At 65.7% G+C, this 95,453-nt stretch carries 86 protein-coding genes and 2 tRNA genes (1 of these 88 cut by a window edge); 45 read left to right on the forward strand and 43 right to left on the reverse strand.

The window, feature by feature from the left end; genetic code table 11:
• On the forward strand, positions 1-571 hold the 3' portion of the coding sequence (locus OIU93_RS11195; RefSeq protein WP_264270161.1) for a SurA N-terminal domain-containing protein. The gene continues 194 nt to the left of window position 1, outside the view; 571 of the gene's 765 nt are visible here — the last part of the coding sequence; the start codon falls outside the window, past its left edge; it ends in the stop codon at positions 569-571.
• Positions 572-595: 24 nt separating this feature from the next.
• On the opposite strand, the gene OIU93_RS11200 is transcribed toward OIU93_RS11195, so the two are convergent.
• From OIU93_RS11200 to OIU93_RS11215, 4 genes are read right to left on the reverse strand one after another with little or no spacing between them, the layout of a single operon-like run.
• Positions 596-1,282, reverse strand: coding sequence for a GntR family transcriptional regulator (locus tag OIU93_RS11200; RefSeq protein WP_264270162.1), 687 nt, complete (start codon positions 1,280-1,282; stop codon positions 596-598).
• 41 nt (positions 1,283-1,323) lie between these two features.
• Positions 1,324-3,066 carry a biotin carboxylase N-terminal domain-containing protein gene (locus OIU93_RS11205; protein WP_264270163.1) on the reverse strand — a complete coding sequence of 581 codons (1,743 nt, stop codon included), beginning with the start codon at positions 3,064-3,066 and terminating at the stop codon, positions 1,324-1,326.
• Positions 3,063-4,718, reverse strand: coding sequence for a carboxyltransferase domain-containing protein (locus tag OIU93_RS11210; RefSeq protein WP_264270164.1), 1,656 nt, complete (start codon positions 4,716-4,718; stop codon positions 3,063-3,065). Before OIU93_RS11210 ends, OIU93_RS11205 begins: the two co-directional genes overlap by 4 nt.
• Positions 4,715-5,473, reverse strand: a complete 759-nt coding sequence (locus OIU93_RS11215) for a LamB/YcsF family protein (RefSeq protein ID WP_264270165.1) — start codon at positions 5,471-5,473, stop codon at positions 4,715-4,717. Before OIU93_RS11215 ends, OIU93_RS11210 begins: the two co-directional genes overlap by 4 nt.
• A gap of 206 nt (positions 5,474-5,679) precedes the next feature.
• Here OIU93_RS11215 and OIU93_RS11220 point away from each other — a divergent pair, with 206 nt between their 5' ends.
• The 3 genes from OIU93_RS11220 to OIU93_RS11230 all read left to right on the forward strand — a co-directional run bounded on the left by OIU93_RS11220 (position 5,680) and on the right by OIU93_RS11230 (position 7,001).
• Positions 5,680-5,868: a hypothetical protein gene (locus OIU93_RS11220; RefSeq protein ID WP_264270166.1), complete on the forward strand. Its 189-nt coding sequence runs from the start codon at positions 5,680-5,682 to the stop codon at positions 5,866-5,868.
• A 65-nt stretch (positions 5,869-5,933) separates the two neighbouring features.
• Positions 5,934-6,434: a DUF456 domain-containing protein gene (locus OIU93_RS11225; RefSeq protein ID WP_264270167.1), complete on the forward strand. Its 501-nt coding sequence runs from the start codon at positions 5,934-5,936 to the stop codon at positions 6,432-6,434.
• 204 nt (positions 6,435-6,638) lie between these two features.
• Entirely contained in the window at positions 6,639-7,001 is a 363-nt protein-coding gene (locus OIU93_RS11230; protein ID WP_264270168.1) for a hypothetical protein, read from the forward strand.
• 97 nt (positions 7,002-7,098) lie between these two features.
• Here the strand turns inward: OIU93_RS11230 and OIU93_RS11235 are convergent, their stop codons facing one another.
• Both OIU93_RS11235 and OIU93_RS11240 read right to left on the reverse strand, forming a co-directional pair.
• Positions 7,099-7,338 carry a hypothetical protein gene (locus OIU93_RS11235; RefSeq protein WP_264270169.1) on the reverse strand — a complete coding sequence of 80 codons (240 nt, stop codon included), beginning with the start codon at positions 7,336-7,338 and terminating at the stop codon, positions 7,099-7,101.
• 161 nt (positions 7,339-7,499) lie between these two features.
• Positions 7,500-8,210: an SDR family oxidoreductase gene (locus OIU93_RS11240; protein WP_264270170.1), complete on the reverse strand. Its 711-nt coding sequence runs from the start codon at positions 8,208-8,210 to the stop codon at positions 7,500-7,502.
• A gap of 305 nt (positions 8,211-8,515) precedes the next feature.
• On the opposite strand from OIU93_RS11240, the gene OIU93_RS11245 reads away from it, so the two are divergent.
• Positions 8,516-9,118, forward strand: coding sequence for a TetR/AcrR family transcriptional regulator (locus OIU93_RS11245; protein WP_264270171.1), 603 nt, complete (start codon positions 8,516-8,518; stop codon positions 9,116-9,118).
• Positions 9,119-9,259: 141 nt separating this feature from the next.
• Positions 9,260-9,733, forward strand: coding sequence for a PaaI family thioesterase (locus OIU93_RS11250; protein ID WP_264270172.1), 474 nt, complete (start codon positions 9,260-9,262; stop codon positions 9,731-9,733).
• Positions 9,734-9,812: 79 nt separating this feature from the next.
• Here the strand turns inward: OIU93_RS11250 and OIU93_RS11255 are convergent, their stop codons facing one another.
• The 3 genes from OIU93_RS11255 to OIU93_RS11265 all read right to left on the reverse strand — a co-directional run bounded on the left by OIU93_RS11255 (position 9,813) and on the right by OIU93_RS11265 (position 12,850).
• Positions 9,813-10,676, reverse strand: a complete 864-nt coding sequence (locus OIU93_RS11255) for an alpha/beta fold hydrolase (RefSeq protein WP_264270173.1) — start codon at positions 10,674-10,676, stop codon at positions 9,813-9,815.
• A gap of 72 nt (positions 10,677-10,748) precedes the next feature.
• Positions 10,749-11,744: an NADP-dependent oxidoreductase gene (locus tag OIU93_RS11260; protein WP_264270174.1), complete on the reverse strand. Its 996-nt coding sequence runs from the start codon at positions 11,742-11,744 to the stop codon at positions 10,749-10,751.
• 431 nt (positions 11,745-12,175) lie between these two features.
• A complete protein-coding gene (locus OIU93_RS11265; RefSeq protein ID WP_264270175.1) occupies positions 12,176-12,850 on the reverse strand; it encodes a TetR/AcrR family transcriptional regulator in 675 nt (224 codons plus the stop codon).
• A gap of 41 nt (positions 12,851-12,891) precedes the next feature.
• On the opposite strand from OIU93_RS11265, the gene OIU93_RS11270 reads away from it, so the two are divergent.
• The 8 genes from OIU93_RS11270 (at position 12,892) to OIU93_RS11305 (ending at position 21,742) form a co-directional block, all read left to right on the forward strand.
• Positions 12,892-14,385, forward strand: coding sequence for an NAD(P)/FAD-dependent oxidoreductase (locus tag OIU93_RS11270; RefSeq protein WP_264270176.1), 1,494 nt, complete (start codon positions 12,892-12,894; stop codon positions 14,383-14,385).
• Between the two features lie 4 nt (positions 14,386-14,389).
• Entirely contained in the window at positions 14,390-15,268 is an 879-nt protein-coding gene (locus OIU93_RS11275) for a universal stress protein (RefSeq protein ID WP_264270177.1), read from the forward strand.
• Between the two features lie 78 nt (positions 15,269-15,346).
• On the forward strand, positions 15,347-16,873 hold the full coding sequence (locus OIU93_RS11280; protein WP_264270178.1) for an APC family permease: 1,527 nt from the start codon (positions 15,347-15,349) through the stop codon (positions 16,871-16,873).
• A 183-nt stretch (positions 16,874-17,056) separates the two neighbouring features.
• The gene (gene idi / locus OIU93_RS11285; protein ID WP_264270179.1) at positions 17,057-17,587 is read left to right on the forward strand and encodes an isopentenyl-diphosphate Delta-isomerase; all 531 of its coding nucleotides are present in this window, start codon (positions 17,057-17,059) and stop codon (positions 17,585-17,587) included.
• 216 nt (positions 17,588-17,803) lie between these two features.
• Entirely contained in the window at positions 17,804-18,568 is a 765-nt protein-coding gene (locus OIU93_RS11290; protein WP_264270180.1) for an electron transfer flavoprotein subunit beta/FixA family protein, read from the forward strand.
• 15 nt (positions 18,569-18,583) lie between these two features.
• Positions 18,584-19,552 carry an electron transfer flavoprotein subunit alpha/FixB family protein gene (locus OIU93_RS11295; protein WP_264270181.1) on the forward strand — a complete coding sequence of 323 codons (969 nt, stop codon included), beginning with the start codon at positions 18,584-18,586 and terminating at the stop codon, positions 19,550-19,552.
• A gap of 45 nt (positions 19,553-19,597) precedes the next feature.
• Positions 19,598-20,530, forward strand: a complete 933-nt coding sequence (locus OIU93_RS11300) for a cytochrome b/b6 domain-containing protein (protein ID WP_264270182.1) — start codon at positions 19,598-19,600, stop codon at positions 20,528-20,530.
• Between the two features lie 75 nt (positions 20,531-20,605).
• Positions 20,606-21,742 (forward strand): acyl-CoA dehydrogenase family protein, encoded by a 1,137-nt coding sequence (locus OIU93_RS11305; RefSeq protein ID WP_264270183.1) that lies wholly within the window; start codon positions 20,606-20,608, stop codon positions 21,740-21,742.
• Positions 21,743-21,956: 214 nt separating this feature from the next.
• On the opposite strand, the gene OIU93_RS11310 is transcribed toward OIU93_RS11305, so the two are convergent.
• Together OIU93_RS11310 and OIU93_RS11315 are read right to left on the reverse strand one after the other, a co-directional pair.
• Positions 21,957-22,352, reverse strand: coding sequence for a RidA family protein (locus OIU93_RS11310; RefSeq protein ID WP_264270184.1), 396 nt, complete (start codon positions 22,350-22,352; stop codon positions 21,957-21,959).
• Between the two features lie 94 nt (positions 22,353-22,446).
• Positions 22,447-22,923 (reverse strand): Lrp/AsnC family transcriptional regulator, encoded by a 477-nt coding sequence (locus tag OIU93_RS11315; protein ID WP_264270185.1) that lies wholly within the window; start codon positions 22,921-22,923, stop codon positions 22,447-22,449.
• A 403-nt stretch (positions 22,924-23,326) separates the two neighbouring features.
• Between OIU93_RS11315 and OIU93_RS11320 the strand changes: the two genes are divergently transcribed.
• Together OIU93_RS11320 and OIU93_RS11325 are read left to right on the forward strand one after the other, a co-directional pair.
• Positions 23,327-23,539 (forward strand): helix-turn-helix domain-containing protein, encoded by a 213-nt coding sequence (locus OIU93_RS11320; protein WP_264270243.1) that lies wholly within the window; start codon positions 23,327-23,329, stop codon positions 23,537-23,539.
• Between the two features lie 76 nt (positions 23,540-23,615).
• Positions 23,616-23,688, forward strand: a tRNA-Ala gene (locus OIU93_RS11325).
• A 21-nt stretch (positions 23,689-23,709) separates the two neighbouring features.
• Here OIU93_RS11325 and OIU93_RS11330 read toward each other — a convergent pair.
• Positions 23,710-24,876, reverse strand: a complete 1,167-nt coding sequence (locus OIU93_RS11330) for a DUF4232 domain-containing protein (RefSeq protein ID WP_264270186.1) — start codon at positions 24,874-24,876, stop codon at positions 23,710-23,712.
• A 426-nt stretch (positions 24,877-25,302) separates the two neighbouring features.
• Between OIU93_RS11330 and OIU93_RS11335 the strand changes: the two genes are divergently transcribed.
• Both OIU93_RS11335 and OIU93_RS11340 read left to right on the forward strand, forming a co-directional pair.
• Positions 25,303-26,457: a N(5)-(carboxyethyl)ornithine synthase gene (locus tag OIU93_RS11335; RefSeq protein ID WP_264270187.1), complete on the forward strand. Its 1,155-nt coding sequence runs from the start codon at positions 25,303-25,305 to the stop codon at positions 26,455-26,457.
• 72 nt (positions 26,458-26,529) lie between these two features.
• A complete protein-coding gene (locus OIU93_RS11340) occupies positions 26,530-27,204 on the forward strand; it encodes an alpha-ketoglutarate-dependent dioxygenase AlkB (RefSeq protein WP_264270188.1) in 675 nt (224 codons plus the stop codon).
• Positions 27,205-27,225: 21 nt separating this feature from the next.
• Here the strand turns inward: OIU93_RS11340 and OIU93_RS11345 are convergent, their stop codons facing one another.
• Positions 27,226-28,128, reverse strand: coding sequence for an endonuclease/exonuclease/phosphatase family protein (locus OIU93_RS11345; RefSeq protein WP_264270189.1), 903 nt, complete (start codon positions 28,126-28,128; stop codon positions 27,226-27,228).
• 319 nt (positions 28,129-28,447) lie between these two features.
• Here OIU93_RS11345 and OIU93_RS11350 point away from each other — a divergent pair, with 319 nt between their 5' ends.
• Both OIU93_RS11350 and OIU93_RS11355 read left to right on the forward strand, forming a co-directional pair.
• Positions 28,448-29,701 (forward strand): NAD(P)/FAD-dependent oxidoreductase, encoded by a 1,254-nt coding sequence (locus tag OIU93_RS11350; protein ID WP_264270190.1) that lies wholly within the window; start codon positions 28,448-28,450, stop codon positions 29,699-29,701.
• A gap of 307 nt (positions 29,702-30,008) precedes the next feature.
• Positions 30,009-31,142, forward strand: coding sequence for an MFS transporter (locus tag OIU93_RS11355; RefSeq protein ID WP_264270244.1), 1,134 nt, complete (start codon positions 30,009-30,011; stop codon positions 31,140-31,142).
• A gap of 24 nt (positions 31,143-31,166) precedes the next feature.
• Here the strand turns inward: OIU93_RS11355 and OIU93_RS11360 are convergent, their stop codons facing one another.
• Complete coding sequence (locus OIU93_RS11360) at positions 31,167-31,781, reverse strand: TetR/AcrR family transcriptional regulator (protein WP_264270191.1); 615 nt, start codon at positions 31,779-31,781, stop codon at positions 31,167-31,169.
• A 388-nt stretch (positions 31,782-32,169) separates the two neighbouring features.
• On the opposite strand from OIU93_RS11360, the gene OIU93_RS11365 reads away from it, so the two are divergent.
• Positions 32,170-32,242 (forward strand) — tRNA-Ala (locus tag OIU93_RS11365).
• Between the two features lie 52 nt (positions 32,243-32,294).
• Here OIU93_RS11365 and OIU93_RS11370 read toward each other — a convergent pair.
• A complete protein-coding gene (locus OIU93_RS11370; RefSeq protein ID WP_264270192.1) occupies positions 32,295-32,723 on the reverse strand; it encodes a hypothetical protein in 429 nt (142 codons plus the stop codon).
• Positions 32,724-33,154: 431 nt separating this feature from the next.
• On the opposite strand from OIU93_RS11370, the gene OIU93_RS11375 reads away from it, so the two are divergent.
• The gene (locus OIU93_RS11375; protein ID WP_264270193.1) at positions 33,155-34,243 is read left to right on the forward strand and encodes an SH3 domain-containing protein; all 1,089 of its coding nucleotides are present in this window, start codon (positions 33,155-33,157) and stop codon (positions 34,241-34,243) included.
• Between the two features lie 115 nt (positions 34,244-34,358).
• Here OIU93_RS11375 and OIU93_RS11380 read toward each other — a convergent pair whose 3' ends face one another.
• The 3 genes from OIU93_RS11380 to OIU93_RS11390 form a co-directional block, all read right to left on the reverse strand.
• Positions 34,359-34,886: a methylated-DNA--[protein]-cysteine S-methyltransferase gene (locus OIU93_RS11380; RefSeq protein WP_264270194.1), complete on the reverse strand. Its 528-nt coding sequence runs from the start codon at positions 34,884-34,886 to the stop codon at positions 34,359-34,361.
• Complete coding sequence (locus OIU93_RS11385; RefSeq protein ID WP_264270195.1) at positions 34,879-36,279, reverse strand: DUF1731 domain-containing protein; 1,401 nt, start codon at positions 36,277-36,279, stop codon at positions 34,879-34,881. The genes OIU93_RS11380 and OIU93_RS11385 overlap by 8 nt, the downstream gene beginning before the upstream one ends.
• 86 nt (positions 36,280-36,365) lie before the next feature.
• Positions 36,366-37,211, reverse strand: coding sequence for a helix-turn-helix transcriptional regulator (locus OIU93_RS11390; RefSeq protein WP_264270196.1), 846 nt, complete (start codon positions 37,209-37,211; stop codon positions 36,366-36,368).
• A 78-nt stretch (positions 37,212-37,289) separates the two neighbouring features.
• Here OIU93_RS11390 and ilvD point away from each other — a divergent pair, with 78 nt between their 5' ends.
• Positions 37,290-39,158 carry a dihydroxy-acid dehydratase gene (gene ilvD, locus OIU93_RS11395; protein ID WP_264270197.1) on the forward strand — a complete coding sequence of 623 codons (1,869 nt, stop codon included), beginning with the start codon at positions 37,290-37,292 and terminating at the stop codon, positions 39,156-39,158.
• A 54-nt stretch (positions 39,159-39,212) separates the two neighbouring features.
• Here the strand turns inward: ilvD and OIU93_RS11400 are convergent, their stop codons facing one another.
• From OIU93_RS11400 to OIU93_RS11410, 3 genes are all read right to left on the reverse strand, one after another.
• The gene (locus OIU93_RS11400) at positions 39,213-40,733 is read right to left on the reverse strand and encodes a S10 family peptidase (protein WP_264270198.1); all 1,521 of its coding nucleotides are present in this window, start codon (positions 40,731-40,733) and stop codon (positions 39,213-39,215) included.
• Positions 40,734-40,925: 192 nt separating this feature from the next.
• On the reverse strand, positions 40,926-42,443 hold the full coding sequence (gene putP, locus OIU93_RS11405; protein WP_264270199.1) for a sodium/proline symporter PutP: 1,518 nt from the start codon (positions 42,441-42,443) through the stop codon (positions 40,926-40,928).
• A 180-nt stretch (positions 42,444-42,623) separates the two neighbouring features.
• On the reverse strand, positions 42,624-43,568 hold the full coding sequence (locus OIU93_RS11410; protein WP_264270200.1) for a LysR substrate-binding domain-containing protein: 945 nt from the start codon (positions 43,566-43,568) through the stop codon (positions 42,624-42,626).
• Between the two features lie 227 nt (positions 43,569-43,795).
• On the opposite strand from OIU93_RS11410, the gene OIU93_RS11415 reads away from it, so the two are divergent.
• The 3 genes from OIU93_RS11415 to OIU93_RS11425 all read left to right on the forward strand — a co-directional run bounded on the left by OIU93_RS11415 (position 43,796) and on the right by OIU93_RS11425 (position 48,432).
• Positions 43,796-47,332 (forward strand): proline dehydrogenase family protein, encoded by a 3,537-nt coding sequence (locus tag OIU93_RS11415; RefSeq protein WP_372342913.1) that lies wholly within the window; start codon positions 43,796-43,798, stop codon positions 47,330-47,332.
• A gap of 156 nt (positions 47,333-47,488) precedes the next feature.
• Entirely contained in the window at positions 47,489-48,169 is a 681-nt protein-coding gene (locus OIU93_RS11420) for a hypothetical protein (RefSeq protein ID WP_264270202.1), read from the forward strand.
• Positions 48,169-48,432 carry a helix-turn-helix transcriptional regulator gene (locus OIU93_RS11425; RefSeq protein WP_264270203.1) on the forward strand — a complete coding sequence of 88 codons (264 nt, stop codon included), beginning with the start codon at positions 48,169-48,171 and terminating at the stop codon, positions 48,430-48,432. The genes OIU93_RS11420 and OIU93_RS11425 overlap by 1 nt, the downstream gene beginning before the upstream one ends.
• Positions 48,433-48,490: 58 nt before the next feature.
• Here OIU93_RS11425 and OIU93_RS11430 read toward each other — a convergent pair whose 3' ends face one another.
• From OIU93_RS11430 to OIU93_RS11445, 4 genes are all read right to left on the reverse strand, one after another.
• Positions 48,491-49,729, reverse strand: coding sequence for an ABC transporter permease (locus tag OIU93_RS11430; RefSeq protein ID WP_264270204.1), 1,239 nt, complete (start codon positions 49,727-49,729; stop codon positions 48,491-48,493).
• Complete coding sequence (locus tag OIU93_RS11435; RefSeq protein WP_264270205.1) at positions 49,726-50,607, reverse strand: ABC transporter ATP-binding protein; 882 nt, start codon at positions 50,605-50,607, stop codon at positions 49,726-49,728. The genes OIU93_RS11430 and OIU93_RS11435 overlap by 4 nt, the downstream gene beginning before the upstream one ends.
• 137 nt (positions 50,608-50,744) lie before the next feature.
• The gene (locus OIU93_RS11440) at positions 50,745-51,443 is read right to left on the reverse strand and encodes a response regulator transcription factor (RefSeq protein WP_264270206.1); all 699 of its coding nucleotides are present in this window, start codon (positions 51,441-51,443) and stop codon (positions 50,745-50,747) included.
• On the reverse strand, positions 51,440-52,816 hold the full coding sequence (locus tag OIU93_RS11445) for a histidine kinase (RefSeq protein ID WP_264270207.1): 1,377 nt from the start codon (positions 52,814-52,816) through the stop codon (positions 51,440-51,442). The genes OIU93_RS11440 and OIU93_RS11445 overlap by 4 nt, the downstream gene beginning before the upstream one ends.
• 119 nt (positions 52,817-52,935) lie before the next feature.
• Between OIU93_RS11445 and OIU93_RS11450 the strand changes: the two genes are divergently transcribed.
• Entirely contained in the window at positions 52,936-54,771 is a 1,836-nt protein-coding gene (locus OIU93_RS11450) for a glycoside hydrolase family 15 protein (protein WP_264270208.1), read from the forward strand.
• A gap of 23 nt (positions 54,772-54,794) precedes the next feature.
• Here the strand turns inward: OIU93_RS11450 and OIU93_RS11455 are convergent, their stop codons facing one another.
• Complete coding sequence (locus OIU93_RS11455) at positions 54,795-55,973, reverse strand: metallophosphoesterase family protein (protein WP_264270209.1); 1,179 nt, start codon at positions 55,971-55,973, stop codon at positions 54,795-54,797.
• Positions 55,974-56,193: 220 nt separating this feature from the next.
• Positions 56,194-57,489, reverse strand: coding sequence for an MFS transporter (locus OIU93_RS11460; RefSeq protein WP_264270210.1), 1,296 nt, complete (start codon positions 57,487-57,489; stop codon positions 56,194-56,196).
• Between the two features lie 142 nt (positions 57,490-57,631).
• Between OIU93_RS11460 and OIU93_RS11465 the strand changes: the two genes are divergently transcribed.
• Positions 57,632-58,180 (forward strand): acyl-CoA thioesterase, encoded by a 549-nt coding sequence (locus tag OIU93_RS11465; RefSeq protein WP_264270211.1) that lies wholly within the window; start codon positions 57,632-57,634, stop codon positions 58,178-58,180.
• A gap of 31 nt (positions 58,181-58,211) precedes the next feature.
• On the opposite strand, the gene OIU93_RS11470 is transcribed toward OIU93_RS11465, so the two are convergent.
• Positions 58,212-58,592: an MbcA/ParS/Xre antitoxin family protein gene (locus OIU93_RS11470; RefSeq protein WP_264270212.1), complete on the reverse strand. Its 381-nt coding sequence runs from the start codon at positions 58,590-58,592 to the stop codon at positions 58,212-58,214.
• Positions 58,593-58,739: 147 nt separating this feature from the next.
• Here OIU93_RS11470 and OIU93_RS11475 point away from each other — a divergent pair, with 147 nt between their 5' ends.
• Together OIU93_RS11475 and OIU93_RS11480 are read left to right on the forward strand one after the other, a co-directional pair.
• Positions 58,740-59,585: an SDR family oxidoreductase gene (locus tag OIU93_RS11475; RefSeq protein ID WP_264270213.1), complete on the forward strand. Its 846-nt coding sequence runs from the start codon at positions 58,740-58,742 to the stop codon at positions 59,583-59,585.
• A 199-nt stretch (positions 59,586-59,784) separates the two neighbouring features.
• The gene (locus OIU93_RS11480) at positions 59,785-61,209 is read left to right on the forward strand and encodes a 13E12 repeat family protein (protein ID WP_264270214.1); all 1,425 of its coding nucleotides are present in this window, start codon (positions 59,785-59,787) and stop codon (positions 61,207-61,209) included.
• A 54-nt stretch (positions 61,210-61,263) separates the two neighbouring features.
• Here OIU93_RS11480 and OIU93_RS11485 read toward each other — a convergent pair whose 3' ends face one another.
• The 4 genes from OIU93_RS11485 to OIU93_RS11500 form a co-directional block, all read right to left on the reverse strand.
• Complete coding sequence (locus OIU93_RS11485) at positions 61,264-62,556, reverse strand: M20 family metallo-hydrolase (RefSeq protein ID WP_264270215.1); 1,293 nt, start codon at positions 62,554-62,556, stop codon at positions 61,264-61,266.
• A gap of 46 nt (positions 62,557-62,602) precedes the next feature.
• A complete protein-coding gene (locus tag OIU93_RS11490; protein ID WP_264270216.1) occupies positions 62,603-64,270 on the reverse strand; it encodes an amidohydrolase in 1,668 nt (555 codons plus the stop codon).
• Positions 64,267-65,907 (reverse strand): thiamine pyrophosphate-dependent enzyme, encoded by a 1,641-nt coding sequence (locus tag OIU93_RS11495; RefSeq protein WP_264270217.1) that lies wholly within the window; start codon positions 65,905-65,907, stop codon positions 64,267-64,269. Before OIU93_RS11495 ends, OIU93_RS11490 begins: the two co-directional genes overlap by 4 nt.
• Before the next feature lie 94 nt (positions 65,908-66,001).
• On the reverse strand, positions 66,002-67,324 hold the full coding sequence (locus OIU93_RS11500) for an MFS transporter (protein WP_264270218.1): 1,323 nt from the start codon (positions 67,322-67,324) through the stop codon (positions 66,002-66,004).
• Positions 67,325-67,485: 161 nt separating this feature from the next.
• Between OIU93_RS11500 and OIU93_RS11505 the strand changes: the two genes are divergently transcribed.
• On the forward strand, positions 67,486-68,670 hold the full coding sequence (locus tag OIU93_RS11505; RefSeq protein WP_264270219.1) for a helix-turn-helix domain-containing protein: 1,185 nt from the start codon (positions 67,486-67,488) through the stop codon (positions 68,668-68,670).
• Positions 68,671-68,697: 27 nt separating this feature from the next.
• Positions 68,698-69,276 carry an antibiotic biosynthesis monooxygenase gene (locus tag OIU93_RS11510; protein ID WP_264270220.1) on the forward strand — a complete coding sequence of 193 codons (579 nt, stop codon included), beginning with the start codon at positions 68,698-68,700 and terminating at the stop codon, positions 69,274-69,276.
• 81 nt (positions 69,277-69,357) lie between these two features.
• Here the strand turns inward: OIU93_RS11510 and OIU93_RS11515 are convergent, their stop codons facing one another.
• Both OIU93_RS11515 and OIU93_RS11520 read right to left on the reverse strand, forming a co-directional pair.
• Entirely contained in the window at positions 69,358-70,341 is a 984-nt protein-coding gene (locus OIU93_RS11515; RefSeq protein ID WP_264270221.1) for a diaminopimelate dehydrogenase, read from the reverse strand.
• Positions 70,342-70,565: 224 nt separating this feature from the next.
• Positions 70,566-72,974, reverse strand: coding sequence for a hypothetical protein (locus OIU93_RS11520; RefSeq protein ID WP_264270222.1), 2,409 nt, complete (start codon positions 72,972-72,974; stop codon positions 70,566-70,568).
• A gap of 351 nt (positions 72,975-73,325) precedes the next feature.
• Here OIU93_RS11520 and OIU93_RS11525 point away from each other — a divergent pair, with 351 nt between their 5' ends.
• Positions 73,326-75,083 carry an FMN-binding glutamate synthase family protein gene (locus tag OIU93_RS11525; protein ID WP_264270223.1) on the forward strand — a complete coding sequence of 586 codons (1,758 nt, stop codon included), beginning with the start codon at positions 73,326-73,328 and terminating at the stop codon, positions 75,081-75,083.
• 52 nt (positions 75,084-75,135) lie between these two features.
• Complete coding sequence (locus OIU93_RS11530; RefSeq protein WP_264270224.1) at positions 75,136-76,332, forward strand: MFS transporter; 1,197 nt, start codon at positions 75,136-75,138, stop codon at positions 76,330-76,332.
• 22 nt (positions 76,333-76,354) lie between these two features.
• Here OIU93_RS11530 and OIU93_RS11535 read toward each other — a convergent pair whose 3' ends face one another.
• Positions 76,355-77,431, reverse strand: a complete 1,077-nt coding sequence (locus tag OIU93_RS11535) for an enoyl-CoA hydratase/isomerase family protein (protein ID WP_372342914.1) — start codon at positions 77,429-77,431, stop codon at positions 76,355-76,357.
• 230 nt (positions 77,432-77,661) lie between these two features.
• Here OIU93_RS11535 and OIU93_RS11540 point away from each other — a divergent pair, with 230 nt between their 5' ends.
• The 4 genes from OIU93_RS11540 (at position 77,662) to OIU93_RS11555 (ending at position 80,773) form a co-directional block, all read left to right on the forward strand.
• On the forward strand, positions 77,662-79,527 hold the full coding sequence (locus OIU93_RS11540; protein WP_264270225.1) for a SpoIID/LytB domain-containing protein: 1,866 nt from the start codon (positions 77,662-77,664) through the stop codon (positions 79,525-79,527).
• A gap of 128 nt (positions 79,528-79,655) precedes the next feature.
• A complete protein-coding gene (locus OIU93_RS11545; protein ID WP_264270226.1) occupies positions 79,656-80,045 on the forward strand; it encodes a YidH family protein in 390 nt (129 codons plus the stop codon).
• Entirely contained in the window at positions 80,042-80,377 is a 336-nt protein-coding gene (locus tag OIU93_RS11550; protein ID WP_264270227.1) for a DUF202 domain-containing protein, read from the forward strand. Before OIU93_RS11545 ends, OIU93_RS11550 begins: the two co-directional genes overlap by 4 nt.
• Positions 80,378-80,773 carry a hypothetical protein gene (locus tag OIU93_RS11555; protein WP_264270228.1) on the forward strand — a complete coding sequence of 132 codons (396 nt, stop codon included), beginning with the start codon at positions 80,378-80,380 and terminating at the stop codon, positions 80,771-80,773.
• Positions 80,774-80,980: 207 nt separating this feature from the next.
• On the opposite strand, the gene OIU93_RS11560 is transcribed toward OIU93_RS11555, so the two are convergent.
• Both OIU93_RS11560 and OIU93_RS11565 read right to left on the reverse strand, forming a co-directional pair.
• On the reverse strand, positions 80,981-81,916 hold the full coding sequence (locus OIU93_RS11560) for a LysR family transcriptional regulator (RefSeq protein WP_264270229.1): 936 nt from the start codon (positions 81,914-81,916) through the stop codon (positions 80,981-80,983).
• A gap of 81 nt (positions 81,917-81,997) precedes the next feature.
• A complete protein-coding gene (locus OIU93_RS11565; protein WP_264270230.1) occupies positions 81,998-82,252 on the reverse strand; it encodes a hypothetical protein in 255 nt (84 codons plus the stop codon).
• A gap of 137 nt (positions 82,253-82,389) precedes the next feature.
• On the opposite strand from OIU93_RS11565, the gene OIU93_RS11570 reads away from it, so the two are divergent.
• A complete protein-coding gene (locus tag OIU93_RS11570; protein WP_264270231.1) occupies positions 82,390-82,884 on the forward strand; it encodes a hypothetical protein in 495 nt (164 codons plus the stop codon).
• A 76-nt stretch (positions 82,885-82,960) separates the two neighbouring features.
• Here the strand turns inward: OIU93_RS11570 and OIU93_RS11575 are convergent, their stop codons facing one another.
• Positions 82,961-83,959, reverse strand: coding sequence for an LLM class flavin-dependent oxidoreductase (locus tag OIU93_RS11575; RefSeq protein ID WP_264270232.1), 999 nt, complete (start codon positions 83,957-83,959; stop codon positions 82,961-82,963).
• A gap of 89 nt (positions 83,960-84,048) precedes the next feature.
• Here OIU93_RS11575 and OIU93_RS11580 point away from each other — a divergent pair, with 89 nt between their 5' ends.
• Positions 84,049-84,714 carry a hypothetical protein gene (locus OIU93_RS11580; RefSeq protein WP_264270233.1) on the forward strand — a complete coding sequence of 222 codons (666 nt, stop codon included), beginning with the start codon at positions 84,049-84,051 and terminating at the stop codon, positions 84,712-84,714.
• 118 nt (positions 84,715-84,832) lie between these two features.
• On the opposite strand, the gene OIU93_RS11585 is transcribed toward OIU93_RS11580, so the two are convergent.
• The 3 genes from OIU93_RS11585 to nirD all read right to left on the reverse strand — a co-directional run bounded on the left by OIU93_RS11585 (position 84,833) and on the right by nirD (position 86,448).
• Positions 84,833-85,036, reverse strand: a complete 204-nt coding sequence (locus OIU93_RS11585; protein WP_007271190.1) for a cold-shock protein — start codon at positions 85,034-85,036, stop codon at positions 84,833-84,835.
• A gap of 246 nt (positions 85,037-85,282) precedes the next feature.
• Entirely contained in the window at positions 85,283-86,074 is a 792-nt protein-coding gene (locus tag OIU93_RS11590) for a sirohydrochlorin chelatase (RefSeq protein WP_264270234.1), read from the reverse strand.
• Positions 86,071-86,448, reverse strand: coding sequence for a nitrite reductase small subunit NirD (nirD, locus tag OIU93_RS11595; protein WP_264270235.1), 378 nt, complete (start codon positions 86,446-86,448; stop codon positions 86,071-86,073). Before nirD ends, OIU93_RS11590 begins: the two co-directional genes overlap by 4 nt.
• A 365-nt stretch (positions 86,449-86,813) precedes the next feature.
• Between nirD and nirB the strand changes: the two genes are divergently transcribed.
• The 3 genes from nirB to OIU93_RS11610 are packed head-to-tail and all read left to right on the forward strand — an operon-like array spanning position 86,814 to position 91,593.
• Positions 86,814-89,447, forward strand: coding sequence for a nitrite reductase large subunit NirB (gene nirB / locus OIU93_RS11600; RefSeq protein WP_264270236.1), 2,634 nt, complete (start codon positions 86,814-86,816; stop codon positions 89,445-89,447).
• A complete protein-coding gene (cobA, locus tag OIU93_RS11605) occupies positions 89,444-90,466 on the forward strand; it encodes a uroporphyrinogen-III C-methyltransferase (protein ID WP_264270237.1) in 1,023 nt (340 codons plus the stop codon). The genes nirB and cobA overlap by 4 nt, the downstream gene beginning before the upstream one ends.
• A complete protein-coding gene (locus OIU93_RS11610; RefSeq protein WP_264270238.1) occupies positions 90,463-91,593 on the forward strand; it encodes a uroporphyrinogen-III synthase in 1,131 nt (376 codons plus the stop codon). The genes cobA and OIU93_RS11610 overlap by 4 nt, the downstream gene beginning before the upstream one ends.
• On the opposite strand, the gene OIU93_RS11615 is transcribed toward OIU93_RS11610, so the two are convergent.
• Positions 91,590-93,137, reverse strand: a complete 1,548-nt coding sequence (locus OIU93_RS11615) for an MFS transporter (RefSeq protein WP_264270239.1) — start codon at positions 93,135-93,137, stop codon at positions 91,590-91,592. The two genes, OIU93_RS11610 and OIU93_RS11615, sit on opposite strands and share 4 nt — an antisense overlap.
• A 111-nt stretch (positions 93,138-93,248) precedes the next feature.
• Here OIU93_RS11615 and OIU93_RS11620 point away from each other — a divergent pair, with 111 nt between their 5' ends.
• Together OIU93_RS11620 and OIU93_RS11625 are read left to right on the forward strand one after the other, a co-directional pair.
• A complete protein-coding gene (locus OIU93_RS11620; RefSeq protein WP_264270240.1) occupies positions 93,249-93,791 on the forward strand; it encodes a TetR/AcrR family transcriptional regulator in 543 nt (180 codons plus the stop codon).
• 10 nt (positions 93,792-93,801) lie between these two features.
• Positions 93,802-95,061, forward strand: a complete 1,260-nt coding sequence (locus tag OIU93_RS11625) for a CynX/NimT family MFS transporter (RefSeq protein WP_264270241.1) — start codon at positions 93,802-93,804, stop codon at positions 95,059-95,061.
• Between the two features lie 31 nt (positions 95,062-95,092).
• Here the strand turns inward: OIU93_RS11625 and OIU93_RS11630 are convergent.
• Positions 95,093-95,453 (reverse strand): transposase (locus OIU93_RS11630; RefSeq protein ID WP_264270242.1); only part of this gene is annotated, 361 nt, incomplete at its 5' end.

Genomic DNA, 95,453 nt, shown 5'->3' on the forward strand with positions numbered 1-95,453 from the left:
CGAGAAAATCACCAACGCCGACTTCGTCCGTATCTACGAGGGCCAGTTCCCCCAGATGGTACAGCAGGCGCAAGCCTCTGGTCAGGAGCTTGACCAGGGCCAGTTGCGCAAGCAAACCGCCGAGGGTCTGGTGAACACCGAGCTGCTGATCCAGCAGGCGAAAAAGAAGAAGATCTTCGCGACATCCAAGGACCTTGACCAGGCACTTGGCGATGTGGCGAAGACCAATGACATGAGCGCCAAGGATTTTTTGGCGACCATGGATAAGCAGGGGCTGAACGAGGACGTTGTTCGCACCCAATTGAAGACCCAGCTCGAGGTCGGGCGGCTGATCTCCAAGGAGGTCGGAGATTTCACGCCCACCGACAAGGAACTCAAGGATGCCTACCAGGTCGTGCTTGAGCAGTACAAGGGCCAGGCCTCCGCCGGCGCGGAGGCACCCGAGGCGCCTTCCTTCAAGAAGATGAAGCCCGAGCTCGAACAGCAGCTCAAGCTCCAAAAGGAAGGTGCCGCGGTCAAAGGCTACGTCGCGGAGCTGCGCAAGGACGCCAAGGTCACCATGAACATGTAGTTCGGGCCCGGCCGGTGGCGTGGGTCAGTTCCCTTCGGATTCGCCCAGGTGCGCCAGCAGTTCCGCTTCGGCGCGGTCAAGGTAGCCGCGCATTGCAGCGGCTGCCTCTTCGCGTTTGCCCTCGGCCAGGAGCCGAACCAAGCCGGCATTGCGTTCCACATAGTGCGAATGGAAATCCGGCGCATCGCCCATGGCGTGGAAGACCAGGCGCATCTGCGCCAGGACCTTGGTCATGAGTTCCTGCAGGTGCTGGCTGCCGGTGGCCCGGACCAGCTCCTCATGGAAGCACTGGTTGGCGTCCGCCATGCTGGCAATGTCCCCGGCCGCCAGGGCCTTGCGCGCATCCACGATGATCGCTGCCAGCGCCTCGACATTCAGGTTGGGCCCCCACAGGACGGCCGCGGGCTCGATCATGCGCCGCACCCCGTAAATCTCCCGCACCCCTTCGGGACCGGGGGAGGTAACGAAGACGCCGCGGTTGGGGATCCTGGTGATGACCAGCTCGTGGTCAAGGACCGCAAAGGCCTCGCGCAGGGTGTTGCGTGAAACCCCCAGCGCATCGGAGAGGGCCTGTTCGGAGAGCTTCGCTCCGGGGAGCAGCTGTCCCTCGGCAATGCGCGAGCGCAGCACGGCGGCAACCCACGCGCCGGTGTGTGCGTGGGTTGACCCCTCGGCCAGGGGCAGTGCGGAGATCATGGCGTTCACTGGCATCCTTTCAATCTAATCCAAGGCCGTCCCGAGAGCCCCAAGCATTAAGCGATGGCCCCGAGTGCTTCGCCGCGGCCAATGGCGGTTCCCGGCTCCTGGGAGCCACGGGTGAATGTCCCGGCACGGTGGGCGGTGATATTCGATTCCATCTTCATGGCCTCCAGCACCGCCACGGTGTCTCCCTCGGCCACGGCGGCACCGTCGTCGAGCACCCACTTGACCAGGTTTCCGTTCATCGGTGCCAACAGCGCGGCGGCATCCCAGGCAGCGGCCACGTTTTCGGCCGCAACATCCAGGGCCACGCCGTTTCCGCCGTGTCGGATGGCCTCGACCAGGGACGCCGGCAGGCCGATGTCCATGGCCTTGCCGTCGACCTCGATGGTCAGGGTCTCACGTTCTGCGTTTGGCTCGGCCGCGGCGATCTCCGGGCTCGAGGCCAGCTCCTCGGCGAATTCGGATTCGATCCAGGTGGTGTACACCCCGTAGCGCTCGTCGTTGGTGAAGTCGGCGTTGCGCACCACCGCGCGGTGGAACGGCAGCACGGACGGCACTCCGGCGATGACCATTTCATCCAGGGCCACCTTGGCACGGCGCAGCGCCTGGGCGCGGGTGGCGCCGGTGACGATCAGCTTGGCCATGAGCGAGTCGTAGTGCGAGGGGATCACGGAGTCGGTGCGCACCCCGGAGTCCACGCGCACGCCCGAGCCGGTCGGGGCCTCGAATGCGGTGATGCGGCCGGGGCCGGGCAGGAAGCCACGGGCGGGGTCCTCCGCGTTGAGACGGAACTCGAAGGAGTGGCCGGTCGGGGCCGGATCCTCGGTGAGGCTGATGGGCTCCCCGGCGGCGATCCGGAACTGTTCGGCGACCAGGTCCACGCCGGTGGTTTCCTCGGTGATGGGGTGCTCTACCTGCAGCCGGGTGTTAACCTCGAGGAAGGAAATCAGTCCGTCGGGGGCGACCAGGTACTCGACGGTTCCGGCGCCGTGGTAGCCGGCCTCGCGGCAGATGGCCTTGGCCGAGGCATGGATGGAGGCGCGCTGCTCGTCGGTCAGGAACGGGGCCGGGGCCTCCTCGACCAGCTTCTGGTGGCGGCGCTGCAGCGAGCAGTCGCGGGTGCCCACCACCACGACGTTCCCGTGGGTGTCGGCGAGGACCTGGGCCTCGACGTGGCGGGGCTTGTCCAGGAAGCGTTCGACAAAGCACTCGCCGCGGCCGAAGGCCACGGTGGCCTCGCGCACGGCCGATTCGAAGGCGTCGTCGATCTCCTCGAAGTTGCGCACGATCTTGATGCCGCGCCCGCCGCCGCCGAAGGCCGCCTTGATGGCCACCGGCAGGCCGAATTCCTGGGCAAAGGCGCGCACCTCGGCGCCCGAGGCCACCGGGCCCTCGGTGCCGGGCACCAGCGGGGCGTTGGCCCGCACCGCGATTTCGCGGGCGGTGACCTTGTTGCCCAGCGCGCGGATGGACTCGGGGGAGGGGCCGATCCAGGTGAGCCCGGCGTCCATGACGGCCTGGGCGAAGTTGGCGTTCTCGGAAAGGAAGCCGTAGCCGGGGTGTACCGCATCGGCGCCAGAGCGGGCGGCGATCTCAAGGATCTTGGCCATGTCCAGGTAGGTTTCGGCACCGCTGGACCCGTGCAGGGCCCAAGCCTCGTCGGCGCGGCGCACGTGCAGTGCATCCGCGTCGGGGTCGGAGTACACGGCCACGGACACCAGCGAGGCATCCGCGCAGGCACGGGCGATGCGGACGGCGATTTCCCCGCGGTTGGCGATCAGGACTTTCTTCATGGGGTGTTTCCTTCGTGGCTGGGGGCGCCGGCGGCCCGGGGAGCATGGGGGTTGTGGGTGAGCGGGTCGACCAGTTCAAAGCGGAGCCGCGAGCCCGGGGGCAGCTGGGCTGCGGCAGGCAGGTCCTCGGCGATGACCCCGGCAATGACCGGGTAGCCGCCGGTGACCGGGTGGTCGGCCAGGAAGAGCACGGGCAGGCCGGAGGGGGGAACCTGCAGGGCGCCGACCGCCACCCCTTCGGAAGGCAGTTCCCCGGTGCGGATGCGTGTCAGCGGCGAGGAGTCCCCGGGCAGGGCCAGGCGGACGCCGACGCGGTTGGACTCGGCCGAGACGCTCCAGGTTTGGCCGGTCAGCTGCCGCAGCCCGGCCTCGCCGTACCAGTCCTCGCGGGGGCCCTTGCTGATGCGCAGCGTGTAGATGCCGTGCGCGTCGGGAACCGGCAGCGTGGAGGGCTCGGGGTTCCCGACCACGTGGGATCCGGTGACGGTGCCGACCGGCAGCAGGGTGCCGGGAGCGAGCGGGGCGGGGCCGATGCCCGACATCGAGTCGGTGGAGCGCGAGCCGAGCACGGGGTCGACGTCGATGCCGCCGCGCACGCCCAGGTAGCTGCGCAGCCCGGAACCGGAGGGGAGAAGCGTGAGTGTTTCCCCGTCGAGCAGGGCAAAGGGCGTGTTCATCTGGGGCGCGCGCTCCTCTTCGTGGAAGTCGTCCTCCTCCACGGGGGTTATCAGCAGCTGCGCGTGCGCGCCGGTGACGGACAGGACCGCGTCGCCGCGGGCGCGCAGGACCAGCGAGCCCAGGAGGTTTTCGATGACTGCCGCCTCCGCGGCATTGCCCACCAGGCGGTTGGCGGCCCGAGCGGAGGAAGTGTCTGCGGCCCCTGCGGCGGAGACCCCGAGGTTGCCCAAGCCCGGGCGGCCCAGGTCCTGGATGAGGGACTGCAACCCGGGATCCAGGATTTCCAGGTGCCCGGCTGCGGCCTTGGGTGCCGCGTGTGCGGGGGCAGCGGCGGTGCGGGAGGAAAGCTTCAGCGAAGTGTGCGAGGCGGTGAATTGCACGCGGTCCTGCGGGCGGATCAGTGCTGGGTTCTCCCGTTCCAGGTCCCAGAGCACCGCGTCGGTGTGCCCGATCAGCTGCCAGCCGCCGGGGGATTGGCGGGGGTAGACGGCCGAATAATCCCCGGCCAGGGCCACGGCACCCGAGGGCACGACCTTGCGCGGGGTGTCGCGGCGCGGCACGTTCAGGCTGCTGTTCTCCCCGAGCAGGTAGGCGAAGCCGGGGGCGAAGCCGCCAAAGGCAGCGCGCCATGTCTGCGAGGTGTGGGCATTGATGACCGACTCGATGCTCAGGTCGGTGAGCTTGGCGACCTCCGCCAGGTCCTCGCCGTCGTAATGCACGTCGACGGTGACCAGCGAGCCGGCGTTCTCCGGCGCCGTGCCCAGCTCGAGGGCGGGAATGGCGGCGGCGATCTTCCGGGCGCTGGCCCAGGAATCGGCCTTGATGAAGACGGTGGAAGCCGCCGCGAGCACGTCAAGTTGTCCGGGCAGTGGAGAGGCCTCCAGCAGGGCGTCAAGGGCCAGCACGGAGTCGAGGTCGGAGAGCTCGACGAGCACCGACCGGGTTCCGGCAAAGCGCGTCGCTGTCACGCTCATGCGAAGCTCTTGATCGACACGCCGGCGGATTCCAGTCCGGCACGAACGGCCGCGGCCATGGCGACGGCCCCCGCGGTGTCCCCGTGCACGCAGATGCTCTCGGCGTCCATCGGGATCACGGAGCCGTCGACCGCAACGATGGTGCCCTCGGTGGCCAGGCGGATCATGTTCGCGGTGACAGTCGCGGGGTCGTGCAGCACCGCGTTCGCCTCGCGGCGCGAGACCAGGGTCCCGTCGGGGTTGTAATTCCTGTCGGCAAAGGCCTCGGCAACCGGGCGCAGGCCCGCGGCCTGCGCCTTGGCCAGGGCGACGGAACCGGGCAGCAGCAACACGGGCAGGTCCGAGCCGAAGGCGCGGATGGCGTCGACGACTGCCTGGGCGTGGGCCTCGTGGTGCACGATGGTGTTGTAGAGGGCGCCGTGCGGCTTGACGTACTTGATGCCCGAACCCGCCGCGCGGGCCAGGGCCTCGAGGGCACCGAGCTGGTAGAGCACGTCGTCGGCCAGTTCGGTGGGGGAGCAGTCCAGGAAGCGGCGGCCAAAGCCGGCCAGGTCCCGGTAGCCCACGTGCGCACCGATGGTGACGTTCGCGGCGACGGCGTCGCGGCAGGTCTGGGCTATGACGCTGGGGTCCCCCGCGTGGAATCCGCAGGCAACGTTTGCCGAGGATACGGAGGTGAAAATGGCGGCATCGTCGCCCATCACCCAGTTGCCGAAGGATTCCCCGACGTCGGAATTCAGGTCGATGTAAGGCATTTGTGACCCCCGTCTCGTGTTGTGGTCCCTTAAGAATGCACTAATAACGAGGATTGTTCAACAATCTTTCGCATCGGGTTTCCCGGAGCGGCATTTCCGCGCCGCGCGTTTCGCCGTGGCACATCGGATCGCCGCGAGCCTAGGATGGGAAAAATACAGGGCGTGACGCCACGGGATGGCGTCGCACTGAGCAAGGGACGTGGGACATGAGATTCATTTTCGAAGTCGACATGAACACCGAGGCGATGAAGCTTGACCCCGAGGCCGAGCTCGGACGTGCCTTGCGCTACTGGGCCGGAAACCTGAAGAACTACCCCATGGAACCCGGCGCCGGGGAAGACATCTTCGACAGCGAATACAAGGCCGCCGGCAGCTGGGCCATTGTCGACGACTGAGTCCGCCGCCCGCCTGACCGGCGTGCCCTGCCCGGCCGGGCCGAACGGATGCCAGACTTGCACTCGTGGATATCCAAATCATCATCACCGTCATCGCCGGACTGCTGTTGGCGGTCGCCGTCGTGGGAACCATCGTCCCCGTGCTCCCCGGAAGCCTGCTGGCCATCGGCACGCTGCTGGCCTGGGGCTGGGTCCTGGGTGGCCCTGCCGCCTGGTGGTGCGCCGGCATCGGCATGGCCCTTGCGCTCGTCGGATGGGGCGCATCGACGGTGCTGACCGGCCGGAACCTGAAACAGCAGCAGATTCCGCGCGGCTCCATTGCCCTGGCCATCGCGCTGGCGGTCGTGGGCATGTTCCTGATCCCCGTGCTCGGGCTTTTCATCGGCTTTGCGGTGGGGCTGGTGCTGGGGGAATACGGGAGGCGCAGGGATTTCCCGGCGGCGCTGCGTGCCTCCGGTTCCGCACTCAAGGCCATGGGTCTGGGCGTCCTTGTCGAATTCGGCTGCGCGGCCATGGCCTCGTCGGTGTGGATGATCGGCGTGATCGCGCACTTCACCACGCGCTGAGCGGCGGATGTGCGCGGCGCCACGGGAATCGGGCGGTCCAGGCCACAGACCCCTGTGAGCTTGCCAACCGAAAGCGCTTAATAGCGCTTTCGTCGAAAATTCACACGTAATCTCAATGTTGTAACGATTGAGATGATTGCGGGTGTCGGCTTCCCCGCTCGAAGATTTTAAAAGGGGTAGGCAATGCGGTTGGCGCGTCGAACAATGCCACTTGGCGAAGACATCCTGTTGGCCCGCCATGGGTCCAACATTGCTGAAATGACCCAGGACCGCAGGAACAACCTGACCCGCGCCCGCCTGATCGACGGCAGCATCGACACCGCCTCCAACTTCCTCGTGAGCCTCAATGCAATGGCGGCGATCACCCCGGCCGAGCGCTTCAGCAAGGTCGCCGGCGACTACTCGGCCGACCGCCTGCCGGTCAGCCGTTCGGAGATCCGCTTCATGGCCAAGCTCTCGGCCGCCTGGGGCGTCGCTTCCCTCGCCTTCATCGGCGGAATGAGCTGGGTCGTCTACAACTACGGCGATCCGGAGATGCTCATGCAGGTCATGGGCACCTCGCTCTAGGGCCACTCCAACTTTTCCCATGCCGCCCCGTCGGGCCGCACCCCCACCCGTGGGTGCTTCCGGCGGGGCGGTTTTGCGCTCTGCGGGTCACGCGGGCTCAGCGCTTGCGGAACGAGAAGCGCCCCACGACCCAGCCCATGAGCAGCACCGCGCCAAGGGAGATCCACAGCGGGGCGTTCAGGTCGAGGAACAAGAACTCGATGCGGACCCGCTGGCGGTTTTGCAGGATGAAGGTGACCGCCAAGGCCGCGCCGAGGATGGCGATCCAGTTCTTGGCCGAGAGCCGCGCGAAGAATCGAAGGACCGGGTTCTTGGTGCTGCCGGGGGATTCACTCATGTCAACAGCGTAGTCGAGTCCCGCAGCTCGACTCGTGGGCCATTGCGTTGGCTCCCTGCAGTCACCGCAGTGATTCGACGGCGCTGCGGCCCGCCGGATGAAGGGAGATCCTGCCGCCCCGCCATCCGGCCGTCGCTTGGAGAGCCTACAGCGATGTGCCCCTACGGCCTGACGGCCAGCTGCGGGTAGACGTAGTCCACGGGGGCGCTGAGGGCCGCCTTGAGCTGAACTGACGTCTGGTCCGCGAGGACCTCGTGCTCGCCGGCTTCGAGTGCCTCAAAGACCGAAGCCACCAGGTCCGCCGGGTCCACCTTCGGCTCGGTGCTGTGTGCGGCCATTGCGGTGTCCACGTATCCGACGTGCACGCCCAGGACCTGGACTCCCGCCGGAGCAAGTTCCAGCCGCAGGGAGTTGGTCGCCGACCACAGGGCAGCCTTCGTCGCGGAGTAGATTCCCGCCACTGCCCACCAGGCCAGGGCCGAGTGGATGTCGATGATCGCCGCGTTGTCCTTGGCGGACAGGATCGGGGCGAAGGCACGGGCGAGGAAGAGCGGGCCCAGGAAGTTGGTCTCAACGTTCCGGCGAATCTCCTCGTCGGTGTGGGCAAGGATGCCCGGGGTGGAGACTGAGGCACCGGCGTTGTTGATCAATACCGTCACATCCTGGGCGGCCGCCAGTGCGGCCCGGATCGATGCAGGGTCGGTGACATCCAGGGTGAGTGGCACAATCCGGTTGTCGTCCCACCCTCGCGGGGTGCGGGCGGTGGCGTAAACCTTTGCCGCTCCACGGGCCAGGGCTTCGCGTACGAAGTGGGTCCCGATACCGCCGTTCGCCCCGGTGACGAGGACCACGGCTCCGTTCAATGAGGTCATGGGAAGGTTCCTTCTCTTGGTGCGGCAGGATTGCGCAGTCCAGGGGAGTGGTGGGGGTCAGGATTGGCTGAGCGCTGGATAGTCGGTGTAGCCCGCGGCGCCACCGCCATAAGTGGTGGTTGGCACGATCTCGTTCTGCTTTGCATTTGCCGGGGAGGGCCGGAGCGGCGGTCGTGCCTGGTCGACATCCGATCGAACCGATTCATCGTGGGAGAATGATTGCCTGACCGGGATGCCGATCCCGATCACTAGCGACTATACTCATAACTGAGCGCAGTCATAATATATTCCGAGAGGATCACCTCATGTCATCGCCGTCCCCACAGCTCGGTCGGCGCGAACGCAACAAGCTGGAAAAGCTCGAGCGCATCACCGCCGCAGCCAGCGAATTGTTCGCCAAGCACGGGATCGAGGACGTCACGACCCAGCAGATTGCCGACAAGGCAGACATCGGCACCGGAACGTTGTTCCTGTACGCGAAATCCAAGGGCGAATTGCTGCTGCTTGTCCAGAACGCGCACTATGCCCACGCGCTGGAGCAGGGGCAGGCAGCGGCCGGGAAAACGGCAGATGTGCTTGAGGGGGTGCTGGCAATTGTGGCGCCAATAGTGGAATGCAACCGCGTGCAGGTTGAGAACGGGCGCACCTACTTGCGTGAGATGGTCTTCGGCGACCCCGCCGAACCGCGCCATGCCGAGGCCCTGGAAATTGTCGCCCAAACCCAGGAGGCACTCGCAGCGGTCCTTGGTCGGCATGAGCGCATCGGTGAAAGCGAGGCGACAACACTGGCAGGTGTTGTCTCCGCGGCCATGTTCCTCGCGATGGCCGCGAGCATTAATGCGCAGCGGAGCACCGTTGAGGTCATCGGTGCCATCAGGGCGCAGGTTTCCGCCATTCTTCCGCACTAGGCAGCAGCCCAGTCGCCGAGCCCGAGCAACCATCACCCGTATCGAGCATGTGGAGATCAAACGATGTCAGCAAGGCCAACGCCACCGGCGAACCGTTCGCGAACGATCCATTACCAGGTCCCCGAAGCGGATAAGACAAGTTTGTTCGAGCGGACCGGACTCGAGCAGCTGCGCGCCATGGCCGAAGGGCGCATCGCGGCACCGCCGATCAGCAGCCACATCGGTTTGGAGTTCGTGGCCGTCACCGATGGGGACGTCGTGATGACAGCGCAGCCGGACGAATCGCACTACAACCCGATCGGATCGGTTCACGGCGGTTTCTTCGCCACGGTGCTGGACTCCGTGTGCGGATGTGCCGTGCACAGCACCCTTCCGGCCGGAGTGGGATACACCAGCCTGGAAATCAAGGTCTCGTTCCTGCGTCCAATCACTGCCGAAACAAGCGCCGTCACCGCGCATGGCTGGGTCACCCGACGCGGTAATTCGGTCGCCTTCGCCGATGCCGAGATTCGGGACGCGGAAGGCCGGGTACTGGCCACCGCCTCGAGCACCTGTTTGATCATCTACCCCGGCGGTGCCGTCCCGGACTCCCGGCCCGGTCCGGCGAACCAATAGCGCGTACGCATTGCCGGATGGGCCGCACAGCAGAAGTGGTTTGCGCTGTCCCGCCCGATTCGAGGGGAAGCACCGCCATTTAGGCGGCCAAGAATTTCGCGGCGATCGGAGCGAAATCCTGGTGGAACTGGAAGATGCCGCCATGTCCGGAGTTCGGATAAATGATCAGCTCGCTGCCGGGGATGCGACGGCTTAGTTCCTCGGACAGGACCGTGGGGACCATTCGGTCGTTGTCGCCATTGGCGATCAGCGTGGGCCGGGTGATCACCGAGAGATCCGATGGCGCTGAACGCCCGTACTTTTGGATGGCCTTCAACTGGGTTTGGAGTGCCTTGGTGGAGACGGCGGCGTCGCGGTTGGCGGTGCGTTCCTTGAGGCGGCCTATAAAGGACTTGCCTGCCCGTTTTCCTGGAGCGTCGCGGTTGAAGAACAGGAACTCCTTCGGGTCCGAACGCGCGACTGCAGCGCGCAGGATGTCGCGGTAGGTCACTCCCGCAACTTTGTCGATGCCCTTGCCGCCGCGTGGTCCGGTGCCGGTCAGCACCAGCCTGCGCACCAGATCCGGGTGCTTGACGATCAGGTCCTGGGCGATGAATCCACCCATCGAGAAGGAGAAGACATCGATCGTCTCGAACCCGAGGACGGTGATGAATTCATAGGCGTCGTCGGCGGCTTCCTCCAGTGTTTTGCGCACTCGCCCGGAGGATGCGCCGACGCCGAGCTGGTCGAAAGCGATGACGTGCCGATTCCGGGCAATGGGATCAACGATGCGTGGATCCCAGTTATCCAAGTTGGCGGCCAGATGCGCGAAGAAGATGACTGGGATCCCGCCCCTGGGGCCCAGTTCCCGGTAGGCGAATGTTTCCCGGCCAACGGTGATGCTCTTGTTCGGCGCCACGGCATAGGAATCGATGACCGGTTCCACCTCGTTGCCGGTGGTCATGATGGTTCTCCTTGTTGAAGATGCTGATGGAGGCGGAGATGGTTGCCGGTTCCTGATCCGGGTCGGTGGCACTCAGTTGTTGACGACTACGACTTTTCCGCGCACTCCGCCCTTGGACAGCGCCTGAACCGCTTGCGGCGTCTGGGCGAAGGGGAAGGTCGTACCCACGACGGGGCGCAGGGCGCCGCCATCGATGAGCGCGGAAATCTTGCGCAGCTGTTCACCGCTGGGGTGCATGAACAAGAATTCGTAGGACACGCCGAGCTTCCTGGCCTGTCGGCGGATCTTGCTGCTGAGTCCCGCGATAACCAGTCGCAGCAGGGGGTTCAGTCCCGCATCCTTCGCAAACGCTGGATCCGGTGGACCGGAAATCCCGATCGCCTTTCCTCCTGGCTTCAGGATCCGCAGCGACTTTTCCAGATTCTCGCCACCCAGGGGATCAAGGACCAGGTCGTAGCCGGAAAGCTCCTTTTCGAAGTCCTGGCTGCGGTAATCAATCACTTCGTCCGCACCCAGGGAACGAACGAAGTCGGCATTGGCGGCCGAGGCCGTGGTGGCAACGTGGGCGCCGAGGTGCTTGGCCAGCTGGATCGTCAATGACCCGACACCTCCGGCACCTGCATGAATCAGAACCTTCTGGCCAGGCTTCAGCTTCCCTTTGACCACCAGGGCCTGCCAGGCGGTCAGCGCCACCAGCGGGAGGGACGCTGCTTCTGCCACGGTAACGGAGGTGGGGCGCAACGCCAGGTCCGCCTCGGTGACTGCCACCCGTTCGGCGAACGTTCCCACCCGGTCCTTGGCAACCCGGGCGTAGACTTCGTCGCCAATCTTGAATCCGGTGACATTCGCGCCGATGCCGATGACGCTACCCGCCATATCGTGCCCGATCCCATGGGGCAGCGAGTAGGGCAGGATCGACTTGAACTCGCCCTCAATGATCTTCGCATCGAGCTGGTTCACGCCGGCGGCAGCCACCTGCACAAGTACATCGTGGTCACCCACGGCGGGCTCTGGGACATCTGCCTGCTGGAGAGGTTGCTTGTACTGGCTGAACACGAACGCTTTCATGGCGCAGGGGCTCCTGTCTGGGTTGGGTCTTAGGGCGGTGTTGATGCTGTTGGGCGTTTGGGGAACGTAAGGTCCTCGTGGGTGAGGAACATGTGCTTTTGAACCTCGGTGCCGTGCCCGGAGCCGGAAAGTATTCTCACCGAGGATGTTCGGAAAAGACTTGCCGCTGAGTCGATAACGGTCGGAGGAACCCCGGTCTTATTCTCTCCGGCCGATCATCGGCCCACCTGGGAGGCGACGGTCAACGGGCCTTGCTGTCGAGCCTCGGGGAGTTGGGTGTGGGAGTGCCCCGGGGATGACCGGTGATCGAGTTGGCCGTCATGATTCCTCACGCCTTGTGTAACCCGAAATCGGACAATACGAGCATACTCAATTATGAGTGCACTCATTTATTAAGTCAAGGGGGGAGACGTCGGGCCCGGACCGCGGTTCTAGGCGATCGCTGTCTGTTCCATGAGCCCGGCGATGATGGCCCTGAGTCCGGTCATGAAGGCAGCGTCGGCACTGTTTCGGCCCGTCGCCCGTTGCGCCTCCAGGGCACTTTCGAAGCTTGGCATTTTTCCGGCGTTCGCGCCCGGGTCGAAGATGTCCAGGGGTGCGGTGGCGTCGAGGGCCGATCCGAAAATAAACGATTCGAGTGCCACAATGGCCGGGACGATCTCGGCCTGCTTCCAGCCGGCGCGGGTGAATCCCGCGGCGACCTTTTCGTACATCTCCTGCGTGCGCGGTGAGCCGGAGACCGGCAGGACCGCGATCAGCGGAATTAGCGGGGCGTGCTCGGCAAAAATGCCCCGGTAGGTCACCGCCCATTTCTCCAGGGCCTCGTCCAGTGGCAGCGTTTCAAAGACCGTGGAATCGACCCCGTCCATCACGATTTCCTGGATCCATTGCATGAGTTCCTGCTTGGATTCCACGTGGTTGTACAAGGCTGAGGGCGAGACGCCCAGTGACTTTGCCACCGAGGACATGGTCAGGGTGGAATAGCCCCCCGCCACAACGAGCTTCAGGGCGGCCCGGGCAATGAGCTCCCGGTCGAGTACCACCGACCGTGGGCGGCCGGCGCGGCGACGGGGAGCCCCGGCCGGTGCTGCTGATTCCTGGTTCAAAGTCCGCTCCTGACGTGGCCTACTTCACAATACTGCACTTTATGGCCTACCATGGAACCAGTCTAGTAAATGAATGCCATTCATTTAAAAACCGAAAGAAGTGGAAGCCCATGACAACCCTGGATCGCGACGTCGTCATCATCGGAGCGGGTCCCTCGGGCCTGACCGCAGCCTACGAACTGCGCAAGGCCGGCAAGACCGTCGCAGTGCTTGAGGCACGCGACCGCGTCGGCGGCCGCACCTGGACCCAGGACATGGACGGTGCCACCATCGAGATCGGCGGCCAGTGGATCTCCCCGGACCAGACTGGCCTGTACTCGCTGATCGAGGAACTGGGCATCGAGACCTTCGAACGCCACAAGGAAGGCGCCTCCGTCTACCTGGCCGAAGACGGCACCCGCACCGTCTATTCAGGGGAAGACTTTCCGGTGGGCGAGTCCACCGTGGCCGAGATGAACAGGCTCATTGCCGAAATGGACCGCCTCACCACCGAGGTCAACCCGGACGCCCCGTGGGAACACCCGCAGGCCGAGGAGCTCGACAAGATCTCCTTCCACCACTGGCTGCGCAACATTTCCGGCGACGAGGTCGCCTGCAACAACGTCGGGCTGTTCATCGCCGGCGGCATGCTCACCAAGCCCGCCCACACCTTCTCCGCGCTGCAGGCGTTGCTGATGTCCTCCTCCGCCGGATCCTTCTCCAACCTCGTCGACGAAGACTTCATCCTCGACCGCCGCATCGTCGGCACCATGCAGGGCGTCTCGATCGCCCTTGCCGAACGGCTGGGCGAAGACGTCTTCCTGAACAACCCGGTGCTCAAGCTGGACTGGTCCGATGCGGGCGTGACCGCCCACGGCGCTGATGTGAGCGTCAACGCCAAGAAGGTCATCGTTGCCGTTCCGCCGAACCTGTACTCGCGCATTTCCTACAACCCGCCGCTGCCGCGCCGCCAGCACGTGACCCACCAGCACCAGTCCATGGGCCTGGTCATCAAGGTCCATGCCGTGTATGAGACTCCGTTTTGGCGCGAGGAGGGGCTCTCGGGCACCTGCTTCGGCCCGTCAGCAATCGTGCAGGAGGTTTACGACAACACCTACCACGGGGAATCCACCGGAACCCTGGTCGGGTTCATCTCCGACACCCAGGCCGACGCCATGTTTGCACTGGACGAGGCCGCGCGCAAGGAAGCCATTCTCAAGGGCATCGCCGGGTTCCTGGGGGACAAGGCGCTGGATCCGGAAGTGTTCTACCTTTCCGACTTCGCTGCCGAGGAATGGACCCGCGGGGCATACGCCACCAGCTACGACCTGGGCGGCCTGTTCCGCTTTGGACCGGACCAGAACAAGAACGTCGGCCCGATCTACTTCTCCTCCTCGGATTTGGCTGGCGAGGGCTACCAGCACGTCGACGGCGCGGTGCGCATGGGGCGGCGAACTGCCGCGCGCATCGTCGCCGCGGTGGACGGCACGGAGCACGATATGGACTACGACGGTGTCGTCTCCAAGTTCGGCACCCTCGCGGCGTTGGACGCCTAGCACCATGCGCCTGCTTGTTGGATACACCGCCGATGCCCGGGGCGCCGAGGCGATTGCCCTGGCCGCCGCGCTGGGCGGGCCCGCCGCCCACCTTGACCTTGCCATCGTCCTGCCCGAAAGCACTCCGTTCTCCGCGGTCTACCCGGGCGGCGACCACGGGTATTGCTCCATCCTGGCCGAGAAGGTCGACCTGTGGGCAAAGGAAGCGCTCGCCCTGGTCCCTCCGGGCATCAGCGCCCGAGTGATTGCCCGGGCGGTGGGCTCCCCGGCCCAGGGCCTGATTGCCTTGGCCACGGAGACCGGCGCACGGGCCATCGTGCTGGGCGGCCGCAAGCGCCACATGGCAGGGTTCTTTGCCCCGGGATCGGTGGCCAGCGCGCTGCTGCACGCCGCGCCGATCCCGGTGGCCATGGGGTCCCCCGAGGCCGTTGCTTCGCTGGAGAGGGCCAACGGCCAACTTCGCCGGGTCACCGCCCTGGTGGGCACCCGCCCCGGGGCCAAGGGGGTGGTGCAGGCTGCCGCCGCCGCCGCGCACCAGCAGGACCTGCAGCTTCGGGTCGTGTCCCTCGTGGCCCAGGACGACAACGACACCCGCGCCGCGGACCTGGACGAATCCATCTCCCGGGCCCGGGCAAACGTCGCCGAGGTCGTGGCCGAACTGGGTGTCGCAGCCGAGATCTCCATTGCCTCCGGCACCGGCATCGACGATGCCATTGCCGAATTGGGATGGGAAGACGGGGAAATTGCCGTCGTCGGTTCGAGCCGGCTGGCGCGCAAGCGCCGGCTCTTCCTAGGCTCCACTGCCCAACGCATGTTGCGGACCCTGCCGGTTCCGCTGGTGGTGGTTCCCAAGAACTACCAAACGGGGCCGGCACGGTCCTAGCACCAATCACCGCATGATGGTGCGGCGCGTTCCCTTTCGGGGTCACGTGCCGCACCGCCAGGATGAAGGAAACCAATCATGAGTCGTGAAACAACGACCGAAACCCGTCCCGCGCAGGATGCCGCATCGGGCCTGGGCAACAAGGGACTGTCAAAGGGCACCGTCGGGGTGCTCGGCGCCGTGGTCATCGGGATTTCGTCCATTGCCCCCGCCTACACGTTGACCGCGGCACTGGGGCCCACGGTCGCCGAGGTGGGCACCCAGCTCCCGGCCATCTTCATCGCAGGATGCCTGCCCATGCTCCTGGTGGCCCTGGGATACCGCGAGCTCAACAGCGCCATGCCCGACTCGGGCACCTCGTTCACCTGGGCGACCCGCGCGTTCGGACCCTGGATCGGCTGGATGGGTGGCTGGGGCCTGGTCGCCGCCACCATCATCGTGCTCTCCAACCTGGCGGCCGTCGCGGTTGACTTCTTCTACATCCTTCTCGCCCAGCTCACCGGCAACGACGCCATCGCCGAGCTGACGACGAACCTGTGGGTCAACATCCCCACGACCCTGGTGTTCATCGCCGCCGCGTGCTGGATTTCCTATCGCGGCATGCAGACCACCAAGGCCTTCCAGTACTGGCTGGTCGCCTTCCAGCTCATCGTGTTGGCCTGGTTCGCGATCGCCGCCTTCGGCCACGTGAAAAACGGCACGGCCTTCGACCCGACACCCATCTCACTGGACTGGTTCAACCCCCTGGCGGTGGAATCCTTCGGGGCCTTCGCCGCCGGCATCTCCCTGTCGATCTTCATCTTCTGGGGCTGGGACGTCACCCTCACCATGAACGAGGAGACCAAGAACCCCGCCAAGGTGCCGGGCCGCGCCGCGACGATAACGGTGCTTGTCATCATGGGCATCTACATGGTCATCTCCCTTGCGGTCATCGCCTATGCGGGTATCGGCGAGACCGGGCTCGGCGCCGGCAACCCGGAGAACCAGGAATCGATCTTCGCCGTCCTGGCCGGACCCGTCATGGGACCGTTTGCGATCCTGATGTCCCTGGCCATCCTTTCCTCCTCGGCCGCTTCCCTTCAATCGACCCTGGTGTCCCCGGCCCGCACCCTGCTGGCCATGGGCTACTACAAGGCACTGCCGGAAACCTTCGGCAAGATTTCCCCGCGCTTCATGTCCCCGTCGGTGGCGACCGTCACCGCCGGCGCGGCCGCCGCCGGCTTCTACGTCATCACCCGCCTGCTCAGTGAAAACGCGCTGTGGGACACCATCACCGCCCTGGGCCTGATGATTTGCTTCTACTACGGCGTCACCGCGCTCGCCTGCGTCTGGTACTTCCGCCGCGAGGCCTTCGACTCGGCGCGCAACTTCTTCTTCAGGTTCCTGGCCCCGCTGTTGGGCGGGGTGATCCTGCTGGTGATGTTCGTGAGCACCGCGCGCGACTCGATGGACCCGGACTACGGTTCGGGTTCCAACATCGGCGGCCTGGGCATGGTGTTCATCCTGGGAGTGGGCGTGCTGCTGCTGGGCGTGGCCATCATGTTCTGGATGCGCGTGCGCAGCCCGGGATTCTTCAAGGGGGAAACGCTCAAGCGCCTGAGGTAACCCGGAACCCGGGACAAGGCAAGACGGCTGCCTGCCGGATCGCGGCTTCACGTCGCCGGCGGGCAGCTTCCCGCGTTAAGCCCCCAAACAATCCCCGCACCCGATCTCCACCGGCATGGGAGAATTGAGGGTGGCGGCAGGGAAGTCTCCCGCGCCGAACCCATTCTTTGATGAAAGAGAGTCATGAGCGAGGAACTTGTGGTGCTGTTGGCAGCCGATGGCACCCGCATCGGCACCGAGCCCAAGGCGAGCGTGCACACCGCGAACACCCCGTTGCACCTGGCGTTTTCCTGCTACCTCTATGACGGGGAGGGGCGGATCCTGATGACCCGGCGCGCCCTGGGCAAGAAGACCTGGCCGGGAGTGTGGACCAATTCGTTTTGCGGGCATCCCGGTGCCGACGAATCCTTTGAGGATGCCATGGTGCGCCGTGCCGGGCAGGAACTGGGCGCCGCCATCGGCGGGATCCGACCGCTGCTCCCGGACTTTGCCTACCGGGCCGTTGATGCCTCGGGCATTGTGGAAAACGAGGTTTGCCCGGTTTTTGCGGCCCGGATAGCCGGGGACCTCGAGCCCAATCCGGACGAGGTTGCCGAATACGCGTGGGTCGCCCCCGCCGACCTGTTGGCCGCGGCCAAGGCAACGCCCTTCGCCTTCTCCCCGTGGCTGCTCGAACAAATCGCCCAGGGTTCGCTGGACGATCCCCTGCCGTAGGACGGCTTGCGGGCCGAAGCCTCCCTTGCCCGGAACACGGGGGAGGGAGGCTTCGCCATTGCCGGAGGTCTTGGGACGGGCACGGCACGCTGCCAAAAGCCGGATTTCGTACGGGCGTATTCCGGCCACAATTTAGTAGGAAGACCTAGTAAATTTTGAAGGTTCCTAGTAGTCTCGCGAATGAATGCAGAGCCCAGCATCACAAGGAGAACTCGGATGAAGATCGTGGTTTTGATCAAGCAGGTTCCGGACACAGCGGAGGAACGCAGGTTGTCCCCGGACACCGGAAGGGTCGACCGCGAAGGCACCGACCCGGTCATTGACGAAATCACCGAAAGAGCCCTCGAACTGGCCCTCACGGTCAAGGACCGAGACAAGTCCACCGAGGTCGTGGTCGCCACCATGGGCCCCGCCGACGCCGCCAAGTCCATCCGCAAGGCATTGTCGATGGGAGCCGATTCCGGCATCCACATCCTGGATGATTCGCTGGCGGGAGCCGACATGGTCCTCACCGCCGCGACGCTGGCTGCGGCACTGCGCGACACCGGCGCGGACCTGGTCATCGCCGGAAACGAGTCCACCGACGGACGGGCCGGAATGATCCCGGCAATGATCGCCGAACACCTGGGCCTGCCGCTGTTGGGCTCCCTGGTGTCAGCGGAAATCGGAGGCGACGCCGTCGCCGGGGTGCGGCTCTCCGAGGTCGGCACGCAGGAAGTCACCGCGTCCTACCCCGCAGTCCTCACCGTCACCGAACGATTCGAGGAAGCCCGCTTCCCCAACTTCAAGGGCATCATGGGCGCCAAACGCAAGCCGCTGGCAACCATCTCCGCCGCCGATCTCGCGGTCTCCGCCCAGGTGCGCAGCACCATGCTGGATGTTGCGCAGCGGCCACCGCGCACCGCCGGCCGCAAGATTGTCGACGACGGGAACGCCGCCGCCGAACTTGTCGACTTCCTCGCCGCCCGGCGCCTGATCTAGCAAAGGTCCCCTTCCATGCCAAGCATCCTTGCCCTCATCGAACTCACCCACACCGGACACGCCACCGCATCGACGCGTGGCCTGCTGGCGGTCGCCGCCCGGCTCGGCACTCCCGTCGCCGTCACCGTTTCCGCGACCACACTGCCGCCGGAAACCGTGGCCAGGCTCGGCGAGCTCGGCGCCGCGAAAATCCACGCCGTGGAAATGGCCGACGCGGACACCACCTTGCTCACCCCCCTTGTCGATGCGCTTGCCGACGCAGTGGCCGCCCATGCACCGGAGGCCGTGCTCCTCGCCGCATCGGTCGATGGCCGCGAGGCTGCAGCCCGCTTGGCTGTGCGCACCGGCGGGGGACTTCTGGCCGATGTCGTGAACGCGGCCACCTCCGATTCCGGGATCGTCACCGAACATTCCGTTTTTGGCGGCAGCTACTCCGTACACGCCACCGTGCCCGGTGCCCTGCCCATCATCACCCTGCGCTCGGGCGCCATCGACGAACAGGCAGCGCCTGCCACGGCCGAGGTCAACGTCGTCCGGCTCGAGCCGGGCACCGCGCGTACCGCCACCATCACCTCGCGCGCCGATGCACCGGAAGAATCTTCCCGGCCGGAACTTCGCGGGGCTGCCACCGTGGTCTCCGGCGGCCGCGGACTGGGTTCGGCCGAGAACTTCGTGCTGGTCGAGCAGCTGGCAGATGCCCTCGGCGGAGCGGTCGGAGCCTCCCGCGCAGCCGTTGACGCCGGATTCATTGCCCAGAGGGCCCAAGTCGGGCAGACAGGGGTGAGCGTGTCCCCGCAGCTGTATTTGGCCCTGGGCATCTCAGGGGCCATCCAGCATCGCGCCGGCATGCAGACGGCCAAGACCATCGTGGCCATCAACCGTGACGAGGATGCCCCGATTTTCGAGATCGCCGATTTGGGTATCGTTGGGGATGTGTTCACGGTGGTTCCGCAGGTGGTCGAACTGCTCAAGTCCCGCTCCTGAGCCACCCCGAACGCACCTACCAACCACGAACACGAGGAACATGAGATGACCGCACGGTCCACCCCCAGGAAACAGGCAGCCAACAAGTGGGTGCGCGCAGGCATCATCGCGGGATCGCTGATCGTCCTGCTGGTCATCGCCGTCTTCATTGCCCGCTGGCTGGTCACCCTTGAGAGCGTCAAGACCTGGATGGCCACCTACACCGGGCATTCAGAGCTTCCCGCGGGCACGCCGGTCGGGTTCCCCGCGTGGCTGGGATGGCAGCACTTCCTGAACGTCTTCTTCCTGGTGCTGATCGTGCGCACCGGCTGGCAGGTGCGCACCGTGACCCGGCCGGCCGCGCACTGGGTGCGCAACAACAAGGGTCTGATCCGCACCAAGGGCGCTCCCGCCCGCATCAGCCTGGACCTGTGGTTCCACCTCACCCTCGATGCCCTGTGGGTGCTCAACGGCATCATCTTCGTCATCGTGCTCTTTGCCACGGGCCAGTGGGCGCGCATCGTACCCACCAGTTGGGACATCATCCCCAACGCGCTCTCCGCCGGGCTCCAGTACCTCTCGCTGAACTGGCCGACCGAGCACGGCTGGGTGAACTACAACGCCCTGCAGGTGCTGACCTACTTCGTGACCGTCTTCATCGCGGCCCCGCTGGCGATCCTCACCGGCCTGCGGATGTCCGGGGCCTGGCCCAAGAAGGCGGTTGCGCTCAACAAGGCCTACCCCATGGAACTCGCCCGGGCGCTGCACTTCCCGGTCATGATCTACTTCGTTGCCTTCACCGTGGTGCACGTGGCGCTGGTGCTGGCCACCGGGGCATTGCGCAACCTGAACCACATGTACGCGGCCAACGATTCGGCCGGGTTCACCGGGCTCATCATCTTCGCCGTGTCCATCGTGGTGATCGTGGGCGTCTGGTTCCTGGCCCAGCCGGTCTTCCTGCGCCCGATCGCCTCGTTGACCGGAAAGGTCGGCAAGTAGCCGAACCCCCCGGTTCGCCCCCACCCACCGAAGTGAACCTGACCTCCGCCCACCGCACAGACCCAGGAGCCGAGCATGTTTGAACTCACCGAAGACCAGAAGGCAATCGTCGAGATGGTGGGCGACTTCGCCAGCGAGCAGCTTGCCCCGCATGCAGCGGCCTGGGACAGGGACCACCATTTCCCCGTCGACGTCCTGGCCGAGGCCGGGGCCCTGGGCATGGGCGGGATCTACGTGCGCGAGGAATTCGGGGGCTCGGGAATGAGCCGACTGGACGCAGCCCTGATCTTCGAGGAGCTGGCCAAGGCCGATCCGACCATTTCCGCCTACATTTCCATCCACAACATGGTGGCGTGGATGATCGATCGCTTCGGCAACGACGAGCAGCGAGCGGCCTGGGTGCCGCAGCTATGCACCATGGAGATGTTGGGCAGCTATTGCCTCACCGAGCCCGGAGCAGGCTCCGACGCCGGGGCGCTGGCCACCAGGGCCGTGCTCGACGGCGACTCCTACGTGCTCAATGGGACCAAGCAATTCATCTCCGGCGCCGGATCCTCGGGCGTGTACCTGGTGATGGCCCGGACCGCCGACACCGGAAGCGCCGGAATCACCGCGTTCATTGTCCCGGACGGAACCCCGGGTCTCTCCTTCGGGGCGCTGGAGGCGAAGATGGGCTGGAACGCCCAGCCCACCCGCCAGGTGGTCATGGAAAACGTGAGGATCCCGGTGGGCAACCGCCTGGGCGATGAGGGCACCGGTTTCGGGATCGCCATGAAGGGCCTCAACGGTGGACGGGTGAACATCGGAGCGTGCTCGGTCGGCGGCGGCCAGGCGGCCATGGACAAGTCCGTTGCCTACCTGAAAGAGCGCGAGGCCTTTGGCAAGCCGCTGATCGCACAGCAGGCGCTGCTCTTCGAAATCGCGGACATGGAGACCGAGCTGGAAACGGCGCGGACCATGATTTGGCGGGCTGCGGATGCCCTGGATCGCGGGACGGACGACACCGTGCGCTTGTGCGCCATGGCCAAGCGGGTGGCCACCGACGCCGGATTCAAGGTTGCCAACACCGCACTGCAACTGCACGGCGGCTATGGCTACCTCTCCGAGTATGGGATCGAGAAGATTGTCCGCGACCTGCGGGTGCACCAGATCCTGGAGGGCAGCAACGAGATCATGCGCATGGTCATCGGGCGAATGGCCGTGGAGCGCTAACCCCGCGTCGCGGACGGGAGCCGCCCGCTGCCGCATGCCCGCAGTGGCCCTCAGCTTGATTTTGACCGTCTTGGCGGGGGCCGAAGCTGCGATGGGGTTCCCCCCCCGAACGGGGCAGGCCGGACCGAACCAGCGGTCGATATTGCACGTGATTCGGCGAGCCGTGCCCGGCAACGAGTTCCTTGGGACCCGGCCCGCCGAAAAATCAGTGCGGTTACTTCCCTGCCCAGGCAGTGGCTTGGACCTCAACCAGAAGTTCGGGTGCCAGCAGCGGCGCCACGATGGTGGCACGTGAGGGACGGTGGCCGCCGAAGGTGTCAACCCATGCGCGGTTGTATTCGCCGGCCATGGCTGCGTCGTTGATGTAGACCGTCGTGGTGGCGACGGCGTCGAGTCCCAGATCGTAGGCCGCCAGGACGGTCTGCAGGTTCTTGAGTGTCTGCACCGTCTGTGCGTAGATGTCGCCCTTGCCGACCAAAACCTTGTTTTCGTCCTTGGAGACCATCCCTGAAACAAAGACCAGATCGCCTGCGCGGGTCGCGCTCGGGAAGGGACTTGCCTCGGTGGTCATGCCTGCAACGTCGATATTTGTAAGGCCCGCAGCGCCCATGATGCTCCTCTGTTCGATGTGGTGTGGGCAGCAAGGTGCCACCCAGAAAAGACTAGGGCATCGAGCTGGCAGTCACCGGGACCCCAGCGCGGGTCTAGCGCAGGTGGTTGAGAAGCGCCGTGGTGCGGTACGGGATCACATCGCGCAGGATCATGGACGTCGAGGTCCTGGTGATTCCCGGACAGAGGCGGATTTCCTCGCTGACGCGGTAGAGGTCATCCGGGTCCTTGGCAACTGCGCGGATCAGCAGGTCGGTGTCGCCTGCCGGGGCGACGCATTCAAGGACCTCGGGAATCAGGCTCAACGCCGCGATGGCTTCTTCAAGGTGCGATTGGTCCAGCTCCGCGCTGACGACGGCGGAAACTCCGCGACCAACTGAAGCCGGCTTCACGCGGCTGGAGTTCGGGCGCAACGCCCCGGAGCTTGCAAGCCGTTCCATGCGCGTCTGTACGGTGCCGCGCGCCAAACCCAATCTCTGTGCGAGCATCATCGTGGGAACCCTGGGATCCTCATCCAGGGCCAAGAGAATGCGCCTATCCGTATCATCCAGTTGGTACGATTCCGGCGTCATTCCGGCTCCTTCGCCTAGGTTCGGTCAGACTGACCAAGTTGTTCGGTAGCTACCGCTCCATGTTAGTCAAAATGATCAGTGATTCCCAACTGTGTTGCACGGTATGCCCGGTTGTTGCTTTAGTAGTTGTTAGAAGCTCAACCAAGGTCACAAGCTACGGTAGGCAGACCCCCGTAGCGGGACCGGATCCAGGCCGCGCTACAGGTTGGCCCACAAGGTCTCAGGTCGAAACGTAAGAGTGGTCCGCAAAGATTCCAACAACGTGGAGTCATCGCGGACCACTCTTGTTTTTTGTCGGGATACCGCCGCTTCGTTGACCCGAAAAGCGCCGAAGTTATCCACAATTGTGTCGGGTGACGTTTTGCTGGTTGCGGGAGCATGTAGCCTTCAATACATGAGGTTCATGCGTCTAGAAGATGTCGCCGACGAGTTGAATGTAAACCTGCCGCAGGTGCGGTCTTTGGTGCGCAGCGGGGACCTTCCGGCAATCAAGATTGGCGGACGCGGAGTGTGGCGCGTGGAGCGCAGTGAGCTCGAAGCGTACATCCAGCGCCAGTACACGACGGCGCGGGAATCCATAGAGACCGGAACCGCAGAAGGCAACGACGAAGCGTGATGTGGCCGACCGACGATTTTGCACGTGGGCCAAGACGGGTTTAGGCTAAAAATGTTGCGGGTCCAGGCTGCAACGCGGGGCATTAGCTCAGTTGGTAGAGCGCTTCGTTCGCATCGAAGAGGTCAGCGGTTCGATTCCGCTATGCTCCACACATGGCACCCGCCGGAACCTTAAGGTTTTGGCCGGGTGCTTTTGTTTGAACCGGCTGGTTCCAGGACGGGCTCCCAAGCCGTGACCGATACGGCACCGCCGTCAATGATGTCCAGGTCCACCTGCGAACTGTGGCGCAACGTTCCTGAATACGGTGCAACCAGCATGGTTCCGGTGCGCACATCGCCGGCTGCCGCCATCGCGTTCCAGCCAAGATATGCCCGTGCGCTCTTGCCGGGCGGCAGGGTGATGATCGAGACCCCGGGGTCGTCAGTCATGAAGGATCCGCCATGGACCACCAACACCTCTATGGCCCACCCTTCGGCATTGTTGAAGGCGATGTCGGGGTAGGACTCCAAGACGCAAGGCCTGGTCCCGGTATTCGTCAGGTCAAAGCCCATGCCCCGGTGTCCCGTCGCACCCTCGGGTTCGTGCCAAGAGATTGACACTTCTTCGCCCGCGCACCAGTTGTCCTTGGCAGGCTGGAAGGCGTCCGACCGGTCCGGCCAGCCGTATGGTGTCGGTGAGGGAGTGGCCGGCGGCGGCGGTGCAGCCTGCGGGGTCACGGTTTCTTCGGTGTAGGTGTACGCGGCGGGGATCGTGACGACCAGTATCACCGCGAGGAGCCCTGCGATCAGCAACGGCATGCCATCGACAGGTCGCCGCACGGACTTCGGGCCCGCGAGCCGTTTCTCGGATTTCATGGCGAGGATTCCCGCCAAAGCCGGCAGCCAGCCCCAGACGATTCCCCAATAACCTGCCGCCAGCAAAGCGGGCTGGATACCGTCCAACAACCAGGCCAAGCGCGCCGGAGGCCAAGAGGCAACGGCGTAGCCAAGGGAGGACAAGGTCGCCGTGGCGAAGCCCGCAAGAACGATGGACATCCACGTGGCAAGGAATCCGAGAGGTGGCCGACCAGCCCGCATGCCGGCTCCCCGCAGCAGCAGGAGCGTCAACGCCATCACTGCCAGGACAGAAAAAAGGGAAAGCAGGATCGGCCACGGCTGGGCCAATTGCCAGGTTCGCATTGAAATTGTCTCGGGAAACAACATGCGGGTGAACTGGGTCGGCAGGCGGATTTGATGGGCGAGCATCAAGCCGCTGAGCGCTCCGCTGACCAGCCAGCCGATCCCCGCCCCGCCGACGATCCATGCCGTGCCGATCGTTGTTTTTTCGTGTTGTCCCATGCCACTGAGCCTATCGGAGCCGACTCGCGGTTCGAATGACCCCTCGACGCTGACTGGTGTGGATCTGTCACCAATGAACTTCCGATCCGCCGAAGGATACTTGCGAGACATTCGGGCAGACGGAGCCCATCATCTTTGACCTCAACTGGCGCAGACGGACTTCATGCCGCCGGATATGGCCACACGCCATCGCGAGTCACGCAGGGACGTGCCGGAGCACCGACGGCAGGATGCCGGCAGTCCGCTCACGGCCATGTCGGCCGTGGGAATTGCCCTCCTTTCGATCGCGACGACGCCCAATGTCCCGGAGGCTTCGGGGCGAGGCGCCAAGACTTTTTCGGAGGCAAGGTTAGGACGACCCGTGTACCGTAAGCCCTATGGGGCGGTCCATTTTGGGCTGCTCCACATAGGAAGAGAACAAGACGCATGGGCTTTAAGAACGAACTTACACTGGGTGTCATTGGTACTTCGAACAAGGTGGACGAGAAGCGTTTGCCGATCCACCCATCACATTTTGAACGGATTGACCCGCGTTTCAAGAACCTCCTCACGGTTGAAGCCGGATACGGGGCGGCTTGCGGCATGGACGACGAAGAACTCGCACCTTTCGTCGGAAGATTTGCCACCCGCCAGGAAACCATCGCCGGCAGCGACATCGTACTTTTGCCCAAGCCCCAGGTCTCGGATCTGATGGAAATGCATGAGGGGCAGACGCTGTGGGGCTGGCCGCACTGTGTCCAGGACACTGCGCTGACGCAGCTGGCCATCGACAAGAAACTGAACGTGATTGCCTTCGAGGCCATGAACCACTGGGGCACGGACGGCAGCTTCGGACTTCACGTGTTCCACAAGAACAATGAGTTGGCGGGCTACTCGTCGGTCATCCATGCCCTGCAGCTCTGCGGCATGACGGGTGACTATGGGCGCAGGCTATCGGCAACCGTCATTGGGTTTGGCGCCACCGCCCGTGGAGCGGTCACCGCCCTGCGGGCCCATGGCGTCCACGATGTGCGCGTCCTGACGAGTCGGTCTGTAGCCGCGGTCGCTTCACCCATCCACTCGGTCCAAATGGTGCAGTTCGACCAAGACGGCGGACCGAATCTGAGCGAAGTCATCACTGACGAGGGACGATTGCCGCTGGCGCCGTTCCTGGCCGAAAGCGACATCGTGGTGAACTGCACGCTGCAGGACCCGAACGCCCCATTGATGTATCTGCAGACCAAGGACCTTGCGGCGTTTTATCCGGGCAGCCTGATTATCGATGTTTCGTGTGACGAGGGAATGGGTTTTGAATGGGCCAAGCCCACGACCTTCGCCCAGCCGATGTTCACCGTTGGCCGGAATATCAACTACTACTCGGTTGATCACAGCCCCTCCTATTTGTGGAATTCCGCAAGCTGGGAAATAAGCGAAGGCCTGTTGCCGTTCCTAAATTCGGTAATGGACGGACCGACGGCCTGGAAAGAAAACGAAACGATTGCTCGGGCCATCGAGATTCGTGACGGCGTTATCCAGAACCCGGCCATCCTGGAGTTCCAAAACAGGTCTGCGGAATACCCGCATATGATGGCAAAGAACTGATTCCCGGGACAGGTTCGGGAATGCGGAAGCAGCGGTAACCGCCCGGCAGCCGTGGCACCAGGAGGCGATGACATGGGTACCCTCTTCTCCGAGAGTTTTCTGGACCGACCCAGGCGGGAGCTTGCTCCCGGCGCTTATTGGATTCCCGATTGGTTGAGCCCGGAGGAGCAGCGCTGGCTGGTAGCACGGTTCCACGAATGGGGGCGGGGGCCCGTGCCGCCGCGTGCGGCAAAAATCGGCGCCCATGAAATGTCGGTGCAGACCGTCTGCCTGGGTTGGCACTGGCGTCCCTATGCGTATTCGCGCGAGGCCATTGATGTCAACGGCAATAGGGTGCTGGATTTTCCTGACTGGATGGTCCGGCTTGGCCGCAAGGCGATCTTCGCTGCGACCCGGGATGCTGCAGCGGCCGAGCAGTACACCCCGGACACTGCGCTCGTGAACTATTACGGGGCCGAATCCAGGATGGGCATGCACCAGGACCGCGACGAACGGTCGGTCGCACCGGTGGTCTCAATCTCCATCGGTGACTCCTGCCAATTTCGGTTCGGAAATACGCGGAGCCGGAACAAACCCTACGAGGACATCCTGCTGGCTTCGGGAGACCTGTTCGTGTTCGGGGGGCCGGCCCGCCTTGCCTACCACGGGGTCACCAAGATCCTGCCCGGCACGGCGCCGGCCGACTGCGGGCTTGAAACGGGACGCATCAACATCACCATGCGGGTCACGGGCTTGCCGGACGGCTAGTGCGGCCGGCCCGGTCCGTATTTATTGCCCGGGTAGATTCACGACCGTTTGAACGGCCAGATGGTCGCTGGGCCCGGCTTCGACATTGGTGTTCGAGGTGACTTCCAAGCCGCGGACCAGGACATGGTCAAGTCGCATCATGGGGAAGGGCGAGCGTGGCCACGTGAAGCCAAGGAGCCCGTCATCCTGATTGGGCTCGTCGAGAATCGAGGAAATCTTCTTGAAGGCGCGGTCGGTGCTAGTTGCATTGAAGTCACCCACGGCCATCATGTTTTCCTCGGGATCGGCCTGAACCACGGCTGCCAACTGCCTCAGCATTTCGTCGCGGTCGACGTGGTCGTTGGGACGGGCCGAGGCGGCATGGATGACGTACAGCCGAAGGCTCCCGGAGGCTGCATCGACCTGTGTTGAGAGGGCGCGCTTCCAGCCCAGGCCCAATTCGAGTGGTTGGGAGTTCGTGAGTGGGTACTTGCTCCACACTCCCACGGTGCCCACCACGAAGTGGTGTGGATAGACATCCTCCAGGGCGGTGCTGACGCGCTGGGCGCTGCCGGCATCGAGTTCCTGCAAGGCAATGACGTCGCTTCCGTCCTCGGCGAGTTCGAGAGCCGATTGCGCGGCACCCCCGGTGCCTGCCTTGATGTTCTGACTACTGAGCGTCAATGTGGCGGCACCCGTCCGGGGAGCGGACCATGACAGCGGAACAATCGCTGGGCCAAAGATGACAAGCCAAGTAAAAACCGGAATCAGGAGCACGACCAAGGAGGTCCGGCTACGGGACGCCACGGCGAGCAGGAGCAACGCCGGTACCGCCAGGCCCATCCATGGTGCGGCGTTGTCAAGGAGCAGACCCAAGCCCAGGAAATCGGGAACCCGGGCGTGGAACGCCATTAGCGTGGCACTTGCCAGGGCGCCAATAATCACCAGAAAACGCAGGAACCGATGGGCACGCGATCGCCGGCGTTGCGTACTTTTCACAGCGCGGGACCGGGCAGAATAATCAGACATCGCTACCAAGGGTCGCACATTGGCCTGATGGAAGCGTGGACCGGGGCTGTGATTCGGCCAAGGATTTCCTGGGTGCACCCGGATTGGATCCGGGCAAAGTGCGGGCTGGCTACCGACCTCTCGACTACGAGGGCTCAAGGTGAGATTCTAAAACTAGAAATCCTAATGGCTACTCTGATTTTCCGGACCTGGCGGGTCTTGCTGGGTGGCACCATTCTGACAGGAGACGAACACCATGAGTGAAGCGGCAATGGCTGGATCGACGACGCAAGGTGAGCTGGGGACCGTGGTGATTGGTGGCGGTCTTGCCGCAGCGCACTGTGTCCATGCATTGCGCGAGGGCGGCTACACCAAGCCGATTACACTCATCGCCTCCGAGAACGAAGTTCCCTATGAGCGGCCTCCGCTGTCCAAGGAATACCTCCAAGGCAGAAAACCCGCGCAGGAGCTGCCGCCCTTCACCGCCGACTGGTACGTAGAGGCTGACGTGGATCTCCGCCTGGGCGTCACCGCCGAATCCATTGACGTTTCCGCCAAGAAGGTCGAGTTGGGCGGCCCCGTATCCGTGGCTTATGAAAACCTCGTGATCGCCACAGGTTGCCGTTCCCGGTTAGGTGGTCGCAACGCCAACATGGAGGGGTGGGACCTGCCCGGCGTGTACACGCTCCGGTCGCTTGAAGACGCCAAACGGCTCAAGGAGCATCTGGTGTCCGGCAAGAATCTGGTCATCATTGGCGCAGGATGGATCGGCATGGAGGTCGCAGCCTCGGCGCGCGCCGCCGGAGTGGAGGTCACCGTCATTACTCCGGATCCAGTTCCCCTTGCTACGGCGATGGGCTCCGAATTCGGTTCCCATGTGGCACAGCTCCATGTCTCCAACGGCGTCCAATGCCGATTCGGGACCGCCGTCAGCGGGATCGCCTTGGACCCCGATAAGGGATTGGCCGTGCAGACCCCGACCGGTGACATCCGCGCCGACTTCGTGCTTCTGGCCATCGGCGCGGTGCCGAACAACGAACTTGCCGTGGCCGCCGGACTCGAGATCGGTACCGGGGTCGTGGTCGATGAGCACCTGCGCAGCAGCAACCCGGACATCCTGGCCATCGGCGACATTGCCGAGGCCCGCAACACCGCCCTGGGTCGAGCCATCCGGGTCGAACACTGGGACAACGCCATCCGCCAGGGCAAACTTGCGGCAGCCACCATCCTCGGACGCGACGAATCCTACGATTGGCTGCCGTACTTCTTTACCGACCAGTTCGATCTGGGCATGGAATACGTCGGCGACCGCGGAGCCGATGACGAAGCCGTCGTGCGCGGTGACATGACCTCGGGGGAGTTCATCATCTTCTGGCTGCGCAAGGGCGTGATCACCGCCGCCATGAACGTGAACATCTGGGATGTCAACGACCACCTTCGCACGATGATCGGGAAGAACATCCCCGTCGCCACCCTCCAAGACACAGACAACGACCTGATGACGCTGTAGCACCAAGTCAGCGGTCTTTGGGTCGGCAAGCGGCGGGAGGTCCCTGACGTCGTGAGGGGGTCGAGTATCCGCTGAAACGGTCGTGGCCGTGGGCATGCTCACGAACATCCCTGTCAGCGCCTGTGGCGACGTAGGCTTGAGGAGGCGGCGACGAGGCCAGATGCACCGCGCACTGCCGCCTACCCTCCGCTGAACCATTGAAAAGGTACCCGTGAATTCCGACGTAACTGCCCTGGGCAACAGCCGGTCGAGCAACAGCACCCAATTGTCCGGACGGCAACTGTTCCTGGCGGTCGTGGCGCTTGCCATGGGCGGGTTCGGGATCGGCACCACGGAATTCACCATCATGGGCCTGCTTCAGGAAGGTGCAGCGGACCTAGGCGTCAGCAACGCCCAGATGGGTCTGCTGATCTCCGCCTACGCATTGGGTGTTGTTGTCGGCGCCCCGATTCTGACCGCATTGGGCGCCCGTGTCGCCCGCAAGACCATGGTCCTGTGGCTCATGGCGTTCTTCACCCTCGCCAACCTCGGCTCGCTCTTTGCCGCGAACTACGAATGGATGCTCGTTTCCCGGTTCCTTGCCGGTCTCCCGCATGGGGCCTACTTCGGCATCGCAGCCATCCTGGCCGGCACGTTGGTGCCCGCATCGATGCGGGGTCGCGCCATCGCGTGGGTGATGATGGGTCTCGCGGTCGCCAACGTGATCGGCGTACCGGTGGTGACCTTCCTGGGGCAGAATCTGGGCTGGCGCTGGATGTTCGCAGTCGTCGGTCTCGTCGGTGCCTTGACGTGGGTCGCCATTCGCATGTTCGTGCCGTTTTCCCCGGCACACCAAGGCGCCAGTATCCGCAGGGAACTCTCGGCACTGCGCAGTGGACAGGTCTGGATGGCCATGTTGACCGGCATCGTCGGCTTTGGCGGATTCTTTGCTGTCTATTCCTACATCAGCCCGATCCTCACCGATGTCACGGGGCTGCCGATCACGGCCGTCCCGCTGGTGTTGGGCCTTTATGGGGTCGGCATGGTGGTCGGTTCGCTGATCGGCGGACGACTGGCCGACTGGTCCGTACTGGGAGCCATCTATGTGGCAACAACCGCCATGGTCGTGTTCATGACCGTGTTCGGCCTGGTATCCACCCATGCGGTGCCGGCACTGATCCTCGTCTTCATCCTGGGCGGAACCGGATCGCTGTTGATTCCTGCGCTCCAGGCATTGCTCATGGACTCCGCACCACACGCCCAATCACTGGCCGCCTCACTGAACCACTCGGCACTGAACGTTGCCAACGCGCTTGGTGCGGCGCTGGGCGCCGCCGTCATCACCGCGGGATTGGGATACCGCGCCCCTTCATTCCTGGGTGCCGGCCTCGCCTTGATCGGCCTGTTGCTGGCCTTGGCCACGGGATGGCGTGCCAAGCGACTTTCGTCGGCGGCAAGCTAACCGGTTCGCTGTTATTGCCTCACGCTATGCTTCGCCGGTTGCGGCACGAAATGTCGCGAGCTTGCGCTCCGTTGCCTCGTGGGACTGTTCCATCAACAGCTTCATGGTGCCTACGACGTCGACGCTGCGGTCCACCAGCCACTGTTGTTGCAGTCCATCGGCCGTGGCCAAGACCATCCGGGTCATGGCGTGGAAGTACTCGAGTTCCTCGGCCGATGGCTTGGGCTTGTCGGCATAGTAAGAATCTTCGGACAACTTCAGCAGGCGGGCATTTCGTTCCTGGAAATACGCAGCTGCGGGATGTGCGGGATCCGCGGCAGCTGCCGCCATGGTGACATACAGGGCAATCAGCCCCGGCTCGTTGGGACCCTGCCCCAAGATATCCTCGAAGCGACCCTCTTGTTCGGCAATGGTTCCGCTGATTTCATTGCGGGCGTCGCGCTCGCGCAGTATCTGGACGAGCAAGTCTTCCTTGGAGTCGAAGTAGTGCATCACACCGGCCAGGGACAGGTCGCAAAGGCTTGCGACCTTGCGTAGCGATGTTCCCCGGTAGCCCTCGACGGCGAACACCTCCAGCGCGACATCTAGAATCTCGGCGCGTTTAGCGATGCCCTTTGCGTATGAACCACGAATTGCCATGTTGATAGAGTAGCGAGATTTTGGGCCATCTCTTACTAACCTGTCATGCACTGGTATTGGGTACCTATCCTGACCTGCAACGACGCGGTCAAATCCTCTCATCGGCCCTCGGGGGCGGTGGATGCTCCCCGCCGCGTGAGGACTGGTCGACATGTTGTGCCAAGATCGCTCTCGATGCCTGTGATCGATGCCTGTGATCGATGTCATGTTCGGATGGGCTGTCGTTGTTTTTCCGCATGCTTTCGCGCCTATGGGGCGCCTGATGGCGACGTTTTCAGGGGGAACGGCGCCGGTGCTCCACGCTCGATTGGCGCATGGGGCACATCGTGCTGTAGATTGTTATCTCGGTTCGGCAGCCTTTCGAGAAAGCCTTGAACTGATCCTTTTCGGGGGTATGGCGCAGTTGGTAGCGCGTCTGCATGGCATGCAGAAGGTCAGGGGTTCGAATCCCCTTACCTCCACGAAAGACAAAAGGCCTCAAACATTGCGTTTGGGGCCTTTTGCGTTGCCTGCCTATGAGGGGGCCCAGCCGACCGCGCGGTACCCCGAAAAGCCCATCATCGCGCGCAGCCAAGTTACCAACGGTTCGAGCCCTGTATGCGGGTTGTCGTCATCCCCGACGGTAAAGACCGGTACTTCACCACGCATATTCCTGGGCAACAGGCGAAGAATGCGATCGGTATCTCCCATTCCGGTCAGCAGCAGCGCCACGGGCCGGAATCCGAACACGGCGTTGACCAGCGCCAGTCCATGCATGCGTGAGAAATGCAGCGGACCTACCAGGACCACTCCGTCAAAGTAGATGAGCTCATGTGCGGAGGAGCTGGTGACCTTGAGGATTTCGCTTCGTATTTCGCGGGAGTGGAGCTTCTCGGCCAGTTCAGCGGCACGCAACTTGGCCAGAGCATCACGTTGATAGTAAACGATTGCCACGCGATCCATGGGAATCCCTCATTCCTGCGACGAATGCCTTCCACAGGCGGGAAACCCGCAGATCATTCCTCTTCTTCACGCTATTCCTGAATCCCGAAAATTGGCTGGGATACCTGGTTCGCGCACAGGACCAAGACGTTACCTTTGGCGGATGTTTTCAGGGTTATCTGAACGATTTGGGAACGAGTTGGCACAACAGTTGCCGCGGCAAACATGCAGCCCCATACTTTCCCCAAGAGCCTTCTTGGGGAAGCAAAATCAGAGAGATCATTGGGATGCTGTGGCATTGGGGAAAAAACAATCTTGTTCGAAGTGCGTGCGGAATCTTCGTGGCCGTGGGACTGGTCATTTCGTCGGCACCGACGTTGGCAGCCGAAGCGCGCCAAACGCCCGCAGTCCGAGGCACGATTCAGGTCGAGGGCGCAGCTTCGACTTCGGTCATGGTGGCAACGGCTTTGCCGTCCAAGGTCAAGACCACGGCCAACCTCAACCTGCGAACGGGGTCGAGTACCGCCCATAGGAGACTTGTGACTATTCCCAAGGGCACCACCGTCAAGGTGACAGCACGGGCAGCCAACGGTTGGTACAAGGTCGGCTACGCGGGACGGACGGGTTGGATCAGTAACAAATACGTGAGCATTGTGCGCTCCGCAGCACCAGCTCCTGGCCGACTGCCTGCCACGGTGCGGACCACGGCAGGGCTCAACCTACGCACCGGACCAAGCACGGCCTATGCGGTTCTGGTGACCATTCCACGGGGCACCACCCTGAAGGTGTCGGCGCGTGCCTCCAACGGATGGTACAAAGTCGGCTACGCGGGACGCACGGGCTGGGTCAGCAACACCTATGTAACTATCAGCACGGGTTCCGGTTCGTCGCCTTCGGCGCCCCGGGCTCCACAATCCACGGGTCCGAACCGCACCTCTCGCGTGGTCTTGACCTTCGACGACTGCCCGCGCACGCTCGGTTCCTTCACGGCCACCATCAAGTACGCCGCTGACCACAACATGGGTCTGGTTATTGCCCCCACCGGCAATTGCCTTTCATCCTTCAGGGCCCGTTATGGGGTGGATCTGGCTGCCTTGGCCCGTGCCAAGGGTCAATGGGTCATCAACCATTCGGTGAGCCACCCCGACTTACGACGCCTGAGCTGTGCGGCTGCTGCCGCCCAACTCGGCGGCTCCGGGGTGCGCACCAACTTTGGCCGCCCGCCATTTGGCGCCATTGATGCCAGTGTGAGGTGCGCCTACGATCGGGTGGGCATGGCCATTTGGACGTGGTCGCGCGACACCCTGGACTGGAGTGTGAAATCCAAATCCATCACTGTGGCGCGCGCCTCTGCTGCCCGGCCCGGCGACACCGTCCTGATGCACATGCAGTGGCAGGGATTCGCGCCTGATTCGCTACGGCAAATCAAGGCAAATCTTGCCAAGCGCGGCGTCGGGGTCTGCCGCGCCTACCACGGGTCCGACGGCGTCGGTGTGGTTGCCCGGACCCCGGTGAGGCTGCCCGCCTCACTGCCTTGCTAGACCCTAAACGCGGCGAGGCGGCCGAGGTATTCGGTCACAGGGGCCGTGCCCGGGTCCAGGCACCACGGCGAAGATTTTCGGGTGCCTGGCCTGAAGCAGGGGAGGGAACGAGCCCCTAGAAAAGAGTAGCCTCGGCCTCGGGCAGAATGCCTTCGTGGCGCAGCAGGAACTCCTTGGCGCCCAGCCCACCGGCGTAGCCGGTCATTGACCCATCGGCACCGATGACCCGGTGGCAGGGGACCACGATCGCAATGGGGTTGCGCCCATTGGCGGTTCCCACGGCGCGTGTCAGCTTTTCATCCCCCAGTTCCAGGGCCAGCTGGCCATAGCTGCGGGTGGCACCGAAGGGGATCCGAGCAAGGCGCGCCCAGACCCGCTGCTGGAACTCGGTTCCCTGCGCATCCAGTGGCACCTCGAACGATGTCCTGGTCCCGGCAAAGTATTCGGCCAACTGGCCGGCGCAAAGGGCGATGCCCGGATCATCGGCCACGGAGGCCAGTCGCTCGCCCAACACCCCGGAGTCCAGGGGGTGGGCGTGGTTTTCCATGTAGATGCCGGTGATCCCGCGGCGGGAGGCCACGATCCGCAGTCCTCCAATGGGGGAGTCCATCAGGCCATGGCGCAGCACGCGTCCGCTAGTCAAGGATCTGCCCCAGCGCTGTCTCGAAGTCGGGGTGCTCGAACTCGAACCCGGCCTCGGCGAGCACGGTGGAGGTTACGTGTCGTCCTGTGGTGCCCAGCGCCGGGTCGGTGTTCAACACCACGGCGCCCGCTGCCAGGACCGGGCGCGGGGTCGGCAGCGCAAACCTGCGCAGTGGCCCCGGTGCGACCTTGGCCCGCAGTGCCTCCATCATCTCCCGGTTGCGCACCGGGTGTGGTGCCGCCAGATGGATGACGCCGCCGGGCAGCGAGAGGTTCTCCTCCAACCCCAGGGCCGCGCGAATGACGCGCAGCCAGTCGGCCAGGTGGATCCAACTGACCCATTGTTCCCCGCCGGCAACCGGGCCGCCCAGGCCGACGCCGGCCAGCAGGGACAACCGGTCGACCAGCGGGCTTTCCTGCTCGAAGACCAGGGAGGTGCGCAGGATGTTCAGCCGTTCGGCGTTGGCCCCGACTACTGCCTCTTCCCAGGGCCGGGCCACCCCGGTCATCTGCGGCAGGGCCAGTGCGCGGGAGGGCAGCGCCGATTCCTCGGTGAGCCGTTGCTCCCCGGCGTCGGCGAAGATCGCGGTGGTGCTCGATTGCAGGAATGCCGCCAGCGGGGCGGGTGCCGCACGCGAGGCGTCCACCAGGGCGAGGGTGGAATCGACGCGGGAGTTGCGCAGCAGGGCAACGTTGGATTTGGTGGGCGGCATGTCCACCAATTCCCCGGCCAGGTTCAACACCGCGGTGTTGCGCCCCGCGCGGTACAGGCTGGTGGACCACGGGCCCTGGGTTTTCCCGTCCCAGCGGATCTGGGTGTACGGGTTGTCGGGACGAACACTGCGGGTGAGGATGACGACCTCGTGGCCGCGGCAGAAAAGGTCGGCCGCGGCGCGGGCGCCCAGGAACCCGTGGCCCCCGGCAATCACGACGCGCAATTGTTGCGTTGCCCTCCCGCCGGCAAGGGTGTAGAGGCGGGCACAGTTTTCGGCGAAGTTTGAGGCGATGGGCCGGGCGGCCGTCCGTTCGAAAACCGCTGACGCGGCCCCGGAGACCGACACACGCTGGGTGAGTTCGGTGCCGCCCTTGACCTTGCGCAGGGACCAGTTCACCATCAGGTGGCCGCCGGGCTGGGGCTGGCGCCAAGTGATGGAGGTGCCCTCCCCGACGCTGGTAACCACGGCGGGAGGTGCGGTGGCCGAATGGACCTTGCCGATGAGCTTGCCCGCGGGGACCAGGTCCAACAAGGTCCCGGCAGTTGCCGGCACCTCGTGTGGCCGCAGGCCCGCGATGGCCCGGTGCCATTCGGGAACCCGGGCCGGGTCGCGCAGCACCTCCCACAGGGCCGCGGGTGAAAGTGCGAGGAAATGGGTTTGCGTGCGCTGCCATGCCATGGTCCCAGCTTAGCCACCCTTGCGGTGCGGCCACTACTGCGGTGGTGCCTGTCGGGAAGGCTATCGGCCGACGGACGGCGGCATGTTCAGCCGGGTTCGACGGATGTCGGCGCGAGGAGCATCTGCAGCCGATCCCTGGTCGGCGTTCCGGGCACCGGCGCGTACATCACCAGGTGCAGTTCCGGCGCGTCCGAGGGCACCAGCCGGTGCTGCTCAAAGACCAGCTCGCCGGCGACCGGATGCAGGAACACGCGTTGCCTGGAGGCAAACCGCTCCACGCCGCGGTCGGCCCAGAGCTTGGCGAACTGCCCGCTGGCTTCGGAGAGCCGCTTGATGAGGGTCGTGTGGGCAGCGGAGCCGAGTCGGGCGCCCGCCTCGGCACGGAACTCGGCCACAAAATGCCGCGAGGTTTCTTCCCAGTCGGGCAGCATCTTGCGCAAGTGCGGGTCGGTGAAGATCAGCCAGAGCAGATTGCGCTCCGCCGGGTCCACGGCGGCAATGCGCGCGTAGAGACCTTCGTAGGCACGGTTCCAGCCGGCGATGCCCCAGTCCGGGGCCACCACGAATGCCGGAAAATCGAAGGTTTCGAGCAGCCGCTGCAGGTGCTCGGGTGCCTGCTCGACGGTGCTGACCTCGGTTGGGGGAACGGCCGTGTATCCGCCCAGGGCCAGCACATAGGAAGTTTCGGCGGCAGTCAGGGCGAGCACCCGGGTGATGGATTCAAGCACCTGGCGGGAGGCATTGATTTCCCTGCCCTGTTCCAGCCAGGTGTACCAGGTGACGCTGACCGCGGCGAAGGCGGCGATCTCCTCACGGCGCAGTCCCAGCATGCGGTTGCGCCCGATCGGCGGCAGGCCCAGCTCCGCCCGAACGAGGTTGCCGCGCCGATCCCGCAGGAACTGCCCCAGTTCCTGTCTTCTTCCATCACTCATGGAACCTAAATCTATCACTCCCACTACTAGTATTAGCAGCGTCTTCCGCCGCAACCGCGTTGCTGGTTGACTGGTCCAATGCCTGAATTACGTTCACGAACAGTCACCCACGGCCGCAACATGGTCGGCGCCCGCGCCCTGCTCCGCGCCGCCGGCGTCAAGGGCTCCGATTTCGGAAAGCCGATCATCGCCGTGGCGAACAGCTTTACCGAATTCGTCCCCGGCCACACCCACCTGCAGCCGGTGGGCCGCATCGTCTCCGACGCCATCATCGAGGCCGGCGGAATCCCGCGCGAGTTCAACACCATCGCGGTGGACGACGGGATCGCCATGGGCCACGGCGGCATGCTCTACTCGCTGCCCAGCCGCGACCTGATCGCCGACTCCGTCGAGTACATGGTCAACGCGCACTGCGCCGACGCGCTGATCTGCATCTCCAACTGCGACAAGATCACCCCCGGCATGATGATGGCCGCCATGCGGCTGAACATCCCCACCGTGTTTGTCAGCGGCGGGCCGATGGAGGGCGGCACCGCCGTGCTGGTGGACGGCACCGTGCGCAAGCGCCTGAACCTGATCTCCGCCATCGCCGACGCAGTCAACGACTCCGTCTCGGACGAGGACCTGCTGAGCATCGAGGAAGCCGCCTGCCCCACCTGCGGATCCTGCTCGGGAATGTTCACCGCCAACTCGATGAACTGCCTCACCGAGGCGCTCGGCCTGTCCCTGCCGGGCAACGGCACCACGCTGGCCACGCACACCGCCCGCAAGGAGCTGTACGAGGACGCCGGCCGCGCCATCGTGGACATCACGAAGTCCTACTACTTCGACGACGACGAGTCCGTGCTCCCGCGCGCCATCGCCGGGCGCCCCGCGTTCGAGAACGCCATGACCATGGACATCGCCATGGGAGGGTCCTCCAACACGATCCTGCACCTGTTGGCCGCTGCGCAGGAGGCGGAGCTGGACTTCACCCTCGATGACATCGATGCGATCTCCCGCCGCACCCCCTGCCTGACCAAGGTCGCCCCCAACGGCGAGTACCTGGTCGAGGACGTCCACCGCGCCGGCGGCATCCCCGCCATCCTGGGCGAACTGGACCGCGGCGGAATGCTCAACCACAACGTCCGCTCCGTGCACGGGCCGGACCTGCGCTCCTGGCTGGACGACTGGGACATCCGCGGCGGCAAGGCCACCGAGACAGCCATCGAGCTCTTCCATGCCGCCCCCGGCTGCGTGCGCTCCGCCGAGGCGTTCTCCCAGTCCGAGCGCTGGGACACCCTGGACCTTGACGCCAAGAACGGCTGCATCCACTCGATGGAACACGCCCACTCCGTGGAGGGCGGCCTGGCCGTGCTGCGCGGAAACATCTCCCTGGACGGGGCCGTGGTGAAGACCGCCGGCGTTGACGAATCAATCTTCAAATTCTCCGGCCCTGCAGTGGTCTTCGAATCCCAGGACGATGCCGTGACCGCGATCCTGAGCAAGACGATCGTCGCCGGCGACGTCGTGGTAATTCGCTACGAGGGTCCGCGCGGCGGACCGGGCATGCAGGAAATGCTCTACCCCACCTCGTTCCTCAAGGGACTGGGCTTGGGCGCGAAGTGCGCGCTGATCACCGACGGGCGCTTCTCCGGGGGAACCTCAGGACTGTCGATCGGCCACATCTCGCCAGAGGCCGCTGCGGGCGGCGCGATCGCGCTGGTGGAGAACGGGGACACCATCTCCATCGACATCCCGGCCCGCTCCATCACGCTGGAAGTCAGCGAGGACGAGCTCGCCCGGCGCCGCGCGGTGCTGGAATCGACCATCGGCTACCAGCCGCGGGACCGCGACCGCGTGGTCTCCCCGGCGTTGCGCGCCTATGCCGCCTTCGCGCAGTCCGCGGACAAGGGCGCGGTGCGGCACGTGCCGCAAATCGTGCAGAAGCAGGCAGTCCTGTCCTAGGCACGCAAGCAGGTAAGCGAGGCCGGACCCCAAGCGGGGTCCGGCCTCGCTTGTCTACGCCTGGGTGACGAATTCGGCCAGGGCCGCGAGCTGGGCCGAACGCACGGCCGGATCCAGGTACATCATGTGCCCGGCGGCGTGATAGTGGTGCGTGAAGCGGGTCCGGACCGCGGCCGGGACCTCGAGGTGCGCCCACACGTACTCGGCGGCGAAGTGCGGGGTGGCCCCGTCGTGGTAGCCGTAATCGACGTGCACGCGCATATCCGGGATGTCGATGAGCAGGCGTTCCAGGTCCCGGGTGACGTCGACGGGCCGGCCCTCGAACCCGCCGTAGCTCCAGGGGTGCACCCGTCCGGTGAGCACCTCGTAGGGCAGGTCTGATTCGTAGCCCAGTTCCGCGCGCACGTAGTGGTTGATGGCCGCGGCATAGGCGGGGGTGATGGCGCGCAGCGACGGGTCGTCCCAGGTGTGCGATTCCTGCAGGCGCGGGGGGACGCCGGTGAAACGGCCGTCGATGCGCCCGACCATCAGCCCGTTCTCGCGCAGCAGCTCGGTGGCGAACTCCATGTACTCCCAGCGCAGGTTGGTGCGGCGGATGAAGGCCTCGGAGAGCGTGGTGAGTTCGGCCAGGTGCTTGACCACGGAGTCGTACTTGCGCTTGGAGAGCCGGTTGCCCAGATGCAGCGCCACCACGTAGTCGCCCGAGGCGTAGTCCTCGGCGTCCCGCACCACCTCCTGCAGCGGGCGGTTGCCGTGCCGGCCGTGGTAGTGCGCGATGGCCGCGTAGGTGGGCAGATGCAGGGCGTAGGGGGTGTCGTTGCCCGGGGCGAAGTCCAGCGTGGAGAGGTTCAGCACCGTGGAGATCAATCCCAGTCCGTTCACCGCCAGGCCGTGGGCCTCCTGCAGGCGCCTGGCCACCGCCACGGCGCGCATCGTGCCGTAGGACTCGCCGATCAGGTACTTGGGGGAGAGCCAGCGCTGGTTGCGGGTGATCCAGAGCCGGATGACCTCGGCGACCAGGTCGCGGTCGGACTCGAAGGCGTGGAACTCGTCAATCGTGCCGCCGGAGACCACGCGCGAGAAACCGGTGTTCACCGGATCGATCATCACCACGTCCGCGTGCTCGAGCAAGGACTCCGGGTTGTCGATGACGCCGTAGGGCGCGGCGGCCATGCTGCCCACGTCTCCGGAATCGACGATGCGCGGACCCAGCAGGCCCATGTGCAGCCACAGGCTGGCCGAACCGGGGCCGCCGTTGAAGGCGAACACCACCGGCCGGCGGTTGGCCGCGGGCGGGCCTGCCGGCTTCTTGGCGCGGGACTTGGCCGCCTGCCCGGCAACGGGTGCCTCCTCGGTGTCCGCGGTGTAGGACACCAGGAAGATCTCCGCCTTGGCGTTGAATCCGTCGGTCTTCCCCTCGGCGTCCTCCTCCTTGCGCAGCACCATGCGCCCGGTGGTGCTGGTGTAGCGCAGGCCGGAGGCCGTGCGATGGCTCCGGGTGACAAAGTCGTCCACGACATCGGGCTTGGGCGTGGTTTCGGGCGCGGTCGGGGAGGTTGCGGAAACATCAGGCATGCCAAGATCCTACCTGCGACGGTCCCTCGATTTGCGGTGGCCGCCATAAGAAGGAGCGGTCGATGCATTGCCGCCGGCAGGCGAGCGTGTTCGCCGGTGTCCTGGGCGGTGCGGATCTTACCAAGTCAAAAGAAAGTCCCCTCTACACCGAAACCGGTGAAGAGGGGACTTTGTCGCGGCTTGAGGCGAATGTCAGGAAACCACGTAGGGAGCGTTCTCCTCGACTTCATTTTCCATTGCGGTGAACTCTTCCTCGATGGTCGCATTGTGCTTGTACGTGGCACGCGAGACCAGCACGGCGACGACGAGGTTCAGCACGAAGCCTGGAACGATTTCGTACATCGCAGAGGAGAGCACGTCGATGTTCCCCCAGACGAAGACCGTGACGGCACCGGTGAGCATGCCTGCAAGCGCACCGGTGGAGGTGAGCTTGCGCCAGTAGAGGCTCAGCAGCACGATCGGTCCGAACGCGGCTCCGAATCCTGCCCAGGCGAAGGACACCAGATCCAGGATGCTGGAGTCCCGGTTCAGGGCCAGCGCCGCGGCGACGATTGCCACGACGAGCACGCCGGAGCGGCCGAGCATGACCTCGCGCTGGGGGCTGAGCTTCTTGCCGGCAATGTTGTACAGGTCCTCGACCAAGGCCGAGGAGCACACGATCAGCTGCGAGGACATGGTCGACATGATCGCGGCCAGCACCGCCGCGAGCACCAGGCCGGCAACGAAGGGGTGGAAGAAGATCTGGCTCAGCAGCAGGAAGACGGTCTCCGGGTCGGTGATTTCCTTCTCCGGGCTGTCGGCGAAGTAGGCGATGCCGACCAATGCGGTGACGATGGCGCCGACGGCGGTGAGCACCATCCAAGAGATGCCGATGCGGCGGGCGGTCTTGGCCTCGGACGGGGAGCGCAGGGCCATGAAGCGCACGATGATGTGAGGCTGGCCGAAGTAGCCCAGGCCCCAGGCCGCGGTGGAGAAGATGGCCACTGCCGCCAGGAACCCGTTGGTGGTGTTAAAGCTGGAGAACAGGTTCAGTGCCTCGGGGTTCACGTCCTTGATCTTGGAGCCGAGGTCCCCGATGTTGCCCATCTGGAAGATGGCGACAATCGGGACGGCAATCAGTGCGGCGAACATGAGCAGGCCCTGGGCCACGTCGGTGAGGGTGGCACCGAGGAATCCGCCGAAGAGCGTGTAGAGCAGCGTGACGCCGGCAACCACAAAGAGGCCGGTGAAGTAGTTCCAGCCGAAGGAAGACTCGAAGAACTTGCCCGCTGCCACCATGCCGGAGGAAACGTAGAAGGTGAAGAAGGCCAGGATGATCACCGATGCGGCGATGCGCAGGAAGTGGCTGTTGTCCTTCAGCCGCTTCTCAAAGAAGCTCGGGATGGTGATCGCGTTCTGTGCGACGGCCGTGTAGGAACGCAGCCGCGGGGCGACGAACTTCCAGTTCAACCAGGCGCCGATGGTCAGGCCGATCGCGATCCAGGCTTCGATCAGCCCGTTGAGGTAGATCGCGCCGGGCAGGCCCATCAGGAGCCATCCGGACATGTCCGAGGCACCTGCGGACAATGCCGCGACTCCCGGCTTGAGCCCGCGGCCGGCGAGCATGTAATCGTCGATGTCGTTGGTGCGCTTGAACGCAAAGTAGCCGATGGCCAGCATTGCTGCGAGATACACCGCAATGGCTATCAGCTGGAATGTTGAGTCGGACATGTTGTGGACCTCATGAAGGTTGGGCGAGCCGGGGAAGGGTGATCCTCGGCGTGTTTTGCTGCCGGGGGCATGGTTGCACTGCCCCGTGGCACGTGCCGTTCGTTCGCAACCGACCTCGAGTATGACAGGAAAATTCGATGCCGTGTGGCCGCTCTCACCCCGGCGTTACCTGTTTGTGACCTAACTTACAGCCTCCGGGTCGACGTCCGTGGGCGCCGGAAGAGCGGCCGCCTGGGCATGCAGGGCGTTGCGGACTGCGACCAGCCCCGGGTGTTGGGTGGAGGAGTGGCGCACCGAGGTGAAGATGGTGCGTTGCGGCGCCCCGGGCAGATCGACGATGCGCAGATCGCGCTTGCGCGCGGCCCAGACCAGGTCCGGCAGCAGGGCCACGGCGTTGCCGGATTCGACCAGCCTGACGTGGGCCTGCAGGTCGGCGGTCTCGTAGCGCACATCGGGTTCGAACCCGGCCATGCGGCAGGCCTGTTCGGCCCAGTGCCGCGAGGCCGCGCCACGCGGTTCCATGACCCAGGGCAGGCCGGCGGCGGCCTCGATGGCAGTGACATGGTGGAACTCGGCAGGCATCGCCTCGTCCCGCGCCGGCAGCGCCAGTCGGATCGCGTCGTGGGCCAGGATCTTGCGGTCCAGGGTGGCATAGTGCGGCGCCGCATGGCCGGGGTACTGCTCCGCGACGACCAGGTCGAAATCCCGTGCCCACGTCTCATGAAGCGCCGTTTCCGGTTCGTGCTGCACCATTTCCACGCGCAGGTGGGGGAAGTCCTGGCGCAGCTCGCGCAGCACCGAGGGGATCAGCGAAAGTACCGCGGTTTGGAACACCGCCAGGCGCACCGTGCCGGCCACGGCCTGCTGGGTGGAGGCGAGGTCTCCCTCGGCCCGTTCCATGGAATCAAGCAATTCGTCGGTGTGTGCCACCAGCACTTCGGCCTGCGGGGTCAGTTGCAGGCGCCGCCCGACCTTGCGCAGCAGTTTCACGCCGGTCTCCTTTTCGAGCAGTGAAAGCTGCTGGGAGATCGAGGAGGGGCTGTAGCTCAGCGCGTCGGAGACCTCGGCGATGGTGCCGCGGATGCTCAGTTCGCGCAGCAGTCGCAGGCGTCGGATTTCCAGCATGGTCGGCTCCCGGGTGGGCCGGGTGATCCCTGTGGATCACGGTGGTTGGTGACACCCCAGAATACATTGGTAAAACCGAAGGAAAACATTCGGCTTTGTTCACTTTTGCTGAAGGGATGAAAAGGGTCATACTGTCTGGTGAACCCCGCCTATCAATGCGACACCATTCGTGTGCAAGATGGGTAGTGGTAGCTCCCCAGCCCCCTTTCTTCCTAGGAGAAGCAGCCGTGTCCCAATCGACTTCGCACGTGCGTGTAGTCCCACCGGCCCTCGCCGCCGATGGCACCCCCCTGGTCCGCCCCCAAGACCTGGCCGACGAGACCGTCGAGCTGGTGCGCCACTGGCTCACGGAGGGCTCGAAAGTCCCGGTTGACGCCTCAGCCGCACAGCTCGCCGGCGTGCTGAAGGACCCCAACGGCCTGGACTTCACTGTCGGCTTCGTCGACGGCGTGATCCGCCCCGAGGACCTGAAGGTCGCGGCCCGCAACCTCAAGTCCCTGGCCCCGAAGGTTCCCTCCTTCCTGCCCTGGTATATGAAGTCCGCGGTCGCCCTCGGCGGCACCATGGCCCCGATCATGCCGGGCATCGTCGTCCCGATCGCCCGCAAGGTGCTGCGCGAGATGGTCGGCCACCTGATCATCGACGCCACCGACGCCAAGCTCGGCGCCTCGATCTCCAAGATCAAGAAGGAAGGCATCGACCTCAACGTCAACCTCCTGGGCGAGGCCATCCTCGGCGAGGGCGAAGCCGCCCGCCGCCTCGAAGGCACCCACAAGCTGCTGGCCCGCGACGATGTCGACTACGTGTCCATCAAGGTTTCCTCCACCGTGGCCCCGCACAACCACTGGGCCTTCGATGAGGCCGTCGAGCACATCATCGAGAAGCTCATCCCGCTCTACCGCCTGGCCGCCACCTCCGCGCCCAAGAAGAAGTTCATCAACCTGGACATGGAGGAGTACAAGGACCTGGACCTGACCATTGCGGTCTTCACCAAGATCCTTGACCGCGAAGAATTCCGCGACCTCGAGGCCGGCATCGTGCTGCAGGCCTACCTGCCCGACGCCCTCTCGGCCATGATCCACCTGCAGGAATGGTCCGCCAAGCGCGTGGGCGTCGGCGGAGCCCCGATCAAGGTCCGCGTCGTGAAGGGCGCCAACCTGCCGATGGAGCAGGTCGAGGCAAACCTGCACGGCTGGCCGGTCGCCACCTGGAACACCAAGCAGGACTCGGACACCTCCTACAAGTCGGTGCTCGACTACGCACTGCGCCCGGGACACGTGGAAAACGTGCGCATCGGCATCGCCGGCCACAACCTCTTCGACGTCGCCCTGGCCTGGCTGCTGGCCCAGGGCCGTTCCGTCACCGCCGGCATCGAGTTCGAGATGCTGCTGGGCATGGCCACCGGCCAGGCCGAGGCAGTGCGCAAGGACGTCGGACGCCTGCTGCTCTACACGCCGGTCGTGCACCCGGGCGAGTTCGACGTGGCCATCGCCTACCTGATCCGCCGCCTCGAAGAGGGCGCCAGCCAGGAAAACTTCATGTCCGCCGTCTTCGAGCTGGACAAGAACGAAGTATTGTTCGAGCGCGAGAAGAACCGCTTCCTGGCCTCCCTGGCCGACCTGGATGACAGCATCCCGGCGCCGCACCGCATCCAGGACCGCAACGTGGTCGACGCCGCCGCCATCGAGGCCAAACTTGCCGGGCTGGCCGACGGCACCCTCGACTTCGAGAACACCCCCGACACCGACCCGGACCTGCCGGGCAACCGTGCCTGGGGCCGGGAGATCGTCAACAAGATGGTCGGCTCGACCCTCGGTGTTGATGCGGTGGCCAAGGCCATGATCCACACCGAGGACGAGCTGAACACTGTCGTCGAGACCGCTGTTTCGGCTTCCGAATCCTGGCAGGCCATGGGCGCCAAGGCCCGCGCCGCCATCCTGCACCGCGCCGGTGCCGCCCTCGAGGCCCGCCGCGCCGACCTCCTTGAGGTCATGGGCTCCGAATGCGGCAAGACCCTTGACCAGGGCGACCCCGAGGTCTCAGAGGCCATCGACTTCGCCCACTACTACGCCCAGCGCGGCCTGGAACTGTACACGATCGACGGCGCCACCTTCGTGCCCTCGAAGCTGACCGTCGTCACCCCGCCGTGGAACTTCCCGGTCGCCATCCCGGCAGGCTCCACCCTGTCGGCGCTGGCCGCCGGCTCCTCGGTCATCATCAAGCCCGCCGGCCAGGCGGCACGCTCCGGCGCGGTCATGGTCGAGGCCCTGTGGGAAGCCGGCGTGCCGCGCGATGTCCTGCAGCTGGTCCAGCTTTCCGAGCGCGACCTGGGCACCGAGCTCGTCTCGCACCCGGCCGTCGACCGCCTGATCCTCACCGGCGGCTACGAGACCGCCCAGCTCTTCCGCTCCTTCCGCAAGGACCTGCCGCTGCTGGCCGAGACCAGCGGCAAGAACGCAGTGATCGTCACCCCGAACGCCGACCTGGACCTGGCGGCCAAGGACGTCGCCGCCTCGGCCTTCGGCCACGCCGGCCAGAAGTGCTCGGCCGCCTCACTGGTGATCCTGGTGGGTTCGGCAGCGGACTCCAAGCGCTTCCACAACCAGCTGATCGATGACATCCGCTCACTGAAGGTCGGCTACCCGCAGGACCCGCAGACCCAGATGGGCCCGGTCATCGAACCGGCACAGGGCAAGCTGCTGCGCGGCCTGACCACCCTGGGCGAGGGCGAGAAGTGGGTGCTCGAGCCCCAGCAGCTCGACGAGTCGGGCAAGCTGTGGAGCCCGGGTGTGCGCTCCGGCGTCAAGCGCGGTTCCGAGTACCACCTGACCGAGTACTTCGGCCCGATCCTCGGCGTGATGACCGCAGAGACCCTCGAAGAGGCCGTCTCCATCGTCAACGACATCGACTACGGACTGACCAGCGGCCTGCACTCGCTGGATCCGGGGGAGATGGCCTACTGGCTGGAGAACATCCAGGCCGGCAACCTCTACATCAACCGCGGCATCACCGGTGCCATCGTGCAGCGCCAGCCCTTCGGCGGCTGGAAGAAGTCGGCCATCGGTGCCGGCACCAAGGCGGGCGGACCGAACTACCTGGTGGGCATGGGCTCCTGGGAAGACGCCCCGGTGGCACAGGCCGGCCAGCTTTCGGCCACCTCGACCGCACTGCTGAACGCCGCGCGCGGAACCGACATCGCCGAGGCCGATCTTTCCTGGCTCGAGGGTGCCTTGGCGTCGGACAACGCCGCCTGGACCACTGAGTTCAACACCGCCAAGGACGTCTCCGGCCTGCACGCCGAGCGCAACGTGTTCCGCTACCGCGCCCTGCCGGTGACCGTGCGCTTCGAGAACGAGACCTCGGGGCACGGCATCGCCGAACTGCTCCGCGTTGTTGCCGCAGGCATCGCCGCCGGATCCCGCGTCACGGTTTCCTCCGCGGTCGAGATTCCCTCGGCAATCCGCACGGTGCTCGCCGAATCCTCTGCCACCGTCGTGGTTGAGGATGCCCAGGCCTTCGGCGCCCGCGCCGCCCGCCTGGCCGCCAAAACCGGCCCGGATTCCGCGGCCCGCATCCGCCTGATCGGCGGCTCGGTCCTGGACGTGGCCGAGGCCACCGGAGGCAAGCCCGATGTCGCCATCTACGGCAACAACGTGGTTTCCGCAGGGCGGGTGGAAATGCTGACCTTCCTGCACGAGCAGGCGGTCTCCATCACCGCGCACCGCTTCGGCACCCCGAACCACTTGAGCGACGCGGTTATCTAGTAACCTAAAGCTCCAACGCAGCAGGCCCGTGGCAGTCCCCTCAAGGGGGAAGTCGCGGGCCTCCTGCGTGCTGCCGGACAATGCTTGACGGCGGTCGTCCCCGGCCGATACATTAACGATTATCGTTGTTATCGCAAATCGTTAAGGATGGGAATTGTGAGCAGAGACCTGGATCCTCCGTTACAAAGACTTGGCCACATCGGAGGACGGACATTCCTGCTGACCGTTTCGGGCGTTGCGACTGTCGCCGGGTTGCTGGCCGTTTTTTACTTGGCCTGGTTCACTGAGGAAACCTTCACGCGGTCATTCTTTTTCGAAGCGTCACTGGTGACGCCACCGAGCGACGTTCCGGACCTACGCGGCGTCTCCGGGGCATCCTTGGCCACGTATGGCACTGCAATCGTTGAGAGCGACGAAGGCCTCTTGGCGCCCCGGCTAGCGCTGGCTGCTGCCCAGGCCTTGTACTTCCTCCTGTTCATTGCCGGCTGCGCGGCCGTCATCCTGATCTGTCGCCGCCTGTGGAAGAACGAACCGTTCACGACGATGGCCCATTGGATGCTGCTTGCTTTGGGGACACTGGCCGGCGTCACTGCATTGATTGCCCCCTGGCTCGAAACGCTCTCGACGCACCTGGCTGTCACCGAGCTTGGATTCCCCGGTTCCGGATCGGATACCCCGGGCGCCTCCGGCGACGGCTATTGGCTGGCGACCTCGGCCGAGTTCAGTTTCCAGGATGCGAACCACTCTTTGCTGGCGCTCGGCGTCGTCTTGATCCTGCTGTCGCTGGTCTTGCGGCGCGGGCGCAGCATGCAACTAGACGCCGCCGGGTTGGTTTAATGGGCCGCAGGAACGACGAAATTGATTTGACGAGCGGAGTCCACTGCCGGCTTGACGAGCTGTTGCGTGACCGCTCCATGACGTTGACCCGTCTGGGCGAGCTGGCCGGAGTAAGCATCGTGAATCTTTCGGTGCTGAAGAATGACCGGGCCAAGGCCATCAGATTCAGCACACTCGTTGCCATCTGCCGGGCACTGGAATGCGAGATTGGCGAGCTGCTGGTACTGGAGAACCAGGTTTTGAAACGAGTCGCCAACGATTGAGGCGTGCGACCCCATCGTGGGATCGCACGCCTCGGGTGTCTCCAGTACAGCCTTCGCTCTAGTCCTCCAGCTTCAGCGCCTTGCGCCAGGACAGCGCCGAACCGGTCTGCATGATGGCCCGGCGGTAGATGCGTTCACCGAGCAGCACCATGGCCCAGGCCGCCGCAATGGCGATAGCCAGCGCGGCAACCGGCTCCCACAGCGGCACATCGCTGCTCAGCAGGCGGATGGGCATGGCCACCGACGAAACCACGGGAATGTATGAGGCGACGACCAGCAGGGAGCCCTTGGCGTACATGCCGGTGAAGAGCACTGCCACCAGCACCATGATGACTGGGCCGGTGGACTGCTGCAGGTCCTCGGTCCGCGATGCCATCGCGCCCAGCGCCGCCCAGACGGCGGCGAGGATCAGGAAGCCGGCCAAGAAGAAGGCCAGGAACCATCCCGAGGTGGCAATGACGACGGAGATGAAAGGGATTTCCGTGGGCATCATGGTCAGTGCCAGCAGGCCGATGCCCACGAACAGGCATAACTGACCCATGGCCAGGATGAGGTTGCCCAGGATCTTGCCTGCGAGCAGTTGGCGGATGGGGATTGCCGTGGCGAGGATTTCAACGACGCGGTTCTGCTTCTCCTCGACCACCGAGTTGGCGATCGGCAATCCGAAGATCATGGCGGACATGTAGAAGAGGAACGAGAAGATGAAGCCCATGACCATGGCCATCGAATTGCGTTCCTGGTCGCCCTCAAGCAGTACTTGGGTCACGGCGGACCCAGCCGTCAACTCATCGAGGGTGACTCCCAGCTGGCCCGCATTGAAGTCCAGTGCCTGGGCTTCGGCAGCGTCGGCGAGCAGTGACTTGATGTTGCCCGGCACGTCGATGAGCCCGGTGAGGCTGTAGCCGTCCGGGGTGGGCGCGAGCACCAGATCCGCGTTCTTGGCGCGCAACGTCTCGAGTGCCGCGTCCCCGGAAGCCACCGGCTGGGCGGTCAACTCGATCTTCTGGTCCTTGGAGATGGCCAGCTCGTTGGCCGAGGCCACAAGAGCCGCGGTCCTGCCGTTTTCGGCGAAGGCAATCGTCGATGTGGTGCTCTTGTCTCCCATGATCCCGGCGAACACTACGGAACCTACGATGAGCGCGACGGTGATCAGCGTGGTGATGATGAACGACTTGTCGCGGACCTTCACCGTGACCTCGCGCAGGGTCACGATCAGCCACGGCGCGCCCCGCTGTTCGGCAACGGAGTCGGCGGCGGAGGCCTCGGAGGGCTTGGTGCGTAGGTCTGTGCTGCTCATCGGATGACCTCCCGGTAGATTTCTGCCAACGAGGGACGTTGCGGGGCGAACTCGGTGACCGCCCCGCGTTCTACGGCGGCGCGCAGGACGCGCTGGGCGGCGGCGTCGTCGGCGAACTCGACCAGGGCACGCGGGCCGGCCACATCCAGGACGCTCACTTCTGGCTGCTCGCGCAGCCACCCGGCATCCGGCGGTGTCACCACAACATGTTTGGCGCTGGCGCGCGCCCGCAGGTCCGCAGCCGTTCCGGAGGCCACGATCCTGCCGCCTGCCAACACCACCAGGTTGTCGCAGAGCTGGTCGATCAAATCCAGCTGGTGGCTGGAGAAGAGGATTGGCACCCCGGTGGCCGCGCGCTCGGCCAGCAGCGAGGTCATGGAATCCACGGCCAGCGGGTCCAGCCCGGAGAACGGCTCGTCCAGGATCAGTGCGGTGGGGTGGTGCATCAACGATGCGGCGACCTGGACGCGTTGCTGGTTCCCCAGCGAGAGGGATTCGAGCTTGTCCTTGGTCCGGTCGGCAATGCCGAAGCGGTCCAGCAGGTCCAAGGCCTCGCTGCGGGCATCGGCGCGACTCATGCCGTGCAGCTGTCCCAGGTATTGGAGCTGGTCCAGCACCTGCTGCTTGGGATAGAGGCCGCGTTCCTCGGGCATGTAGCCAAAGCGCGCCTGGTCGGCATCGGCGATCTGCGTGCCGTTGAAGTACACCGACCCGGAGTGGGACTTCAGCACGCCCATGATGATGCGCATGGTGGTGGTCTTCCCGGCGCCGTTGGCCCCGACGAATCCCGTCATGCCGTTGGCCGGGACGGAGAACGAGACGTCCTCCAGCACCGTCCGGTCCCCGAAACGCCGGGTGAGACCTTCTACCTCTAACATGGTTCTTCATTCCTTCGGTATGCATGGTGCCGGCCCGCGGCGGGCCCGATCCTGTCCTCCAATCTATGCCGCGGCATGGTCGTCAAGGATCCTTCAAAGGAATGAAATTCGGTTCCGGACGTGGGGCAGAACCGGGTTCAGGGCTCCGTCGAAGGGATGAGCCCGGCACGGTAGGCGAAGACCACGGCCTGCACCCGGTCCCGCAGTCCCGCCTTGGCCAGGATGTTGGACAGGTGGGTCTTGACCGTGGCCTCGGAGACGTAGAGTGAGGTTGCGATTTCCGCATTGGACAGGCCGCCGGCCAACTTGACGAGCACTTCGCGTTCCCGCGCTGTCAGCTCGTCCAGGATCCGCTGGTCGTGGGGCTCCGCCGCTCCCGCAGGGACCGGGGTTCGCTTCGACTGAGGTTGTGCCGTCGCGGTGCCCCGCCGGATGATGCGCATCGTGACCTCGGGGGAGAGCAACGCGTTCCCAGCGGCCGCCGCGTGCACGGCACTGATGATGACTTCGGGTTCGGTGTTTTTCAGCAGGAATCCGCTGGCACCGGCGTCGATCGCGGCAAAAAGGTAGTCGTCGCGGTCGAAGGTGGTCAGGACGACGACCTTGGCGTTGGTGCCTGCAGTGATCTGCGCGGTGGCACCGACGCCGTCGAGCTCCGGCATCTGGATGTCCATGAGCACCACGTCGGGCTGCAGCTCCAGCGCCGCGGCCACCGCTGCCCGTCCATCGGCCGCGGTGCCGACCACCTCAAGGTCCGCATCGGTGCCGAGGATCAATTCCAGGGAGGAACGGATCAGCGGCTGGTCGTCGCACACCAGGATGCGGATCCTGCTCATGGGGTTGCTCCTTCGGTGGCCTCGGCCACGGTATTGGTGTTCAGGGACCGAAGCCGTGCGCGGGTCCGCCAGCCGGTGGGGGAACGCGGGCCGATGTCCACCTGCCCATGGTGCAATTCGGCGCGTTCCCTGATGCCGCGCAGGCCAAAGCCGCTGCCGGCCGTCCCGGGCCGCGGGCTGCCGTCGTCGGTGACCTCGACCTCCGCCCATTCGCCGTTCGCGTCGCTGCCGCTGCGCAGGGACAGGACAGCGGTGCGGGCCGTGGAATGCTCGCGCACATTGGCCAGTGATTCGGCGGCGATCCGGTAGAGCGCCAGTCCGAGCCCGGCGCCGGCCTGCTCGAAAAACCCCTCGCGGTGCTCGACCTGGATCAGCTCGACCTTCACCCCGGCGCGGGCCGACTGCTCGGCCAGGACGGGAAGCTCCGCGAGCGAGGGCTCGGGGGAGCGCTGGGCGGAATCCCCGAGATCCGTTTCCCCGTGCCGCAGGACCCGCAGCAGCGAGCGGGTTTCGCCCACCGCCTGTCGGGCAGAATCCTCGATGCCGTGCATCAGCTCCGCGGCACGCCCCGGATCCCGGGGCTGGACCATGCGGGCGGCCGCCGCCTGCACGCCGACCGCCGAGATGTGGTGGGCAACCACGTCATGCAGTTCGCGCGCAATGCGCAGGCGCTCGTCGATGACGGCGCGGCGCGCCAGCTCCACTGCCTGCTCCTCGAGCTTCGCGGCCTGCTCCACGACGATCTCGTGCTGCCAGGCGCTGCGCCAAGACATGAGTCCCAGGAACGTGGCCCCGCCGAAGTAGAACAGGTTGACCAGGAACGAGTAACCGGCATAGGCAATCACCGGGTCAATGAAGCCCGAGGTTTCGATGGCCATGGGCAGGTCCAGCTCCTCGCCGAACACCAGCTTGGCGTTGGTGATCCCAACGACCAGCCAGAGAAACATGGCCAGGATGACCCCGGTCAGCGCGAGGCGCAGGGCGCGCCTGTCCCGCGCCCAGGTGACGGCCGAATAGAGTCCGACGAAGTAGGTGATCTGCGGTGCGAGCTGCATCATGACGGCCGGCATCCAGATCCCGAACCCCAGGAACATTGCCGAAAGCACCAGCATGGAACCAATCGGGAAGCGCCGGCGAAGCGCCAAGGGTGCCGTCAGCGCGCACATGGCCAGATAGCTGGGAATCCGGTCCGGGGCATCCTCGGCCGGGGCAAAGCTGAGCATCATTTCCATGCCGAGCAGCGCGGCGGCCATGACCAGAAGCGTGACCCAGACATCGCGCCGGAGCAGTTCACGGGACGGCAGGGGGCGTTCGAATTCCTCGGGCGGAAAGTCGCCGGGCAGGAAGCGTTGGCGCAAGGCCAGGAATTTCATGGTTCGTCCTCGGGGCACATAGCCGGTCATCATCCCACCCATGAACCTATCGCATGGCGCTTCAGGCGCGGGCTCCCGATGCGGCGTGGCAGCCAAAATCCCTTGTCTGGAGCAGACAAATGCGATTGGGTGGGGCCATGGCCACATTGATCGAAGACTACGCCCTGCTCTCGGACCAGCGCACCGCGGCGTTGGTCTCACTCCGCGGTTCGGTGGACTGGTTGTGTTTTCCCCGATTCGACTCCGGATCGGTCTTCGCCGCCTTGCTGGGCACCAAGGAGAACGGCCGCTGGCTGCTGGCCCCGACCGAGGGCGAGGTTCTCAGCCGCAACTACCTTGACTCCTCCTTTGTCCTGCGGACCCTGTGGGGCAGCAAGACTGGGCAGGTCCTGGTCACCGACTTCATGCCCATGGGCGATGGCGGTTCCAGCATCATGCGCCGCGTGGAGGGGCTTTCGGGGTCCATGAAGTTTGAACACGAGCTGGTCATCAGGTACGACTACGGCCAGGTCCTGCCCTGGGTCCGGCGCAACTTCGACCCGGAGCGCGGCACGGAGTCGCTGGTCGCCGTCGCAGGCCCGCACGCCGCGGTGCTTTACGGCACCCGGCTCCCCAAGCCCAAGCACCATACCCACCGCGACGAATTCGAGGTCCGCGCGGGAGAATTCTACGATTTCGAATTCGCCTGCTACGCGGGCCACGTGGAGATTCCCGCGCCGAACGACATCGGCATGGCCATGACACAGACGGCGCGCCAGTGGCGCGACTGGGCGGCGGACATCCCGCCGCACGGAGACCACGAGGCGCTGGTGCGCCGCTCGCTGCTGGTGCTCAAGGCGCTGACCCACCGCGAGACCGGCGGCATCGTCGCGGCCCCGACGACCTCGCTGCCCGAGTTCTTCGGCGGCGAGCGGAACTGGGACTACCGCTTCTGCTGGCTGCGCGATGCCGCACTGACCCTTCAGGTGATGATGACCCACGGGTACGAGCAGGAGGCCCTGCAATGGCGCGACTGGCTGCTGCGGGCCATCGCCGGTGACCACCACACCGTGCAGGTGATGTACGGGGTCGGCGGGGAGCGCGAACTGCCCGAGCGCATCCTGCAGCACCTGCCCGGCTACGGCGGGGCAAAGCCGGTGCGCACCGGCAATGCGGCGGTGTACCAATACCAGGGCGACGTGGTCGGCGAGGTCATGGTGGCCCTGGATGAATTGCGCACCATGGGCGGGCGCGAGGACCACTTCTCCTGGCCGCTGCAAAAGGCGATGATCGCGGACGTGATCGCCAACCTCGGGCGCAAGGACCACGGCCTGTGGGAGATGCGCGGGGACCCCCAGTACTTCACGCACTCGCGCGTCATGATGTGGGCTGCGCTGGAATCCGGGGTCCGGGCGGTGAGGCACCACGGCCAGACCGGTGACCTGAAGAAGTGGGAGGCCGCACGCGATGCGCTGCGCGCCGAGATCTTGGCGAAGGGATACAACCAGGAACTGAATTCGTTCACGCAGACCTACGACACCACCGAGGTCGATGCCTCCTTGCTGGTCCTCGCGCAAGTCGGGTTCGTCGACTATGCGGATCCCCGGATGCTCGGCACCGTGGCCCGGATCGAAAGCGAACTGCTGGGCCGGCACGGCTTCGTCCGGCGCTACCGGACCGAGGCCGGAACCGACGGCCTGCCACCGGGGGAATACACCTTCATGGTCTGTACCTGCTGGCTCATCGAGCAATACGCGCATTCCGGGCGCCTCGACGACGCCCGGCGGCTTCTGGCGAAGCTCGCCGGGATCGTCAACGACGTGGGTCTGGTGGCCGAGGAATTCGATCCGGACACCGGCCATATGGCCGGAAACTTCCCCCAGGCGCTCTCGCACCTCGGCCTTATCCGTGCCGCCGATGCCATCGAGGAGGCCGCCGGCGCCCGACCGGCCAGGCCGCGCCGCGGCCCGAAGTAGGATCGCGGCGCGGCCTTCCGCTTTTAGCGCTGGGGCAGCGGCAGCGGTTCGGCGATCGGCTGATCCTGGGGATCCATGTCGATGCCGTAGTCCTTGGCGAAGAGGACCCGGGTGCCGGTGTAGACGCCCTCCTGCTTTTCGTCGAGCTCAAAGACACGTGCGCCACGCAGGCTGTGCTCCTCGGCACCGCCGAGGCCATAAGTGCCGAAGCCCGTTCCCGGGCCGTAGCCCAGCTCGATGCCGTAGTAGTCGCCCATGAAGGTGTTGATGTGGTCGTGCCCGCAGTATGCGCCGCGCACGTCGCCGCGTTCCTGCAACGCGGTGAACAGGCCCGAGTTGAACGCCCCGACGTAGACGTCCTCGTTCTTCACGCCCACGATTCCGTGCTTTTTCACGGCCTTGGCGTGGTCCGCGTCGTTGGAGGAGAACTGGGATCCGTACCACATGTGGTGGTGCTCCCACAGGGGGATGTGGAAGAACATCAGCGACTGGACCTTGCCGTGCTGCACTTCGGTGGCGCGGGAGGTCTCGCGGTACCAGTCGATCTGTTCCGGGCGGATCCAGTCGTAGGACTTCAGTCCCTCGAAGTCCTGCCCGCCGATGGTCTCCGGGGCGTAGCGTCCCGAGTCCAGCAGCCAAACGCCGAAGGCCGGCTTGCTGCTGCGCGAGGAGGCGATCAGCAGCTGGGAGTTCGAGGAACCGAAGGTGCTGTCTTCCTTGGTGTTGACGTTGTGGTCGTAGCCGCGGATGAAGTCAAGGATCTTGGCCTCGGTCATCTTCGTGCCCTTGGACAGGGAATCCTCGTCGTGGTTGCCGAAGGTCAGCGCCCACGGGATCTTCCGTGATTCCATGGGCATCACGACGTTGTTGATGGCCTGCTTGACCTCCGTCGCGTTGGCGGGGGAGCCGTTGATGACATCCCCGTTGATGACCACGAAGCCCGGCTTCTCGGAGTCCAGCACGGCGTCCATGAGTTCAAGGGTGCGACGATCGGTCCGCGGACCGTCCTGGGTGTCGTTGAACTGGACGATCTTGAACTTGCCGTCCTGGCCGAACTTCATTTTCGCGCTCGCCGGGGAGCCCTGCTTCTTGGGAGAGGCTGCCATGGCCGGACGGGATCCGACGGCAAGGATGCCGGAGACAGCGGCGGCGGTACCGCCGAGAAGGACGCCACGGCGGGGGACGGACGAAGGGGTTTTCATGCTGTGCCTTTCAAACGGGTAACAACCAGAGGGGATTGTCGAACGCGAGGGCTCGAGGTCGTGTACTAGACCTTAGAAAGGATGGGTGTCCGGAAGGTTAAGCATTGGTGGCCCCCGGGTGCCCGCCACGTGGCCACAAGGGCGGATGCGCCGAATCGAGTGCATCACCTGCCCGTACCTGTAGGCGGTGTGTGCCGGCCGCGGGGCGGCCGGCACACAATCACAGGTCGATGGCGGGTGACGCGTCCGTCTGTTGGGGAGCGTCAAACCGGTCGAGGGGATGCTCGATCTCGTCCCGGTACATTCGTCCGGCGAACCAGGCAATGATCCCGATCACCGGGGATGCCACGCCCGCCACCACGAAGATCATCCACAGGGGAATGACTTCGGCCAGCGGTCCGGCCAACGCCATCGACACCGGCATGAGTGCCAGCGAGACGAAGAAGTCCAGCGAGGAGATCCTGCCCAGCATGTGGTGCGGGACCCGGCGCTGCAACAGCGTGCCCCAGATGACCTGTCCGAGTCCGCCGGTGATGCCCGGGATGACCATGATGATGGCCAGTGCCAGCGGTGTGCTGGTCAGCCCGATCAGCGCCAGCGGCAGCGTGCCGAATCCCCAAAACATGATCATGAAGGTGAGGTAGCGCCGCGGCAGCGGGAAGGAGGAGGTCACCATGGAGCCGATGGCACTGCCGATGCCGTAGGCGGCGAGCATGAACCCGAAGGTTTTGGCGTCCCCGCCCAGCTGGTCCTCCACGACGAAGGGCAGCAGCACCTCGATGGGGCCGATGAAGCTGAGCACCGAGATGACGGCGAAGAGCAGGGTCCAGAGCAACCAGGGGGTGCCCACGGTGTACCCGACGGCCTCGCGCAGGTCGGCCAGGGCGCTTGGGCGCTTCTGGTTGGGTTTAAGGTGCGCGTCGTAGGCCTTGTGGTGTCCCAGCATGTTCAGGACCAGGAACGCGACAACGTGGCAGGCTGCTATCCCGACAACCGCCATTGACGGATTGAATGAGGCAACCAGCACACCGGCAATGGCGGGACCCGCTGCCTGCTGCAGGACCGGACGGAACATTCCCTCCATGCCGTTCGCCGCCAGCAGGTCGTCGGCCGGCAGGATGCGGGGCAGCAGTGCGGAATATGCGGGGAAGAAGAACGCTGCACCGGCACCCTGGATGAAACCGGCCACGGCAAGGTGCCAGAGCTCCATGGCCCCGGTGAGGGCGAGCGTGGCCACGGTGGCCATCACGAATAGCGAGACGGCCTCGACGAGAATGATGATCTTTCGGCAGCTAACCCGGTCGGCGGTAATGCCGCCAACAAGCACGAAGCCCAGCAGGCCCAGGGACGTTGCGGTGGCCACCACTGAAAGCTGGGCCGGCCCTCCACCCAGGTGCTTGACCTGATAGACCATCGCCACCGCCCACATGCCATGGGCAAAGACGCTGATGGCCATCGCGATCAGGAGGATGCGATAGTCGCGATGGGCGAAGGGTCGTAGCGCGCGCGGGGCCATGGTGGGGGTCCTGAAGATGGGTGTGCGGGGTCAAAGCACGGTGGTGCCCATGACCAATTTTGCGGCCCCCCATTGATGAATGTCAATCACTGTCCGTGTGAGGTGGATGACAGTCAAGTTACTGATGAGTAGTATGGGGTTCATGCATGCACTCTTTCGCCTCCTGATCGTGCTGGCCACGGCACGTAAACGCCCCAAGGTTTCGATGTTCGATACCTCTTCCATGTCGATGCGCGCCCTGCTCACCGACATCGACATTGCCGGGCACATCAACAATGGGATGTACTTTTCCCTCTTCGATTTGGGCCGCTTCGACCTGATGGTCCGTGCCGGGGTGTGGGACATCATGAAGAAGAACAAGTGGAGTCCCGTGGTCCAGTCCGAGACCATCACCTTCCGCAAGTCAGTGGTCTTCAACCAGAAGTTCACGCAGGAAACCCGCATCCTGGGCATGGACGACAAGTGCATCTACTTCGAGCAGCGCATGGTCGCCAACGGGGAAATCTACGTGCAGGCGGTCATGGCCACGCGACTGCTTTCGAAGAACGGCCCGGTGGGCAACGAGGAGATCCTCGCCAAGGCCGGCCTCAGGATGCCCGAGGATTTGGTGCTGCCTGAGTGGGTCGCGCGCTGGCGCGAGGACACCGCATTGCCCGGTGCGCGCAGGCCCGCACCGCATCTTTGGGTCTGACGCCGGTACATGTGGCAACCTCGCCGAGGTCTTATCGCTTCGCGGTATGGGTCACCAGCGCCTCGGCGGCATTCACGACCTGCTGCGCGTGCATTTTCGCAATGAAGTCCAGCGGCCGGTCGTCGTCCAGCAAGGGGTTGGCGGCTTGCAGCCAAGCGACAGCGGCCTGCGGGTCTTCCATGCTCTGCAAGGTCAGCCACACGCGGTAGCCCAGGCGCAGCCGTTGTTCCGTCACTGCATCCAGCTCGGTGCCCTCTGGATGTGCCCAGCGGTGCGGGGCCGTGCGGTCGGTGGTTCCGGAGATCATCTGCACCTGGGGTGCCCCGATGGCATCGACGAGGGTGCGGACGAGATCGTGGATGTCTGACCGTGTTGCTTCCACATACACGGCGCTGTGGTTCAACGCTTTCATGCTTCCAGCATCACCCCGACGCGCCCGGAAATCCATGCCCGGCGGCACACCAAAACCCGCCACGGAGAGCGGTGGTCCGCGGATGCCGCGGTCCCGGGCGGATGGGCGTCCTATGCGCGGAGACGGGTTCGGTGGTGGAATGTAACCATGAACCTCATTCCACCGCCGCTGGCCGTGACCGGGTCCACCGGGGAGCTCGGCGGCAGGGTCGCCGCACTGCTCAGTGCCGCCGGGGTCAAGCAGCGCCTGCTGGCCAGGACGCCGCGCAAGGCGCCGCCGCTTGACGGTGCCACCGTGCTGCAGGCCGCCTACGAAAACACGTCAGGCACGCGCACGGCACTGGCGGGGGCCGAGACGGTGTTCATGGTCTCCGCGTCCGAAAGCCGTGACCGCTTGGAGCAACATTGCGACTTCGTCGATGCGGCGGTTGCAGCCGGGGTGCACCACCTCATCTACGTTTCATTTATCGGCGCCGCCCAGGACGCGGTGTTCACCCTGGCCCGCGACCACTACGCCACCGAAGAATACATTCGGGCCTCGGGACTCCAGTACACGTTCCTGCGCGACAACTTCTACGCCGATTTCCTGCCTGACCTGGTGGGGGCGGACGGGGTTATCCGCGGGCCGGGCGGCGACGGCAAGGCCGCCGTGGTTGCCCGGGCCGACGTGGCGCGCACGGCAGCGGCGATCCTGCGCGAACCGGGCAGGCATCTTGGGGCGACCTACGAGCTAACCGGCCCCGAGGCGCTGTCACTGGCTGAAGTCGCACAGATCCTGAGCAACGTTGGCCCGCGGCAGGTCTCCTACGTGGACGAGACGGTCCAGGAGGCCTATGCCTCGCGGGCCTCCTATGGGGCTCCGCAGTGGCAACTCGACGCCTGGGTCTCCACCTACCGGGCGATCGCCGCCGGCGCACTTGAAAACGTCAGCGGTGACATTGAGCGGATCACCGGGCAGCCGCCGATGTCGCTGGCTCAGTTGCTGCGCTCCTAGCTGCGCGACCCCGTCCAGCTGGCGTGCACCAATGTGAGTGTAAATCGAACGGCACTCGGTCTCCTTTGCTGCCCGGCCTGGGCCTGGGAGGGCTTGTTGTGGCTGCCATGATGTCGTGTCCGTTGCGGTGATCGAATCTTTTTCCTAGTGTTTGAAGCCTCGGCTTCAAACTGTAGGTGGTATCTTCTATGATTGGGGTATGGCAGCGACGTCATCGAGCAGCGGTTCCGGCAGCATCCTGGATGTTGTCGACGAGGAACTGTCCTACGGGGCGCTTTTGGGTCGCGGGTTGGACATGGGTGTCCTGATGGCCGAATATCTCGTGCGTACCGGGCCCGACGGGGTGCGGGCCATGGCGCGGGCGGTGAACCTGGCCACGGCACAGGACGATGGCTTCGAATTGGTGGAAACCCTCGGTGCCTACGAGCACCTGAAGTCGGCGGTCGGCGCCAAGCAATCGGAGTTGGCGTGCACCCTGGGGGACGTTGTCGCCGCCGACCGGATCGGGCGAGGGGTGCGGGTCAAGAACCCGCAGTGGGGCGTGGGCGCGGAGGTGGGCCTGGCCCTGCACGCGTCCCAGCGTTCGGGGACGAGGTTCCTGAATCGCGCCCGCATCCTCACCGAGGACCTGCCCTGCACCCGTCAGGGGCTGCGGGAGGGGACCATCAACTCGGAGGAAGCCAAGCTCATCGTGCGAGAGGTGCGGCGCCTGAAGCCGGTGAACCGCCGGGACATCGACCGGATGCTTTTTTGCGAGACCCACACCTGCTTCGGGCAGGGAGGTGCCAAGTTGCGGGAGATGATCCGCCAATGGGCGCTGATCCTTGAGCCGGAAGCCGAGGTGGACCTGGAGGAGCGTGCGATGAGGGAACGGCACGTGGAGGTGTTCCAGGTCGATCCGTGCCGGGTGAGGATCACCGGGATGTTCCCCTTGGAGTACGGGGCGGCCCTGTGCCAGGTCATGGCGCGTGAAATCGGCCGTGCCCAGGCTGCCGGGGACCCCCGGACCCAGGGGCAGATTGCCGCCGACTTCTTTTTCGAATCCCTCACCGGGATCGGCGACCACACCAACATCCCCGTGGAGGTGAGCCTGGTGATGACCGACAGGACCCTGTACCAGGGCCACCCCGAACCGGCCGTGATCCCCGGCTACGGATACATCAGTGCCGCCAGGGCCCGCGAACTGTTCGCCGGGAACCCGGATAACCCCCTGGACTCCTGGGTCCGGCGCCTCTACACCGCCCCGGGCACCGGGGACCTGATTGCCATGGACTCCAAGGCACGGCTGTTCAGCGGCGGACTCAAGCGCTTCATCACCCTGCGGGACCGGTACTGCCGCACCCCGTACTGCAACGGGAAAATCGAGCACCTGGACCACGTGGTGCAGGTGTCCCGCGGCGGACCAAGCACCGCGGAAAATGCGGGCGGACGATGTCGCCTCTGCAACGCCGCCAAGGAAGCCCCCGACTGGGAAGAACACACCGTCCCGGGGGACAGGCACACCATCCGCATCACCACCTCCAGCGGACACCCCTACACCTCAACCGCACCACCACTGCCCGGCACCCGCCAATACAACGTACGACCGATCAACCCGGCGGACCGGCCACCCAGGCGCGAGTGAGCGCTTGTACGTCCGGTGAGTGAATCAACGTGCTCAACGGCCGCAACAAGATGGTTAGGGTACGAGGGACGAATCCGCTTCAGCATCCTGCACGTTTCCGGCAGCGGAAACAAATTCACCGCGCACCACGCGCAGGAGCACCTCGGCCAGCAGGTCCACCCCGGCGAGCATGTCCGCATCTTTCGTCAGCTCGCGTTCGTTGTGGCTGATGCCCTCGACGCTGGGAATGAAAAGCATGATGGTTGGGACCATGTCCTTCATGTTCGTCGAATCGTGGCCGGCAAGGGTGCGCACCACACCGTGGCGCAGGCCCAACGAATCTGCCGCCTGGGCCGCAAGCTCCAACCCGGCCCGGTCGTAGGCCTTGGCCCCCCACACATGTTCGGCGCCACGCTCGATCCGCACGTTGGCCATCTTCTCAATCCGTGCCACGCGGGCGTGCAGGTCCGCATCCGCGGCGGCCAGCACGTCGGGGTCGGTGGAGCGCACATCCACCAGCAAGTTCACGCGGCTGGCAACCACCACCGGGGAGTTCGGGAAGACGTTGAACTCGCCGCAAGAGGTGATCACCATGTGCTCCTCGGTGGAGTGTTCCAGCGCGATCTCGCGTGCGGCAACCACCAGCGCGGAGGCACCCAGCAGTGCGTCCTGGCGGTCGGCGATGACAGTGGCGCCGGTGTGCGCCTGGTCGCCGTGCACCACGAACTCGTACTTGTTCGCGCCCCAGGTCGATTCGACCAGCCCGATGGTCAGGTCCCTGTCTTCCAATGAGCGTCCCTGCTCGATGTGGATCTCCACATAGGCGGCCACCGGCAACTCGAAGTCCCCGATGGTCCCGATGGCCTCCAGCGCCTCGCGAACCGTGACTCCGTCGGGGTCGGTGGTCTCCAGCACCTGGGCGGCGTCGAGCTTGCCGGTGTAGACGGAGCTGCCCATCATCGAGGGCTTGAACCGGCAACCCTCTTCGTTGAACCAATTGACCACCACGATGTTGAACTTCGCTTCGCCCCCGGCACCGGCCAGGGACTCCTGGACACGCTTGGCCGCATGCGCCCCGGCCAGCACACCGTAGGCGCCGTCGAAGCGGCCGCCCAGCGGCTGGGAATCAAGGTGCGAGCCCACGGCGATCCAGGGAGCGCCGGGAGCCAGCTCAAGCATCGAGTACTGGTTGCCGACCGCGTCGTAACGCACGGTGAAGCCGTGCCCCTCCACCAATCCGCGGAACCAGTTGCGGTTCTGCCCATCGGCAACGGTGGCCGCTTGGCGGTCAACTCCGCCGCCGGCGGTCGCACCATGGGTGCTCATCGAGGTGAAATCGGCCAGGAATGCGCTGTTGTTCGACGTCATGGTGTCTCCTGCAATGTGGTTGTTCGGGGAAGGGGGTGATGGTGGTTCAGGCGGTGGCCAGCGCGTCGTTATCGGCACGCGCGTGGCTTTGCCTGCCGCCGACGAAGGTGCCCATGACCTGGAGGTCAGCAATGTTCCGGGCCAGCAACGGGGACTCCGAGAGCACCACGAAATCGGCGAGCTTGCCCCGGGCCAGGGACCCGCGGTCGGCGAACAGACCGGTGGCCTTGGCGGCATTGACGGTGTACAGACGCAGCGCCTCGAGCGGGCTCAGGCATTCCGCCGCACCGCCGAGCACCAGGCCCTTTTCGGTCAAGCGGTCCACGGCGGAGGCCATGGCGCGGCGCACGTTGTTGTCGGCCACCGGCAAGTCCGAGCTGCCTGCCACCAGGACCCCGGCATCCAGCAGCGACTGGCCCCGGTAGAGCCAGCCCTGGCGCTCGGGACCGACGAGCTTGGCGAACTGATCGCCCAGCGGGCCGATGAAGGAGGCCTGCGGGGTCACCGCGATGCCGTGCCTGGCCACCGCCTCCACCTGGTCCGGGCGGGCGATGCCGAAGTGCTCGATGCGGTTGGGCAGCGCGTTGGGGCCGTGCTTTTCCTGCAGCCCGGAGATGATCTCGATGGCCAGGTCGATGGCCGCGTCGCCGATGGCATGCAGCGCCACGGGCCAGCCGGAGCGGTAGGCAGCCGCCACACGTTCCCGGTATGCCTGGGGGTCATCGAGCAGGTAGCCGGTGTTGTGCTGGTGCCCGCAATAGTCCTCCGTCACCGCGGCGGTGGCGCCCAGGAGCGATCCGTCCATGAACACCTTGACCGGGCCCAGCGAAAGGCGCTCGTTGCCGAACCCCGCCGTGATGCCCAGGTCCAGCCCCATCCCGGTCCCGGTGCCGTGGGCGTCGGCGGCGTGCGATTCCTGCCCGCGCAGGGCGTCTAGCGCCGGCATCAGCTGGGCACGGGCATGGAGCTTCCCGGCGGCCAGCGCCTGCTGGTAGGCGGTGACTTCGATGGGGGAGTGGCCGATCCAGCCGCCGCCGATGCCTGCCTCGGTGAAGGAAGTGATGCCCTCGGCGGCGTAGCGGGCGGTCGCGGCATCCAAGGCACCGACGATCTGCTCCACCGAGTAGGGCAGCAGCATCTTCTGGATGATCCCCTGGGCCGATTCCTCGACCAGCCCGGTGGGGGAGCCTTGCGCATCGCGCATCACGGCGCCGCCCACGGGATCGGCGAAGCCCGGCTCCAGCGCCCCGGCCAGTTTCAGTGTGGCGGTGTTGGTGATCGAGGCGTGCCCGGAGACGTGGCGCAGGTACAGCGGGCGGTCCCCGGTGATCGCGTCGAGCCGATTGATGTCGGGGAACTGCCCGTCGTGGTTCTTGTGGTTGAAGCCGGTGCCGTTGAGCCAGACGCCCGGGGTGGCGGCAAGCCGGTGCATTTCGGATTCGAGCAGGGCATAGAGTTCCTCCAGCCCGCGTGCCGGCGACAGGTCAAGGGCCGCGAGCCCCAGCCCCCACCAGGTGGTGTGGCAGTGCGCGTCGATGAATCCGGGGGTGATGGTCGCTTCGCCAAAGTCCTCGGTGCGATCCGCGGTGCATCCGGCCAGTTCCTCGTCGAAGCCCACGATGCGCCCGCCGATGATCCCCATTTCGCGTGCCGTCGGGCGGTCCTCGTCCATGGTCAGGATGGTGTCGGCGCGCACCAGCAGATCGAGTCTCATGCGTTGGCCTCCGCGCGGTGCGCCACGGTGCCCGGGCCCATGGTGGAGGGGTCGGTCTTGAGGTGCAGCACCGCCGGCAGCCCGCTGGCCAGGGCCCGCTCGAGGGCCGGGGCGAAGTCGGCGGTGCTTTCCACAAACTCCCCGTGCCCGCCGAAGGACTGAATCCACTGGGCGAAGTTCGGGTTCTCCATCGCGGTGCCCGAGGGACGCTGCGGGTAGTGCTGCTGCTGGTGGGCCACGATGGTGCCGAAGATGCCGTTGTCCACCACGATAATGAGCGGGGTACCGCCATGGGCAAAGGAAACGGCCAGTTCCTGGGCGTTCATGAAGAAGTCCCCGTCCCCGCAGATTGCCACGACGAGGCGCCCCGGGTGCATGATGCTTGCCGCCACGGCCGCCGGGACCGAAAGCCCCATCGCGCCGTTGCGCGGACCCACCAGGGACCTCGGTCCGTGGTGGGAGAGGTAGCGGTGGCCCCACAGGGTGGCGTTGCCGGCACCGTAGGTAATGATCCGGTCGGCATCCAGTGCCGCTTCCAGGGCCTCGAACGCGACGCCGAGGTCAACGCCGGTGCCGCCGTCGGGTCCGGGACGGGTGAAGGCCAGCTGTTCGGTCCGAAGTCCCTCCATCCACTGGGCTCCGCGCGTTCCGCTCAGGGAGTAGCCCGCGGGCAGCGCGGCGACGAACTCGGCGGGGGACACTCCCAAGTGGGCGTCGATCCGTCCGGCGTGGCCGATGAGCTCCGCGTCGTTGGAGACCACGATGGTCGGGGTGTCCAGAGCCGACTTGTAGCCCTCGGAGAGCACATCGGAGCGGGTGCAGCCGATGAAGACCAGCAGGTCGGCATCGTTCAGCGCGGCGACGGTGCGCTCGGCCCGGCCGTAGCCCAGCCAGCCGGCGTAGGCGGGGGAGTCGTGGTCGATGGCGTCGTAGGCGCGCCAGTCGGCGAGCACCGGGACATGGGCGGCTACGGCGAAGTCGGCCAACGCGCCCGAGGTGTCGGCGTCCCAGCCGTCCCCGCCAACGATGATGGCGGGGCGCTGCGCGGCAGACAGCATCGTGGCCAGCGTCCGCAGGCCGGCGGCGCCCGGCGCGGCCTCCGGCAACGGGTGGACGGCGGGAACGGGGGAGTCTGTCATGCGGACCAGCACGTCCTCGGGCAGTCCCACCACCACGGGTCCCGGGCGGCCGGTGGTGGCCAGGCGCAGCGCGCGGGCCACCAGGTCCCCGGCCTGGTGCTCGTCATCGAGTACAAAAACTCCCTTGGCGGTGGTGGAGAACCAGCCCTCCAGGCTGAACTCCTGGAAAGAGTCGCGGCCGCGGTCGGCCAGCGGGATCAGCCCGACGAAGAGCACCATGGCAGTGGCATCCTGCCAGGCGGTGTGGATGGCGATCATGGCGTTGGCGGCCCCGGGGCCGCGGGTGACCATGGCAATGCCCGGCACCGACCCGAGGCGACCTTCGGCCAGGGCCATGAATCCTGCACCGCCCTCGTGGCGGGTCACCACGGTGTGGATCCCGGCGTCGTGCAGGCCGTCGAGGACATCGAGGTAGCTTTCCCCCGGTACTGCATAGACGCGGGAGACACCGTGTGCCTCGAGGGTCTTGACGATGAGGTGTCCGGCTGAGGTGCTCATGGGCTGTGGTGGTCCTTTGTGGTGGAGCGTGGTGAAGATGGAGGATGCTTCCGTGGTCCCCGCACAAGGTGCGGGGACCACGGAAGGGGGGGTGCTAGTGCTTGAAGCCGGGCAGGTCGACGCTGAGGCGGGGCGCGATGACCCCGGCCACTGCGGTGAACAGGGAGAGGAAGATGAGCATGGCTGCGGCCGGCCACCAGTGGTTTGACGCGGCTGCGACCAAGGCGGTGGCGGCCAGCGGGATGAACCCGGAGATCATGCCGGCGGTATTCTGCGCGAAGCCGACGCCGGTGTAGCGGGTCTTGGCCGGGAACAGGCCGGTGAGCACCGTGCCGGAGGCGGCGTACGGCAGCGACAGGGCCGCGACCGCGAGGGTCATGCCGGCAATCACCAGCACGTCGCTGCCCGATTCGATGAGCAGGAAGGCCGGCCACGCGATGATGGCGGAGAAGATGCCGCCGTAGGTGATGACCTTGGAGGAACCGAAGCGCTCGCCGAGGCGGCCACCGATGATCAGCACCGGGATTTCAACGACCGCGGCAATGATGCCGCCGGCCAGCATCAGCGAGGGCTTGTAGTCCAGCACGTTCACGCCGTACCAGACCACGAACGCGGTGACCAGGTAGAAGCCGCCGATGCCGAGCATGCCGGCGGCCATGCCGATGATGATTTGCTTCCAGGATTCTCTCAGCGTGGTGCGGATCGGGGCCTTTTCGGTCTCGCCCTTCTCCATGAGTTCCTTAAAGACCGGGGACTCGTCGAGGCGGCTGCGGATGTACAGGGCAACCAGCAGCATCGGGATCGCTGCAAGGAACGGCACGCGCCAACCCCAGGCGTCAAAGCTTTCCTGCGAGAAGAACACGGTCATCAGGAAGAAGCCGCCGGAGGAGAGGATGGTGCCGATCGGGGAGCCGATCTGCGGCAATGCGGCATAGCGGGCACGTCGGTGCAGCGGCGCGTTTTCCACCACGATGGTCATGGCGCCGGACCACTCGCCGCCGACGAACAGGCCCTGCATGATGCGCAGGAGCACCAACAGGATCGGGGCGGCGATGCCGATGGCGGCGTAGGTCGGCAGCAGGCCGATCAGGCCGGTGATCACGCCGATGCCGACGATGGTGACCATCAGTGTCTTGCGGCGCCCGATCTTGTCTCCCATCACGCCGAAAATCATGCCGCCGATGGGCCGGGCCACGAGCCCGACGCCGAAGGTGGCGAAGGCTGCCATGGCGGCCGCGGTGGCGTTCTGGCTGGCGAAGAACTGGACGTTGAAGACCAGCGCCGCTGCGGCGCTGAAGAGGAAGAAGTCGTACCACTCCATGGCCGTGCCAATGAGGGCGCCGATGGCAACCTTGGTGGCCTCCTTGTCGGAGATCTGCCGTGTTGCACCGGCTTCGAGTGTTCCAGTGTGGGTCATGGGATTATCTGCCTGAATCTCAAGGGGAGGGCCGCTGCGTCGCTGCTCGCCATCCGATGGTGGGGACCCCACCAATCTTGCCAAGGATCGGCGGTGACGTGGCGCACGTTTCACAACGAGTTGCACACCACAAACGGTGCAAATGCACATAATATGGGGGAATGTTAACACCGGATTTCGCAGGAATCACGCCAAACAACCAATCGGATGATGCCGCGCGCTGGACAGCGCTGCTGGAGCGGCTGGACGTCGGGGAACTGACCGAGGAATTCATTGAACGCCTCGGTGCCGTTCCCAGCTATGCCGTTTCCCCGCTGCCCGTCAGTGAAATCAGGCGCACCGGAAGCGCTTCCTTCGAGGCACTGCTCCTGGCGATGAAGACGGTGGATGACCATCCTGACTACCTGCGCGAACGCGATGCCATCGCCCTGGACGTGGGAGTCTCGCGGGCACGGGCCGGCGTCCCGATCGAGGCGCTGATGACGGCGATCCGCCTGGACTTCTCGGTGATCTGGGAGGCCATCACTGGCATTGCCGAGCCGGAGGACGCACTGTTGCTGGTCGGGCACACCACCCGGGTCTGGGAAGTGGTCGACGGCTACGCCGGGGAGACCCAGCGGGCTTATGTCGCAGAGCTCGCGAGGATCCAGGCGGAGGCGGACAGCGTGCGGCAGGGATACCTCGCGACGCTGTTCAGCGAGAAGAACCTGACCCCGACCGAACTGGAACGGATAGCAGAGGACCTCGGCCAGGACCTGGCGACGGAATATGTGGTGGCGGTTGCGTCGTGGGACCACATACCGGCTCTGCGCCTTGCCCTGGCAAATGCGCGGGCCGGCAACCAGGTGTTTACCTATTCAAGGGCGGATGCGCTGGTGGTGTTCTTCCCGCTGGGGCTACGGGCCGGATCCCGGGCCCAGCGGCTGTCTGCGAGTCTTGAGCGGCTGACCTGCGGGTTGATTGTGGAAGGCTGCACCCTGGAACGGGTTCCACATGCGGCGGCGGTCGCCGCATCGTTGGCCAAGCTGCTCGAGCCGGCGGAGCAGGGAGCCATGACTTGGACGCGGGGCTGGGCGCGCATGGCCAGGCGCGAGCTCGACAGGGCGGGAGCGCCGGGACTCGGCGAGGTGGAGCGGGCCCTGGAAAATTGCGGGACCACCGAACGCCGCCGGCTGGGAGAAGCAGTGGCCGCCTACCTGGAAACCGGCAGCATCTCGCAGGCCGCGGAACGCTTGTATTGCCACCGCAACACCCTGATGAACCGGCTGAAGCGCTTTACCGAGCTCACCGGCGTTGACCCGACGATACCGGTCCAGGCGGCGCGGCTGGTGGTGGGTTGGGCCTAGACGGCGGCGGGACGTTAGATTGTGGGCATGCCACAAGCGACGCCCATCACCGTCTCCATCACCCGGACGGTACTGCCAGAACACCACCGACGCTTCAACGCCTGGGTCCAGGCGGGCCAGGAACTGGCCCGCGAATGGGACGGCTACCTCGGGTCCGGTTGGATTCGCACCGCGCCGGAATCCAACGAATGGCACGTGCTCTACCGATTCTCCTCCGCCAAGGCCCTGGCGGCCTGGGATGAGTCCGCGGAGCGGCGCTGGTGGATGGACAGTGCCGCGGAGCTGGTGGAAATCACCAAGGTGGAGCACCGCACGGGGATCGAGGGGTGGTTCGAGCAGCCCGGGGACACCAAGCTCACCATTCCCGACATCGTGGTGCCCCCGCGGTGGAAACAGGCGGTCAGCATCTTCCTGCCGTTTTTCCCGCTGAGCCTGCTGTCCAACTTCCTGCTGATGCCGTTGCTGCGGGATTGGCCGCTGATGTTTGCGGTGTTGCTGAACATCTGCATCCTGACCCCGCTGATGACCTATATCTTCTTGCCGGTGACGACCCGGTTGCTGAGGCCCTGGCTGCACAAGCCTCGCCGTGACAGTCCCCGGAAGTAGTTCGTAAATAGACGCCAGAGGCCCGTGGGTGCGACCCGGATGGGACAGCATCCACGAGCCCCCGGCCTCGGTGATGCGCGGTTACAGCAATTCGGCGCGCAACTGCTCCGGCGACTTCGGTGACAGCAGGCCCGGCGCCACGTCGAACACTGTCTTCGCACCGGTCTGGCCGGCCTGGTTCATCCTGTGCACGGCGCGGGCGTAGGCCACCAGCACGCTGGAAGTGAATTCCGGGTTCGACTGCAGGCTCAACGAGTATTCAATGACCTGGGCATGCTCGTCGCTGGTGTTGCCGCTGCGGAAGACGAACCCGCCGTGCGGCATCGAGGTGTGCTCGGAGGCCAGTGTGGCGGCATCGATGAAGTTCACCGTGGTGTCGTACTGGTCGAAGTAGTGCTCCATGGTCACGATGGCCGTCCGTACGGCCTCGGAGTCGGCGCCGTCTTCGAGCACCACGAAGCACTCGCGCACGTGCTTCTCGCGGGTCTCCAGGCTCGGGCGCTCGCCGGCACGGACCTGGGCGATCGCCTGGGCGCTGGGAATCGTGTACTGGACGCCGCCGGCGACGCCGGGCACCCGGCGGACGGCATCCGAATGGCCCTGGCTGAGCCCGCGTCCCCAGAAGGTGTAGGTTTCGCCGTCGGGCAGCAACGCCTCGCCGTAGACCCGGTTGATGGAGAACATGCCCGGATCCCAGCCAGCCGAGATCAGCGCGGTCTTGCCCGCCGCGGTGGCCGGTGCGTCGACGGCGGCGAAGTGCTCGGGGATCCGTGCATGGGTGTCGAAGCTGTCAACGGTATTGAATAGGGCGGCCAGCGCAGGTCCCTGTTCGGGGAGGTCGGACTTGGAACCGCCGCACAGGACCAGCACATCGATGTCCTTGGTGTGCCCGGACAGTTGGTCCATGTGGAAGGCCGGGGCGCCGTCGGGAAGAGACAGGGCAGCGGGGTCCCGTCGGGTGTAGACGCCCACCAGCTCCATGTCGGGGTTCTTGGCGACCGCCGCCTGCACTCCTCGACCCAGGTTTCCATAGCCGGCAATGCCAATGCGGATTGTTGCTCCCACGAATTTCCTCACGTTAAAGTATTTTTAATATTCCTTCCACGGTAGTGCCTGCGACGCCGGAACACCTAGACGGTTGCGGTCCGAGCCAGGACGGCGACGCCCGGCGACCTCGTGCCGCCGATATGGCCTGAAACGGGACAGGGCGCGGCCGGTGCGCCCGCCCTGGGGGGATGCACCGGCCGCGCCCGTGGTATTCGCGGCCCGGGGACCGCGAAGGGCGGAAACTAGCCGCGCAGGTGCCGGCGGTTCCGCACCATGATGAGCGCCGGGATCAGCAGCAAGGCCACCGGGATCAGGAGCAGCAGCGCGCTGGGGCCGCTGCCGATCTTGGATGCCGAAACGGCCCGCGTGCTGGCCTCCAAGCGCGAGGTGCCGCCGGCCAGCTGGGTCGAACCCTCGGAGAGGGTGGACAGTCCGGCGGCCAGTTGCGAATTGCCGTCGGCGAGCCGGTTGGCACCGTCATCGAGCTTGGTGGCGCCCGTGGACAAATCACCGGAACCCTTGCGCAACGCCTCCAGGCCCATGCCCAGGGTTTCGCTGCCGCCGGCGAGCTTGGCCGCCCCGGCGTCAAGCTCCTCGGCGCCGCGGGCGATCTTCGCGTTGCCGGCAGCCAGTTTCGTGGCACCGGCCTCGAGCTTGTCGGCACCGGCTGCCGCGGAGTCGGCTCCCTGTGCCAGCGCGGGGGTCTTTGACGCCAACTCGGAGGTTCCGGCCTTGAGCGACCCGGTGCCCGCTGCCAACTTGTCGGTGCCGGCAGCAAGCTTCTTGCCGCCGGCCGCAAGTTCATGGGCGCCAGCGTTGAGCTTGCCGGCTCCGGCATCCAGGGCCGAGGTGCCGTCCGCGAGCTTGCTGCCGCCCGCAGCCAGGGCGTCCGCCCCGGTCGTGAGCCTGCCGGCTCCGTCCTGGAGGGTGGCGGTGCCCTGGGCCAGCGTGCCGGCCCCGGTGCTGAGTTGGGTGCTACCGGCGGCCAGAGCGTCGGTGCCCTCGGCCAGCCGGGAGGCCCCGTTGCCCAGGGCGCCGAGTCCGGCCAACAGGCCCTTGGAGGAGTCGTTGAAGCCGGCGTCCAGCTGTCCGAGCCCCGAGTTCAGGTCCTGCGCCCCGGCATTGAGCGCGGTGGCTCCGGTCTTCAGTGCGCCGATGCCCGCACCCAGGGCCTTGGACCCCTCACTGAGTTGGCCCAGCCCGCCGTCCAGCCTGGCGGCTCCGGTCTTGACAGCCTGTGCCCCGTCGTTCAGGGCGTCCGTTTGGCCAACGAGGTCCTTGGTCCCCAGCTTCAGGGAATCCATGCCGTCGGCCAGTTGGCCGCTTCCGGTGGCCAGCTTCTTGGCACCGGCAGAAAGATTGGCGGTACCGTCGTGCAGCTTCTCCATGCCGGCATTCAGGTCCTGGGAACCGTCATGGAGTGCGTTGATCTGCTCCAGCAACAGGCCCGACGGCACCGCGGGATTCGCCTTCACGAACGCGGCAAGGTCGCCCAGGCCCTTCGACAGGCGTCCGGAACCGTCCGTCAGTTCGCCCGTTTTTCCGTCGGCGGTGGCCAGCCCCTCGGCCAGGCCCTTGGCGCCCGTTTCGACACCCACGGAACCCTCCTGGGCGGCCACGATGCCTCCGCGCAGTTTGGGTGCGGCGTCGGCCAGCTTCCGGGTGCCCGCGGCCAGCTTGGTGCTGCCGTCCGCCAGCTGTCCGGAGCCGTCCTTGAGTGCCGCCACGCCTTCAAGCAGGGCCGGGGCCTTGCTGGCCAGCTCCTCGACACCGCCGAGCAACTTGTTGCTGCCGGCCGCCAGGGCATCGGACCCCGCGGCAGCACTTGTGGTGCCCGCGGCAAGCTTCTGCGCACCGGCATTTGCCGCCTGCGTACCGGCGGCAAGCTTCTGCGCACCGTCGTTGGCCGCGCCGGCTCCCTCCGAGAGATGCTGCGCGCCCACCGAGAGGTCGTGGGCTCCGGTGTTGACCTTGCCCGTGCCGATGCCGAGCTGGGACATGCCGGCCGAGAGCTGCTGGGAACCATCCCTGAGCGACTGAGCCCCGGTGTCCAGTGCGCCGGTGCCCGCTGCGAGCGAACCGGCACCGGTGGCCAGCTTGGATGAACCTTCACTGAGTGCGTCTGCACCCACTGTGGCGTCCTTCGCACCCGCGGCCAACTTGCCCGCACCGGCGTTGAGTTTGCCCGCGGCGGCATCGACCGCATCGGTGCCGGCGGCGATCTTCTTCGCGCCGGCGGACAGTTCAGCTGCCCCGTTGCCGAGCCTGGCCGCGCCGGCCTCGGCGTCCCCGGCGCCGATCGAAAGCTTGGTCGTCCCTGCGTGCAGGGTGCCCGCACCGTCCGTCAACTTGACTGCGCCGGTCGCTGCCTTTTCCGCACCCTTGGCAAGTTTCTGTGCGCCCTCGGACAGTGCACCGGTGCCGGCGGCCAGTTCGGCGGCGCCGGCGGCGGCGCCGGAGGACCCGTCGGCCAGCTTGGCGACTCCGTCGTTGGCCTTGCCCATGCCGTTGTTGAGGTCCGAGGCGCCGCTGGCCACCTGGGATGAGAACATCGCGTAGAACGCCACGAAGGCGATCAGGAACAGGCCGAGCAAAACCGTGATGATTGCATGCAGCAGCGTGTGCCGCTTGGCCGCAATATGTGCATTCAACTGGACTCCTGGGGGATCGGTGGGGGTTGGCGGGGAAATGGTGCCGCGGGGATTTCGGGCGCAGAAAGGTACGCCACGATCCGTGGCCCGGTGGAGCAGGAGGGTGCTGCGGCCGATATCCGGCCGAACCCAAGGTCTATCTGTGATGTGTATTACAAGGGGCTAGGACCATTGAACTTACTGATGGGTAGCTTTGCAAGTGTTTTGGGAAAATAACTTACCCGTGGGTAGGTTGTGACGTCTTCTGCGCGCCTAGGCTGAGGGGGCGCGAGGCCCGAACCGCTGGTCCCGCAGGCACTTGGCGCCCGGCCATGGGCCCAAAGCCCGCCGGGAAGTTGTAGGCTCGCACACATGGTGAGATTTCTGATTTTGGCGCTTCTGTCCGTCCTTGGGTTCATCGCCATCGTCGCCGCAACGCTTGGCCCCGCCGGTTGGTGGATCGTTGCGGGGGTGGTGGTCCTCTTGTTGGCACTGGGGATCCACGACGTCCTGCAAACCCGGCACGCCATCCTGCGCAACTTCCCGGTGCTGGGACGCATGCGATTCCTGCTCGAGTCGATCCGCCCCGAGATCCAGCAGTACTTCATCGAGCGCAACACCGACGGGAGGCCCTTCGACCGAGACACCCGTTCGCTGATCTACGCGCGGGCCAAGGGCGCCGACAGCCACAAGGCCTTCGGCACCGAACGCGACGTCAACGAGGTCGGCTACGAATACCTGCTGCATTCCACCGCCCCGGTCGAGGTCGCGAAGGACCAGCACCGCGTGCGCATTGGCGGACCGGATTGCACGCAGCCCTACGACATGTCCCTGATGAACATCTCCTCCATGAGCTTCGGATCGCTGTCCAAGAACGCTGTTCTGGCCATGAACAAGGGCGCTGCCATGGGTGGCTTCGTCCACGAGACCGGCGAGGGCGGGCTGGCCTCGTACCACCTGGAACACGGCGCCGACCTGTTCTGGGAAATTGGATCCGGCTACTTCGGCTGCCGCGATGCCGAGGGAAACTTCGATCCGGAGGTCTTTGCAGCCAAGGCGTCCAACGAACATGTCAAGGGCATTACGATCAAGCTGTCCCAGGGGGCCAAGCCCGGGCTCGGCGGCGTGTTGCCTGCGGCCAAGATCACCACGGAGATCGCAGCCACCCGCGGGGTGCCCATGGGTGTTGACTGCATTTCCCCCGCCTCGCACTCGACCTTTTCCACGCCACGGGAGCTGATGCAATTCGTGGCCCGGCTGCGCAAGCTGGCCGGTGGCAAGCCGGTCGGCTACAAGTTCTGCGTCGGTTCCCGCACCGACGTGCTTGCCATGTGCAAGGCCATGCTGGAAACCGGAATCACCCCCGATTTCATCACCATCGACGGATCCGAGGGAGGCACCGGCGCAGCGCCGCTGGAATACGAGGACCACGTGGGCACCCCGCTGACCGAGGGACTGATGCTGGTGCACAACGCGCTGGTCGGGTGCGGGCTGCGCAGCAAGATCAGGCTCGGGGCCGCTGGCAAGGTCGCCACCGGTTCCGACGTTCTCAAGCGGCTGATCCAGGGCGCCGACTTCACCTTCAGTGCCCGGTCCATGATGATGGCCACCGGCTGCATCCAGGCGCAGAAATGCCACACCAATGAATGCCCCGTCGGGGTTGCCACCCAGGACCCGCGTCTCGTCCGCGCGCTGGACGTGGAAGACAAGGGCAACCGGGTCTACAACTACCACAAGCTCACGGTGCAGGAAGCTGCACAGTTGATGGCCTCGATGGGCGTCACCAACCCTGCGCAGCTGAATACCAGGATGTTGCGCCGCCGCGTCGACCACCTGACCACCCGCAGCTACGCGGGACTGCACCATTGGCTGGAACCCGGCGAGCTATTGCGCCAGCCGCCCCGCGGGTGGGCACCGGACTGGCTGGAGGCCGACGCCGACAACTTCGGCGAGCACGCCCCGATGCCGTGGCCGACCCAGCGCGAACCTGCGCCGCCGGTGGAGAAGACCGTCGCGCCCAAGCGCGTGGAACCCAAGGACTCCACCCACCGCACCGTGGAGCCGGTGCACCCGAACCCCCAGCGGCCGGAGGGCAGGCCCGCACCCAAGACCGCGCCACATCGGGGTTGATGGCCCGTCATCAATGCCGGGCGGCGATTCGCGACTCGGAATAATGTCCCCCATGACCTCCTCGAACACCGCGCCGGGCATCGGGTTCCCCTCGCTGCTCGCCCACGCCTTCTTCCTGCAGGCAGCGGTGTACCTGGTGCGTCCGGCAACCTCCTACAAGGCGTTGGAACTCGGCGTTGACCCCGGGCTGCTGGGCCTGGTGGTGGCGAGCTTCTCGATCCTGCCGGTCTTCCTGGCCGTGTTCATTGGCCGGGCCGCGGACCGCGGCAAGGAGCGTCACATCCTGCTGGTGGGTGCTGCCCTGCTGATCATCTCCGGGGCCGGCCTGCTTTTCGCCGCGCCCTCCCTGCCGGCACTGTTGGGTTGGAACCTGCTCCTGGGCGTGGGGCACCTGATGAGCATTCTGGGTGAGCAAAGCCGTTTGGCATCGGCCACGAACCGCAACATGGATAGGGTTTTCGGCTTCTACACCATGGTCACCGCGGTGGCCCAGACCGTTGCGCCGCTGTTGCTCGGTGTGCTGGGCGGGGCTGCGGTCGCTCCGGACACCTCGGTGCTGCTGCTGGCCTACCTGGTGGGAGCCGCCGGCGTGCTGGCCACCGGCGTTCTCATGGCCCGGCACGGCGGCACACGGAGCAAGTCCGGCATCCCGAAGGCTCCGGTGAAGCTGCGCACCGCACTGCGGGTCCAGCCCGCTGCCCGCAACACACTGGTCGCCTCCATCGGGCTGAGCATGATGGTGCTGTGCACCATCGACCTGCTGCAGGTCTACCTGCCGGCGCTGGCCGTGGAACGGGGAATTTCCACGCAGGCGGTCGGGGTGCTGTTGGCGTTGCGGGCAGCAGCCACGGTGCTCTCGAGGCTGGCGATGGACCGGCTGGTCCGTGCCGTGGGAAGGTCGCGGCTGCTGCTTGGATCCACCGGCATCTCCGCGGTGCTGATCGGCCTGCTGGTGCTGCCGCTGCCGACCCCCGCAATGGCGGCGCTGCTGGTGCTTGCGGGCCTCGCCCTGGGCCTCGGGCAGCCGCTGAGCATGAGCGTGGTCTCGATGACCGCCACCGAAGGCACCCGCGGCACCTGGATGTCGATCCGCCTGCTGGGCAACCGCCTGGGGCAGACAGTGATCCCGGTGGGCGTCGGCGTCTTCGCCACCGCCCTGGGGGCCGGGGGAGTGTTCCTCGCCCTGGGGGTGACCACTGCCGCGGCGACGCTGGGTGCCATCGCCCCGCTGCGTTCCATGGACGATTGAGACGGTGCCGGCGGGGCCGTGCCTATTGCGGGTCGGCGATCACCGCGGCAATGGCCTGGCGGTCCACCTGGGCCAACTCGGCGGGGTTCCATGCCGGGCTGCGGTCCTTGTCGATGACCTGGGCGCGGATCCCCTCGGCAAGGTCATCGCGGTGCATCAGGTAGTCGGCCACGCGCAGCTCCCGTGCCAGGGCCGAGGGCAGGTGGTCCGCCTCCCGGGCAGCGCGCACCGCCAACAGCGCGCACTGCAGTGAGGTGGGGCAATTGGCGCGCATCCGGGCTGCCGCCGCCCGGGCCGCGGGATGGGCCATGGCATCGAGGCGCTCGAGGATCTGCTCGGGCGTTGGCGCACCGAAGGCCGCATCGATCCACGGTTGCGCACTGGCCAACGGGGAAACGGCAAAAGACCCGAAGAACACCTCCAGCCCGGCGGCGATGTCGGGTGCCGGCATTGCCTCGAAGTCGGGCAGGGCCTCGATGACCTCCTCGAAACGATCCCCATCGACCAGCATGTCGGCAAAGCCGAGTTCCACCGCATCCGCACCGGTGAAGGTGTCGCCGGTCAACACCAGGTATTCGCCGAGGTGTCCCGGTGCCCTTGCCATCAGGTGCGTGGCACCCACGTCCGGGCTGTAGCCAATGCGCGCCTCCGGCATGGCGTAATGCGCTTCGGGGGTGGCGATGCGGATGGCGGCATGGGAGGCCAGGCCGATCCCGCCGCCCATGCACAGCCCGTGCACCAGGGTGAGTACCGGTTTGGGGTAGCTCGCGATCATCTGATCGAGCCTGAATTCCAGGGAAAGAAGGTCAAGGAACCCGGAGTGTCCGCCGTTGGTCACCGCTTCGTGGAAGTCCTTGATGTCCCCGCCGGCACAGAAGCCGCGCACGCCCTCTCCGCGCAGCACCACCATTGACACCGCCGGGTCGGTCCTCCAGTTTTCCAACACATCGGTCAATTCCCGGAGCATCGGGCCAGTGAGTGCATTGATGCTTGTGGGCCTCCGCAGCTCGATGAGGCCCAGGGGCCCGCTGCGGGTGGAGCGGATATGGCTGGTGATCGTGATGGTCCTGGTTCCTTGCCGTGCCGATATGTGGTTGATGCCAAGATATCGCCGAACCGGCTCCGATGCGAAACCCGGGTGCGGCAACAACGCCATACCCGCCCACAGCAATCCGGGGATTTGGTTTCGTCGACCCAGGCAGCCGGGCCATGGCCCCGAAGTCGTCCCCGGGAAGGGGGTGCCTACCGCGTCGGCTTGACGTAGGATCGTCCCCAAAGGCAGCCGACACCACCCGGACTGCCGCTCGCAATGTTGTTTGGGGAAACACCGTGAGAAAAACCGCCATGTCCGCCGCTGTCCTGCTCTTAGCCGTCCTGTTGGTTCCGGGGGACCCGGCCACTGCCGCGTCTCCCGTGCACGTGGCCGAGGGCGTGAACCTGACACCGATCGCCACCGAGGCCCACCCTGACCAGGAATCGCAGAGTCCCGAGGAAGCCGACGCCAAGGCTGGCGAGTTCAAGGACGGGATGTTGTGGCGCTCGCAACCGGAGGGGATCGAGGTGTATGCCGCCACGTCCCCGGCGGTGCTCGTGCCCCATGACCTGGTCCGGGCCTGGGCCGACACCGGTTGGGAAAACGGCCCCTTCGGCTATCCGAGCGGTGGGCACTACAGTGCCGGCAGCGATACCCGACAGCCCTTCACCGGCGGCATTCTCGGGGTGCGCCCCGACGAGACCTCCTACTGGCTGCCCGCGACCACCGAACTTCCCGACTTCACGGTGAGCGGTGCCGGCTGGGGACACGGCGTGGGCATGAGCCAGTACGGGGCCCGGGCCATGGCGGCCGGGGGAAGCAGCGCCACTGACATCCTGGAGTACTACTACAACCCCGCCGAGGTCACCGACAGCAGCACCGCCGCTGCCAGCGACATCCGGGTACAGGTGCTGACATCGAAGACCAGCGAAGTGGTGGTTTCAGGCGGAAAAATGCAGGTCATCGACCCAACGGCGAATCAGGCCTACACGGCACCGGCGGGCTCAAAACTCGTCCTTGGGCGCGCGGGATCGCAGTTGGCCTACGAGTTGAGGACGCCGGATGGATTCGACGTGGTTCCGCGGGACAACAACGAAGACGGCGTTCCCGACGTGGATCCGGCGCCCGAAGCCAACAAGGTCACCGGAAAGCTGATCATTCTGTGGGAAGGCACCCGCGACTGGCCAGCGAAAAACCGTGCGACGATCTCGGTGCCCGGCGCCAACGAAGAATCCTCGGCGCCCGGGGTCTACAGGCACGGCTACCTGGAAGCGGGGCTGCTGGATGGCCGGGTGAACCTGGTGGCGGCGCTGCGGCTCAACGACGAATACCTCTACGGCCTGGCCGAGGTCCCCTCGTCGTGGCCTCGCGCCGTGCTGCAGGCCCAGGCGATTGCCGGTCGGACGTACGCCATGCGCAAGCTGAACACGGTCAGGGATTCCTGCGACTGCAACGTCACGGACGAGGTGCAGGACCAGAAATTCACCGGCTGGAAGAAGGAGAACGAGAAATCCGGTTACGGGGCCAGGTGGAAGGCCGCAGTGGAGGCGACGATAAAGCGCAATGACGCGGGCGTTCCGCGAAGCGGCAAGGTCGTGGTGTACGACGGGAGGCTGGCCGAGACCCTGTATTCCTCCTCGACCGGAGGTGCCACCCGCGACAGCGAGGACGTCTGGGGCGGTGCAGCGCGACCCTATCTGCGTTCGCGTCCCGATCCCTGGTCGCTGGAGGCCAGCGCCAAGAACCCCTACGACGCCTGGGAACAAGGCACCAGCCAGGAAGAGATGGCCGAGGTCTTTGGACTCGAGAATGTGATGAGCGTGGAGTTCGAGCGTGGCAAGGACCTGAGCATCGTCTCCGCCACGGCCACATCCATGTCCGGACGATCCAAGACCCTGCCTGGGAAGGAGTTCCGTGGAAAGGATTCCGGCGTCGGTGCGCGTTCGGCCTGGATCACGGGTATCGAGCCAAGCGTTGGGCCTCCGGTGGAAACCACCATCAAGCCGGGGAACTTTTGCACCACCACGGTGAAGGCCGGTGCGGGCATTGCCCAGGCAGTGGCAGCCGCCAGCGACGGCGAGGTGATTTGCCTGCAGCCCGGAACCCCAAAGCCAAGCAGTGTGGTGCTCAAGCCGCGGCAGACCCTGGTCGGCGGCAAATAATCCAACACCCGGCTCGATGGAACGGGTGGTTGGCCCGCATCATCCACTGCCCGGTATCCTGAAAAGGATTTCCGGCGGGGGACACTGCCGTGCCGTGGAGACACAAAAACAAGGGAGCACGCCGGCTGATGGCATCGACCGACCAGAACGACGAACGCGGGAGACTTGCCAAACTCGTCCTGCCCGGGGGACAAGAACCGGACCCGCGCTTCACCCTCGCCAACGAACGCACCTTCCTGGCCTGGATCCGCACCGCCCTCGCCTTCCTGGCCGGCGGCATCGCCCTGGAGGCATTCGCCGCAGCCGCCTTCCCCGGCCCGCTGCGCACCGGCATCTCGGTGCTGCTCATTGTCATCGGCATGCTCATCAGCGCCGGTGCCGCCTTGCGCTGGCGCAGCATCGAGATGTCCATGCGCCAAGCGAAGCCGCTGCCGCTTCCGCTGATCATCCCGATCCTGGGCCTGGGCAGCGCCCTGGCCGCAGCTGTGGTCGCGGTACTGATCTCCCTGGACCAATGAGCACCGCGCCGCGGCCGCCCCTGCACCTGGACCCCGGGCTGCAGCCCGAACGCACCGTCATGTCCTGGGGACGGACCACGCTCTCGCTCTGCGTAGCCGCACTGGTCTTCCTGCGCTGGCTGCCGCATTACGGGGTGGGGATCCTGGCAATGATCGTGCTGGCACTGCTGGCGGCCGGAGGCATCTATGCCACGCAGCGCCACCGGTATACCGTGGCTTCCCACGGGATCAAATCCGAGCGGCTGCGGGCCGACGTCGTGGCGATCCTCGCGATGAGCATCGCGGTGCTTAGCCTCGGCGTTGTCGGCATCCTGGTGGTAGTGGATTTCTAGGTGAACATCATTCCGCTCGCCTCGCCAATTTCAAGCAGTGTGGTGTACCGCGTGGCCGATCAGGCATTCGATTTCACCCCGAATGATCCAGGCGAAGTGGCGGCACGCACGGGATCTCCTGCCTCGTTGGCCGTGGATACTGTTCTTGTGGACGTCGGGATGCCCAACGGCATTCTTCTCTACGTTTGGGGATACTCACCCCAGTCGTCCTGGCCTGCCGTCCCGGGAATGCCCTCAGGTGCCGTTGACGGGGTCGTCATGGTTGACGAGCCGGAATTGGATTCACGAGGAAGCGTCACCATTCGCCGCGACGGCAGTGATCCCGCGGAGGTGTGGTGGACCCAATTCGATGCGGATACGGGGGTGGTGCCGCATCACGAGCGGAGGATCCGATGAGAGCCTGACTCGCATCGCCACGGACACGGTCATCGGAGCCCATAGCTCCGGTATTACCTCGTTGTGGTTGAAGCCAACCTTCGTGGACTGAGTTCAACGCACCGAAGGTGCGAGGCGCGTTGCAACGATGCTTCCCGTCCGGGATCCTGTCCAGCAAGGTGCCAGGACCCATAGGGTGTGACCGCCCTGATGCGCCCCACTCCTTGGTTAGCGCCGCTTGGGCCCGATGCTCAGCTCTGCCAGGACGTTGGTGAGCCGGTCCATGAACACCCCGACCTTGGGGTTGTCCCGACCCTCCGGACGCAGCGCGAAGATGCTGCGGGCCAGACGGATCTCGGGCGCGTCGATTACCTGGATGCCTGCAGGTGCCCGCAGCATGGCAAGCTCCGGAACCAGCGCGGCGCCCAACCCGGCGGCGGCCATGTGCAGCGAGGCATTGAAGTCGTCCGAATGGGCGACCACCCGGGGATGGATGTTGAATGCGGCAAAGAGCCGGGAGATCACCGTGGCATCGCTGGTGCCCGGATGGTGCATGATCCAGGGCATGTCCGCCAACTGGGCGGCGCTGAAGACGGAGGTGCCGTCGAGTTTCCAGGATGCCGGAACCACCACGCGGAACGGGTCATCGCCCAGCCACTGGCGTTCCATCTGCGCCGGCCATGCGAGACCTCCCTGGCCCACCTGGAAGATCAGCGCGAGGTCCAGCTCCCCGTCCTGGCGCAGGCCTGTAATGGTCTGGTGGGGTTCTCCCACGTTCACGCGCAGGGCGATGCCGAGCTGGTCCCAGTCCCGGGATCCCAGCAGCTTGGGCAGGGCATAGGTGGCCAGGGAGGGAAAAATGCCGATGCGCAGTTCCTGCAACGGCTTGCCGCTCGGGTCAAGGTCCGGGGTGGAGGTCGCTGCCATGAGCGCGTCGATGTCCGTGAGCACGCGCTTGGCATGGCGCACCATGGTCAGGGCCGCGGGCGTGGGCTCGATGCTCTTGGCACCGCGGGTGAAAAGGGTGGTCCCGGTGTCGCGTTCCAGCGCCGACATCTGCTGCGAGACCGCCGAGGGCGTGTAGCCCAGGCGCAGGGCGGAGGCGGCGAAGGACTTCTGCGTCACCACTTCCAACAGCGTGCGCAAATGAACCGGGTTGACCACTGAATCTCCTGTGCCTCGGGCGGGATGAGAGCGCGGACCACTGATGGACCGCGTCCGTCCCATCCTAGACGGGCGGCGAAGCTAGTGGCTTTCTTCCTCGAGGACTTCGTCCTCGGTCCACTCTTCCTCGACGGTTTCCTCGTCGTCGGCATCGTCCTCGGCGGTCAGGTCGTCATCGAGGAGATAAAGGTGCTTGCGCAGTGGATCGAGGGCGGTCATGGACTCGGGACTGTCGGACGAACCTTCGTAGGGTTGGCCGTCGCGTCCGTCGCCGGGTTCGTACATGTCGTCGTCGATCGGCTCATCGAAGACGGTGTCATCAAAGCTATTGCTCATCGTGCCCCTCTTTTCTCCATAGGCCGGGAACTGCGACTGATCCCCGATTGATTACAGCCTATGTTGCATCCGACCGTATGGGAATGGGCACTTTTTCGCGCACCGAAGCAGGCCCTCAGGCGGAGTAAGGTCGATATATGGACAGCGACATTTCCCCTCGATTCTTCACACCGGCCATCAACCGCCCGGCATTGCTTGCCGCCGCCGGAAGGATCCTGGCACCTGCATTGTGGCTGGGTTTGCTGATCGGGATTTCGTTCATCGAGACGCCGCTGAAGTTCATGGCCCCGGGGATGACCCTGGCGCTGGGCCTGGGAATCGGTCAGCTGGTTTTCGCCGCGATGAACATCGTGGAAGTGGTCTTCTTCATTGTGCTTGCCGCTTCCTGCATCAAGCGGGGCATGAATCGGGCATACCTGTGGGTGGTCGCCGGGTTGGGTGCCGTGTTGCTGGCCAAGATCGCGCTGATCAGGCCGTTCCTGGCCAAGCGCACCGAGGCGGTGCTTGCCGGGGCCGAGGCCGGCGGTTCAAGCTGGCACTACTTCTACATCGCCGCGGACGGCCTGCTTTTGGTCCTGCTTGTCACGGTGCTGGTCATGGGCGTGCGCCGCTGGGTGCTGCCGGGCCGGTAGGGTCCGCCGAAAGCATATGCAAGACGGCCACCGGGAAATCCCGGTGGCCGCCTTGCATATGTCGATTGTGGTGTGGCTAGTTCGCCGGTGCCATGGACATGGCCTTGGCGGTGATCTTCACCGACTCCAGGCGCTGGGCGGAGTTGCTGGAGTTGTGTACCGTGATCAGTTCATCGGCCCCTGCCGTGCGCGCGAACTCGTGCAGGTATTCGGCCACTGCCGATCCGTCGCCCACCGCGGTGTACTGGAGCATCTTCATGATCGAATCCCCGTGCGGTGAATCCAACAGCATTTCCACCTCGGCATCGGTGAACTCGGTTTCGCGGTTTCGTCCCAGCATCATCCGGATTCGATCGCGGCGAACCTGTTCCATGATGACTTGCGCCTCGGCGTTGGTCCCGGCGGCAACCACGCCGACACCGGCAATGACGTATGGCTCGGCCAGGAACTCGGAGGGGCGGAACTCGTTGCGGTACGCGGTCGTCGCCTGCACCAGGGCATCGGGGGCAAAGTGCGAGGCGAAGGAGTACGGCAGGCCCAGTTGGGCAGCCAGCCGGGCGCCAAAGAGGCTTGAACCCAGGATGTAGAGCGGAACGTTGGTTCCGCGCCCGGGGTAGGCATGGATTCCCTCGATGCGCGAGGTGTCCCCGAGAAACGCCTGCAGCTCGAGCACATCGTGCGGGAACGCATCGGAGGCCGCAGGATCGCGGCGCATGGCCCGGAACGTGGCCTGGTCGGTGCCCGGCGCACGCCCGAGGCCCAAGTCGATGCGGCCCGGGAAAAGTGTCTCGAGGGTGCCGAATTGCTCGGCAATCACCAACGGCGAGTGGTTGGGCAACATGACGCCGCCGGAGCCCAAACGAATGGTGCTGGTGTGGTGGGCGACGTGGCCGATGAGCACCGAGGTCGCTGACGAAGCGATCGAGTTCATGTTGTGGTGTTCGGCGTACCAGACGCGCTTGTAGCCGGTCGCCTCGGCGGTTTGGGCCAATTCGACGCTCTGGGCGAAGGTCTCGGCGGCGGAACCGCCACGGCGGATGGGGGCAAGATCAAGGATCGACAAAGGAATGCTCACATTAGCGGCAACTAGGGCCCGTCCGGTTTCATTCCCGCGGTGTCCGGACACACACGCATCCTGTCCACCCGGGCGTAGGATTTTGAGGCATGAAGCGGATTGCGTGGCTGTTGGCCGGCGGCCTGCTGGCAAGCACCCTGGGTGCATGCACCGTGCTGGTTCCGGATCCCCCCGAACCTGCGCCGTCCACCCTGCCGACTCCCGATCTGCTGGCCGAGCTACCGCCCGATTGCCCGCGGTCCGGCGGCGTGGCGGAGCCAGTGGGGATATCCCCGGGGACCGAAGCACAGATCGCCGCGGACCTCTTGGCTGCCGCGGGTGACTGGGTGAATGCCGGAACAGCCATGATCACCAACGAGCCGGAGTGGGCGGATCCCGGGTTGCCCGGGCACTGCCTCGGGGACCTGGCCGAGGCGCTCGGGCGGATCCACGGTTCGGCACTCCTGACCGGGAACGGGGATGAGACGTTGGGCGGCTTTCAGGCGGAAATGGTGGAGGAGAACCTGGCGAACCTGCAGGCCGCGCATGGCCAGGGAAGTGCCACGAATGCCAGGCGGGAACTGGCACTCGTGCAGCAATCCTCGCAATCGGACAGCGGAACCTTCCTGGACCTCATCGTGCGCAAGCTGGACAATCGGTCGATCCAGCCCAGCGGCATGGAGGAGTGGATGGTCATCGTGGTGCCGCAAGGGCCCCAAAACCTGGTGTTCCATCTGGAAACCAAGGAAGCGGCGCACGGCTTTTTCAGCTGGTGACCCGGAACCATCAGTCAAGGAAAGGGCCTCGGAAGTTAAAACAGTAGTGGGCGGCACCCCCCAAGGGGAGTGCCGCCCACTACTAATCAGCTAAATGCCGAAGTTGATGATCCGAAGCTTAGACAGCGCGGATATCGGTGGCCTGAAGGCCCTTCTGGCCCTGAGTAACTTCAAACTCAACGCGCTGGCCCTCTTCGAGCGAACGGAAGCCGTTCGACTGGATGGCGGAGTAGTGTGCGAAAACATCATCCGAGTTGTCGTCCGGAGCGATGAAGCCGAAGCCCTTTTCGGCGTTGAACCACTTAACGGTACCTGTTGCCATGATGGGTGTGTCCTTTCGAGACTGTCCTGAAATGGGACGTAGGGGAGTCAATTCCACTGTGGAATCCACTTGCAGCTACGTGATTCAACGCGGTTCAGAAAGGTACTCGCCCCGGCAACGGGGTGTTTGCACTGAAATTACTGCGAGAAAAACTAGAACTACAAGCTCTACGGTACGCTACTTGGCGGCCAGTTGCTAGCACGGGGGTCTGTTTGGGTGATTGTTTTCCCAAATGACCCCTATCGTTTACCTGTCCACGCACCGCCGGTAACGCTCGATGACGATGTCAACGAGTTCCCGCGGCGGCGTCTGGCTGGGGTCCAGCAGCGGGGCAGCAAGCACATCCGGGCGGCAGCGTGCCACCAAATCAGCGAAGTATCCGGGTGCCAGCAGATAGCTGGAAACCACCGTGCGTCGGCCGGGGTTGAGGGCGCGGGCAGCGTCCAGGACATCGGGCAGGCGCGGCTCGGCTGCCGAGATGAAGGCGGGGGTCACGGGCACCTGCAACCGGCCGGCCAGCAGCTGTGCCATGGTCCGGCAATCGGCAATCCCCCGCGGATCCGTGGACCCTGCGCAGGCAAGGACCACTGCCTCGCCAGGGATCCAGCCGGCCTCCACCAGCCGGCGATGCAGCACTGCGGCCAGGGACGCATCGGGGCCAAGAGGGGCAGCCACCTTGGTTCCCGGGCGTCCGCCCGCGGCGGCGGCAAGATCGCCCGAGGCGTGGGTTCCGGCCGATAGCAACAGCGGGACGAGCGCCGCCTGCTGCCCGGGGGCAAGGGCACCTGAGCGCAGGTACGGTTCAACCCGCGGATCCTGCACATCGACGAACGCTCCGTGCACGGCCGTTTCGGCCAATGCGAGATCCACCACATCCACCAGCGCCCGGACGGCCGTCCGTCCGGCGGGATCATCGGTGCCGTGGGAGACCGCCACCAGATCGGGGGAAGGAATGGTTTCCATCCAGCCCATCCAGGCCGAGTGTTCAACGGTTCCGGGGCTCCGGTGGACGGTGCGCGTCAAGGTCGTGGTGCTCATGGGGTCTTCTCCAGCCACAGCATGCCCTGGTGCAGGTGCACCGGGTGGATCGGCAACGCCGGTGCCGCCCCGCTGAGGCAGTCGCCGGTGTCCAGACGGTAAACCTCCTTGTGCAACGGGCAGGCAATCGTGGGAACACGGGTGCCGGCAATGGCCTTGTCGCCCAGGATGCCCCTGGCCATGACCTTGGCACCGGTGCCCGGGCAGTGGTGCGAGGCGGCGAAGAACTCTCCGCCTTCCGTGCGGTACACGGCCACCTGGGTGCCTTCAAGCCACGCGGCCTCGCCCCAGCCGGGCTCGAGGTCCGCCATCCGGCATACGGCAACCATCCCATGAACGGTCTCGAGCATGCTTTCTTCGAGCGTTGCACTCATCGCTTCGGTCCTCTCAGTACTTTCTTCTTGGATGCACCGAGCCTAGAAGGACCTTGTTACGCAAGGTGCGATGGAACGTTGCGTGCCGGTAAACCCCGGCTCACGGGACCGCGCCCGGCCGGTGATGCCGCGCATGGTCGTCCGGACGCGAAGCTACGGTCCCTCCGTTTTGCGGATGTTGGCAAGGAGAACCCGCTGCTGTCGTTACGGGCGTGTTTCAAATACCTCACGGTTTGCGTTTTATCTGGGACGCAGAGTTGTCCTGCCCGAAACATGGAGGAAATTGCGGGGCAAAACCGGTCTCCTAGGGTGGAAAGTGACCACCGACGAGCCAGCGTGCAAGAGTGAAAGTCGAGTAACAAATCATGAGTACAGCCAATGGATCCCGCCGCATTGTCGTGATTGGCGGCGGCCCGGCCGCCCACCGTTTCACCGAGGCGATGGCGGCCCGCGAACCGAGCAACCTCAAGATCACGGTACTCACCGAGGAAGCACACCTTCCCTATGACCGGGTTGCCCTCACCAAGGCCCTCACTGACTCCTCTGTCGACCTCACGCTGGGAGACGCCGCGCTTTGGGAGCGCGACAACGTGGTCCTGGAGACCTCCGCTGCCGTGAACCGGCTGGACGCGGACAAACACCTGGTCCACACCGCCGACGGACGCAGCTTCGGATACGACGAGCTGGTGCTGGCCACCGGCTCGAACGCAGCAACGCTGCCGATCCCGGGGAATGAACACACCCACGTCTACCGCACCCTCGAGGATGTCCGGGCCATTGCCGCCGGCATCGAGGTGCTGGCCGCCGGGCTGGGCCGCCAGCCGGTCGTGGCGACCATCGGTGGCGGGCTGCTGGGGCTCGAGGCAGCGGCGGGAGCCCAGTCCCTTGGCGCGCAGGCAGTGGTCATCGACGGCGGCAAGTGGCTCATGGGCACCCAGCTCGACGAAGGCGCCGGCCAGGCCATGGGCAGGCTGATCGCCCAGACTGGATTCACCGTCCACGGCGGGGTCTTCCCCCAGGAAGTCACCCTCGAGGAGGTCGAGGGCACCAAGAGGGTCACCGGGGTGCTGATGGCCGACGGCAACCACATTGCCGCCGACATGGTCATCGTTTCCATCGGTGTGCGCCCGCGCGACGAGCTGGCCCGCAACCACAACGCCGCGCTCGAGGCCGCTGGGCTGGCGGGGCCGGTCTTCGGCATCGGACCCCGCGGCGGCGTCGAGATCGATGGGCACTGTGCCACTGCGGTGCCCCACGTGTGGGCCATCGGAGAGGTCGCGAACTTCGAGGGCATGTGCGTTGGCCTGGTGGCCCCGGCCAATTCCATGGCCGAGGTGCTCGCGGCTCACCTGCAGGGCGGTGAAGCGGCCTTCACCGGCTTCGACACCGCCACCAAGCTCAAGCTTTCCGGGGTTGACGTGGCAAGCTTCGGCGACGGGTTCGCCCGCACCGAGGGCTCGCTGGAGGTCGTCTACGCCGACGCGGCCCGCGGCCTGTACCAAAAGATCGTCGTCTCCTCCGATGCCAAGGTCCTGCTCGGCGGGATCTTCGTGGGCGACGCGAGCCCGTACCAGTCGCTGCGCCCGCTGCTGGGCCGCGCGCTTCCCGCGGAGGCCGGCGCCTACCTCAGCGCACTGGGCGGCGAGGTGCCCGACGGCGAGTTGCCCGACGACGCGGTGCTCTGTTCCTGCAACGGCGTGAGCGTCGGATCCATCAAGGACGCGGTCGGCGGCTGCGGATCCTGCCAGGGCAGCGAACCGGTCAACGACCTGGCGTCCTTGAAGACCTGCACCCGCGCCGGAACCCAGTGCGGTTCCTGCGTGCCGATGCTCAAGAAGCTCATGGAATCCCAGATGGCCAAGAACGGCGTCGTCGTCTCCACCGCCATGTGCGAGCACTTCGAGTTCTCCCGCTCCGAACTTTTCGAGGCGGTGCGCGTGGCCGGGCTGCACAGCTACCCGCAGATCATGGAACGCTTCGGCACCGGGTCCGGCTGCGACATCTGCAAGCCGGTCATCGCCTCGGTGCTGGCGTCCCAGACCTCGGGCCACCCGATGGAGGCCGGCCTGGCCGGAGCCCAGGACACCAACGACCGCGTCATGGCCAACATGCAGAAGGACGGCACCTACTCGGTGGTCCCGCGCATCCCCGGCGGGGAGATCACCCCTCAAAAGCTCGGCGTGATCGCCGCGGTCGCGCAGAAGTACAACCTCTACACCAAGCTCACCGGCGGGCTGCGCATCGACATGTTCGGCGCCCGGCTGGAGCAGCTGCCGGAGATCTGGAAGGAATTGGTCGATGCCGGATTCGAGTCCGGGCAGGCCTACGGCAAGTCGCTGCGCAACGTGAAGACCTGTGTCGGTTCCTCCTGGTGCCGCTACGGCATGCTGGACTCGGTGGCCATGGGCATCGAGCTGGAGCTGCGCTACCGCGGGCTGCGCGCCCCGCACAAATTCAAGATGGGCGTGTCAGGTTGCGCGCGCGAATGCGCCGAGGCCCGCGCCAAGGACGTCGGCGTCATCGCCACCGCCGAGGGCTGGAACCTCTACGTCGGCGGCAACGGCGGGGCGAACCCTGCCCACGGCCAGTTGCTGGCAGGGGGCATCGACGATAAGACGCTGATCCGCTACATCGACAGGTACCTGATGTACTACATCCGCACCGCCGACAAGCTCCAGCGCACCGCGCGCTGGATGGAGGACCTGGACGGCGGCATCGAGGCGGTCCAGCGCGTGGTCGTCGAGGACTCGCTGGGACTGGGTGCCGAACTTGAGGCGGCCATGGAAACCCACGTGGGCAACTACCAGGACGAATGGGCGGCCACGCTCGCGGACCCCCAGAAGCTGCGCCGCTTCCGATCCTTCGTCAACGCCCCGGAACAGGCCGATCCCGACCTGCACTACCTTTCCGAACGCGGACAGCACCGCCCGGCCGAGCCGGTGCGCCTGGGCGCGACCATTTCCATCGGAGCCCCGACCTCGACCCAGGAGCAATCATGATCGCCAACGGACTGCAATTGCACGGCCAATTCGTGCTGGTCGCCGGCGCCCGCTGGGCCGCCCGGCACGTGGTGGCACGCTATGTTTCCGCCGGTGCGCTGGTCCTGCGGGCCCACCACCCGCACGAACTGGAGGGCCACCGCGACATGCTGGGGTCGCTGCGGCTGGTGGTCGCCGTTGAGGACGGCGCCGCGGGCTGGGACGTGCTGGAGGAGATCGCCGCCGGCGAATCGATCCTGCTCTGCCGCGAACCGGCGGCCTCGCGCGATGGGGGCATCACCCTGCTGGGCGGGGGACCTGGCAGCAGCGACTTGCTCACGGTTCGCGGTGCCGCGGCGCTGGCCAACGCCGACGTGGTCTTCCACGACAGGCTGGGACCGGGCCACGACCTGGCGATGCTGGCCCCCGGGGCGCAACTCATCGACGTGGGCAAGGCCCCGGGGAACCACAAGGTGCCCCAGGACCGCATCAACGAACTGCTCATTGCCGAGGCGCGGGCGGGGCGGGCCGTGGTGCGGCTCAAGGGCGGGGACCCCTTTGTCTTCGGCCGCGGCTCCGAGGAACGCGACGCAGCGCTGGCCGCCGGGATCAAGGTCCAGGTGGTGCCGGGGATCAGCAGCGCGATCTCGGTGCCCGGTGCCGCGGGGATCCCGGTGACCGCCCGCGGGGTGTCCAAGGCCTTCACCGTGGTCTCGGGCCACGACCCCTTCAGCGACACCGAGCTGGCGCACCTTGCAGGCATCGGCGGAACGCTCGTGGTGCTCATGGGCGTGGCCACCCTGCAGCAAAACACCGCCGGGTTGCTGCGCCACGGGCTGGCCGCCGACACCCCCGCCGCCATCATCGAACGCGGATTCTGCGACACCCAGCGCAGCACCCGGGCCACCCTGGGCACTCTCGCCGAGGCGGCGCGGGCCGCGGGCTGCTCCAATCCCGCGGTCATCGTCATTGGCGGCGTCGCCGCCCTGGGCGCGGGCGCCGACGAACTGGCCGCCCTGGGCTCGGCGGCCGTGCGATGAGCGCCACGGCAACGGCCGGCACCGGGACGCGGATCGGCGGGGCGCTGGCCGGATTCCGCATCGCGGTGACCTCCCAGCGGCGCTCGGCCGAGCTCATCGAGGCGCTCGAGCGCCGCGGGGCCCAGGTATTGCATGCCCCGACGCTGCGCCTGGCCCCGCTGGCAGAGGACGCCGAGCTGCTGGCCGGCACCCGCCGGATGCTTCAGCTGCGTCCCGAATATGTGCTGGTGAGCACCGCCTACGGCTTCCGCCGCTGGTTTGAGACGGCCGAGGCCGCGGGGCTTGGCGACGAGCTGGCCGAGGTGCTGCACGCGGCACGGATCCATGTGCGAGGGCCCAAGGCGCTGGGGGCGGTGCGCGCCCTGGGCTTCGAGGCGGAGGCCAGGGCGGGGGAGGAGCTGACCTCCACCATGGTGGCCGGGCTGGCCCCGCTGCTGGAAGGCAAGGCCGTGGTGCTGCAGCACCACGGGATCGGGGACGACGAGGCCGCCGCCACGCTGCTGGAGGCGGGCACCCGCGAACTGCTGAGGATCAGTCCCTACCGCTGGGTGCCGCCGGAAGATGCCGGGAAGCTGGAGGTGCTGCTGCGGGCGCTGTGTTCGGGGTCCCTTGACGCGCTGACCTTCACCAGTGCCCCCGCGGTGGTGGCGTTGCTGGAGGCGGCACGGCACAACGGCTGCCACGCACAGCTGCTTGAAGCCCTGCAGTCCACCATCTGCACGGTGGCAGTGGGGCCGGTGACCGCAGCTCCGCTGCTCGAGGCCGGCATCTCGCCGCTGGTCCCGGCACGGCACCGGATGGGCGCGATGATCCACACCCTGGTCGAGCACCTGGGCCGGCGCGGGGCACTGGAATGCGCCACCGTGCTGGGCCCCTGCCAATTGCGCGGGGACACCGTCCACCTGGGTGGGAGGGGCCGGGAACTGGGGCCCGGCCAGCTGCGGATCTTCAAGGCGCTGCTGGAGGCCGGCGGAAACGTCGTCTCCCGCGGCACCCTGGCGGCGCTGCTGCCTGACGGGTCCTCGGACCACGCGCTGGACATGGCGGTGAGCCGCCTGCGCGGCGCGCTGCCCGATGCCCGGCTGGTTTCCACCGTGGTGAAGCGCGGCTACCGGCTCAACGCCTAGGACCGCGTTTCGGCCGGCACCCGGCGCAGCGCAAACGCCAGGATCGCGGCGGAGGCCAGGGCCAGCACCATGGCGATCGCGGAGGTGTACAGCACGCCCTTGTCGAAGGCCTCGGCGGCCGATTCCAGCAACCGTTCGGCGGCCGGGGTGCCCAGGCCCTGGGCAACCTCGTGGGCGCCGCCCAGGGTCTGGCGGGCGGTCTCGGCGTCGTCGGCTCCCAGGAGAGCGGGGATCGAGACGTTGCGGCTGTACGCGGCATTGAGGATCGATCCCAGCACCGCGGTGCCCAGCACCGAACCGACCTCGTAGGCGGTTTCGGAGATCGCCGAGGCGGCACCTGCCTGCGCCGGCGGAACGGCGGAGAGCGCCATGTCGTTGGACAGCGTTTCGCTCAGGCCCACGCCGGCCCCCAGCACGCTGAAGGCCACCATGAGCATCGGGACCGAGCCCGACTGGCCGGTGAGCATCACGATGCCGTAGGCCAGGGCGTTGAGCCCCAGCCCCCACACCATCACGTGCTTGACCTCGAAGCGCCGGGTCAGCCGCACGGCCAGCAGGCCGAATCCAACCGTCAGGGCCAGGCCCGGCAGCATCAGCACCCCTGCCATCATGGGGCTGTACCCGGCGACCAGCTGCAGGTGCTGGGAGATGAAGTAGATGAAGCCGACCAGGGCGAAGATGCTCAGCAGGTTCACCGCCAGGGCGGCGGAAAAGCTGGGGTTGGCGAAGAGTCGCACGTCCAGCATGGGGTTGGCGCGCCGCAGCTGGCGCCGGGTGAAGGCCACCCCGGCGGCCAATCCCACGGCGATCGCCGCGACAGGCACCAGCGGCGAGCCGCCGTTGGCCAGCTCCTTGATGGCGTAGACGATCGGCAGCAGGGTCGTGATGGCCAGAAGAATGGACAGCGGGTCGATGGCCCCGGGCCGGGGATCCTTGGACTCGGGAACCAGGGCGGGGGCCAGTACCAGCAACGGCACCAGCATGGGCACGGCGATCAGGAAGACCGAACCCCACCAAAAGTGCTCGAGCAGGAAGCCGCCGACGATCGGGCCCAGCGCGGCGCCGCCGGAGAACCCGGCGGCCCAGATGGCGATGGCCTTGCGGCGCTCGAGCGGGTCGGTGAAGATGTTGCGGATCAGCGAGAGCGTTGCCGGCATCAGCATGGCGCCGAAGACGCCCAGCAGGGCACGGGCGGCAATGAGCTGCTCGGCGTTGGCGGCAAACGCCGCGGCGGCCGAGACCACGGCGAATCCGGTGGAACCGATCAGCAATAGCCGGCGGCGGCCGAACCTGTCGCCGAGGGAACCCATGGGCACCAGCAGCCCGGCGAGCACCAGCGGATAGATGTCAATGATCCACAGCAGCTGGTTCCCGCTGGGGGACAGCGCCGCCGACAGCGCCGGGACGGCGAAGCTGAGCACCGTGTTGTCCACGGAAATCAGCAGAACCGGGAACATGAGGACCACGAGGGCGGCCCAGCGCCGACGGTGGAGCGTGCCGGTGGCCGGATTCCGGGGAGTGCCTGTGGCGCGGTGGATGCTCATGGGGATCGTTTTCCTGGGAAGCGACTGGACGGTTGACAACCATAACTGTACCGTCCGGACGGTATAGTTACAATGTGACGATGCCTACGTGAAGGGGATAGGGTTCACTACATGTCTCGACCGCCATTAGCCAAGGAAAAGATCGTCGACGCCTACGCCGCGTTGCTGTGCGACGAGGGCGAGCGTGCGGCGACCATTGAGGCCACCGCCGCACGCGCAGGGGTTTCCAAGGGCGGTCTGCTGTACCACTTTGCCTCCAAGGAGGCCCTGGCCCAGGGTGTCATCGAGGGGCTGATGCAGGCCCAGGCCCAGGACCTGGAACGCATGGGTTCGGCCGCGGAAGGCGCATCGCGGTACTTCGTGCGCACCTCCACCGTCATCGGCAGCGACCTGGACCGTTTCTTCCTGGCCGTGCTTCGCCTGGCCCAGGCCGGCCACGAAACCTCCATCGAGGCCTTGGACGCGGTGCACTCCGGGTGGCTCGACCTGATCCGCGCCGAGGTGCAGGACAAGTACGTGGCCGAAACCATCATGTTGATCGGTGAAGGACTCTATTACCAGACCTCCATGCCCGGCCCCTGGTCCCAGGGAACCTTCGCCAAGGACCTCGAGCACCTGCTTGACCAGGTCGAACGACTCAAGAACGGCAGTTGAAAACCCCGCCATGTCACTAACGCCACCGCGACAAAAGATGGCCGGCCGGATCGGTGCACTGCTGGGCATCATCCTGATGGCCCTGTCCCTGCGCGCCGCGGTTGTCTCCGTGCCGCCGCTGCTGGGAAGCATCGGACCGGAACTGGGCTTTGATTCTTTTTCCACCGGCCTGCTGGCCATGCTCGCCCCTGTCGTCTTCGCCGGGTTCGGGCTGCTCACCCCGCGCCTGATCCGGTGGTGGGGGCTGGAAAAGGTGCTGGTCGCCGCGGTCCTGCTGGCCGTGGCCGGCCAGCTGCTGCGCGCCGTCGTGGGGGACGTGACCAGTTTCCTGCTGCTCTCGGCCATTACTCTGGCCGGATACGGCATGGGAAATGTGGTGTTGCCGCCGCTGGTGAAGAAATACTTCCCCGACCGCCTGGCGGTCGTGACCTCGGGCTACGTCACGATGTTGGCGGTGGGCACCTGGATGGCCCCGCAATTCTCCGTACCGCTGGCCAACCTGACCGAGAACTGGCGCGCATCCATCGCCGCCTGGGCGCTGCTCTCGGCCGTGGTCCTGGTGCCCTGGGGCATCCAGCTGGTCAGGGACCGCAGGCGCCCGCGCCCCGACACCCCGCTGGTCAACGGCCTGGTGCCCGCGCCACCGGTCCGGATCAACCCGTGGAAATCCCCCGTCGCCTGGGGCCTGGCCATCTTCCTGGCCGGAAACTCGGCGCAAACCTATGTTTACTTCACCTGGCTGCCGCCGTACCTCTCCGAACAGGGATTGGATACCCAAACCGCCGGATCGATGCTGGCGCTCTTCGCCATTCTCGGCCTGCCGGTGAGCCTGTTGGTCCCGCTGTGGGTTCCGCGTTTGCGCCACCCGATCGTGGCCGTGCTGGTCTTCACCGCCTTCTGGATCGCCGGCCACCTGGGCATGTACCTTTCGCCGACCGAGCACACCGCCCTGTGGGTGGTGTTTGCCGGCCTGGGCCAGGGCACCTTCGCCATTGCCTTGCTGATGATGAACCTGCGTTCGCGCAGCACCTACGGATCCGGAGTCCTGGCCGGCTTCAGCCAGGGCCTGGGATATGCCGGGGCGGCGGTTGCGCCCTTGCTCTTTGGCATTGTCAAGGACGCCACGGGAGGCTGGAGTGCCTCCTTTGCCATGCTGGGGATCTGCCTGGTCGTGATGCTCACCGGCGCGGCGATGATCAACGGGCCGCGCAAGATCGAGGACGGCCAGGGGGAAGCCAAGAGGCTCGGCGAACTCGAGCAGGTCAACTAGCCCTGACCCTTTTGTCCTAGGGCGTGTCTCCTTATACGGATTCCGCGATTGCCGCGCTCCAGATAAGCACGGCGTGCAGGACAACGGCTGCGCGGTAGGTCAACGCGAGCTTGTCGTATCGGGTGGCCAGTGACCTCCACTGCTTGAGGGTGTTGAAGCTGCATTCGACCACGTTGCGGCGCTTGTAGGCCTCCTTATCGTAGGTCACCGGCCGCCCGCCCGCCTTTCCCGTGCGCTTGCGGTTGGCCTTCTTGTCTTCCTTTTCCGGGATGCCGCATTGGATGCCGCGGTCCCGCAGGTATTTGCGGATGGCTTTGGAGGAGTAGGCCTTGTCGGCCATCGCCCGGTCGGGCCGGGTCCTGGCCGCTCCGGACCCGGCCTTCTCCACCTTC

This window comes from Paeniglutamicibacter sp. ZC-3 (assembly GCF_025847175.2).
Taxonomy (GTDB): Bacteria; Actinomycetota; Actinomycetes; order Actinomycetales; family Micrococcaceae; genus Paeniglutamicibacter; species Paeniglutamicibacter sulfureus.

Excerpts from the sequence above, each read along its gene's own strand:
- OIU93_RS11200 (WP_264270162.1), bottom strand. The coding sequence starts at position 1,282 with ATGCCAGTGAACGCCATGATCTCCGCACTGCCCCTGGCCGAGGGGTCA.
- OIU93_RS11205 (WP_264270163.1), bottom strand. The coding sequence starts at position 3,066 with ATGAAGAAAGTCCTGATCGCCAACCGCGGGGAAATCGCCGTCCGCATC.
- OIU93_RS11210 (WP_264270164.1), bottom strand. The coding sequence starts at position 4,718 with ATGAGCGTGACAGCGACGCGCTTTGCCGGAACCCGGTCGGTGCTCGTC.
- OIU93_RS11215 (WP_264270165.1), bottom strand. The coding sequence starts at position 5,473 with ATGCCTTACATCGACCTGAATTCCGACGTCGGGGAATCCTTCGGCAAC.
- OIU93_RS11220 (WP_264270166.1), top strand. The coding sequence starts at position 5,680 with ATGAGATTCATTTTCGAAGTCGACATGAACACCGAGGCGATGAAGCTT.
- OIU93_RS11230 (WP_264270168.1), top strand. The coding sequence starts at position 6,639 with ATGCCACTTGGCGAAGACATCCTGTTGGCCCGCCATGGGTCCAACATT.
- OIU93_RS11235 (WP_264270169.1), bottom strand. The coding sequence starts at position 7,338 with ATGAGTGAATCCCCCGGCAGCACCAAGAACCCGGTCCTTCGATTCTTC.
- OIU93_RS11240 (WP_264270170.1), bottom strand. The coding sequence starts at position 8,210 with ATGACCTCATTGAACGGAGCCGTGGTCCTCGTCACCGGGGCGAACGGC.
- OIU93_RS11245 (WP_264270171.1), top strand. The coding sequence starts at position 8,516 with ATGTCATCGCCGTCCCCACAGCTCGGTCGGCGCGAACGCAACAAGCTG.
- OIU93_RS11255 (WP_264270173.1), bottom strand. The coding sequence starts at position 10,676 with ATGACCACCGGCAACGAGGTGGAACCGGTCATCGATTCCTATGCCGTG.
- OIU93_RS11260 (WP_264270174.1), bottom strand. The coding sequence starts at position 11,744 with ATGAAAGCGTTCGTGTTCAGCCAGTACAAGCAACCTCTCCAGCAGGCA.
- OIU93_RS11270 (WP_264270176.1), top strand. The coding sequence starts at position 12,892 with ATGGCCTACCATGGAACCAGTCTAGTAAATGAATGCCATTCATTTAAA.
- OIU93_RS11275 (WP_264270177.1), top strand. The coding sequence starts at position 14,390 with ATGCGCCTGCTTGTTGGATACACCGCCGATGCCCGGGGCGCCGAGGCG.
- OIU93_RS11280 (WP_264270178.1), top strand. The coding sequence starts at position 15,347 with ATGAGTCGTGAAACAACGACCGAAACCCGTCCCGCGCAGGATGCCGCA.
- idi (WP_264270179.1), top strand. The coding sequence starts at position 17,057 with ATGAGCGAGGAACTTGTGGTGCTGTTGGCAGCCGATGGCACCCGCATC.
- OIU93_RS11290 (WP_264270180.1), top strand. The coding sequence starts at position 17,804 with ATGAAGATCGTGGTTTTGATCAAGCAGGTTCCGGACACAGCGGAGGAA.
- OIU93_RS11295 (WP_264270181.1), top strand. The coding sequence starts at position 18,584 with ATGCCAAGCATCCTTGCCCTCATCGAACTCACCCACACCGGACACGCC.
- OIU93_RS11300 (WP_264270182.1), top strand. The coding sequence starts at position 19,598 with ATGACCGCACGGTCCACCCCCAGGAAACAGGCAGCCAACAAGTGGGTG.
- OIU93_RS11305 (WP_264270183.1), top strand. The coding sequence starts at position 20,606 with ATGTTTGAACTCACCGAAGACCAGAAGGCAATCGTCGAGATGGTGGGC.
- OIU93_RS11310 (WP_264270184.1), bottom strand. The coding sequence starts at position 22,352 with ATGGGCGCTGCGGGCCTTACAAATATCGACGTTGCAGGCATGACCACC.
- OIU93_RS11315 (WP_264270185.1), bottom strand. The coding sequence starts at position 22,923 with ATGACGCCGGAATCGTACCAACTGGATGATACGGATAGGCGCATTCTC.
- OIU93_RS11320 (WP_264270243.1), top strand. The coding sequence starts at position 23,327 with ATGCGTCTAGAAGATGTCGCCGACGAGTTGAATGTAAACCTGCCGCAG.
- OIU93_RS11330 (WP_264270186.1), bottom strand. The coding sequence starts at position 24,876 with ATGGGACAACACGAAAAAACAACGATCGGCACGGCATGGATCGTCGGC.
- OIU93_RS11335 (WP_264270187.1), top strand. The coding sequence starts at position 25,303 with ATGGGCTTTAAGAACGAACTTACACTGGGTGTCATTGGTACTTCGAAC.
- OIU93_RS11340 (WP_264270188.1), top strand. The coding sequence starts at position 26,530 with ATGGGTACCCTCTTCTCCGAGAGTTTTCTGGACCGACCCAGGCGGGAG.
- OIU93_RS11350 (WP_264270190.1), top strand. The coding sequence starts at position 28,448 with ATGAGTGAAGCGGCAATGGCTGGATCGACGACGCAAGGTGAGCTGGGG.
- OIU93_RS11355 (WP_264270244.1), top strand. The coding sequence starts at position 30,009 with ATGGGCGGGTTCGGGATCGGCACCACGGAATTCACCATCATGGGCCTG.
- OIU93_RS11360 (WP_264270191.1), bottom strand. The coding sequence starts at position 31,781 with ATGGCAATTCGTGGTTCATACGCAAAGGGCATCGCTAAACGCGCCGAG.
- OIU93_RS11370 (WP_264270192.1), bottom strand. The coding sequence starts at position 32,723 with ATGGATCGCGTGGCAATCGTTTACTATCAACGTGATGCTCTGGCCAAG.
- OIU93_RS11375 (WP_264270193.1), top strand. The coding sequence starts at position 33,155 with ATGGTGGCAACGGCTTTGCCGTCCAAGGTCAAGACCACGGCCAACCTC.
- OIU93_RS11385 (WP_264270195.1), bottom strand. The coding sequence starts at position 36,279 with ATGGCATGGCAGCGCACGCAAACCCATTTCCTCGCACTTTCACCCGCG.
- OIU93_RS11390 (WP_264270196.1), bottom strand. The coding sequence starts at position 37,211 with ATGAGTGATGGAAGAAGACAGGAACTGGGGCAGTTCCTGCGGGATCGG.
- ilvD (WP_264270197.1), top strand. The coding sequence starts at position 37,290 with ATGCCTGAATTACGTTCACGAACAGTCACCCACGGCCGCAACATGGTC.
- OIU93_RS11400 (WP_264270198.1), bottom strand. The coding sequence starts at position 40,733 with ATGCCTGATGTTTCCGCAACCTCCCCGACCGCGCCCGAAACCACGCCC.
- putP (WP_264270199.1), bottom strand. The coding sequence starts at position 42,443 with ATGTCCGACTCAACATTCCAGCTGATAGCCATTGCGGTGTATCTCGCA.
- OIU93_RS11410 (WP_264270200.1), bottom strand. The coding sequence starts at position 43,568 with ATGCTGGAAATCCGACGCCTGCGACTGCTGCGCGAACTGAGCATCCGC.
- OIU93_RS11425 (WP_264270203.1), top strand. The coding sequence starts at position 48,169 with ATGGGCCGCAGGAACGACGAAATTGATTTGACGAGCGGAGTCCACTGC.
- OIU93_RS11430 (WP_264270204.1), bottom strand. The coding sequence starts at position 49,729 with ATGAGCAGCACAGACCTACGCACCAAGCCCTCCGAGGCCTCCGCCGCC.
- OIU93_RS11435 (WP_264270205.1), bottom strand. The coding sequence starts at position 50,607 with ATGTTAGAGGTAGAAGGTCTCACCCGGCGTTTCGGGGACCGGACGGTG.
- OIU93_RS11440 (WP_264270206.1), bottom strand. The coding sequence starts at position 51,443 with ATGAGCAGGATCCGCATCCTGGTGTGCGACGACCAGCCGCTGATCCGT.
- OIU93_RS11445 (WP_264270207.1), bottom strand. The coding sequence starts at position 52,816 with ATGAAATTCCTGGCCTTGCGCCAACGCTTCCTGCCCGGCGACTTTCCG.
- OIU93_RS11450 (WP_264270208.1), top strand. The coding sequence starts at position 52,936 with ATGCGATTGGGTGGGGCCATGGCCACATTGATCGAAGACTACGCCCTG.
- OIU93_RS11455 (WP_264270209.1), bottom strand. The coding sequence starts at position 55,973 with ATGAAAACCCCTTCGTCCGTCCCCCGCCGTGGCGTCCTTCTCGGCGGT.
- OIU93_RS11460 (WP_264270210.1), bottom strand. The coding sequence starts at position 57,489 with ATGGCCCCGCGCGCGCTACGACCCTTCGCCCATCGCGACTATCGCATC.
- OIU93_RS11465 (WP_264270211.1), top strand. The coding sequence starts at position 57,632 with ATGCATGCACTCTTTCGCCTCCTGATCGTGCTGGCCACGGCACGTAAA.
- OIU93_RS11470 (WP_264270212.1), bottom strand. The coding sequence starts at position 58,592 with ATGAAAGCGTTGAACCACAGCGCCGTGTATGTGGAAGCAACACGGTCA.
- OIU93_RS11475 (WP_264270213.1), top strand. The coding sequence starts at position 58,740 with ATGAACCTCATTCCACCGCCGCTGGCCGTGACCGGGTCCACCGGGGAG.
- OIU93_RS11480 (WP_264270214.1), top strand. The coding sequence starts at position 59,785 with ATGGCAGCGACGTCATCGAGCAGCGGTTCCGGCAGCATCCTGGATGTT.
- OIU93_RS11485 (WP_264270215.1), bottom strand. The coding sequence starts at position 62,556 with ATGACGTCGAACAACAGCGCATTCCTGGCCGATTTCACCTCGATGAGC.
- OIU93_RS11490 (WP_264270216.1), bottom strand. The coding sequence starts at position 64,270 with ATGAGACTCGATCTGCTGGTGCGCGCCGACACCATCCTGACCATGGAC.
- OIU93_RS11495 (WP_264270217.1), bottom strand. The coding sequence starts at position 65,907 with ATGAGCACCTCAGCCGGACACCTCATCGTCAAGACCCTCGAGGCACAC.
- OIU93_RS11500 (WP_264270218.1), bottom strand. The coding sequence starts at position 67,324 with ATGACCCACACTGGAACACTCGAAGCCGGTGCAACACGGCAGATCTCC.
- OIU93_RS11505 (WP_264270219.1), top strand. The coding sequence starts at position 67,486 with ATGTTAACACCGGATTTCGCAGGAATCACGCCAAACAACCAATCGGAT.
- OIU93_RS11510 (WP_264270220.1), top strand. The coding sequence starts at position 68,698 with ATGCCACAAGCGACGCCCATCACCGTCTCCATCACCCGGACGGTACTG.
- OIU93_RS11525 (WP_264270223.1), top strand. The coding sequence starts at position 73,326 with ATGGTGAGATTTCTGATTTTGGCGCTTCTGTCCGTCCTTGGGTTCATC.
- OIU93_RS11530 (WP_264270224.1), top strand. The coding sequence starts at position 75,136 with ATGACCTCCTCGAACACCGCGCCGGGCATCGGGTTCCCCTCGCTGCTC.
- OIU93_RS11545 (WP_264270226.1), top strand. The coding sequence starts at position 79,656 with ATGGCATCGACCGACCAGAACGACGAACGCGGGAGACTTGCCAAACTC.
- OIU93_RS11550 (WP_264270227.1), top strand. The coding sequence starts at position 80,042 with ATGAGCACCGCGCCGCGGCCGCCCCTGCACCTGGACCCCGGGCTGCAG.
- OIU93_RS11565 (WP_264270230.1), bottom strand. The coding sequence starts at position 82,252 with ATGAGCAATAGCTTTGATGACACCGTCTTCGATGAGCCGATCGACGAC.
- OIU93_RS11570 (WP_264270231.1), top strand. The coding sequence starts at position 82,390 with ATGGACAGCGACATTTCCCCTCGATTCTTCACACCGGCCATCAACCGC.
- OIU93_RS11580 (WP_264270233.1), top strand. The coding sequence starts at position 84,049 with ATGAAGCGGATTGCGTGGCTGTTGGCCGGCGGCCTGCTGGCAAGCACC.
- OIU93_RS11585 (WP_007271190.1), bottom strand. The coding sequence starts at position 85,036 with ATGGCAACAGGTACCGTTAAGTGGTTCAACGCCGAAAAGGGCTTCGGC.
- OIU93_RS11590 (WP_264270234.1), bottom strand. The coding sequence starts at position 86,074 with ATGAGCACCACGACCTTGACGCGCACCGTCCACCGGAGCCCCGGAACC.
- nirD (WP_264270235.1), bottom strand. The coding sequence starts at position 86,448 with ATGAGTGCAACGCTCGAAGAAAGCATGCTCGAGACCGTTCATGGGATG.
- nirB (WP_264270236.1), top strand. The coding sequence starts at position 86,814 with ATGAGTACAGCCAATGGATCCCGCCGCATTGTCGTGATTGGCGGCGGC.
- cobA (WP_264270237.1), top strand. The coding sequence starts at position 89,444 with ATGATCGCCAACGGACTGCAATTGCACGGCCAATTCGTGCTGGTCGCC.
- OIU93_RS11610 (WP_264270238.1), top strand. The coding sequence starts at position 90,463 with ATGAGCGCCACGGCAACGGCCGGCACCGGGACGCGGATCGGCGGGGCG.
- OIU93_RS11615 (WP_264270239.1), bottom strand. The coding sequence starts at position 93,137 with ATGAGCATCCACCGCGCCACAGGCACTCCCCGGAATCCGGCCACCGGC.
- OIU93_RS11620 (WP_264270240.1), top strand. The coding sequence starts at position 93,249 with ATGTCTCGACCGCCATTAGCCAAGGAAAAGATCGTCGACGCCTACGCC.
- OIU93_RS11625 (WP_264270241.1), top strand. The coding sequence starts at position 93,802 with ATGTCACTAACGCCACCGCGACAAAAGATGGCCGGCCGGATCGGTGCA.